At 73.1% G+C, this 115,343-nt stretch carries 93 protein-coding genes and 1 pseudogene (1 of these 94 only partly in view); 51 read left to right on the top strand and 43 right to left on the bottom strand.

Annotated features, from left to right (window positions below; translation table 11 throughout):
- The 4 genes from BMY19_RS14765 to BMY19_RS14750 all read left to right on the top strand — a co-directional run.
- Positions 1-61, top strand: partial view of a PadR family transcriptional regulator gene (locus BMY19_RS14765; RefSeq protein ID WP_100252125.1) — the 3' portion only. 572 nt of this gene lie to the left of the window's left edge; only the last 61 of its 633 coding nucleotides appear in the window; its start codon lies off the left edge, out of view; its stop codon occupies positions 59-61.
- On the top strand, positions 58-1,062 hold the full coding sequence (locus BMY19_RS14760; protein WP_170862969.1) for a glycosyltransferase family protein: 1,005 nt from the start codon (positions 58-60) through the stop codon (positions 1,060-1,062). Before BMY19_RS14765 ends, BMY19_RS14760 begins: the two co-directional genes overlap by 4 nt.
- Positions 1,059-2,015 carry a glycosyltransferase family 2 protein gene (locus tag BMY19_RS14755; protein WP_091978328.1) on the top strand — a complete coding sequence of 319 codons (957 nt, stop codon included), beginning with the start codon at positions 1,059-1,061 and terminating at the stop codon, positions 2,013-2,015. Before BMY19_RS14760 ends, BMY19_RS14755 begins: the two co-directional genes overlap by 4 nt.
- Before the next feature lie 76 nt (positions 2,016-2,091).
- Positions 2,092-3,006, top strand: a complete 915-nt coding sequence (locus BMY19_RS14750; RefSeq protein ID WP_100252124.1) for a DUF2142 domain-containing protein — start codon at positions 2,092-2,094, stop codon at positions 3,004-3,006.
- A gap of 7 nt (positions 3,007-3,013) precedes the next feature.
- Here the strand turns inward: BMY19_RS14750 and rutD are convergent, their stop codons facing one another.
- The 4 genes from rutD to rutA form a co-directional block, all read right to left on the bottom strand.
- Positions 3,014-3,796 carry a pyrimidine utilization protein D gene (gene rutD / locus BMY19_RS14745; protein WP_170862973.1) on the bottom strand — a complete coding sequence of 261 codons (783 nt, stop codon included), beginning with the start codon at positions 3,794-3,796 and terminating at the stop codon, positions 3,014-3,016.
- The gene (rutC, locus tag BMY19_RS14740) at positions 3,793-4,179 is read right to left on the bottom strand and encodes a pyrimidine utilization protein C (protein WP_100252122.1); all 387 of its coding nucleotides are present in this window, start codon (positions 4,177-4,179) and stop codon (positions 3,793-3,795) included. The genes rutD and rutC overlap by 4 nt, the downstream gene beginning before the upstream one ends.
- 114 nt (positions 4,180-4,293) lie before the next feature.
- Positions 4,294-5,079: a pyrimidine utilization protein B gene (rutB, locus tag BMY19_RS14735; protein ID WP_280141630.1), complete on the bottom strand. Its 786-nt coding sequence runs from the start codon at positions 5,077-5,079 to the stop codon at positions 4,294-4,296.
- A gap of 23 nt (positions 5,080-5,102) precedes the next feature.
- A complete protein-coding gene (gene rutA, locus BMY19_RS14730; RefSeq protein ID WP_091677692.1) occupies positions 5,103-6,197 on the bottom strand; it encodes a pyrimidine utilization protein A in 1,095 nt (364 codons plus the stop codon).
- 420 nt (positions 6,198-6,617) lie between these two features.
- Between rutA and BMY19_RS14725 the strand changes: the two genes are divergently transcribed.
- Positions 6,618-7,031 (top strand): DUF4864 domain-containing protein, encoded by a 414-nt coding sequence (locus tag BMY19_RS14725; protein WP_091677343.1) that lies wholly within the window; start codon positions 6,618-6,620, stop codon positions 7,029-7,031.
- A gap of 80 nt (positions 7,032-7,111) precedes the next feature.
- Here BMY19_RS14725 and BMY19_RS14720 read toward each other — a convergent pair whose 3' ends face one another.
- A complete protein-coding gene (locus tag BMY19_RS14720; RefSeq protein ID WP_091677346.1) occupies positions 7,112-7,441 on the bottom strand; it encodes a hypothetical protein in 330 nt (109 codons plus the stop codon).
- 221 nt (positions 7,442-7,662) lie between these two features.
- Between BMY19_RS14720 and thrC the strand changes: the two genes are divergently transcribed.
- From thrC to BMY19_RS31640, 8 genes are all read left to right on the top strand, one after another.
- The gene (gene thrC / locus BMY19_RS14715; protein WP_020093347.1) at positions 7,663-9,075 is read left to right on the top strand and encodes a threonine synthase; all 1,413 of its coding nucleotides are present in this window, start codon (positions 7,663-7,665) and stop codon (positions 9,073-9,075) included.
- An 88-nt stretch (positions 9,076-9,163) separates the two neighbouring features.
- Entirely contained in the window at positions 9,164-10,459 is a 1,296-nt protein-coding gene (locus BMY19_RS14710; protein ID WP_091677349.1) for a M16 family metallopeptidase, read from the top strand.
- Between the two features lie 186 nt (positions 10,460-10,645).
- Positions 10,646-13,576, top strand: a complete 2,931-nt coding sequence (locus BMY19_RS14705; protein WP_091677352.1) for an EAL domain-containing protein — start codon at positions 10,646-10,648, stop codon at positions 13,574-13,576.
- Positions 13,577-13,643: 67 nt separating this feature from the next.
- A complete protein-coding gene (locus tag BMY19_RS14700) occupies positions 13,644-14,057 on the top strand; it encodes a globin family protein (protein ID WP_091677354.1) in 414 nt (137 codons plus the stop codon).
- A 154-nt stretch (positions 14,058-14,211) separates the two neighbouring features.
- A complete protein-coding gene (locus tag BMY19_RS14695) occupies positions 14,212-14,592 on the top strand; it encodes a hypothetical protein (RefSeq protein WP_091677407.1) in 381 nt (126 codons plus the stop codon).
- 29 nt (positions 14,593-14,621) lie between these two features.
- Positions 14,622-15,569 (top strand): ferredoxin reductase domain-containing protein, encoded by a 948-nt coding sequence (locus BMY19_RS14690; RefSeq protein WP_020093343.1) that lies wholly within the window; start codon positions 14,622-14,624, stop codon positions 15,567-15,569.
- Positions 15,570-15,657: 88 nt separating this feature from the next.
- A complete protein-coding gene (locus BMY19_RS14685; protein ID WP_100252121.1) occupies positions 15,658-16,722 on the top strand; it encodes an SGNH/GDSL hydrolase family protein in 1,065 nt (354 codons plus the stop codon).
- 345 nt (positions 16,723-17,067) lie between these two features.
- Entirely contained in the window at positions 17,068-18,630 is a 1,563-nt protein-coding gene (locus BMY19_RS31640; RefSeq protein ID WP_100252120.1) for a methyl-accepting chemotaxis protein, read from the top strand.
- A gap of 45 nt (positions 18,631-18,675) precedes the next feature.
- On the opposite strand, the gene BMY19_RS14675 is transcribed toward BMY19_RS31640, so the two are convergent.
- On the bottom strand, positions 18,676-21,300 hold the full coding sequence (locus BMY19_RS14675) for a glycogen/starch/alpha-glucan phosphorylase (protein WP_100252131.1): 2,625 nt from the start codon (positions 21,298-21,300) through the stop codon (positions 18,676-18,678).
- Positions 21,301-21,617: 317 nt separating this feature from the next.
- Here BMY19_RS14675 and BMY19_RS14670 point away from each other — a divergent pair, with 317 nt between their 5' ends.
- Together BMY19_RS14670 and glgA are read left to right on the top strand one after the other, a co-directional pair.
- Positions 21,618-23,204 carry an alpha-amylase family glycosyl hydrolase gene (locus tag BMY19_RS14670; protein WP_091978318.1) on the top strand — a complete coding sequence of 529 codons (1,587 nt, stop codon included), beginning with the start codon at positions 21,618-21,620 and terminating at the stop codon, positions 23,202-23,204.
- A 350-nt stretch (positions 23,205-23,554) separates the two neighbouring features.
- Positions 23,555-25,093, top strand: coding sequence for a glycogen synthase GlgA (gene glgA, locus BMY19_RS14665; protein ID WP_091677700.1), 1,539 nt, complete (start codon positions 23,555-23,557; stop codon positions 25,091-25,093).
- Between the two features lie 264 nt (positions 25,094-25,357).
- Here glgA and glgB read toward each other — a convergent pair whose 3' ends face one another.
- From glgB to treZ, 5 genes are all read right to left on the bottom strand, one after another.
- Positions 25,358-27,640: a 1,4-alpha-glucan branching protein GlgB gene (gene glgB / locus BMY19_RS14660; RefSeq protein WP_091677421.1), complete on the bottom strand. Its 2,283-nt coding sequence runs from the start codon at positions 27,638-27,640 to the stop codon at positions 25,358-25,360.
- Positions 27,637-30,915, bottom strand: coding sequence for a maltose alpha-D-glucosyltransferase (gene treS / locus BMY19_RS14655; RefSeq protein WP_091677424.1), 3,279 nt, complete (start codon positions 30,913-30,915; stop codon positions 27,637-27,639). Before treS ends, glgB begins: the two co-directional genes overlap by 4 nt.
- 149 nt (positions 30,916-31,064) lie before the next feature.
- Positions 31,065-34,460 (bottom strand): maltotransferase domain-containing protein, encoded by a 3,396-nt coding sequence (locus BMY19_RS14650; RefSeq protein WP_091677427.1) that lies wholly within the window; start codon positions 34,458-34,460, stop codon positions 31,065-31,067.
- A 217-nt stretch (positions 34,461-34,677) separates the two neighbouring features.
- The gene (locus BMY19_RS14645; protein ID WP_100252119.1) at positions 34,678-39,579 is read right to left on the bottom strand and encodes a malto-oligosyltrehalose synthase; all 4,902 of its coding nucleotides are present in this window, start codon (positions 39,577-39,579) and stop codon (positions 34,678-34,680) included.
- Positions 39,576-41,381 (bottom strand): malto-oligosyltrehalose trehalohydrolase, encoded by a 1,806-nt coding sequence (gene treZ, locus BMY19_RS14640; protein WP_091926396.1) that lies wholly within the window; start codon positions 41,379-41,381, stop codon positions 39,576-39,578. Before treZ ends, BMY19_RS14645 begins: the two co-directional genes overlap by 4 nt.
- Before the next feature lie 285 nt (positions 41,382-41,666).
- On the opposite strand from treZ, the gene BMY19_RS14635 reads away from it, so the two are divergent.
- Positions 41,667-42,536 (top strand): hypothetical protein, encoded by an 870-nt coding sequence (locus BMY19_RS14635; RefSeq protein WP_100252118.1) that lies wholly within the window; start codon positions 41,667-41,669, stop codon positions 42,534-42,536.
- Positions 42,537-42,626: 90 nt separating this feature from the next.
- Here BMY19_RS14635 and BMY19_RS14630 read toward each other — a convergent pair whose 3' ends face one another.
- Together BMY19_RS14630 and BMY19_RS14625 are read right to left on the bottom strand one after the other, a co-directional pair.
- Positions 42,627-42,902: a YiaA/YiaB family inner membrane protein gene (locus BMY19_RS14630; RefSeq protein WP_020093331.1), complete on the bottom strand. Its 276-nt coding sequence runs from the start codon at positions 42,900-42,902 to the stop codon at positions 42,627-42,629.
- Positions 42,903-42,950: 48 nt separating this feature from the next.
- Positions 42,951-43,625 (bottom strand): PspA/IM30 family protein, encoded by a 675-nt coding sequence (locus BMY19_RS14625; RefSeq protein ID WP_100252117.1) that lies wholly within the window; start codon positions 43,623-43,625, stop codon positions 42,951-42,953.
- A gap of 105 nt (positions 43,626-43,730) precedes the next feature.
- Between BMY19_RS14625 and BMY19_RS14620 the strand changes: the two genes are divergently transcribed.
- Positions 43,731-44,357 (top strand): TetR/AcrR family transcriptional regulator, encoded by a 627-nt coding sequence (locus tag BMY19_RS14620; protein WP_026604950.1) that lies wholly within the window; start codon positions 43,731-43,733, stop codon positions 44,355-44,357.
- A gap of 58 nt (positions 44,358-44,415) precedes the next feature.
- On the opposite strand, the gene BMY19_RS14615 is transcribed toward BMY19_RS14620, so the two are convergent.
- Positions 44,416-46,092, bottom strand: coding sequence for a cache domain-containing protein (locus tag BMY19_RS14615; RefSeq protein WP_091978313.1), 1,677 nt, complete (start codon positions 46,090-46,092; stop codon positions 44,416-44,418).
- A gap of 176 nt (positions 46,093-46,268) precedes the next feature.
- On the opposite strand from BMY19_RS14615, the gene BMY19_RS14610 reads away from it, so the two are divergent.
- Positions 46,269-47,309: an ABC transporter substrate-binding protein gene (locus BMY19_RS14610; protein ID WP_020093327.1), complete on the top strand. Its 1,041-nt coding sequence runs from the start codon at positions 46,269-46,271 to the stop codon at positions 47,307-47,309.
- 12 nt (positions 47,310-47,321) lie between these two features.
- On the opposite strand, the gene BMY19_RS14605 is transcribed toward BMY19_RS14610, so the two are convergent.
- Both BMY19_RS14605 and BMY19_RS14600 read right to left on the bottom strand, forming a co-directional pair.
- Positions 47,322-48,914 carry a DHA2 family efflux MFS transporter permease subunit gene (locus BMY19_RS14605; RefSeq protein ID WP_042669795.1) on the bottom strand — a complete coding sequence of 531 codons (1,593 nt, stop codon included), beginning with the start codon at positions 48,912-48,914 and terminating at the stop codon, positions 47,322-47,324.
- A gap of 11 nt (positions 48,915-48,925) precedes the next feature.
- Entirely contained in the window at positions 48,926-50,176 is a 1,251-nt protein-coding gene (locus BMY19_RS14600) for an HlyD family secretion protein (protein WP_100252116.1), read from the bottom strand.
- A gap of 57 nt (positions 50,177-50,233) precedes the next feature.
- Between BMY19_RS14600 and BMY19_RS14595 the strand changes: the two genes are divergently transcribed.
- Complete coding sequence (locus BMY19_RS14595; RefSeq protein WP_234080757.1) at positions 50,234-50,929, top strand: TetR/AcrR family transcriptional regulator; 696 nt, start codon at positions 50,234-50,236, stop codon at positions 50,927-50,929.
- Positions 50,930-51,377: 448 nt separating this feature from the next.
- Positions 51,378-52,088, top strand: coding sequence for a DUF1013 domain-containing protein (locus BMY19_RS14590; protein WP_020093323.1), 711 nt, complete (start codon positions 51,378-51,380; stop codon positions 52,086-52,088).
- 45 nt (positions 52,089-52,133) lie between these two features.
- Here the strand turns inward: BMY19_RS14590 and BMY19_RS14585 are convergent, their stop codons facing one another.
- From BMY19_RS14585 to BMY19_RS14575, 3 genes are all read right to left on the bottom strand, one after another.
- Positions 52,134-53,483, bottom strand: a complete 1,350-nt coding sequence (locus tag BMY19_RS14585; RefSeq protein WP_100252115.1) for an MFS transporter — start codon at positions 53,481-53,483, stop codon at positions 52,134-52,136.
- A 191-nt stretch (positions 53,484-53,674) separates the two neighbouring features.
- Positions 53,675-54,700: a histone deacetylase family protein gene (locus BMY19_RS14580; RefSeq protein WP_100252114.1), complete on the bottom strand. Its 1,026-nt coding sequence runs from the start codon at positions 54,698-54,700 to the stop codon at positions 53,675-53,677.
- A gap of 31 nt (positions 54,701-54,731) precedes the next feature.
- The gene (locus BMY19_RS14575; RefSeq protein WP_100252113.1) at positions 54,732-56,183 is read right to left on the bottom strand and encodes an HD domain-containing phosphohydrolase; all 1,452 of its coding nucleotides are present in this window, start codon (positions 56,181-56,183) and stop codon (positions 54,732-54,734) included.
- 443 nt (positions 56,184-56,626) lie between these two features.
- Here BMY19_RS14575 and BMY19_RS14570 point away from each other — a divergent pair, with 443 nt between their 5' ends.
- The gene (locus BMY19_RS14570) at positions 56,627-57,511 is read left to right on the top strand and encodes a LysR family transcriptional regulator (protein WP_091677452.1); all 885 of its coding nucleotides are present in this window, start codon (positions 56,627-56,629) and stop codon (positions 57,509-57,511) included.
- Positions 57,512-57,553: 42 nt separating this feature from the next.
- On the opposite strand, the gene BMY19_RS14565 is transcribed toward BMY19_RS14570, so the two are convergent.
- Positions 57,554-57,841: a hypothetical protein gene (locus BMY19_RS14565; RefSeq protein ID WP_020093318.1), complete on the bottom strand. Its 288-nt coding sequence runs from the start codon at positions 57,839-57,841 to the stop codon at positions 57,554-57,556.
- Positions 57,842-57,963: 122 nt separating this feature from the next.
- Positions 57,964-58,398 carry a DUF1236 domain-containing protein gene (locus BMY19_RS14560; protein ID WP_091677457.1) on the bottom strand — a complete coding sequence of 145 codons (435 nt, stop codon included), beginning with the start codon at positions 58,396-58,398 and terminating at the stop codon, positions 57,964-57,966.
- A 205-nt stretch (positions 58,399-58,603) separates the two neighbouring features.
- On the opposite strand from BMY19_RS14560, the gene BMY19_RS14555 reads away from it, so the two are divergent.
- The gene (locus tag BMY19_RS14555) at positions 58,604-60,292 is read left to right on the top strand and encodes a thiamine pyrophosphate-binding protein (protein WP_100252112.1); all 1,689 of its coding nucleotides are present in this window, start codon (positions 58,604-58,606) and stop codon (positions 60,290-60,292) included.
- A 57-nt stretch (positions 60,293-60,349) separates the two neighbouring features.
- Here the strand turns inward: BMY19_RS14555 and BMY19_RS14550 are convergent, their stop codons facing one another.
- Positions 60,350-61,678 (bottom strand): Nramp family divalent metal transporter, encoded by a 1,329-nt coding sequence (locus BMY19_RS14550; RefSeq protein WP_020093315.1) that lies wholly within the window; start codon positions 61,676-61,678, stop codon positions 60,350-60,352.
- A 186-nt stretch (positions 61,679-61,864) separates the two neighbouring features.
- Here BMY19_RS14550 and mntR point away from each other — a divergent pair, with 186 nt between their 5' ends.
- Positions 61,865-62,326 carry a manganese-binding transcriptional regulator MntR gene (mntR, locus tag BMY19_RS14545; RefSeq protein WP_020093314.1) on the top strand — a complete coding sequence of 154 codons (462 nt, stop codon included), beginning with the start codon at positions 61,865-61,867 and terminating at the stop codon, positions 62,324-62,326.
- A gap of 80 nt (positions 62,327-62,406) precedes the next feature.
- Here mntR and BMY19_RS14540 read toward each other — a convergent pair whose 3' ends face one another.
- On the bottom strand, positions 62,407-63,603 hold the full coding sequence (locus tag BMY19_RS14540; protein WP_100252130.1) for a zinc-binding metallopeptidase family protein: 1,197 nt from the start codon (positions 63,601-63,603) through the stop codon (positions 62,407-62,409).
- 197 nt (positions 63,604-63,800) lie between these two features.
- Between BMY19_RS14540 and BMY19_RS14535 the strand changes: the two genes are divergently transcribed.
- From BMY19_RS14535 to BMY19_RS14525, 3 genes are all read left to right on the top strand, one after another.
- Positions 63,801-67,079, top strand: a complete 3,279-nt coding sequence (locus BMY19_RS14535) for a transglutaminase family protein (RefSeq protein ID WP_100252129.1) — start codon at positions 63,801-63,803, stop codon at positions 67,077-67,079.
- Positions 67,080-67,236: 157 nt separating this feature from the next.
- Positions 67,237-69,774: a circularly permuted type 2 ATP-grasp protein gene (locus BMY19_RS14530; protein WP_100252111.1), complete on the top strand. Its 2,538-nt coding sequence runs from the start codon at positions 67,237-67,239 to the stop codon at positions 69,772-69,774.
- A 115-nt stretch (positions 69,775-69,889) separates the two neighbouring features.
- On the top strand, positions 69,890-70,789 hold the full coding sequence (locus BMY19_RS14525) for a transglutaminase family protein (RefSeq protein ID WP_100252128.1): 900 nt from the start codon (positions 69,890-69,892) through the stop codon (positions 70,787-70,789).
- A 123-nt stretch (positions 70,790-70,912) separates the two neighbouring features.
- Here BMY19_RS14525 and BMY19_RS14520 read toward each other — a convergent pair whose 3' ends face one another.
- The 4 genes and pseudogenes from BMY19_RS14520 to BMY19_RS14505 all read right to left on the bottom strand — a co-directional run bounded on the left by BMY19_RS14520 (position 70,913) and on the right by BMY19_RS14505 (position 74,869).
- Positions 70,913-71,524 (bottom strand): pyridoxamine 5'-phosphate oxidase family protein, encoded by a 612-nt coding sequence (locus BMY19_RS14520; protein WP_020093309.1) that lies wholly within the window; start codon positions 71,522-71,524, stop codon positions 70,913-70,915.
- 7 nt (positions 71,525-71,531) lie between these two features.
- A complete protein-coding gene (locus BMY19_RS14515; protein WP_100252110.1) occupies positions 71,532-73,238 on the bottom strand; it encodes a lysine--tRNA ligase in 1,707 nt (568 codons plus the stop codon).
- Between the two features lie 396 nt (positions 73,239-73,634).
- Positions 73,635-73,848 (bottom strand): annotated as a pseudogene (locus BMY19_RS31335) (hypothetical protein); the annotation flags it as partial.
- 73 nt (positions 73,849-73,921) lie between these two features.
- Positions 73,922-74,869: a transporter substrate-binding domain-containing protein gene (locus BMY19_RS14505; RefSeq protein WP_100252109.1), complete on the bottom strand. Its 948-nt coding sequence runs from the start codon at positions 74,867-74,869 to the stop codon at positions 73,922-73,924.
- A gap of 45 nt (positions 74,870-74,914) precedes the next feature.
- Between BMY19_RS14505 and BMY19_RS14500 the strand changes: the two genes are divergently transcribed.
- The 6 genes from BMY19_RS14500 to BMY19_RS14475 all read left to right on the top strand — a co-directional run bounded on the left by BMY19_RS14500 (position 74,915) and on the right by BMY19_RS14475 (position 79,566).
- Entirely contained in the window at positions 74,915-76,798 is a 1,884-nt protein-coding gene (locus BMY19_RS14500) for a glycosyltransferase family 2 protein (protein ID WP_100252108.1), read from the top strand.
- Between the two features lie 130 nt (positions 76,799-76,928).
- Entirely contained in the window at positions 76,929-77,174 is a 246-nt protein-coding gene (locus BMY19_RS14495) for a hypothetical protein (RefSeq protein WP_042672728.1), read from the top strand.
- Between the two features lie 127 nt (positions 77,175-77,301).
- The gene (locus BMY19_RS14490; protein ID WP_100252107.1) at positions 77,302-77,538 is read left to right on the top strand and encodes a hypothetical protein; all 237 of its coding nucleotides are present in this window, start codon (positions 77,302-77,304) and stop codon (positions 77,536-77,538) included.
- A 111-nt stretch (positions 77,539-77,649) separates the two neighbouring features.
- On the top strand, positions 77,650-78,567 hold the full coding sequence (gene mazG, locus BMY19_RS14485; RefSeq protein WP_091677476.1) for a nucleoside triphosphate pyrophosphohydrolase: 918 nt from the start codon (positions 77,650-77,652) through the stop codon (positions 78,565-78,567).
- 145 nt (positions 78,568-78,712) lie between these two features.
- Positions 78,713-79,090, top strand: a complete 378-nt coding sequence (locus tag BMY19_RS14480) for a hypothetical protein (protein WP_020093302.1) — start codon at positions 78,713-78,715, stop codon at positions 79,088-79,090.
- A 146-nt stretch (positions 79,091-79,236) separates the two neighbouring features.
- Positions 79,237-79,566 (top strand): hypothetical protein, encoded by a 330-nt coding sequence (locus BMY19_RS14475; protein ID WP_020093301.1) that lies wholly within the window; start codon positions 79,237-79,239, stop codon positions 79,564-79,566.
- A gap of 80 nt (positions 79,567-79,646) precedes the next feature.
- On the opposite strand, the gene BMY19_RS14470 is transcribed toward BMY19_RS14475, so the two are convergent.
- The 6 genes from BMY19_RS14470 to pabB all read right to left on the bottom strand — a co-directional run bounded on the left by BMY19_RS14470 (position 79,647) and on the right by pabB (position 83,963).
- A complete protein-coding gene (locus BMY19_RS14470; protein WP_091677482.1) occupies positions 79,647-80,192 on the bottom strand; it encodes a YciE/YciF ferroxidase family protein in 546 nt (181 codons plus the stop codon).
- Between the two features lie 116 nt (positions 80,193-80,308).
- The gene (locus BMY19_RS14465) at positions 80,309-80,491 is read right to left on the bottom strand and encodes a hypothetical protein (RefSeq protein WP_026604943.1); all 183 of its coding nucleotides are present in this window, start codon (positions 80,489-80,491) and stop codon (positions 80,309-80,311) included.
- A 134-nt stretch (positions 80,492-80,625) separates the two neighbouring features.
- Positions 80,626-81,132 (bottom strand): DoxX family protein, encoded by a 507-nt coding sequence (locus BMY19_RS14460; protein WP_100252106.1) that lies wholly within the window; start codon positions 81,130-81,132, stop codon positions 80,626-80,628.
- Positions 81,129-81,992, bottom strand: coding sequence for an aminotransferase class IV (locus BMY19_RS14455; protein WP_100252105.1), 864 nt, complete (start codon positions 81,990-81,992; stop codon positions 81,129-81,131). The genes BMY19_RS14460 and BMY19_RS14455 overlap by 4 nt, the downstream gene beginning before the upstream one ends.
- On the bottom strand, positions 81,979-82,593 hold the full coding sequence (locus BMY19_RS14450; protein ID WP_100252104.1) for an anthranilate synthase component II: 615 nt from the start codon (positions 82,591-82,593) through the stop codon (positions 81,979-81,981). The genes BMY19_RS14455 and BMY19_RS14450 overlap by 14 nt, the downstream gene beginning before the upstream one ends.
- Positions 82,590-83,963, bottom strand: coding sequence for an aminodeoxychorismate synthase component I (gene pabB, locus BMY19_RS14445; RefSeq protein ID WP_100252103.1), 1,374 nt, complete (start codon positions 83,961-83,963; stop codon positions 82,590-82,592). The genes BMY19_RS14450 and pabB overlap by 4 nt, the downstream gene beginning before the upstream one ends.
- Positions 83,964-84,320: 357 nt before the next feature.
- Here pabB and rimO point away from each other — a divergent pair, with 357 nt between their 5' ends.
- The 3 genes from rimO (at position 84,321) to BMY19_RS14430 (ending at position 87,451) form a co-directional block, all read left to right on the top strand.
- Complete coding sequence (gene rimO / locus BMY19_RS14440) at positions 84,321-85,667, top strand: 30S ribosomal protein S12 methylthiotransferase RimO (protein ID WP_100252102.1); 1,347 nt, start codon at positions 84,321-84,323, stop codon at positions 85,665-85,667.
- Between the two features lie 192 nt (positions 85,668-85,859).
- A complete protein-coding gene (gene dinB / locus BMY19_RS14435; protein WP_020093293.1) occupies positions 85,860-86,942 on the top strand; it encodes a DNA polymerase IV in 1,083 nt (360 codons plus the stop codon).
- Positions 86,943-87,226: 284 nt separating this feature from the next.
- Positions 87,227-87,451 (top strand): hypothetical protein, encoded by a 225-nt coding sequence (locus BMY19_RS14430; RefSeq protein ID WP_100252101.1) that lies wholly within the window; start codon positions 87,227-87,229, stop codon positions 87,449-87,451.
- Between the two features lie 48 nt (positions 87,452-87,499).
- On the opposite strand, the gene BMY19_RS14425 is transcribed toward BMY19_RS14430, so the two are convergent.
- The 3 genes from BMY19_RS14425 to BMY19_RS14415 form a co-directional block, all read right to left on the bottom strand.
- A complete protein-coding gene (locus BMY19_RS14425; RefSeq protein ID WP_056523028.1) occupies positions 87,500-87,700 on the bottom strand; it encodes a hypothetical protein in 201 nt (66 codons plus the stop codon).
- A gap of 99 nt (positions 87,701-87,799) precedes the next feature.
- Positions 87,800-88,426, bottom strand: a complete 627-nt coding sequence (pncA, locus tag BMY19_RS14420) for a bifunctional nicotinamidase/pyrazinamidase (protein WP_100252100.1) — start codon at positions 88,424-88,426, stop codon at positions 87,800-87,802.
- 9 nt (positions 88,427-88,435) lie between these two features.
- Positions 88,436-89,413 carry a quinone oxidoreductase family protein gene (locus BMY19_RS14415; RefSeq protein ID WP_020093289.1) on the bottom strand — a complete coding sequence of 326 codons (978 nt, stop codon included), beginning with the start codon at positions 89,411-89,413 and terminating at the stop codon, positions 88,436-88,438.
- 190 nt (positions 89,414-89,603) lie between these two features.
- Between BMY19_RS14415 and BMY19_RS14410 the strand changes: the two genes are divergently transcribed.
- The 7 genes from BMY19_RS14410 to BMY19_RS31330 all read left to right on the top strand — a co-directional run bounded on the left by BMY19_RS14410 (position 89,604) and on the right by BMY19_RS31330 (position 99,041).
- Positions 89,604-89,900, top strand: coding sequence for an FAD assembly factor SdhE (locus tag BMY19_RS14410; RefSeq protein WP_020093288.1), 297 nt, complete (start codon positions 89,604-89,606; stop codon positions 89,898-89,900).
- Positions 89,901-89,925: 25 nt separating this feature from the next.
- Positions 89,926-90,156 carry a hypothetical protein gene (locus BMY19_RS14405; RefSeq protein WP_020093287.1) on the top strand — a complete coding sequence of 77 codons (231 nt, stop codon included), beginning with the start codon at positions 89,926-89,928 and terminating at the stop codon, positions 90,154-90,156.
- 380 nt (positions 90,157-90,536) lie between these two features.
- Positions 90,537-94,133 carry a transcription-repair coupling factor gene (mfd, locus tag BMY19_RS14400; protein ID WP_091677506.1) on the top strand — a complete coding sequence of 1,199 codons (3,597 nt, stop codon included), beginning with the start codon at positions 90,537-90,539 and terminating at the stop codon, positions 94,131-94,133.
- A 65-nt stretch (positions 94,134-94,198) separates the two neighbouring features.
- Complete coding sequence (locus BMY19_RS14395) at positions 94,199-95,551, top strand: AmpG family muropeptide MFS transporter (RefSeq protein ID WP_100252099.1); 1,353 nt, start codon at positions 94,199-94,201, stop codon at positions 95,549-95,551.
- A gap of 187 nt (positions 95,552-95,738) precedes the next feature.
- A complete protein-coding gene (locus BMY19_RS14390; protein ID WP_100252098.1) occupies positions 95,739-97,142 on the top strand; it encodes a DUF2778 domain-containing protein in 1,404 nt (467 codons plus the stop codon).
- A 142-nt stretch (positions 97,143-97,284) separates the two neighbouring features.
- Positions 97,285-98,334: an HpcH/HpaI aldolase/citrate lyase family protein gene (locus tag BMY19_RS14385; protein WP_020093283.1), complete on the top strand. Its 1,050-nt coding sequence runs from the start codon at positions 97,285-97,287 to the stop codon at positions 98,332-98,334.
- 119 nt (positions 98,335-98,453) lie between these two features.
- Positions 98,454-99,041 (top strand): endonuclease domain-containing protein, encoded by a 588-nt coding sequence (locus BMY19_RS31330; protein ID WP_244534921.1) that lies wholly within the window; start codon positions 98,454-98,456, stop codon positions 99,039-99,041.
- Here BMY19_RS31330 and BMY19_RS14370 read toward each other — a convergent pair whose 3' ends face one another.
- Positions 99,042-100,025 carry a GlxA family transcriptional regulator gene (locus BMY19_RS14370; protein WP_100252097.1) on the bottom strand — a complete coding sequence of 328 codons (984 nt, stop codon included), beginning with the start codon at positions 100,023-100,025 and terminating at the stop codon, positions 99,042-99,044.
- Positions 100,026-100,078: 53 nt separating this feature from the next.
- On the opposite strand from BMY19_RS14370, the gene BMY19_RS14365 reads away from it, so the two are divergent.
- The 4 genes from BMY19_RS14365 to BMY19_RS14350 are packed head-to-tail and all read left to right on the top strand — an operon-like array spanning position 100,079 to position 102,658.
- Entirely contained in the window at positions 100,079-100,801 is a 723-nt protein-coding gene (locus BMY19_RS14365; protein ID WP_091926330.1) for a DJ-1/PfpI family protein, read from the top strand.
- A gap of 10 nt (positions 100,802-100,811) precedes the next feature.
- Positions 100,812-101,189: a nuclear transport factor 2 family protein gene (locus tag BMY19_RS14360; protein ID WP_100252096.1), complete on the top strand. Its 378-nt coding sequence runs from the start codon at positions 100,812-100,814 to the stop codon at positions 101,187-101,189.
- 47 nt (positions 101,190-101,236) lie between these two features.
- Entirely contained in the window at positions 101,237-101,575 is a 339-nt protein-coding gene (gene hspQ, locus BMY19_RS14355) for a heat shock protein HspQ (protein ID WP_012318638.1), read from the top strand.
- Between the two features lie 12 nt (positions 101,576-101,587).
- Positions 101,588-102,658 carry a DUF4424 domain-containing protein gene (locus tag BMY19_RS14350; protein ID WP_100252095.1) on the top strand — a complete coding sequence of 357 codons (1,071 nt, stop codon included), beginning with the start codon at positions 101,588-101,590 and terminating at the stop codon, positions 102,656-102,658.
- 89 nt (positions 102,659-102,747) lie between these two features.
- Here the strand turns inward: BMY19_RS14350 and BMY19_RS14345 are convergent, their stop codons facing one another.
- A complete protein-coding gene (locus BMY19_RS14345) occupies positions 102,748-103,527 on the bottom strand; it encodes an invasion associated locus B family protein (RefSeq protein WP_020093277.1) in 780 nt (259 codons plus the stop codon).
- A gap of 477 nt (positions 103,528-104,004) precedes the next feature.
- Here BMY19_RS14345 and BMY19_RS31635 point away from each other — a divergent pair, with 477 nt between their 5' ends.
- Positions 104,005-105,348, top strand: coding sequence for an AMP-binding protein (locus tag BMY19_RS31635; protein ID WP_280141629.1), 1,344 nt, complete (start codon positions 104,005-104,007; stop codon positions 105,346-105,348).
- Between the two features lie 161 nt (positions 105,349-105,509).
- Complete coding sequence (locus BMY19_RS14335; protein WP_020093275.1) at positions 105,510-105,854, top strand: hypothetical protein; 345 nt, start codon at positions 105,510-105,512, stop codon at positions 105,852-105,854.
- Positions 105,855-106,021: 167 nt separating this feature from the next.
- Here the strand turns inward: BMY19_RS14335 and BMY19_RS14330 are convergent, their stop codons facing one another.
- Together BMY19_RS14330 and BMY19_RS14325 are read right to left on the bottom strand one after the other, a co-directional pair.
- Entirely contained in the window at positions 106,022-107,236 is a 1,215-nt protein-coding gene (locus tag BMY19_RS14330) for a UbiH/UbiF family hydroxylase (protein WP_020093274.1), read from the bottom strand.
- Between the two features lie 286 nt (positions 107,237-107,522).
- Positions 107,523-108,407: an alpha/beta fold hydrolase gene (locus tag BMY19_RS14325; RefSeq protein ID WP_091677531.1), complete on the bottom strand. Its 885-nt coding sequence runs from the start codon at positions 108,405-108,407 to the stop codon at positions 107,523-107,525.
- A 98-nt stretch (positions 108,408-108,505) separates the two neighbouring features.
- Between BMY19_RS14325 and recG the strand changes: the two genes are divergently transcribed.
- Complete coding sequence (gene recG, locus BMY19_RS14320) at positions 108,506-110,725, top strand: ATP-dependent DNA helicase RecG (protein WP_244534920.1); 2,220 nt, start codon at positions 108,506-108,508, stop codon at positions 110,723-110,725.
- A gap of 297 nt (positions 110,726-111,022) precedes the next feature.
- Entirely contained in the window at positions 111,023-111,346 is a 324-nt protein-coding gene (locus BMY19_RS14315; protein WP_012318646.1) for a hypothetical protein, read from the top strand.
- Positions 111,347-111,684: 338 nt separating this feature from the next.
- Here the strand turns inward: BMY19_RS14315 and BMY19_RS14310 are convergent, their stop codons facing one another.
- The 3 genes from BMY19_RS14310 to BMY19_RS30480 form a co-directional block, all read right to left on the bottom strand.
- A complete protein-coding gene (locus BMY19_RS14310; protein WP_042672775.1) occupies positions 111,685-112,479 on the bottom strand; it encodes a DUF502 domain-containing protein in 795 nt (264 codons plus the stop codon).
- Positions 112,480-112,588: 109 nt separating this feature from the next.
- A complete protein-coding gene (locus tag BMY19_RS14305; protein ID WP_042672778.1) occupies positions 112,589-113,524 on the bottom strand; it encodes a sugar kinase in 936 nt (311 codons plus the stop codon).
- A gap of 496 nt (positions 113,525-114,020) precedes the next feature.
- A complete protein-coding gene (locus tag BMY19_RS30480; protein ID WP_139215641.1) occupies positions 114,021-114,239 on the bottom strand; it encodes a hypothetical protein in 219 nt (72 codons plus the stop codon).
- Between the two features lie 63 nt (positions 114,240-114,302).
- Between BMY19_RS30480 and BMY19_RS14300 the strand changes: the two genes are divergently transcribed.
- Entirely contained in the window at positions 114,303-115,256 is a 954-nt protein-coding gene (locus BMY19_RS14300) for a PAS domain-containing protein (protein WP_244491817.1), read from the top strand.
- The last annotated feature ends 87 nt before the right edge of the window (positions 115,257-115,343 follow it).

The raw sequence follows: 115,343 nt of genomic DNA, 5'->3' as shown, positions 1-115,343 counted from the left end.
GCAGGCCGCCGCCATCACGGCGGCCCTGGAGGCGGCGACCGCCGCGGTGGAGCGGGCGTGACGGGCCGTCCCGCGCCCGTCACCGGACCCATCACCGGACCCATCACCGGGACGCGGCCGGTGCCCGACCCGCGGCTCGGCAGCCTCGTCCTCGGGATCACCCTGTTCCGGCCGCGGCCGGACCAGGTGGCGCGCGTCCGGGCCCTGGCCTCGGCCGGCGACGCCGCGGTGATCGCCTTCGACAATGGCGGCCTCCCGGCCGGGACGGCCGACCAGCTCGCCCGGGCCGGCGTGACCCTGCTGTCGGCGGGCACGAATCTCGGCATCGCCGAGGCGCTCAACCGGATCGCGGCGGCCGCCCGCGCCGCGGGGGGCGGGACCCTCCTCCTCCTCGACCAGGACGCCGAGCCGCCCGCGGATCTCGCCGCCGCGCTGCTGGCGGCGCGGGACCGGCTGCGGGAGGCCGGGATCCCGGCGGCGGTGGTGGGCCCGGTCCCGGCGCCGGCACCGGGCCACAAGGCGCCGGCCTACCCGCCCCGTCCCGGCGCGCCGGCACGCGACGGCCTCGCTCCCGTGCAGTTCCTGGCGACCTCGGGCTCGCTCGTCGACCTCGACGCCTTCGCGCGGGTCGGGCCGTTCCGCGGCGACTTCTTCATCGACGGGGTCGAGCTCGAATGGTGCTTCCGTGCCTGGAGCCTCGGCTACGGCTGCTACCGAGCCGACGCCGTCGCGATCCCGCACCGCGTCGGCGGCGGGACGATCCGGGCCTTCGGGATCACGATGCCGCGCCAGCCCCTGTTCCGCATGGCGACCTACCTGCGCAACGCGATCTACGCGTGGCGGCTGCCGCACGTGCCGCCGCGCTGGAAACTCGCCCAGGCCGCCTACCTGCCGCTCCAGGCCGGGCTGTACTGGGCGGATTCGGGCTTCCGGCCCGCCGTGCTGCTCAGGCTCCTCGCGGCCGCGCGCGACGGCGCCCTCGGGCGCCTCGGGCCGCCCCGGGACCTGCCCCGGGACCTGCCCCGGGACCTGCCCCGGGACCTGCCCCGGGACCTGCCGTGACCGACCGCCCTGCCCTCGACGTCGTGATCGTCAACTGGAACGGCGGCGGCCTGCTGCGCGCCTGCCTCGCGAGCCTCGCGGCCGCGCGGGACGCCGCGGCCGTGCAGGTCACCGTGGTGGACAACGCCTCGACGGACGGCTCCACCGAGACCCTGCCCGCCCTGCCCCGCCCGCTGCGGCTGATCCAGAACACCGCGAATCTCGGCTTCGGCCGGGCCTGCGACCAGGGCGCCGCCGCCGGCGACGCCCCCGCGATCCTGTTCCTGAACCCGGACACGCAGGTCGCGCCCGACGCGCTCGGCGTGGCCCTGGCCGCCCTGGCGGCCGACCCGCGGACCGGGATCGTGGGCGCGCGGCTCGTCGACCCGGACGGGCGGACCGCGCGCTCCTGCGCCCGGGCGCCCTCGGCGCTGGGGCTCCTCGGCCGCGCCCTGGCGCTGGACCGCCTCGGCCTCGTGCGGCCGCACTTCCTGCTGGAGTGGGACCACGCGGAGGACCGCGCCGTCGACCAGGTGATGGGCGCCTTCCTGATGATCCGCCGCGACCTGTTCCGGAGCCTCGGCGGGTTCGACCCGCGCTTCTTCGTCTACTGGGAGGATGCCGACCTCTGCGAACGGGCCCGGGCGGCGGGCTTCGCGGTGCGGCACGTGGCCGGGGCGGTCGCCCGCCATGTCGGCCAGGGCACGACCCGGCAGGTGCGGGCGCGGCGGCTGTTCTACTTCCTGCGCAGCCAGATCCTCTACGCCGGCAAGCACCACGGCGCCGCGACGGCCCTCGGCCTGGCGGCGGCGAGCTTCGGCGCGCAGGTGCCCCTGCGGCTCGCCCTGGCTCTCGCCCGCCGCTCCCCCCGGGAGGCCGCGGAGGTCCTGCGGGCGGCGGGCCTCCTGGCCGCGGCGCTGCCGGGGCTCGTGCCGGACCTCCTGCGGGCCGCGCGCGTGCGGCCCGCCGCTTGAGCGGGCCGGCGATGCCGCGCCCTGTCCGCGCGCCCGCCGCGCAGGGGCCGGCCGCCCGATCGACCCGGACGCGGCCGTGAGCCTGCCGATCACCGGCGACGGCCGGTTCTGGGCCCTTGCCTTCCTGGGCCTCGGCTTCCCGGCCTGCCTCGCGCTGGCCTGGATCGGTCTCACGGGTGAGACCCCGTCCGCCCTCGCCGTCTGCGGCCGGCTCGCCGGCATCGCGGCGTTCCTGGGCCTGGGGCTCGCCGCCCTGGCCCTGGCGACCCGGGGCCGGGCCGCGCTGTTCGCGCTGCTGTGCTTCCCGGCCTCGCTCGCGGCCGCCTCTGGACCGGACGGGCCCGTCCTGGCGCTGGCGGCGCTCGCGGCCGCGCTGCTCAGCCCCCGGCCGATGACGGGCCGGCACGGATCGGCGCGCCGCGCCGGCGCGGCGCTGGCGATCGCCCTGGTGGTGCTGGCGCGGCCGGCCTGCGCGCCCCTCGTGGGGATGCTGCTGGTGCCGTTCCCGCCCCCGGGGCGACGCGTCCGCGCCTGGCGGGAGCGGCTGCCGCTCGCCGCGCTCGCCCTGCTGCCGGCCCTGCTGCCGGCCGCGAGCCCCGGGCTTCCGCCCCCCGGCGCGGCGGGGGGCGGATTGGTGTCCCTGCCCGTCCCGCTGCCCGGGTTCCTCACCGGGGTCTGGGCCGCCGCGCTGCTGGTGCCGCCCGTCGCGCTGCGGCGCGGCCCCCTGCCCCCGCCCGCGGAGCGGCTGTGGCTCTCGGGCTGCGCGCTGCTCGGCCTCTGGCTGGCGGTGCTGCCGCAGGCCCTCGCCCCGGCGGGCGGCCTCGGGGGGATGCAGGCCCGGGACCTGCTGCCGCTGGCGCCGATGCTGATCCTGGCCTTCGCCCGGGGGCGGATCGGCACCGCGGCGGCCCTGCGCTGGCCGGCCCTGCTCCCGGTGCTGGCCGCCGCCCTCGACGCGGTGGTGCTGCCGATGATCGCGCTGCGGGCGTAGCGGGCGCTCAGTCCCGGTCCAGGAACTCCAGGAGCGCCCGGTTGAAGGCCTCGGGCCGGGTGACGCTGTGGGCGTGGCCGCCCTCCGGGGCGAGGGCGAGCCGGGCCTTGGGCAGCGCCGCCGCCAGCCGCTCGGACCGGGTGTAGGGCACCAGCACGTCGTCCCGGGCGGCCATGACCAGGGTCTCGTGGCCGATCGACCCGAGACGGTCCGCGATGGTGAAGCGCTCCAGGGCGGCGATGCGGGTCAGCACGGTCTCGGCGCCGGGGAAATGCGCCAGGGCCTGCGCCGCGTCGGCTTCGACCCGGTCGGCCTCCGCGGAGAGCCAGGGGGCCGGGTACAGGAAGATCGCCTGGGCCCGCACGTAGGCCTCCGGCCCGCCCCCGGCCAGGATCGCCCGGCGGGCCGCGAAGCAGCGGCGCGTGGCCGGGTCCATCGCGTCCCAGCCGTTGATCACGACGAGGCGCCCGACCCGCCCGGGGGCGTCCAGCGCCATCTGGAGGGCGATCAGGCCGCCGAGCGCGTGGCCGACCACGTCGGCCCGGTCGATCCCGGCCGCGTCCAGCACCCCGAGCGCGTCCCGCGCCATGGCGGGGATGTCGTGGTCCGGCGCGAGCCGGCCGGGCGAGCGCCCGGTGCCGCGGTGGTCGTAGGTGACGACCCGGAACCGCGCGGTCAGAGCCGCCATCTGCGGCGCGAAGTAGCCCGCCGCGCCGCCGAGGCCCGGCGAGAGCAGCACCGGCCGCCCGCCCGCCGGGCCGGCCAACGCGTGGGGGAGCGGGCCCATCAGCGGCCGATATGGGCGATCGCGGCGATCTCCACGCGGGCCTCGGGCTTCACGAGGCCGCACTGGATGCAGTAGCGCGCGGGCTTCTCGCCCGGGAAATACTCGGCGTAGACGGCGTTGATCGCCGCGTAGTCGGCCCAGTCCGCCAGGAAGACGTGGTTGAAGGTGACGTCGTCCATGGTGCCGCCCGCGGCCTCGACCACGCCCCGGATGGTCTCCAGCACGTGGCGGGTCTGGGCCGCCGCGTCGCCGACATGGACCACGTTGGCCTCCGCATCGAGCGGCAGCGTGCCCGAGACGTACAGGATCCCGTCGGCCAGGGTGCCCGGCACGTAGGGGGCCAGCGGCTTGCCGGTCCCCGGCGGTATCACGACCTGCTTGGGCATTCCCCTGCGCCTCCCGCGCGCGACCTGTCGGCCGGGCCGGGCAGGCCGCGCGGGAGGCCGCGTCGCGGCGGTCTTCGCGCACCCTGCCGGTCACCGGCCGGGCGCGCGATGCACTTATCCGGCCAGATCGCCGCCGGATGTACCGCCATATGTATCGATCCCGGCGTGTGAGGACGCCCCGAGGGCGGCCTCGAAGGCGGCGACGTCCGAGACCCAGCCGAAGAAGGTCTCGATGTTGGCGAGCGCCGCGTGCTGCAGGCTCTCCGGCCCCGCCTGGTGCGTGGCGTCGGCCAGCACGATCCCGAAATACTCCCGGTGGAACCCGTCCCGCAGCGTCGACTCGACGCAGACGTTGGTGGCGATGCCGGTGAAGACCAGCGTGGTCACGCCCCGGGCCCGCAGGGTGCTGTCGAGGGGCGTGTTGTAGAAGCCGCTGTAGCGCGGCTTGCCCATCACGATGTCGCCGGGCTCCGGATTCAGGGCGTCCACCAGCGCGTAGTCCCAGGATCCCTTGGCGAGCAGCTGCGCGTTCGCTTCAGGATTCCGCCGCATCGTCTTGAGGGCGTTGGATTTGTGCCAGTTCGGCGAGCCCGGGCCACCGGCCTCGACATAGGCCGGGTCCCAGCCGTTCTGGAACCACAGGACCGGGATGCCGGCGGATCGCGCCGCCGCCACCGCCCGGGCGATCCGGGCGATCACCGGGCCGGTGCCCGAGACGTCGAAGCCGGCCCGGTCGAGGTAGCCGCCCGGGCTCGCGTAGGCGTTCTGGACGTCCACCACGATGAGGACCGTGGTCGCGGGATCGAGGGCGACCGGCTCCGGGCGGGCCGGCAGGACGACGCCGCCGTGCCGGCCCTGGGCGTCGCGGTAACCGGCGGGGCGATCCATCTGGCGATCCATCGGTCGGTCCATCGGGCGGTCCATCAGGCGACCTCGGGCAGTGCCGCCGCCGTCACGTGCCGGCGCGACCGCATCAGGGGCTGGATCCGGGTCCCGAAATCGTCGAGGCCCTTGAGGAAATCGTCGAAGACGAGCAGCACGCCCTCGACGCCGTCGATGGTCATGACGGCGTCGAGCATCGCGGCCACGCTGGCGTAGCTGCCCACCAGGGTGCCCATGTTGAGGTTCACCGCCGAGGTCGGGTCGGCGAGCTGGCGCACGTTGGTGTCGCTGCCGGACTTGGTGTCGGCCGCGCCCTGGACGCCGAGCCACGCGATCGCCTCGGCATCCGCGCCCGCCTTGTAGTGCGCCCAGGTCGCCATGGCGGCGTCGTCGGTCTCGTCGGCGATGATCATGAACAGCGCGAAGGCGGTCACCCGCCGCCCGGTCCGCGCGCCGGCCTCGGCGAGCGTCTCCACCACGGGCGCGAAGGCGGTCGGCGTGTTGAGCCCCTTGCCCAGACAGAAATTGTAGTCGGCGTACTGCGCCGTGAAGGCCAGTCCGGCGCCGCTCTGGCCGGCGCAGATGATCTTCACCGGCGCCTGCGGCCGGGGGCTCAGCCGGCAATCGTTCATCTGGAAATACGTGCCCTTGCGGTCGCTGGCGCCCGTCTCCCACAGGTCGCGCAGGATCTGGGCGTACTCGGCCAGGTAGTCGTAGCGTTTGGCAAAGTAGTCGTCGCCCGGCCACAGGCCCATCTGGTCGTATTCCGGCTTCTGCCAGCCGGTGACGAGGTTCAGGCCGAAGCGCCCGTCGGAGATCGAATCGATGGTCGCGGCCATGCGCGCCACGATGGCGGGCGGCAGGCACAGGGTCGCCGCGGTGGCGAACAGCCGGATCCGGGTGGTGACGGCGGCGAGCCCCGCCATCAGGGTGAAGGATTCGAGGTTGTGGTCCCAGAACTCGGTCTTGCCGCCGAAGCCGCGGAGCTTGATCATCGACAGGGCGAAGTCGAGCCCGTAGCCCTCCGCCTTCAGGGTGATCGCCTTGTTGAGCGCGAAGCTCGGGCGGTACTGCGGGGCGTTCTCCGACAGCAGCCAGCCGTTGTTGCCGATGGGGATGAACACCCCGACACTCATGGCCTGTGCCGGACGGGCATCGGCGCTGTCGTCCGCGTGGCTCTGCATCGTCGTCCCGCGCTCCGCCCGGTCGGTCCCCCGCCGGAACCGAGTCGGCAAGCGGAGGCTCGCAAAACCGCCGCGGAGGGTCAAACCCGCGGCGCCCGTCGGGCGCGAAAATGCCTATCTTTCCAGCGACTTGCACAACCAGGGCGCGATGCCTGCCCAACCCATGCGCGCTTCCCGTCCGGCCGCGCCTTCCCGCCGGCCCGCGCTTCCGCGCGGCGCGATGATCGGTCACGATGCGGTGACGGTGCGGCGATCACTGTCGGCAGGGTCACAAACATTGTCGTGGGCGTGGCGAAGACCATCTTCCCGTGACGATGACGGATCTCGGTCCGACCCTGCCGGACCTTGCCTGACCTTGCCGGAGTGACAGCGATGCGCGCGTGGCCCGCCCTGCTCCTCGTCCTCGGTCTCGCGGGGCCGGTGGCGGCCGACGAGGCGGGGCGCGCGGCGGCCCGGGCGGTCATCGCCAAGCAGGAGCAGGCGCTCGGCCGCGACGACGCGCAGACCGCCTACGAGCAGGCCGCGCCCGGGATCCGGGAGCTGTTCCCGAATGCCGACCTGTTCATCGGCATGGTCCGGAACCAGTACCGTCCGGTCTACCGCCACCGCAGCTTCGTGTTCGGCGAGGCGCGGGACACGGACCCGGCGGGCGTGGTCCAGTCTGTGGCGATCCAGGACGAGTACGGCGTCGACTGGACGGCCGAGTACAGCCTCGCCCGCGACGCGGACGGGCAGTGGCGCATCACCGGCTGCCGCCTCATCAAGGCGCCCGGCACGCGCGCCTGAGGACGCGCGCAGGAGAGCGCGCAGGAGAGCGCGCCCCCGAGGGGCGCCCGCCGCCGGCACGGCGGGCGCGGAGGCCGAGCTCAGGGCCGGAACGTCCCGAGCTTCTCGAGCATCTGCAGGGTGACGTCGGCGCAGGCCTTGGTCGTGTCGTCGTCGGCGCACTTCACGTCGACCCGCACGTCGCCGCGCTCCAGCACGATGTGGGCAGCCCGCGACGGCGGAGGCGGAGGCGGAGGCGGCGGGGGGCCGTCCGGGCCGGGACCGCGGCGCGGGTCGCCGGGGGGCGGGGGTGGCGCGCCGGCCTCGGGGCCGGGCCTCGGGCCGCCGGGCGGCGGCGGCGGGGCCTGCGCGAAGGCGACGGTGCCGGACAGCAGTGCCGCGACGCCCGCGAGGGCGATGATTCGGGTCATGTCGGCTCTCTCCGAGACGGGATCCGCCCCGGCGGCTCAGGGGCCGCGGGGCGGTCCGGCTCTAGGACGCGGCCGGGCAACCGGCCCTGAACCGGCCCGTTCAGCCCCGGTTAAACCGCCGGCCCCGCCCCGTGCGCGCCCGGCAGCCAGGGCGGCGGCGCTCGGCTTTCGACAGGTCCGCCGGCATCGTGTAGAGGGGGCGCCTTCCCTCGGAGGACCCCGTGCTCCACGTCTCGACTCGCGGCGCGGCCGCGCCGCTCTCGTTCTCGGACGCGCTCCTGGCGGGCCTCGCCCGCGACGGCGGGCTCTACGTGCCGCAGACCTGGCCGCAGATCGGCCGTTCGGAGATCGCCGCCCTGGCGGGCCGGCCCTACGCGGAGGCCGCCAAAAGGGTGCTGCGCCCGCTGATCGACGGCGACGTCGCCGGGCCGGACCTCGACCGGATGATCGACGCGGCCTACGCGACGTTCCGCCACCCGGCGGTCTGCCCACTGACCCAGCTCGACGACAACCTGTTCCTGCTGGAACTCTTCCACGGGCCGACGCTCGCCTTCAAGGACGTGGCGATGCAGCTGCTCGGGCGGCTGATGGACCACGTCCTGGCCGAGCGTGGCGCCCGCGCCACCATCGTGGGCGCGACCTCGGGCGACACGGGCTCCGCCGCCGTGGAGGCCTTCGGCGGCCTCGACCGGGTCGACGTGTTCATCCTCTACCCGCACGGGCGGGTCTCGGAGGTGCAGCGGCGGCAGATGACCTCGGTGCCGGCGCAGAACGTCCACGCGCTGGCCGTCGACGGCACGTTCGACGATTGCCAGAACCTCGTCAAAGCCCTGTTCCAGCACGCCGATTTCGCCGACGCGGTGCGGCTGTCCGGCGTCAACTCGATCAACTGGGCCCGGGTCGCGGCGCAGGCGGTCTACTACTTCACCAGCGCTGTGGCGCTGGGCTCCCCCCACCGCCCGGTCTCCTTCGCGGTGCCGACCGGCAATTTCGGCGACGTGCTCGCCGGCTGGGTCGCCAAGCAGATGGGCCTGCCGGTCGAGCGGCTGATGATCGGCACCAACGCCAACGACATCCTGGTGCGGACCCTGGAGCACGGCGCCTACGAGCTGCGCGGCGTGGTCCCCACCACCTCGCCCTCCATGGACATCCAGATCTCGTCGAACTTCGAGCGGCTGCTGTTTGAGGCGCTGGGGCGCGACGCCGCGTCCCTGTCGCGGCTGATGGCCGGTCTGAAGCAGTCCGGCGGGTTCTCGCTGAACCCCGAGGTGCTGGCGACGGTGCGGGCGGAGTTCGACGCCGTGGCGGTGCCGGAGCCCGACGTCATGGCGGAGATCGCCCTGACCCAGGCCGCCACCGGCGTGGTGCTCGATCCCCACAGCGCCATCGGCGTCCGGGCCGGGCGGCGGCTCCTGGAGCGGGACCCGGCGACCCCGGTCGTCGCCCTCGCCACCGCGCATCCGGCAAAGTTCCCGGACGCGGTCGCCCGGGCGACCGGCGGCCTGCGCCCCGCCCTGCCCCCGCACCTCGCCGATCTGATGGACCGGCCCGAGCGCCTGACCCGGGTCGCCAACGACCAGGCCGCCCTGGAGGCGCTCATCCGCGAGCGCGCCCGCATCACGAGGGGTGCGTGAGCCCGGCGCGCGTCACGCGACGCGCCCCCTCTCCCGTGCGGGAGCGGGGACCCGCGCCGCATCCGGCCCCCTCCGCGACGAGGCGTCGATGAACCAGCATTTCTCCACCCACGCCGCCTCGCCGTCCCTGCGCACCACGCGGCTCGACAACGGCGTGACGGTGGTGACCGAGCCGATGCCCGGGGTCGCCACCGCGAGCCTTGGCGTCTGGGTCGGCGCCGGCTCGCGCAACGAGCGCGCCGACGAGGCGGGCCTGTCCCACCTCATCGAGCACATGGCCTTCAAGGGCACCCGCACCCGGTCGGCGCAGAAGATCGCGGAAGAGATCGAGAATGTCGGCGGCGAGATCAACGCCGCCACCTCCACGGAGGGCACCAGCTACACCGCCCGGGTGCTCGGCGAGGATGCCGGCCTCGCCCTCGACGTGATCGGCGACATCCTCACCGACTCGGTGTTCGACGCGGGCGAGCTCGCCCGGGAGAAAGGCGTCATCCTGCAGGAATACGCCGCCGTCGAGGACACGCCGGACGACGTGGTCTACGACGCCTTCACGGAGGCGGCCTTCCCGGACCAGCCGGTCGGCCGGCCGATCCTCGGGCGGCCCGAGACGATCCGGAGCTTCGACGAGGCCGGGATCCGCGCCTATCTCGACCGGGAATACACGCCCGACCGCATCGTCGTGGCGGGCGCCGGGGCCGTGACCCACGAGGCGATCGTGGCGGCGGCCGAGCGCCATTTCGGCGCCCTCCCCGCCAAGTCCGCCCCCACGGCGGTGCCGGGCGTTTACGGCGGCGGCGAGCGGCGGATGCCGCGCAAGCTCGAGCAGGCCAACGTGGTGATCGGCCTGCCGGGCCTCTCCTTCCGGGACGACCGCTACTACGCACTCCACATGTTCGCGCAGGTGCTGGGCGGCGGCCTGACCTCGCGGCTCTGGCAGGAGGTGCGCGAGACCCGCGGCCTCGCCTACGAGATCCAGGCCTTCCACTGGCCCTTCTCCGATTGCGGCCTGTTCGGAATCGGCGCCGGCACCGCCGGGGCGGACCTGCCCGAGCTCGTCGACGTGACCCTGGCGGCCACCGCCCGGGCGGCCCGCGACCTCGACGCCACCGAGATCGCCCGCGCCAAGGCGCAGCTGAAGGTCTCGCTGCTCTCGGCCCTGGAGACGCCGGGCGGGCGCATCGAGCGCAACGCCCGCCAGATCCTGGCCTGGGGCCGGGTGATTCCCGCCGGGGAGGTGATCGACAAGGTCGACGCCGTCACGGTCGAGGACGTCCGCGCCGCGGCGGCCGCGATGCTGCAGGGCACGCCGACGCTGGCGGCGATCGGCCCGATCCGCAAGCTGCCCGCCCTCGACAGGATCGCGGGCGCGCTCCGGGGGGCGTAGGGTAGTTTCGGTCGGTCGCCGCGCCACCGTCTTTGCGAGCGGAGCCCCCCCGCAACGGCCGGCCCCCGCCCCGCCCAACTTGATTTGGCCGCAAAGGGGCGCGATCCGCGGGCGGTGGACCGGCCCCGGGGCGACCTTGCCCCAGGTCAGGTCCGCGCCTATCGATCGAGGCCGCCCGGGCGGCCGATGCCGAAGCTCGCACGGCCGGAAGTCAAGACACCCTTGCGCATCCTCGCCCTCCTCCTGACCCTGGTCGGCGGTCTCGTCGGTGCCCTCGCGCTCACGCTCGCCGCGAGCGCGCCCGCCCAGGCCGTGGAGGCGGTCCGCGTCACCCTCGACGCGCCGGTGATCGACCTGACCACCGCGATCGAGCGCTACCGCTCCGACGGCGACCTGATCCAGATCTCCACGGCGCCCGGCAAGGACGGCATCGTTCGGCGCATCGTCGTGAAGGCGCGCGACGCCGGCGCCCGGCCCGACTGGATCGTGTTCGCGCTCACCAACGACACCGACGAGCAGATCGACCGCATCCTGGTCGCCCCGCATTTCCGGCTGGTCGATTCCGGGGTGATCTGGCCCGATCTCGGCGGCTCGCGCATCGCCGCCATCACGGCGAGCCAGGGCATCCGGCCCGAGCGGGACGAGAACCCGGAGGCCGACCAGTTCACCATCACGCTCGATCCCGGCGCCACCGTCACCTACGTGGCCGAGCTGCGCGGCTCCAACGTCCCCCAGCTGCGCCTCTGGGACCAGGACGCCTACCGCCGCAAGACCGCCGGCCTGACCCTCTACAAGGGCATCATCATCGGGATCAGTGGCCTGCTGGCCCTGTTCCTGACCATCGTGTTCGTGGTCAAGGGCGCGATCATCTTCCCGGCCGCCGCCGCGCTCGCGTGGTCGGTGCTGGCCTATGCCTGCATCGATTTCGGCTTCCTGCAGCGGGTGTTCCCGGTCACCGAGCTCGCCGAGCGGGTCTATCGGGCCTCCGCGGAGGCGGTGCTCGGGGCGACGCTGCTGGTCTTCCTGTTCGCCTATCTCAACCTCGCCCGCTGGCACGTGCGCTACAGCCACGTGGCGTTCTTCTGGCTCGCCTTCCTGGCAGGCCTCGTCGGGCTCGCGGTGTTCGACCCGCCGGTGGCGGCGGGCGTGGCGCGGATCTCGATCGCCGCGGTGGCCGGGATCGGCCTGCTGCTGATCGTCTACCTCGCCGCCCATAACGGCTACGACCGGGCGATCCTGCTGGTGCCGACCTGGCTCCTGCTCGTCGTCTGGGTGACGGCGGCGGGCTTCGCGGTTACCGGCCAGATCGGCAGCGACCTCGTGCAGCCGGCCCTGATCGGCGGCCTCGTGCTGATCGTGATGCTGATCGGCTTCACGGTGCTCCAGCACGCCTTCGCGGGCGGCGGCCTCAGCCACAGCTTGGTCTCCGACACGGAGCGGCGGGCGCTGGCGCTGACCGGCGCCGGCGACGTGGTGTTCGACTGGGACGTGCCCGCCGACCGGGTCTTCGTCGGCCCGGAGATCGAGGGCCAGCTCGGCCTCGCCCGCGGCACCCTGGAGGGGCCGGCCACCAACTGGCTGGGCGCGCTCCACCCCTTCGACGTGGAGCGCTACTCGGCGGCCCTCGACACGGTGATCGAGGAGCGGCGCGGCCGCATCGTCCACGATTTCCGACTGCGCTCGGAGGCCGGCACGTTCTTCTGGTACCGGCTGAAGGCGCGGCCGGTGATCGGCGCCGACGGCGAGGTGATCCGGGTGGTCGGCACCATCGCGGACGTCACCGAGATCAAGACCGCCGAGGAGCGCCTGCTCCACGACGCCGTGCACGACAGCCTGACCGGCCTGCCGAACCGCGAATTGTTCGGCGACCGCCTCGACGCGGCGCTGGCCTTCGCCGGCCAGGACCAGCGCCTCAAGCCCACCGTGATCGTCCTCGACGTCGACCGGTTCAAGGGCATCAACGACGCGATCGGCCTGTCGGCGGGCGACTCGATCCTGCTGACCCTGTCGCGCCGCCTCGGCCGCCTGCTGCGCCCGCAGGACACGCTGGCCCGGGTCGCCGGCGACGAGTTCGCGGTGATCCTCCTCTCCGAGCGCGACCCGGACCGGATCCTGGCCTTCGCCGAGATGATCCGCCGGGCGATCGCCACGCCGATCACCTACGCGGACCGCGAGATCTTCCTGACCGTCTCGATCGGCCTCGCCCTCTACGAGGCCGGCGCCAACCTGAAGCGCGACGAGGTGTTCAAGAGCGCCGAGATCGCCATGATCCAGGCCAAGCGCAACGGCGGCGACCGGATCGAGGTGTTCCGCGCCCACATGCGCACCGACCGCTCGGACCGGCTGATGCTGGAGAGCGACCTGCGCAAGGCGATCGAGCGCAACGAGCTGCGGGTGCTGTTCCTGCCGGTGGTGCGGCTCGAGGACCGCACCGTGGCGGGGTTCGAGACCGTGCTGCGCTGGGACCACCCGAAGCTCGGGCGCATCCCCGCCTCGACCTTCCTGCCGCTCGCCGAGGAGAGCGGCTACGTGGTCAATCTCGGCATCTTCGCCCTGGAGCGCACGGCTCTCGAACTCGCGGCGTGGCAGCGCTCCCTGGAGGTCGAGCCGCCGATCTTCGCGGCCTGCAACCTGTCCTCGCGCCAGCTCCTGCGCCACGACCTCCTGCACGACGTGAAGACCGTTCTGGCCCGCTCCGGGGCCCTGCCCGGCTCGCTCAAGCTGGAATTCAGCGAGAGCCTCGTGATGGAGAACCCGGAATACGCCGCCCAGATGCTGGCGCGGATCCACGACCTCGGCGCCGGCCTGTGCCTGTCGGATTTCGGCACCGGCTACTCGGCCCTCTCCTATCTCCAGCGCTTCCCGTTCGACACGATCAAGGTCGACGCGACCTTCGTGCGCCAGATCGGCACCGGGCAGACCGCGATCCTGCGCTCCATCGTGCGCATGGCGAGCGAGCTGAACCTCGCCATTGTGGCGGAGGGCTGCGAGTCCGAGGCCGACGCCCAGGCGCTCGCCGGTCTCGGCTGCGAGTACGCCCTCGGCCCGGCCTTCGGCGAGCCGATGACCATGCTGCAGGCCCGCCAGATCGTCGGGGCCGCCCCGGAAGCGGCCTGAGATTCGGTCCCGACGGGCCAGTCCGGTATCCTGCCGACCAACGATCCACGCGGCGGCAGGTGACGCAATGACTCCGGACCAGATCAGGCTCGTGCAGGACAGCTTCGCGAAGGTGCGGCCGATCGCCGGGACGGCGGCCGACCTGTTCTACGGCCGCCTGTTCGCGGTCGCCCCGCAGGTGCGCCCCCTCTTCCCCGCGGACATGACGGAGCAGAAGCAGAAGCTGATGGCCATGCTCGGGCTGGCGGTGGCCAACCTGAACCATCCGGAGACCGTGGTGCCCGCGCTCCAGGATCTCGGGCGCAAGCACGTGGCCTACGGCACGCAGGACGCCCACTACGCGCCTGTGGGGGCGGCCCTGCTGTGGACCCTGGAGCAGGGCCTCGGCGCGGACTTCACCCCGGAGGTCCGGGAGGCCTGGACCCAGACCTACGCGCTGGTTGCCCAAGTGATGAAGGCGGCGGCCGCGGACGCCGCGTGAGCGGCGCGCGAGCGCGCGTGCGGATGGCCTGAGGGCCGCCGCAGGGCTCCGATCCGGCGAAAGTCGCGGATCGGTTTAAGTTCGCCTTAACCATGTCGGATCAAGCTCCTGTTGATAGACGGGCCCTTCAGCGCCCGCGCAGGGGATGGGTCGGATGGCCGAGGCGGCACGGCGTTACCAGCAGGCAGGCGGCTCTGACCTCGTGCGCCGCCTGATGGCCCGGCCGGTCCGGCTGGAGCAGCAGGTCCGGACTAGGATGCCCCTCCGCGACCCGCGCCGCGTCGACGCGTTCGCCGACGCCTACGCCGACGAGGCCGCGGACGACGCGGAGGCGCGGGACGAGGCCGACGAGATCGCCCGCCTCGAGACCGAGCTGCAGGTGATGAAGGCGGTACTCCGGGCCCAGCGGCAGGAGGTCGAGTCGCTGCGGGCGCAGCGCCAGCTCCTCACCGAATCGGCCCCGACCGACGATGTCCGCGCGACCCGCGAGCGCTGGGCGGCCCTGGTCGACTCGCTCCTGATCCGCGCCCGCTGATCCGTCACCAGGGCATGCGGGGGAGAGCCATGGGCGCGCGCTGCTCGCTCGTCGTCAACGGTCGGTCGGTCCGCGTCTCGACCGGCGACACGCCGCTGGAGGCGGCGCTGGCCGAGGGCATGATCGCGCCGCTGCAGGCGCAGTCCGGCAACCTGCTCGCCGGCCAGGGGATCGCTCAGGGGATCGCTCAGGGCAGCGCGGCGCCGTCCGGCCGCCGGCACCCGGCCCGGCGGGCCCGGGCCGAGGCCCTGCGCCCGGCCCTGCCCGGCGCCCCGATCCAGGGTCAGGAGGAGGCGCCGCCGCCGCCGGTCGCCGTCCGCAAGGGCACGGTCACGGAGATCCGCCGGCTCAGTCCCGGCATCCTCGAGATCGTCGCGACCCTGACCCGGCGCCCGACCGGCGAGCCCGGCCACCAGGCGCTGGTGACCTTCGCGGGTCTGCCGACGCGGACGCTGTCCCCGACCCTGCGGCTCGACGGCACGACCGAGATCAACGACGTGGTGTTTCACGTCGCCCGCGACCCCGAGGGCGATCCCCTCGACGGGCTCCGCCTCGACCAGCCGGTGCGTCTCAAGGGCCCCGTCGGCCGGGGGCAGTACCGCCCCGGGGGCGGCCGGCTCGTGCTGGTGGCGGCCGGCGCCGGCTTCGGCGCGATCTGGGCGATCGCCCGGGCGGCCCGCTACGTCGAGCCCGCCCGCGAGATGGCCCTGGCCGTCGGCGCCCGCGACGCCCTGGACCTCTACATGCGCGAGAGCCTGGACTGGCTGCGCCGCACCGGCGTCGGCCGGATCGTGCTCTGCGCCGATCGCGGCCGCCAGCGGCCGCCGGACGTGCGCTCCGGCCCGCTCAGCGCCCACCTGCCGAGCCTGCGCGCCACCGACGTGGTCCACGTGGCGGGCGACCACTCGACGGTCGGCGCCGTGCAGGTGCTCGCCGCCGCGGTGGGCGCCCGCTGCTACCCGATCGTGATCGACTGACCGGCGTCGCCTCGACGCGGCGGCGCCCGGCTGCTACCGGCGCCGGGCCGGCCGCACGGGGCCGATCCTGAGCCCGATCCGAGCCCCGATGGTCCGCGTCCTCTGCCTCGGCTACAGCGTCACGGAGCTGCCGGGCTACGTCGAGCGGGCCAACGCCCTGGCCGAGGCCGAGGGGCGCCCGGTCACGTTCCTCCGCAGCGGCTGGGGCGGCCATTCCCTGCCCTCCATCGCCGCGCTGATCGACGAGATCCTGGACGCGATCCCCTGCGACCGCGTCCTCCTCGAGCTGTTCACCGGCAACGTCCGCTACTTCGACGGCGCGACGATGCGGGCCTATCTCGACGACATCCTCGCGGCGACCGCCCGGCGGGACCTGCCCGTCGCTTTCCTCAACCTCCACCAGGGCGGCGTCGACTACGCGGCCGAGCCCGTCGCCGGCCTGCTGGCGGAGTACCGCGCCCTCTACGGGATCCCCTATCTCGACATCGCCGCTCCGGTGGCGGCCGCGGGCGCGGGCGACATCACCTACCTGCTGAAGGACGCGACCCACGTCACGCCGGCGGGCGCCGACCTCTACGGCACCCTGGTCTACAGCTTCCTGCGCGCACCGCCGCCGGGGCGGGCCTATATCGAGCGGTTCCGGACCCTGCCGGGCCGGTTCGAGGCCCTGCCGCTGCGCGCCCTGCCCGGCCTGACCTGCGGGTTCGCCCTGCGCCGCAACGGCATCCCGCTGGACTTCCTGGAGATCCCGGAGGGCACGCGCGTCGCCGTTCCCCTGGGGCGCCCCCGCGACGTGATCGGGCTCCTCGTGACCTACGGGCCGCGGGCGGGCACGCTGACGGTCGAGGACCCGGCGACCGGGCGGGCGCGGACCCTCGTCGCCTACGACGCGTTCTCCTACTACACGCGCGCGATGTTCCGCAGCGTGACTCTCCCGGCGGCGCGCGCGCTGACGATCGCGCAGTCGGCGGAGCGCCCGGACATCGTCCTGCGCAAGGGCGCGCCGGATCCGGGCCCGCGGATCGGGCGCGTGTCGCACGTCGTCTGCCGGCGCAGACTCGGCCTCGCGCCGCGCGCCGCGCGCCAGCTTCACCGGCTGCGGCGCGGCCTGCGCCGCGTCGGATTGCGGCTCGGGCTCGTCCGAGGCGCCTGACCCCGGCCCCGTTCGGGCATAGTCATGCAGGCACGAGCGTTTGAATAACGCACCTTTATGGCATTCAATTTCTCGATTTCTATACTTATCAATTCAGTTTCTGTATCGGTTCGTGTCCTCGTGCGGGCGAAGAGTGATGTGATCGATCGTGGATTCCTCTTCGCGGCGTGTGATAAGCTGTGCCGGTGACGCCGGCGGAGATCGAACGGAATGCGGATCCTGCGCGATGCGAACCTGCATGTAAAAATGTCCGCGCCGCTCTTGTTCATGGTGATCGTGTGCGCCGCCTCTGCCGCGTACTCGCTCAGAGAACTCAGAGCGATCGAGGAGAGAGATAGATTTTTGGTGGATTACTATTTCGCGAGGCTCGAGATCTTCTCACGTGTCCGCGAAAAATTCGTCGATGCGGCGCTCATGAACCGCAATCTCATCATCGGCGAGCCGAAAGGCGACATCCCCCTCTTCCGCAAGCGCTACGACGCCTCCGTCAAGGCCGTGGCCGACGGCATCGAGACGCTGGAACAGGGCTCGCGGCGCGCTGAGATCGCGGCGCTGCAGCGCCAGATCGGCACCGTCGCCCGGGACTATTTCGACCTGCTCGACCGCTCCAATTACCTCGCGCTCCGGAATGACCGGCCGGCGGCGATCCAGGTCGGCGTGGTCGCCAGCCGGGAGGTCCGGGCGCAGTTCGATCGCGCGGCCCAGGCGTACGAGGCGGCGGCGGCGGCCCGCCTCGGCGAGGCGAAGATCGCCACGCAGCAGGGGGCCGAGCAGGCCCGGACGGTCCTGATCGGCGCCACGGTGGCGGGCCTGCTCGTCGCCCTGGGACTCTCCGCGGCCATCGTCGTGGTCGGTGTCACGCGGCCGCTCCACCGCCTCGTCGCCGCGCTGCGGCGCGTGGCGCAGGGCGACGGCGCCGCCACGATCGCGGAGGCGCGGCGCGGCGACGAGATCGGAGCGGTCGGCCGGGCGGTCGAGGCGATCCGGAGCTTGATCATCCGCAACGCCGAGGCGGAAGCCGAGGGCCGGCGGCGCGCGGACGCCGCCGCGGCCGCGGCCCGCAAGGACGCCACGATGGGCCTCGCCCGGACCTTCGAGGCGGCTGTGGCCAGGATCGTGGACCGGGTCTCGACCGCCGCGGGCGAACTCGAGGGCACCGCCCACCAGATGACCGCGACCGCCCAGGAGACGGCCAGCCAGTCCGGCGCGGTGGCGCTGGCGGCCGAGGCGGCGGCGGTCAACATCGGCGCGGTGGCGGCCGCGACCGAGCGGCTCGGCAGCGCCATCCAGGCGATCGGCCGTCAGGCGGGCGGCTCGTCCGCGCTCGCCCAGCAGGCGGTCGGCGAGGCCGACCAGACCGCCGGGCTCGTGGCCGAGCTGCGGCAGGCGGCCTCCGAGATCGGCGAGGTGGTGCGGCTGATCGCGTCCATCGCCGAGCAGACCAACCTGCTGGCCCTCAACGCCACCATCGAGGCGGCGCGGGCCGGCGAAGCCGGCCGCGGCTTCGCGGTCGTGGCGGGCGAGGTGAAGGCCCTGGCCGAGAAGACCGCGCGGGCGACCGACGGGATCGCCGCGCAGATCGGCCGGATTCAGGGCGTGACCGGATCCGCGGTCGGCGCCATCGGCGCGATCATCGACCGGATCCGCGAGATCAACGGGGTGGCGATCGCGATCGCCGCGGCCGTGGAGGAGCAGGGCGCCGCGACCCGGGAGATCGTGCGCACCGTCGCCGAGGCGACGCGGGGCGCCGCGGAGGTCACCGGCACCATCGCCGGGGTGGCCGAGGCCTCCGATCGGACGGGGGTCGCGGCCGACCACGTGCTCACGGCCGCCACCGCCCTGTCCCGTCAGTCCGAGGGGCTCGCGGCGGAGGTGGAGCGGTTCCTGGACGGCGTGCGCGCGGCCTGAGGGCGGCGCAGGCCCGCTCCCGCGCGGGAGCGGGCCGGTGGCGCCTCAGCCCAGGCGGACCCGCCAGATCTCCTCGGCGTACTCGCGCATGGCGCGATCGGAGGAGAACCACGCCATGCGGGCGGTGTTGCGGATCGCCTTCGCCCACCAGCCGCGGGGATCGCGCCACGCGGCGTCGATCGACCGCTGCACCCGCCAGTAATCGTCGAAATCGGCAGTGAGCAGGTACTGGTCGCGCCGGCGCAGGTCGTCGGTGAGCGGCCGGAACCGGCCCGGCTCCTCCGGCGAGAACCGTCCCGAGGCGATCATGTCGAGGGCGGCGGCCAGCCGCGGCGAGGCCTGGATCGCCCGGGCCGCGTAGTCCGGCTCGGCCTGCCGGGCGCGGACGCCGTCGGCCTCCAGGCCGAAGATGAAGATGTTGTCCGCCCCGACATGGTCGCGGATCTCGATGTTGGCGCCGTCGAGGGTCCCCACCGTGAGCGCGCCGTTGAGGGCGAACTTCATATTGCCGGTGCCCGAGGCCTCCATGCCGGCGGTGGAGATCTGCTCGGACAGGTCGGCGGCCGGGATGATCGATTCGGCGAGGCTCACCGAGTAGTTCGGCAGGAACACCACCTTCAGCCGGTCCGCGACCTCGGGATCGTCGTTCACCGCCTTGGCGACGTCGCAGGCGAGCTTGATGATCAGCTTGGCCTGGACGTAGCTCGGCGCCGCCTTGCCGGCGAAGATCTTCACCCGGGGCGTCCAGTCCCGGTGCGGCTCGGCCTTGATCGCCTGGTAGAGCGCCACGGTCTCGACCACGTTGAGGAGCTGGCGCTTGTACTCGTGGATGCGCTTGACCTGGATGTCGAACAAAGCGGCCGGATCGACGTCGATGCCGGTGCGCTCGGCGATGATCGCCGCCAGGGCCTCCTTGCGCTCCCGGCGCACGGCCGCGTAGCGCGCCACGAAGGCCGGGTCCTCGGCGTGGGCCTCCAGGCCCCGGAGCAGCTCGGGATTGTCGAGCACGCCCGCGCCCACCGTCTCCACGGCGAGCCGGGTGAGGCCGGGATTGGCGTTGTGGAACCAGCGGCGGAAGGTGATACCGTTGGTCTTGTTGACGATCTTGTCCGGATCCAGCGCGTGCAGGTCGGAGAAGACCGTCGAGCGCATCAGGTCCGTGTGCAGGGCCGAGACGCCGTTGACCCGGCGCGCGCCGTGGAAGGCGAGGTGCCCCATCCGCACCCGCCGCCCGTGCGACTCGTCGATCAGCGAGATCGACGCGAGGTAGGCGGCGGCATCCGCCGATCCCTGGCGGCCGTGCTTGGCCTGCTCCTCCAGGTGCATCCAGTTGATCAGGTAGATGATCTGCATGTGGCGCGGCAGCAGCCGCTCCATCAGCTCCACCGGCCAGGTCTCCAGGGCCTCGGGCAGGAGGGTGTGGTTCGTGTAGTGCAGCGTGTGCGTGGTGACGTGCCACGCGTCCTCCCAGGAGAGGCCGTAGACGTCGAGGAGGACGCGCATCAGCTCCGGCACCGCGATGGCCGGGTGCGTGTCGTTGAGCTGGATCGCCGCGTGGTCCGGCAGGGACCGGACGTCGCCGCGCTCGGCCACGTGGCGGGCCACGAGATCCTGGATCGAGGCCGCGGTGAAGAAGTATTCCTGGCGGAGGCGCAGCTCTTGGCCCTCGGCCGAGGAATCGCTCGGGTAGAGCACCCGCGAGATCGCCTCGGCGCGCATCCGCGCCGCGACCGCGCCGACGTGGTCGCCGCCGTTGAAGCGGGCGAGGTCGACGGGCTCGCCGGCCTCGGCCTTCCAGAGGCGCAGGCCGTTGACGTGGCGGCCGCGCCAGCCGACCACCGGCACGTCGTGGGCCACCGCCCGCACGGTCTCGGCCGGCTGCCAGTGGCGCCGGATCACGCCCTCCTCCGGCGAGGACAGCGTGACGGTGCCGCCGAACCCGATCGCGTAGGTCGCCTCGGGCCGGGCGAACTCCCAGGGGTTGCCCTCGGCCAGCCAGGTCTCCGGCGCCTCGCGCTGCCAGCCGTCCTCGAAGGACTGGCGGAACAGGCCGTGGTCGTAGCGGATGCCGTAGCCCATGGCCGGGATGCCGATGCTGGCCATGCTCTCCATGAAGCAGGCGGCGAGCCGCCCGAGGCCGCCATTGCCCAGCGCCGCGTCGGGCTCAGCGTCCTGCACGGCGTCGAGATCGATCCCGAGCTCCCGGAGCGCGCCGCGGGTCGTCTCGGTGAGGCCGAGATTGTTCAGCGCGTCCGACATCAGCCGGCCGATCAGGAATTCCAGCGACAGGTAGTAGACGCGCTTGTTCGGCACGCTCCGCTCGGAGGCCAGCGCGGCGGCCACGATCCGCTCGCGCAGGGCCAGCGCCGTCGCGGCGAACCAGTCGCGCGGGCGGGCGGTCTCGGGCGTGCGGCCGAGCGTGAAGGTGAGCTTGGCGCGGATCGCCTCGCGCAGGTCCACCACCGCGTCGCCGCTCCCGGACAGCACCGGGGCGGTCCAGGCGGCCGGGGCGGGCGCCTCGGTTGCGCGCTCGTCGCGCGAGACATCTTGTGGCACAGGCCGGGTCAGAACATCGTTCAACACGTGCGGGTCCCCCAAAGTCGTCGCCCCGGATTCTAGCGCCGGGGGTATCGTGGGCGGATTATCTCTTTTGATGGATTGCCGCCGCATGAACGGACGGGCGATCCGTGCCCCGAAGCGTCCGACGATGCGGTCGGCTTCCGGCGAAGTCGTGGCAGCGCCGCTCCGGCGGAGCGCACGGGCACGCCGGAGGAGATATGGCAGGGCGGCGTGACATTCCAGGCACAGCCGCGCGGCGTCGCCCTGCGTGAAGGGCATGCGCACAGGTTTTGGGGGCCGCAGCCATTCCCTGGGCGACGCCGCGTCGGGGCGTTTCGCGCGCAACGCGCGCTCTCGGCGCATCCATCGCCGGTCGCCAGGGCGCGGGTCAGCGGTTAAGCGTGGGCCGCCGATGCGAGGGGCGCAGCATGACCGACACCGTCTGGTGGAAGCGCGGGACCGTCTACCAAGTCTATCCGCGCTCCTTTCAGGACACGAACGGCGACGGTGTCGGCGACCTGCCGGGCATCACGGCGCGGCTGGACTACCTCGCATGGCTAGGGGTCGACGCCGTGTGGATCTCGCCGGTCTACCCCTCGCCCATGGCCGATTTCGGCTACGACGTGGCGGATTACTGCGGGATCGACCCGCTGTTCGGCACGCTGGCCGATTTCGACGCCCTCGTGGCGGAGGCCCATCGGCGTCGGCTGAAGGTGATCCTCGACTTCGTGCCGAACCACTCCTCGATCGCGCATCCCTGGTTCTCCGAGAGCCGGTCGTCGCGCGCGAGCCCGAAGCGGGACTGGTACATCTGGCGCGACCCGGCGCCCGGCGGCGGCCCGCCCAACAACTGGCTGTCGAATTTCGGCGGCCCGGCCTGGACGCTGGATGAGACCACCGGCCAGTACTACTACCACGCCTTCCTGGCGGAGCAGCCGGACCTGAACTGGCGCAACCCCGCGGTGCGGGCGGCCATGCACGACGTGCTCCGCTTCTGGCTGGAGCGCGGAGTCGACGGGTTCCGGGTCGACGTGATCTGGCACCTGATGAAGGATGCGGGATTCCGCGACAACCCGGCCAATCCCGACTACGCGCCGGGCTCGCCCGAGATCAACCGCTTCACCCAGGTCTACTCCGCCGACCGGCCCGAGATCTTCGACGTGATCGCCGGGATGCGGGCGGTGCTGCGCCAGTACGGCGAGCGCGTGCTGATCGGCGAGATCTACCTGCCGGTGGAGCGGCTGGTCGCCTATTACGGCCCGGACCTGACCGGGGCCGACCTGCCGTTCAATTTCCAGCTGATCCAGACCCCGTGGCGGGCCGACGCGGTGGCCGACCTCGTGGCGCAGTACGAGGCGGCCCTGCCCGAGGGCGGCTGGCCGAACTGGGTGCTGGGCAACCACGACCAGCCGCGCATCGCCGCCCGGGTCGGGCCGGCCCAGGCCCGCATCGCCGCGATGCTGCTGCTGACCCTGCGGGGCACGCCGACCCTCTACTACGGCGACGAGATCGGGCTCGGCCACGTGCCGATCCCGCCCGACCGCGCCCGGGATCCCTGGGAGCACAACGAGCCCGGGCACGGCCGCGACCCGGAGCGCACGCCGATGCAGTGGGACGACAGTCCCCAGGCCGGCTTCTCCACCGCCGAGCCCTGGCTGCCGCTGGCGGCGGATTGGGCAGCCTGCAACGTCGAGAGCCAGCGCTCGGATCCGGGCTCGATGCTCACCCTGCACCGGCGGCTGCTCGCCCTGCGCCGCGACCACGCGGCGCTCGCCGTGGGCGGCTACCGCGAGGTGCCGCTCGGGATCGCCGAGGTGTTCGCCTACGAGCGCTTCGCCGACGGGGCCGTCCTGCGCGTGCTGCTGAATTTCGGCGCGGCGTCGCAGGACCTGCCGCTGCCCGAGGGGGCCTGGACCGTGCTGCTCTCGACCCGTCCGGGGCGCGCGGGCGAGCCGGCCGGCCTCACCCTCGCGCTGGAGCCCGCCGAGGGGGTGATTCTGCGCCGCGCCGGGTGACGCGAGGCCGCCCCGGCTCCGGCACCCGTCAGGCCGGGGACCGAATCAGGGGCTCGGCGGGCACCGCCGATCGGTCGAAGACGGACGAGCGGGACCCGTCCGGTTACGCCGGGCGCCGTCGTTCCGGGCCGAAGATCTGTATCCAGCGGCCGAAATCCGCCGTGGCGGCGCGATTTCTCGCTGCGATGCCACATAGGTAAGTGACGCTTAATCACCACGGTGGCCTATTTTGTGCGTCGCAACGGAACCGTCGCGGCGAAGGAGCATTGGCCGTGGTTGAGATCGTGACAGCCGTGCCTGCCCGGTCGACTGCCAGACCGGGGCATTCCGCCCGGCCAGGATCAATGCTGATGCTCGATGCGCGCCGTGGTGGTCCCTTCGCCGAGTGGTCGTCCGGCGAGGGGAACGGCGTCGGTCCCGTACCGGTTCCGGCCCGGCCGGCCTCGCTGCGCCGCCGCATCCTCTACGCGACGCCCGAGATGGCGGATTTCGTGAAGACCGGTGGCCTCGGCGAGGTCTCGGCCGCCCTGCCCCGGGCCCTGGTCCCGCACTACGACATCCGCGTCCTGATCCCGGGCTACCGGCAGGTCCGGGCCGCCTTCCCGGAGATCCCGGTCGTCGCCCGCCTCGAGGGCTTCGCGGGCATTCCCGCCTGCGACCTCGGCCTGGTCGAGGCGGCCGACGGCCTGCGGATCTACGTCCTGCTCAGCCCCGACCTCTACGAGCGCGACGGCACGCCCTACGGCGACCAGCACGGCGATTTCGGCGACAACGACCTGCGCTTCGCCCGCCTCAGCCTCGCGGCGGCGGACCTCGCCACCGGCGCCGATCCCGACTGGGCGGCCGACATCCTGCACCTCAACGACTGGCAGGCGGCCCTGGCGCCGGCCTATCTCGCGTGGCGCGGCCGGCGGGTCCCGAGCGTGCTGACCATCCACAACCTCGCCTACCAGGGCCTGTTTCCCCGGGACGCCCTGCCCCGGCTCGGCGTGCCGGACTCGGCCTTCCAGGTCGACGGCGCCGAGTTCTACGGACAGCTCTCCTTCCTGAAGGCCGGCATCTTCTACGCCTCGCAGGTCACCACGGTGAGCGAGACCTACGCCCGGGAGATCCAGACGCCCGAGCTGGGCTGCGGCCTCGACGGGCTGCTGCGCACCCGTGCCGGCCAGGGCCGGCTCGCCGGCATCCTGAACGGCATCGACGAGACCTGGGATCCGACCACCGACCCGCACCTCGCCACGCGCTTCGAGATCGACGACTGGAAGGGCAAGCGCGCCAACACCGAGGCGGTGCGCCAGCAATTCGGCCTCGCGGTCTCCCGCGGGCCGCTCTTCGCCATCGTGTCGCGCCTCGTGCACCAGAAGGGCATCGACCTGAGCCTGCAGGCGGCCGAGACCATCGTGGCCGGGGGCGGCCAGCTCGTGGTGATCGGCCAGGGCGAGGGCCGGTTCGAGCAGGCGCTCCGCGGCCTCGCCCAGCGCCATCCCGACGCGGTCGGCGTGCATGTCGGCTTCGAGGAGGCGCAGGCCCGGCGGATGTTCGCCGGCAGCGACTTCCTGCTGATGCCCTCGCGCTTCGAGCCTTGCGGCCTCGCCCAGATGTACGCGCAGCGCTTCGGCTCCCTGCCGATCGTGCGCCGGACCGGCGGCCTCGCCGACACGGTCGAGGACGGCGTGACGGGCTTCACCTTCGGGGAGGCCTCGGCCGCCTCCTTCGGGGCGGCGGTGCGGCGGGCGCTGGAGGCCTTCGGCCAGAAGAAGCGCCTCAACGCCATGCGGCGGCGGGCCATGGCGGCCCATTTCGGCTGGGACCGGGCCGCCGAGGACTATGCCGGGCTCTACGGCCGGGCCATCGGCAACAGCGTCGGGCTGCGCTGGCGGGCGGCGTAGGGATTTCTCGCGGGCCCCCCTGCGGGGCGGGGAGGTCCGGTCGGGTCAGATCATCTCTGCCAACGGCGCGGGCGCTTCCCCTCGCGCCGCTTCACCGCGCCCGTCGTCCCGGGGCGTCGCAGCCGGACCCGGACGGATATGCCGGAGGGGGGCAACCCGGACCGCCGTCGGTGCGGACCTTGACCGCCGGCGGGCCTGGATCCCGGGCTCCGCTGCGCGGCCCCGGGACGACGCGGTGACGCCTGGGCGAAGGCGAAAGTCTCCTCACCCCTCCAGCAGGAAGATCATCGTGGCGAGCGGCGGCAGGGTCAGCGACAGGCTCTGACCCTGGCCGTGGCTCGCCTGATCGTCGGTGTGGCGGCCGCCCTGGTTGCCCAGGTTGGACCCACCGTAGACCCCGGCATCCGAGTTGAACGCCTCGCGATAGAAACCCGCCTGCGGCACGCCGATCCGGTAGCCCTCGCGCGGCACCGGCGTGAAGTTCGACACCACGATCGCCACCTCGCCGGGCTTGGCACCCTTGCGGGCCCAGGCGATGACGCTGTTGTCCTGGTCGTCCGCCACCAGCCACTGGAAGCCGGTATGCTCGACGTCGCGGCCGTAGAGGGCCGGGGTCGAGACGTAGAGCCGGTTCAGGTCGCGGATCACGCTCTGGACGCCCTTGTGCAGGGGATCGTCCAGGAGGTGCCAGTCCAGGCTGTTGTCGTGGTTCCACTCCCGCTCCTGGCCGAACTCGCCGCCCATGAACAGCAGCTTCTTGCCGGGATGCCCCCACATGAAGCCGTAATAGGCCCGGAGATTCGCGAATTTCTGCCAGCGGTCGCCCGGCATCTTGCCGAGCAGCGAGCCCTTCCCGTGCACGACCTCGTCGTGGGAGAGCGGCAGGATGAAATTCTCCGAGAAGGCGTAGAGCAGCCCGAAGGTCAGGTTGTGGTGGTGGTAGCGGCGATGGATCGGATCCTCCTGCATGAAATGCAGGGTGTCGTGCATCCAGCCCATGTTCCACTTGAAGCCGAAGCCGAGGCCGCCCGTGTAGGTCGGGTGCGAGACGCCCGGCCAGGAGGTCGATTCCTCCGCCACCGTGATCGTCCCCGGGGCGTGGCTGTAGGTCGCCTCGTTGGTCTTGCGCAGGAAGTCGATGGCGTCGAGGTTCTCGTTGCCGCCGTAGCGGTTCGGGATCCACTCGCCCTGGCGGCGCGAGTAGTCGAGGTAGAGCATCGACGCCACGGCGTCCACGCGCAGGCCGTCGAGGTGGTAGTGCTCCAGCCAGAACCGGGCGTTGGCGGCGAGGAACGTCGCGACCTCGGTCCGCCCGAAATTGTAAATGTAGGTGCCCCAGTCCTGGTGGAAGCCCTGGCGCGGGTCGGCGTGCTCGTAGAGGTGGGTGCCGTCGAACAGGCCGAGCCCGTGGGCGTCGAGCGGGAAGTGGCCCGGCACCCAGTCGAGCAGCACGCCGATGCCGGCCTCGTGGGCCGCGTCCACGAAGGCCGCGAAGTCCTCAGGGCTTCCGAAGCGGCTCGTCGGCGCGAAGAGCGAGACCGGCTGGTAGCCCCAGGACCCGTCGAACGGGAACTCGGTGATCGGCAGCATCTCGATATGGGTGAAGCCCAGATCCTTGACGTAGGGGATCAGCCGGTCGCCGAGTTCCTTGTAGGTGAGGTAGCGGTTGCCCTCCTCGGGCACCCGCGCCCAGGAGCCGAGATGGACCTCGTAGATCGAGATCGCCGCGTGGCGCGGGTCCTTGGCGCCGCGGGTGCTCATCCAGCCGGAATCGCGCCAGTCGAAGTCGCCCGTCCCGTGGGTGACCGAGGCGGTCTCCGGCGGGTGCTGGGCCGCGAAGGCGACCGGGTCGGCCTTGAGCGGGACCAGGGATCCGTCGGGGCCGCGGATCTCGAACTTGTAGCGCACGCCGGACTTGAGGCCCGGCACGAACAGCTCCCAGATGCCGCCGTCCTGCCAGAGGCGCATCGGGTGGCGCCGCCCGTCCCAGTCGTTGAAGTCGCCGACGACGCTGACCTTGCGGGCGTTGGGCGCCCAGACGGCGAAGCGGAAGCCGTCGATGCCGTCGAGCTGCCCCGACTGCGCGCCGAGCATCCGGTAGACGAGGTTGGTGCCGACCTCGCGGAGCGCCGCCACGTCGTACTGCTCGATCGAGGAGCCGAAGCCGTAGGGGTCGTAGCGGCGGCGCTTCGTCCCGTCCCAGGACTCGACCTCGATCTCGTAGAGGGGCCGGTGCTCGCCCTCGGCCTTCGCGACCCAGAACCCGTCCGGATGGCGCTTCTCGAAGGGCGCGGTGCGGCCGTCCATCACCAGGGTGGCGGCCCGCGCCTCGGGCAGCACGGCGCGCACCTCCCAGGCCTTCGGCCCGACCCGGTGGGGCCCGAGCACCGCGAAGGGGTCGCCGTGGTTGGCGGCCATCAGCGCGGCGATCGCGTCCGGGTGGACGCTCGGCGGCTGCGCGGCGCCGGAGCCCGGGACATCCGCGGTCCGCGCCGTCCCCGCGCCCGGGTCGGCCCGTCGTGCGAAGGTCTCGTCGATCGCCGTCATTCAGATGCTCCGGGCTCGTGTCCGTCCGTGTCCAGAATGGTGAGAACCCCACGGGCGGGGATTTCGATCCAGTCCGGCCGGTTGTTGGCCTCGTAGTCGACCTCGTAGAGCGCCTTGGTCAGCAGGCAGAGGCGCAGCAGACGGGTCCGGCTCTCCGGATCGGTCACCGCCGCCCGGGAGCCCTCGACCGCGGTCTCGTAGCCGGCGAGGAACGCCGCCTCGATCATGCCGCGCCACGCGGTCGCCGCGTCCCGCGCCCGCTCCTCCGAATCGGCGAACCGTGCGGTGATCTCCCGGATCACCGTCTCGGCGCCGTACGCGAAGGAGCGCATCAGCCCGGCGACGTCCCGCAGGGGCATCGACTTGGCCCGGCGCTCGTCGGCCGGGCGCGAGGGCTCGCCCTCGAAGTCGACGATGATCAGGTCGTTCTCGGCGACCAGCACCTGGCCCAGGTGGTAGTCGCCGTGGATGCGGGTCTTGTGGGCGCCCCGGACCGGCGCTTCGGTGAGCGCGGCGATCAGCGCCTCGACCTCGCCCCGGCGCTGGCCGAGCTCCGCGCAGGCCGGCTTGCCGGCGTCGAGGCCGCGGTCGGCGAGGCCCTTGAGCGCCCGGAAGGCGCGCTCGGCCTGGTGGCGGGCGTCGCGCGCCAGCACGGCGAGGTCGTCCCCGGTGAACGGCTCGGCCGCGAAGGCCGGGTCGTCGGTCTCGATGGCGAGCGCCGCGTGCAGCTCGGCGGTGCGCCGGCCGAGCAGGTCGGCCCAGGGCCGGTGGGCCTGGAACGCCTCCTCGGGGGTCGCGGCCTCGCTCTCGGGCGTGAGCACCACGGTCTCGAAGTCCCGGCGCAGGCCCTCCAGCATCAGGGTCCAGGCGTCGCCCTGGTTCATCACGAACTTCTGCAGGACCGCCAGGGCGGTCCGGGTGCCGTCCTCGGCGACGTGCTCCAGGGTGCCGAGCAGGGCGGGGGTGTTCGAGAACCCCGCCTGCTCGGTGAGGAAGCGGCCGACCTCGATCTCGGGATGCAGGCCCGGCTGCAGGCGGCGCAGCAGCTTGAGCATCATCTTCGAGCCGATGGCGATCGAGGTGTTGCTCTGCTCGCCCGAGAGCCGGCGGATGTCGGCCACGTCGACCGTGACGTCCGGGTCGAAGGCCGAGGTGACGGCGAAGACGAGCCGCCCGGTCTCCGTGGGGATCTCGCGGGCCTGCCGCATGTCGTCGATCAGGCAGGCGGCGAAGTCGTTGGAGCCGGCCGCCCCGTAGAGCAGGCCGGTGCGCGGCCCCCGGCGCACCCGCGCCACCGCGAAGGGCATGAGGGTCTCGTCCTCGCGGCCCTCCTCGACGCCCACGGGCACGAAGTATTCCTGGGTCTCGCCGCTGGCGAGCTGCACCTGCAGCCGCGGCAGCAGGAAGCGCGCGCTGCCGTCGACGTCCTTCAGGGCGGCGCAGTCGACGACCTTCGTGGCCTTGATCCGCGAGCCCTTGGCGCCGAACCAGCGCCGGCTCGTCAGGAACGGCGGCACCACGGTGCGCTCGAAGGCGACGCGCTCGCGCCCGCTCATCAGGGTCTCGATCCCGCCGGTGAGCACGAGGGTGAACAGCTCGGGCGGCTCCTGCTGCGGGCCGATCACCCCCGACCGGGCGGCGCTCAAGGAGAACCAGTAGAAGCCGTAGGACGGCAGGGTCAGCAGGTAGGGCAGGTCGCCGATCGGCGGGAACTCGGTGCCACCGGTCAGCTCGATCGGCACCGCGGTGCGCAGCTCCGACAGGTCGAGCTGCACCGCCTGCGGCGCGCGCGACAGGTTCGCCACGCACAGGATCCGCTCGTCCTCGTGCTCGCGGATCCAGGCGAGCACCTTCCGGTTCGACGGGTACAGGAACTGGATGGTGCCGCGCCCCAGCGCGACGCTGTTGTTGCGGATCGCGATCATGCGCCGCGTCCAGTTCAGCAGGCTCGTCTGGGCCTGGGTCTGCGCCTCGACGTTGATCGCGTCGAACCCGTAGATCGGGTCCTGGATCGCCGGCAGGAACAGCTTCTGGGGATTCGCCCGCGAGAAGCCGCCGTTGCGGTCGGGCGACCACTGCATCGGCGTGCGCACGCCGTCGCGGTCGCCGAGGTAGATGTTGTCGCCCATGCCGACCTCGTCGCCGTAGTAGAGCACCGGCGTGCCGGGCATCGACAGGACGAGGGACTTCATCAGCTCGATCTTGCGCCGGTCGTTCTCGAGGAGCGGCGCGAGGCGTCGGCGGATGCCGAGGTTGATCCGGGCGCGCCGCTCGGCGGCGTAGAACGACCAGAGGTAGTCACGCTCCTCGGCCGTGACCATCTCGAGCGTCAGCTCGTCGTGGTTGCGCAGGAAGATCGCCCACTGGCAGCCCTCCGGGATCTCCGGGGTCTGGCGCATGATGTCGGTGATCGGGTGCCGGTCCTCCCGGGCGATCGCCATGTACATCCGCGGCATCAGCGGGAAATGGAACGCCATGTGGCACTCGTCGCCGTCGCCGAAATACTGCGCGGTCTCCTCGGGCCACTGGTTGGCCTCGGCGAGCAGCATCCGGTCGGGGTAGCTCGCGTCCAGCGCGGCGCGGATCGCCTTGATGACGTCGTGGGTCTCGGCGAGGTTCTCGCAGTTCGTGCCGTCGCGCTCGATCAGGTAGGGGATCGCGTCGAGCCGCAGGCCGTCGACGCCCATGTCGAGCCAGTAGCGCATCACGTCGATGACCGCTTCCAGCACCTTCGGGTTGTCGAAGTTGAGATCCGGCTGGTGACTGTAGAACCGGTGCCAGAAATACTGCTTGGCGACCGGGTCCCAGGTCCAGTTCGACGCCTCGGTGTCGAGGAAGATGATCCGCGTGTCCTTGTACGGCTCGTCGGTGTCCGACCAGACGTAGAAGTCGCGCTCGGGCGAGCCGGGAGGGGCCTCGCGGGCGGCCTGGAACCAGGGGTGCTGGTCCGAGGTGTGGTTGATGACGAGCTCGGTGATGACCCGCAGACCGCGCTCGTGCGCCGCCTCCACGAAGGCCTTGAAGTCCTCCATGGTCCCGTAGGACGGGTTGATGTCCCGGTAATCGGCGATGTCGTAGCCGTCGTCGCGCAGCGGCGAGGGATAGAACGGCATCAGCCAGATCGCCGTCACGCCGAGATCGCGCACGTAGTCGAGGCGCTGGGTCAGGCCCTCGAAATCCCCGATCCCGTCGTTGTTCGAGTCGAAGAACGACTTGACGTGGATCTGGTAGATGATGGCGTCACGGTACCATTGCGGGTCGCTGCGATCGATCATCGCGTCGCTGCCTCATCGGTCGAGTCTGACGGGACCGGCGGGGGACCCGGCCGGGGCGCGGGCGGCGGGCCGCCGCGCGGGTGCGAGGGTCGGCGGCGGGAATTCCCGCCGCCGCATTCAAGGGCCATGGCCGAGTGCCACGCGCGGCCTCAGCCCGCAACCCGCCGCGGCGCCCGGAGGCGCCAGATCACGCAGGATCGCTCGGCCGGATCGAGGGCGATGCGGTGGGTCTTGCCGCGCAACTCGAACGTGTAGCCCTGGAGCAGGTCCTCGACCTCGACGGCGCCGTCGTCGGGCAGGCCGAACAGCCAGAGCGGCACCTCGTAGGTGCATTCCTGGCGGTTCTTCGGGTCGAGGTTGACCATGGTGAAGACGCAGTTGTCGCGCTCCGGCGTCGCCTTGGCGTAGGCGATGATGTTGTCGTTCCAGGCGCCCGTGAAGGTCACGTTGCGGAAATCCCAGAGAGCGGGATTCTCGCGCCGGATCCTGTTGAGCTTGACGATGTGCTCGCGGATGTTGCCCGGCCGGTCGTAGTCCCAGGCCTTCAGCTCGTATTTCTCGGAGTTGAGATACTCCTCCTTGCCCGGGTACGGCGCGGCCTCGCACAGCTCGAAGCCGTTGTAGATGCCGTAGACCGACGACAGGGTCGCGGCGAGCGTGCCGCGGATGACGAACCCCGCCCGCCCGCTGGTCTGGAGGAAGTACGGGTTGATGTCGGGCGTGTTGGCGAAGAAGTTCGGGCGGTAGTACTCGCCCATCTCGCCGGCCAGCTCCAGGGCGTAGTCGGTGAGCTCCTGCTTGGTGTTGCGCCACGTGAAGTAGGTGTAGCTCTGCTGGTAGCCGGCCTTGGCGAGCTTCTTCATCATCTTCGGCCGGGTGAAGGCCTCGGCGAGGAAGATCGCGTCCGGGTAGCGGCCGTTGACCTCGCCGATCACCCATTCCCAGAACGGGATCGGCTTGGTGTGCGGGTTGTCGACCCGGAAGATGCGCACACCGCGCGCGCACCAGCCGAGCAGGATGTCGCGCAGCTCGATCCAGAGCGAGGGCAGGGCGCCCCCGTAGAAGTGGACGTTCGAGATGTCCTCGTACTTCTTCGGCGGGTTCTCGGCGAATTTCAGGGTGCCGTCGGGGCGCCACTCGAACCATTCCGGGTGGTTCTTGATCCAGGGATGGTCCGGCGAGCACTGGATCGCGAAGTCGAGGGCGATCTCCATGCCGTAGGCGTGGCTCGCCGCGACCAGCCGCTCGAAATCCGCGAGCGTGCCGAGGTCGGGATGCACGGCCTCGTGGCCGCCCTCCTCGGCGCCCACCGCGTAGACCGAGCCGACATCGCCGGGCTCGGCCTTGAGGGTGTTGTTCTTCCCCTTGCGGTTGGTCCGACCCACGGGGTGGATCGGCGTGAAGTAGAGAACGTCGAAGCCGAGCTCGCGGATCTCGGGCAGGCGCCGGATGACGTCGTCGAAGGTGCCGTGGCGGTTCACGTCCATCGACTGGGAGCGCGGGAAGATCTCGTACCAGGCGGAGAACCGGGCCGCGAGGCGGTCGGCGATCACCGGCAGGGTCACCGGATAGCGGGTCAGGTTCACCCGCTCGGCGTTCCGGCGCACGAGGCTCGACGCGTCGGGGGCGAGGATCCGGTCGAGCTGGGCGGCCGAGCCGGTCTCCTCGGCGGCGAGCGCGGCCACGAGCGCGGCGAGGCGCTCGGCGTCGCGGCCGCCGCGGGTCCGGGCGAGCGAGGCCGCGGTCCCGACGAGCGCCACGCCCTCGATCGTTTCCAAGCGGACGTCGACGCCGGCGGCGCGCTTCTTCAGGGTGTCGCGCACCCAGGACGAGAACGCGTCGCGCCACGCGATCAGGGTGAACTCGTAGCGGGCGTTCCGCTCCAGGGGGAAGTGCCCGGCCCAGCGGTCGTTGTCGACGAAGACCATCGGGTCCTCGCGCCAAGTCTCGCCTCCAGACGCCTCGGTGCCGGCGACCCGCGACAGGATCGCGGCGTCGATGATCTCGTGGCCGTCGGAGAAGATGTCGGCCTCGACCCGCAGGGACTCGCCGACGATCCGCTTCACCGCCGAGCGACCGCCGTCGATCTCGGGGCTGACCGCCTCGATCACCACCCTTCCCTCCCCGTCCGGGGTGCCGCGCGCCGGCTGGCGGGCGAGCTCCTGGGCGCTGGCCGCGAGGATGCGCAACTCGCCCGGCATCAGGTCGATGGCGCTGCCGGGATGGAACGCGATCGGCTCGGCCTCCGGGGTCCGGTCGACGAAGGCGCCGAGCATCCCGCCGGTGCGGGCGACGAGCGCGCCGGCCTCGACCGGCACCGGCCGGTCGGTCGGGTTGTAGAGCACGATCAACCCGTGCCGCGCCGAGGCCGGGTGGCCGGTGTCGAAGCGGGCGAGCGCCACCAGATCGCTGTCGGGGGCCGAGATCCGGATCTGCGCGCCCTCGACATTGGCGGCCGGCAGCTCCGCCCGCAGGGCGTTGATCGCCCGAATGGAGCCGGAGATGTCGATGCCGGTCTCGTTCTCGCGGTCGCGCGGGGTGGTCTCGACCACGTGCAGCGCCCGCCGGTAGCCCCACTCGTAGCCGATCGGCATGAGGACGCCGGCCGAGAAGAAGGCCGCGAGCGCGTAGCGGGTGCGCAGATGCGCCGCCACCGCCTCCGGGCCGCCGCCGATCTCGGCGGCGAGCCGCGTCATGTCGTGGTTCTCGGGGAAGGCGATCGAGGGCGCCAGCACCCGCAGGCGCTCGTACTGCTCGAGCGCCCAGGGCTTCCTCAGGTCCCACCACGCGAAGGAGTTGAACAGGTAGTCGAAGCCGGCGCCGGCCGTGGCCCGGGCCTCCTCGAAGGTGCAGCCCAGGGTCTCGGCGGCGAACAGGCATGCGGGGTCTTGGCTCTTGGCCTGCCCGATCAGCACCCGCCAGGTCTCCGGTGGCACCTTGTAGGCGGCGTCGCACCGGAAGCCCTTCACGCCGAGGCCCTGGAGATGCGCCACGTAGGCGCCCCAGATCCGGGTGAGTTCGTCCCGGACGGAGGGGGTGTGGTAGTCGAGCTCGGCCAGGTCGCCCCAGACGGTGCGGATCGACGGGTCGTCCGGGTCGACGGCGGCCGGGTGCATGATCGAGCCGTCGGGCTCCTTCATGAACAGGTCGGGCCGCTCGGTGGCGAGCCGGGCGTTGTCGGCGGTGTGGTTGATCACGAGGTCGGTCATCACCGACAGGCCCAGCGCCGCGGCGGCGGTGCAGAAGCGGCGGATCTGCTCGTCGTCGGGCGTGCCGTCGGGGTCGCGGAACCGCTCGTCGAGGCGCTCGGGATCGGCGACCGCGTAGAGGCTCCGCGAGCCGCCGGTCTGGTGGAACGGGTTGAGGTAGACCCAGTCGAAGCCGAGGGCGGCGATCCGCGGCAACTCGGCCGTCCAGTCCGAGACGCGCCCGACCAGGAGCGGGAACAGGTTGTAGATCCGCGGCCCCTCGGCCCGGGGGGCCAGCGCGGCCGGCAGGACGGCCGCGGCCCCGGACGTCGCAGCGGCTTTGGTCGGTGCGTTCATGCTGCCTCTCGGCTCCCGTTCCCAGTGTCGTAACGCCCGAACCGCCGGGCTGTGCCGCGCGATCCGGTCCGACGTGTCTCAGCAGAGTCGCGTGACAGGGCTGCGGAGGAGCCACCGGAAGACGCGCCCGGACCGCCGCCGTCTCTGCGAGCGGCGCCACGCTGATCCAGGTCGCGCTGCCCTGGGTCGCCTCGCTCCGCTCGCGATGACGGCGCGGTCACGGTTCCCGCCGCAGCACCGCGTAGGGGAGGTCGCGCAGGAGAGCGCCGAGATCGGCCCCCTCCCCCTGGACCACCCGCCCCGATGCGAGGTCCCGCCAGCGGGTGCCGGCCCCGAGGTCGACCCGGGTGCCCGCGAAGGCCTCGCCCGACCAGACGGCGTCCCCGACGAAGCCCGCCACCAGCCGCGGCACCGCCACGAACAGGTCGCCGCCCTCTTGGACGGGGTCGGTCCGCCGGTAGGCGATGACGTGGTCGGCCCGGGCGCCGGTGGCCGCGACGGGCTCGTAGGCGGCGCTGGCGTAGAAGTCCGGGCGCTCGGCCCGCTCGGCGAGGAGCCGCGTCAGCGTCGCCTGCTTGACCCGCCCGTCCGGCCAGTGGCCCAGCAGCTCCGCGGGCGCCCCGCCCTCCTCCAGCATCCGTTCCAGCGCCGGGTAGTCCACCGGGCGGCGGTTGTCGGGGTCGACGAAGGAGAAGTCCCAGATCTCGGTGCCCTGGTAGGTGTCGGGCAGGCCCGGCAGGGTGCATTTCAGAACCGTCCGGCCGAGGCTCGCCAGCATGCCGAGATGGGCGAGACGCCGGGCGAAGGGCCTGAGCGCGCTCAGGAAATCCGAGCCCGGGGCGATCAGCGCCGTGAACAGCCGCTTGACCGCGCCCTCGTAGACCTCGTCGACGTTGACCCAGCTCGACCGGCGCTTGCCCTCCCGCATGGCCTTCTCGCCGTAGGCGATCAGCCGGTCCCGGAAATCCGCGATCGCCCCGGCCTCGTCCCGCTCCAGAAGCTCCAGCGGCCAGGCGCCCAGGATCGCCTGGAAGAACATCCACTGGTCGTTGGCGTCCGGGGCCGGCTCGCCGTCGATCCGGGCGAGGTGCGGGCCGGCGACCCGCTGCCACAGGTCCCAGGCCCTGGCCCATTCCTCGGGGATCTCCGAGAGGGCGAGCAGCCGCGTGCGGGCATCCTCGCCCCGCTTGGTGTCGTGGGTCGCGGTGGTGATCATGGCGCTCGGCCAGTCCCGGGCGCGGGCGATCTGCAGATCGTGGAAGTGCTCCGCGTCGATCCCGTACTCGCCCGGATCGCCGCCGACCTCGTTGAGGCCGAGGAGACAGGCGTAGCGGTAGAACAGCGTGTCCTCCAGGCTCTTGGCCATGACCGGGCCGGTGAGCTGCTGGAACCGGCGGCGGAAGCGCAGCACCACCCGCGGGTCCGGCCGGCCGGGGCCCGCCGTCTCGACCCGACCGAGCAGGACGTCGGCGGCGAAGTCGTGGACCGAGCGGTCCGGCAGGCTCGACCAGCGCTTGGCCTTGGCGACGGCGCCCTCGATCAGGCGGACATCCTCGGGCTCGACCTCGCCCTCCTCCAGATCCGACGGCAGGTAGCTCCGGTAGGTCGGGAAGCGCGCGATGATCTCGATCAGCGCCCGGCGGAGCGCGTTGACGGTGAAGTCGCGGGTGCGCCGGTCGGCGTCGGCGACCTCCTTGAGGTCGGTGGTCAGCACCTCCAGCTCGCTCGCGAAGCTGATCTCGAGGATCTCGGCCTTGGCGGCGCGGAGCTGGAAGCCGTAGGGCTCGTCGAACCCCGTGGCCCAGGTGTAGAGCCGCTCGATTTTCCCGCGCCGGCTCTTGTCGACCAGGATCCCGTCGAGCTGGTTGAGCACGTCGTAGCCCGTGGTCCCGGCCACCGGCCAGGGCCGCAGCCGCTCGCCCGGCTCCAGGATCTTCTCGACGACGACGTAGAAGCCCGGTCCGACAGCCGCCTGGAGCGCCCTTGCGTAGCCCAGCGGGTCGGCGAGGCCGTCGATATGGTCGATGCGCAGGCCGTCGATCCGGCCCTCGCGGACGTGCCGGAACACGGTCTCGTGCGAGCGGTGGAAGATGTCGGACAGCTCGACCCGCAGGCCGGCGAGCGAGTTCACGTCGAAGAAGCGGCGGTAGTTGATGTCGCTCGACGCCACCCGCCAGTGGGCCAGCCGGTAGGCCTGCGCCTCCAGCAGCCGGTGCAACGGCCCGAAACTGTCCGGGCGGCCTTTGAAGCCGTTGAGCAGCGCCAGCGTGCTGGCGGTGGCCTCCTGGATCAGCGGCGACACGCCGTAGATCTCGGCGAGCCGGCGCTTCAGCCCCTCGGCCTCCTCGGGGAAGCCTTTGCGGCGGGTCTCGTCGGTATCGATCGACATCGCCCGCAGCCGCTCGGAGATGGCGAGCAGTTCCGCGGTGGTGTCGTCGTCCACCGCCCCGATCGCGGCGATCACCCGGTTGAGGATGGTCGGGTAGCTCAAGGGGCGGATCGGCAGCTGGTGCTCGTAGTGCCAGACGCTGAAGGCGCCGGTCTCGGGGTCGAACTTCAGCTCCAGCGTGCCCTTCTCCAGGGCCTCACCGTAGCGGTCGCCGAGGAATGGGATCACGAGGTTGCGCCCGGCCCCGAGCCGCTGCCAGTCGATGTCGAAGGCGTCGGCGAAGGGCGACAGGGAACCCCATTCGAGCACCGAGAGCCACCACGGATTGTCGGAGCCGCCGACGCCCATGTGGTTCGGGACGATGTCGAGCAGGAGCTTGATCCCGTGGGCGTGGAGCGTCTCGGAGAGCGCGATGAAGCCCTCCTCGCCGCCGAGCTCCGGGTTGATCGCGCCGTGATCGACGATGTCGTAGCCGTGGGTCGAGCCGGGCCGCGCCTTCTGGAGCGGCGAGGCGTAGACGTGGCTGATCCCGAGCCGGTGCAGGTAGGGGACGATCCGGCCCGCATCCGCGAAGGTGAAGTCCTTGTGGAACTGCAGCCGGTAGGTCGCGCGCGGCGGCGGCGCGGCGAGCCGCGCGGCGCCCGAGCGCGGGCCCCGCGCCTCGGCCGAGAGGGACGCCGCGAGCTTCGCCAGCGGCCCGCCGGGGGCGGCGATGTCCACGAGATCCCGGTCGAGCTTGCGCCGCCAGTTCGGGTAGCCCTCGGTCGAGCCGGGCACGTTGGCCTGGGCGAGTTCCGAGACCACGTCCTCGTACTGGACGGCGGTGAGCATCGCGGGCGCGCGGGCGAGGTAGCGGGCGGCGGCCTCGAAGGGCGCGGAATCCGGCGGCTCGGCGGAGGGCAGCAGCTGCTCGGCCGCCAGCGCCTCGGCGAGGCGGCGGCGCTCGACGACGCGCTCGCCCCGCTCGACCTCGGCCCGCTCCTGATCGTAGAGGCCGAGCGACTGGCGGGTGTCGGTGTCGACCCCGCGCCACCAGCCGACGAAGGTCGGCAGGTCGTGGGTGGTGATGGCGGTGAGCGCGTCCCGCGGGTAGGCCGAGGGCGGCTTGAAGCGTCCGTCGGCCTCGCGCTCGAAGGCGAGGATCCGGTAGCTCAGCACCCCGGCCCGCATCAGCGCGTCGGAGAAGCCTTCCGGCGCCGTGCCGAGATCCTCCGCGATGACGAGGCACTTGTTGCGGTGGCTCTCCAGCCGCAGCACCGCCAGCATCGGCTCGAACGGCATGGCCACGTAGGCGCCGGCCTGGGCCCCCGCCCCCAGCGGGATCAGGAACAGGCGGGCGAGCTGGAAGGCGTGGTCGATCCGGATCGCGCCGGCGTGGCGCATGTTGGCCTGGACCAGGGCCCGGAAGGCCGCGAGCCCGTCGCGCTCCATCGCCAGCGGATCGAAGGCCGGCAGGCCCCAGTTCTGGCCCTTCGGTGCGAGCAGGTCCGGCGGCGCGCCGATCGACACCTTGTCGGCGAAGCGCTCGGGATGCGACCAGATCTCGGAGCCGCCCCGGTCGGCGCCGACCGCGAGGTCGCGGTAGAGCCCGACCCGCATGCCGGCCCCGAGCGCCGCCGCTGAGGCCTCGGCGAGCTGCCGGTCGGCGAGGTACTGCAGCCATGCGTGGTAGCCGACGAGGTCCGCGTTCTCCGCCGCGAAGGCTCGGACCGCCTCCGTGCCGGCGCGGCGATACGCCTCCGGCCAGTCGCCCAGCCAGTGCGCCCCCTGCCCCCGGAAATGCTCGGACAGCGCCTCGAACAGGGCGTGCGCTTCGAGATCCTCCCCGCCCTCCTGGCGGAACTGCTCGAAGCCCGCGTCGGTGCCGGCCCGGGCCGGTGACTCGGCCCAGAGCGCCCGGAGCACCGGGTCGAGCACGTCGTGGACGCCCTGGTGGTCGACGAGGGCGGCCTCGCGCAAAGCCGTGATCGCGTCCGCGCGCTCGGCGAGCAGCGCCTCGGCCCGGGAGCCCGCGAGCCCCGCCAGGCTGCGCGGGGCGATGAACAGCGTCTCCAGGAACAGCCGCGAGGAGGGCGAGTAGGGCGAGATCTTGGTCCGGTCGGAGCCGAACAGGGCGTGGACCGGGCTGAGCCCCAAGAACGCCGCCCCACGCAGGGCGGCCTCGCGGGCGGCCTCGCCGGCATCCGCGTAGGTGCCGATGCCGATATTGGTGGCCGAGCGCAGGCCGTAGAGCTGGGCGGCCATGCCCCAGTCGGAGGCGCCCTCCTCCGTGTAGGGCCGCGGGCGCCAGCAGCGCTGCGGCGCGGCGATCACCCAGGCCTCGGCGCGGGTCTGCCCGGCCTGGACGGTGAGGCGGTGATAGCCCGGGGTCAGCGGCGGCAGCTCGAAGCCGGGCTCCGACCCCTGCGGGTTGGCCCGGCCCTCACGAGCGGCGCCGCGCTCGTCGACGAGGCGCCAGACCAGGGTGTGGGGCGCGCCGTCCTGCGGGCGCACCGGCACCCGGGCGGCCCGGCGGGCCTCCACCGGCAGGAGCGGCGGGATCAGGCCGCGGCGCAGGCGCTCGACCTCCGCGAGGCTCGCGGCGATCGCCGCCTCGTCCTCCACCGCGAAGCCGAGGGCCGCCAGCAGGCCGCGGCGCACCTCCAGCGACGTCTCGACGGGCTGGCCGAAGGCGTCGGTGTAGCCGGGGGCGACGCCGACGAGGTCGGCGAGTGTCTCGAGGCGGCTCACGCGCGGGACTCCGTCAGGAACACGCCCGTCCAGGACGGGAGATCGCGTCCGGCCCCGTCCGGGGCGTTGGTCCAGACCGGCCGGGCACCGCCCGGATCCAGCGCGAAGGGTTCGGTCCCGACATTGGCGACGAAGCGCAGGGTGCCGGCGCCGAAGCGCCACGTGCAGTCGACCACGTCCGGGCGCGGCATCGCGGCGGCGGCGCCGTCGTAGCCGGACTTCGCCAGGGGCACGACCACGTCGCGGCGCAGCCCCAGGAGCCGCGTCGTCTCGGCCAGCACCTCGCGGTGGGGCGAGCGCTCCCGCTCGGACCAGTCGAGCTTCGAGGCCGCGAAGGTCTCGGCCTCGGTCGGGTCCGGGATCTTGGAGGTGTCGTCCGCGAAGGCCGCGAAGCTCTTGAACTCCCGGCGGCGCCCGTCGCGCACCGCCTTGTTCAGCTCCGCGTCGGGCGCGAAGTCGACGAAGAACAGGAACGGCGCGGAGGCCGACCATTCCTCGCCCATCCAGAGCATCGGGATCTGCGGCGCCAGGAGGAGCCCGGCCCGGGCGAGGTCGAGTTTCTTGGGATCCGCGAGGTGGTTGAGCCGCTCGCCGAGCGCCCGGTTGCCGACCTGATCGTGGTTCTGCAGGAAGGTCACGAAGGCGGAGGGCGGCAGGTGCCCGGAGGGTTCGCCGCGCGGGTGGTTGTCGAGCGTCGGGAAGGGCTCGCCCTGGTAGGCGAAGCCCTCGGCGAGGCAGCGGGCCAGGTGGGCGACCGGTTTGTCGGCAAAGCTTTTATAGTAGCCGGCGTCCTCGCCGGTGAGCAGGACGTGCCAGCAATGGTGCAGGTCGTCGGCCCACTGGGCGTCGTGCATCTTCGGGCGCCCGGCGGCGTCGCGCTCCAGCCAGCGGGCCTGGTTGGCCTCGTTCTCCAGCATCAGGTGGATCTGCCGGTTCGGGAAGATCCTCCGGACCGTCTCGCCGAGCTCGGCCAGGAAGTGGCGGGGCGAATCGTCGAGGATGGCGTGGACGGCGTCGAAGCGCAGGCCGTCGAAATGGTACTCCTCCAGCCAGTACAGGGCGTTCTGGATGAAGAACTGCCGCACCGTGGCGCCGCTCTCCTTGCCGTCGAAGTTGATGCCCGCGCCCCAGGGGGTCTGGTGGCGCTCGGTGAAGAACGTCCCGGCATAGGCGTGGAGGTAGTTCCCGGCCGGCCCGAAGTGGTTGTAGACCGCGTCGAGATAGACCATCAGGCCGAGCCCGTGTGCGGCGTCGATCAGGCGCTTGAGGTCGTCCGGTCGACCGTAGGCGCCGTCCGGCGCGTAGGGCTGGACGCCGTCGTAGCCCCAGTTGCGCGAGCCCTTGAAGTCGGCGAGCGGCAGCAGCTCGAGGGCGGTGACGCCGAGCGCCTTGAGGTCGGCCAGCCGGGCCTGCAGGCCGGCATAGGTGCCCTCCGGCGTCGCGGTGCCGACATGGCACTCGTAGATCACCGCCTCCTCGAAGGGCCGCCCGGTCCAGCCCGCGTCGGACCACTCGAAGCTCCGCGGGTCGATCACCTCGCTGAGGCCCGAGACGTCGTCCGGCTGGAAGCGGGAGGCGGGATCGGGCACGACGAGGTCGCCGTCGACGCGGAAGCCGTAGCGGGCGCCGGGCTTCACCCCCGGCAGGGCCGTGCGGCGCCAGCCGCCGCCGGATTCGGGCAGCGGGTGGTCGACGCCGTCGACGACGAGGTCGACGCTCCGGGCGGTGGGCGCCCAGAGGGCGAAGCGGACGCCGCCCCCGACCATCTCGGCCCCGAAATCCATGCTGTGGGCGCGCCGCATCGGGCCACCGTCCTCGTCATTGGCCGCGCGACCGGGACGCAAGCGCGGCAGGATCATCTGTCGTGGGAGAAGGCCCCGGGCCCGATCCGGTTCCCGCAGCGCAGCTATGGCGGAGCGGCCGCGTGGCAATGGGGTATCGGCGGGCGTGACGGCGAGGTGACGGCCAGGTGACGGCGGAGGGCAGCGGCGTGACGGCGGGCCGCGCGGAAACTAAGCCGCAGTTCCGTCCGCGCGGGGCGGCCCTATCTTGCCCGGCCGGCACTCTCGTCGGTCTGGGAGCGGACACTGGGTCGGACGCACATCATCGGCATCCACGGGCTCGCCAACAAGCCGCCCCGGGACGAGAAGGCCGCCTGGTGGCGCGCCGCGATCCGCGAGGGGCTCGACCGCAATCTCGGGCTCCGGGTCGCGGAGCCCGATCTGCCCTTCACCTTCGTCTACTGGGCCGACCTGCGCTACCCGCAGCCGCTCGCGGGCGACCGCAACCGCGAGCCCTACCGCCCCGATCACGGCCTCGGGCCGTTCCCCTCCCCGGCGGGGGAGCCGGAGCGCGCCGAGCCGACCCTCACCGACCGGATCTACCGCGGCCTGTCGCACCTGCAGGAGGCCGCCGGGCTGACGCCGGTGGACGACCTGATCCTGGAATACCGCCTCGACGACCTCTGGGGCTACTACGAGGACGCGGACTTCCGGGCGGCGGCGCGGGCGCGCCTGCGCGATGCCCTGGCGGCGGCCGCATCCGACACCGTGCTGATCGCCGCGCACTCGATGGGCGGCCTGATCGCCTACGACGTGCTGCGCGCCGCCGAGGCGGACGGGACGCCGATGCCCCGCTGCGACCTCGTCACCCTTGGCGCGCCCCTCGGGCTCGCCGAATTGAAGCTGAAGCTCGCCGACGAGCACGGCGATCTCCGGGTGCCTGCGGCGCTCGCCGCATGGACCAACCTGATGGATCGCCAGGACATCGCCACGGTGGGCGACGACCTCGCGGCCCTCTACGCGCCGAACGCCGCCGGGGTGCGGGTGCGGGACGTACCGGTGATCAACGCCTACCGGAGGCCGGACGGCGCCGAGAACCGGCACAAATCCTACGGCTACCTGCGGACTCCGGAATTCGCCCGGGTCGTGGCCCGGTTCCTGGACGCCGCGGCGTGAGCGATCCGGGGAGGTGCCGCGCTCCGCCGCGCGCCGCCTCCCCGACCCGGGACGCGCGCCGCCCGGGTCGGGGCGCGGGCCTGCCGGGCCTCAGAGCCGGCCCGGCACCACCTCGCGCAGGACGCGCTCCGTGGCGGCGTCCTCGATCTTGTTGATCAGCCGCTTCGCCTCGTGCTCGTCGCGCAGGGTCTTGGCCAGGGTGAAGGTCGTGCCCGTGAGGAACAGCGACGCCATGGCGAGGTAGCCCTTGATCCAGATGTCGGCGGGCAGGAAGAAGATGCCGAACGTCAGCATGGCGGCGGCGACGGCGAAGCTGACCAGCGTGAAGGTCTTCCAGGCGCCGGTATGGGGCATCTGCGGTGTCATGGTGCGGTCTCCTGAGGAAGGATCGAAGGGGAAGCGGTGCGGCGCCGGTCAGGCGCCGGCCCTGAGGCGGTCGAGCACGGCCCGCGGGTCGGTGCGGGGGCGGCCGTAGCCCGCCGCCTCGAGATCGGCCTCGATCCCGCCCGCGGCCTCGGCCTCGAGCTCGGTCAGCGCGGCGGCGACGTCCGCCTCGGCCGCCTGCCGCTCGCGCAGGCGCGCCAGCGTCCGCTCGGCCTCCCCGAGCGCCCCCGCCGACAGGGTCGTCACCCGGCGGCCCTCCAGTCCGGCCCGCCGCAGCGCCTCGGTAGTGCGGGCGGTCTGGAGCCCGCGGTCGAGGTCCCGCAGGCGTTCGCCGCCCTGCGCGACCAGGCCCTTCAGCCGCTCGACCTCCGCGGCGAAGCGCTCGGCGGCGGCCCGGCGGTCGGCCCGCTCGTCCTCCAGGGCGGCGATGTGGATCGCCGCCTCGGTCCCGAGATCCTCGCGCCCGTCGCTGAGCGCCCGCCGCGCCCCGTCAGACAGGGTGTCGATGCGGGTGCCGATGGCGTCGAGGGCGCGCGCCTCGGCGGCGTGGTAGGCCATGGCGACGGCGAGTTCCCGCCGGGCGGTCGCCAGGGCGCCGGCGGCGTCCCGGATCTGCTGGCGCAGGATCGTCACGGCATGGGCGTCGTGGATCGCCTGGGCGTTGTCGGCGATCACGCCGCGCATCAGGAAGGAGAGGGTCCTCATCACGGTTCACCTCGCGGGAACGACGGGCCGGACCGCGTCCGGATTTGATTGAACGTCGTTCATGAAACAAGTAAACACGGGACGTGCCGGGCCGCAAGGGATAAAATGAACGAGGTTCATAAAAAAGTGAGGGGGCGGCCGCGGAAGGAGCCCGGCGATCGGGCGGCCGATCGCCAGGCCCTGATCGCGGCCGCGGTGGCGATCCTGAACGCCGGCGGCGCGGCGGCGCTGACCGCCCGCGGCGTCGCGGAGCGGGCCGGCACGGCGGTCGGCTCGGTCTACACGCAGTTCGACAGCCTGGAAGTGCTGCGCCTGGAGGCGAACGCCGTCACCATGCGCCGGCTCCGGGACACCCTCGCGGGGGCGCTGGCGGCCTGTCCGTCGCGGGAGACAGAGGCGCGGCTCCTGTGCCTGGCCGACGCGTATCTCGCCTTCGCGGCCGAGCACCACGCCGCCTGGGCGGCGATCTTCGAGCGGCGCACGGTGGCGGCGCCGGACTCGGTGCAGGCCGACATCGCGGCCCTGTTCGGGATCCTAGAGGGGGTGCTGCGCGACGGCGGCCGCCTCGGCGAGGCGGCAATCCCCGTGATGGCGCGGGCGCTGTGGTCCAGCGTCCACGGCATGACCTATCTCGCCGATCTCGGCAGCCTGGGTCCCCTCGGGGTCAGCGACGTGCGGCCGATGATCGACGCGCTGGTGCGGGCCGCGGTCCGGGGCTTCTCCGCGGGCTGAGCGCCGCCCTGCCCGCCCGCGGGGGCCCCGCCCCTCAGGCCACCCTCAGGCCGCGCCCTCAGGCAGCCTGGATCTCCGCCAGGAAGGCCTTCACGGCGTGGTCGAGCTCGTCCGAGCCGCGGGTGAGGTCGCGTGCGGCCGCCAGCACCTGCTCGGAGGCGCTGCCGGTCTCGTCGGCGCCGCGGCGCAGGTCGACGACGTTCTCGGACACGCCCTGCGCCCCGGTGGCGGCGCTCGCCACGCCGCGGACGATCTCCTGGATGGCGGCGTTCTGCTCCTCCATGGCGGCCGCGACCCCGACCGCGATGCCGCGCATCTCCTCGATGGTCCGGCCGACCGCGCCGATCGCCGCGACCGCGTCCCGGGTCTCGCCCTGGATCCGGCCGATCTGGCCGGAGATCTCCTCGGTCGCCTTGGCGGTCTGCTCGGCCAGCGCCTTCACTTCGGAGGCGACGACCGCGAAGCCGCGCCCGGCCGCGCCCGCGCGGGCCGCCTCGATCGTGGCGTTGAGCGCCAGCAGGTTGGTCTGGCCGGCGATCGAGGCGATCAGGCCGACCACGTCGCCGATCTTCTCGGTGCCGGCGGCGAGCGCCCGCACGGTCGCCTCGCCCTGGCGGGTGCTGATCGCGGCCTGCCCGGCGATCTCCGAGGCGCGGTTCACCTGCCCGGCGATCTCCTGGACCGAGGCCGACATCTCCTCGGTGGCCGCCGCGGCGGTCTGGACGTCGGCGGAGGTGCCGGCCGCCTGCGCGGCCACCGCGCCGGTGCGCTCGGTGGTGTGGGCGGCCGTGACGGTCAGCGTCCGCGCCGTCGCCTCGAGGTCGGCGGCCGCCGTCGCGAGGCCGCGGCTCAGGGTCCCGGCCCGGGTCTCGAAGGACCGGGTCAGCCGGTCGAGGGCGGCGGCCCGCCGGGCATCCCCGTCGGCGCTGGCGGCGGCGCGGGCGTCGGTCTCGGCCTTGGCGATCAGCGCGTCCTTGAACACCTGCACGGCGCCCGCCATGGCGCCGATCTCGTCCCGGCGCTCCCGTGCCGGCACCGGCACGGCGGTCTCGCCGGCCGCGAGGCGGTGCATGGCGCCGTTCAGCGCGCGCAGCGGCCGCGTCAGCCGCCGGCCGATCAGCGCCGCGAGCAGGCCGATCAGCGCCACCACCACGAGCATGCCGGCCGCCGCCTTCCAGGCCGCGTCCCGCAGGATCGCCGCGGTGTCGTCGGCGTAGATGCCGGTGCCGATCACCCAGCCCCAGGGGGCGAAGCCGCGCACGTAGGAGAGCTTCGGCACGGGGGCGTCGGCGCCGGGCTTCGGCCAGTAATAGTCGACGAAGCCCTGCCCCTGCCGCTTCACCGTCTCGACGAAGTCGACGAACAGGCGCTTGCCGGTGGGATCCTGCACGGCGGCGAGATCCTTGCCCTCCAGCTCGGGCTTGATCGGGTGGGCGACCATGCGGGGCTGCATGTCGTTGACCCAGAAGTACTCCTTGTCGTCGTAGCGCAGGGCCTTGAGGGCCCGGATCGCGGCGCCTTGCGCGTCCGCCCGGGACAGGCGCCCGGCCCGCTCCTCGCCCTCGAAATAGGCCGCGACCCCGTAGGCGACGTCCGTGAGGTTCCGCGTCTTGGCCATCCGGTCCTGCTCGACCTGGGATTTCAGGCTGACGAGCCCGATGCCCGAGACCGCGACGATGCCGACCAGCGCGGTGGCCGTGATGGTGTGGAGCTTCGCTCCGAGCCCGATCTTCACCCGCGCCCCCGCGATGATGATTGCAAGAAGATGATTTCAACCTGCGATATTTTGCAGCTTCTGCGTTAGCGGAGCGTGAAGACGGCCTTGCGCGCGCCGGCCCGAGCCTGTCCACTCCCCGTCCAACGAAAGCCCGGCGCCGCTCAGGATCGCGCCGGGCCACAGGGAGAAGCGTCATGGTGCGTACGTCTCGGACGGGCTCGCTGCTGCCGGGCCGCCGCCGGCTCCTGCGGGCGGGATCGGTCCTCCTGCTGGCCGGGCTGGCGCTCGCCACCCCCGCCCGGGCCGACGATGCCAAGGTCCGGATCAGCCGGCAGCCGGGCTTCGTCTACCTGCCCGCGGTGCTGGCCGAGCAGCACAAGCTGATCGAGAAGCACGCCAAGGCCGCGGGCCTCGGGGACGTCACGGTGGAGTGGGTCAACCTGACGAGCGGCGCCGCCGGCAACGACGCGCTGCTCTCGGGCAACATCGACATCGTCGACAGCGGCTCGACCAACATGCTGCTGCTCAACGACCGCACCAAGGGCGACGTGAAGGGCCTGTGCGGGGTCGGCACCACGCCGATGATGCTGCTCACCCGCAATCCGGACGTGAAGGAACTCAAGGACTTCTCGTCCAAGGACAAGATCGCCCTGCCCTCCGTGAAGGTCTCGTCCCAGGCTGTGCTGCTGCAGATCGCCGCCAAGAAGGCGTTCGGGCCCGAGAACGCCACCAAGCTCGACCCGCTCACCGTCCAGCTCGGCCATCCCGACGCCGTGGCGGCGCTGGCGAGCCCGCACAACGAGGTCAACAGCCACTTCTCGCTGCCGCCGTTCCAGCAGCGCGAGCTGCAGGACCCGGCGATCCACAAGGTGCTCAATTCCTACGAGATGGTCGGCGAGCCGGTGAGCAACGCGATCTTCTACGCCCGGACCGGCTGGTACAACCGCAACCCGAAGCTCGCCGCCGCCATCGTGGCCGCCATCGACGAGGCCAATGCCGAGATCGCCCGGGATCCGCTGAAGGCCGCCAAGGACTACGTCGCGGCCACCAACGAGAAGACGCCCCCCGAGACCCTGGTCGAGATCATGAAGGAGCCCGGGACGAACTTCTCCACCACGCCCTACGGCATCATGCTCCAGGCCCGGCACTTCTACGCGATGAAGACCATCAAGACCGAGCCCAAGGACTGGAAGGACACGTTCTTCCCGATCGTCCACAACCTGCCGGGGCGGTAGGACCCCGGCCGCTCAGTGCGCCTCCACGGGCCCGGCGGCGCGCTGCGGCTTCTTGAGGATGGCCACCACGGCGAGGCTCGCCACGAGGCTCACGCCCACCAGCCAGAACCCGTCCGCGTAGGCCATCACGTAGGCCTCGCGGCGGACCTGGGCGGCGAGCTGGCCCAGCGCGACGCCCTTGGCGGCCAGCGGGTCGGCGATGCGGGCGTGCATCCCGGCGGCGAGCGCCGCGAGCCGGTCCTGGGTGCGGGTGGCGTTGACGGTGATCGCTTCGGCCAGCATCGAGAAGTGGAAGTGCTCCCGCCGGTCGATCATCGTCGACAGCATGGCGATGCCGATCGAGCCGCCGAGGTTGCGCATCATGTTCGACAGGGCGGAGGCGTCCGCGGTGTCGCGCGGGGCGAGGCCGACGGTGGAGAGCTGCGACAGCGGGATGGTGAAGAGCGGCTGGCCGACGGCCCGCATCAGCTGCGGCAGGATCAGCTGGTCGGCGCCGACATCGTGGGTCAGGCCGACGTTGATCCAGCAGCTCGCGATGAAGAACAGCGTGCCGGTGACCACCAGCACCCGGGCGTCGAAGGTCCGCATCAGCAGCGGCATCATCGGGAAGAGGACGAGCTGCGGCAGGCCCGACCACATCACCACGTAGCCGATCTGCTGGGCGTTGTAGCCCTGGATCTGCGCGCAGTAGACCGGGATGATGTAGATCGACCCGAACGAGACCGCGCCCAGCACGGTCATCAGCACGCAGGCGCCGCCGACCGAGCGGTTGGCCAGGACCCGCAGGTTGATGAACGGGCGCTCGGTCGTGAGCTCGCGGACGATGAAGCCGGCGATGCCGGCCACCGCCAGCAGCGACATGTTCACGATGACCTGCGAGCCGAACCAGTCCTTGCGCTGGCCCTCCTCCAGCACGTAGGTCAGGGCCGGCAGGCCGATCGCCATCAGGCCGATGCCGATCCAGTCGCCCTTGAGCAGCTCGCCCCAGCGCGCCGGCACGCTGTCGAAGGCGCCGAGCTGGATCGCCGCCGCCACGGGTCCGAAGATCAGGTTCAGGTAGAAGATGTAGTGCCACGACAGGTTGTCGGTGAGCCAGCCGCCGACCGTCGGGCCGATCGCGGGCGCGAAGGTCGCGGTCAGCCCGAACAGCGCGATGCCGATGGGCTGCTGCGCCTTCGAGAGCCGGGTGCGCACGATCACGATGGCGGTGGGGATCAGCACGCCGCCGGTAAAACCCTGGCCGGCCCGGAACAGGATCATCTGGCCCAAGGTCGTCGACAGCGCGCAGGCCAGCGAGAAGGCGGTGAACAGCATGGTGTTCACCGCGAGGTAGCGGCGCAGGCCGATCACCGAGGACAGCCAGCCGGTGAGCGGGATCACGATGATCTCGGCCATCAGGTAGGCGGTGGAGATCCAGCTGCCCTCCTCGGTGGAGGCGCCGAGCGCCCCCTGGATGTCGGCGAGCGACGCGTTGGTGATCTGGATGTCGAGGATCGCCGTGAAGGCGCCGAGGATCGCGCCGAACACGGCGAGCCAGTCCCGGGCGCTCGCCTTCGCCTCGGGCACGGCCACGGCCGGCACGGGGCTCGTCGGGGCCGGACTCATCGGGGCCGGACTCATCGGGGCAGGGCCTCGCTGACGAGGGCCGGAGCGGGCCTCGGCCGGGCGGGCCGCACCGGCTCGACCGGATCCTGGGTGTGGACCGTGGCCTCCACCGACAGGCCCGGGCGCAGGCGGGCGATGAGCGGATCCGACGGGTCGAGGGCGACGCGCACCGGCACGCGCTGCACCACCTTGGTGAAGTTGCCGGTGGCGTTCTCCGGCGGCAGCAGCGCGAATTGCGAGCCGGTGCCCGGGGAGAAGCTCTCGATCCGGCCCCGGAACGCGTGGTCGCCGAAGGCGTCGACCGTGAAGGTGACGCGCTGGCCCTCGACCATGCGGCCGGTCTGGGTCTCCTTGAAGTTCGCCACGAGGTAGATGTCGCGGCCCATCGGCACGAGGGTCAGGAGCCCGGTGCCGGCCGAGACGACCTGCCCGATCCGCAGCGCCCGGTCACCGGCCACGCCGTCGATCGGCGCCACGATGGTGGTGTAGCTCAGGTCGAGCCTCACCCCCTCGACCTTGGCCTGCGCGCCCTCCAGGCTCGCGCGGGTGCTGGCCTCGAGCGCCTGCAGGCTGTCGATCTGCTTCTGCGCGGCGTCGAGCGAGGCGGCGGCCTTGTCGCGGGCGGCGTGGCGCTGGCGCAGGTCGGACTCCGCCTGCTGCTGGCGCTGCACCGTGCCGGACCCGGTCTGCAGCAGGTTCTGGTAGCGGGTGTATTCCTGCTGCGCGAAGGTGAGGGCGGCCTCGGCGTTGGCGAGGTCGGCCCGCGACGAGGCGACCTGCGCCCGCTGCTGGACGATCGCCGAGGCGACGCCCAGAATCTGCGCCCGGTCCTTCTCGACCTCGGCCTCGGCCTGCCTGAGCTGGACCCGGTAGGACCGGTCGTCCAGGCGGGCGATGACGTCCCCGGCCTTCACCGGCTGGTTGTCGCCGACCAGCACCGCCGCGACGGTGCCGGCGATGCGCGGCGCCACCGTGACCTTGTCGGACTGGAGATAGGCGTCGTCGGTCACCTCGAGGAAGCGCCCGACACTCCACCAGTGCCAGCCGTAGGTCCCGGCCCCGCCCAGCGCGAGCAGGCCGAAGAGGGGCAGCACGATCCGCGCGCGGCGGCGGCGCGGCGCCGGTGCCGAGACGGTGGCCGGGACCGGCGCGGAGACCGGGGGCGTGACAGCCGCGGTGGCCGGCGCGGTGACCGGGGTCGTGAGCGGCGCACCCGCGACCGGGTCGGCGCTCTTGAAGCTGTCGCTGCGACGTGCGTCCATCGGATCTGGCCAGAATCAAAACGGTACGGTATCGTTTTAATAGGACGAACGGCGGTGGTGAGCAAGGAGGATCGCGGGGTGACGGTCACGGAGATCGAGCGGGTGGAGGCGGGCCCGCGGCGCGGCGGCCGGCCGACCCGCGCGGAGGCGGCTCGGCGCGAGGCGCACCTGATCGCCGTCGCCACGACCCTGTTCCTGGAGCGCGGCTTCGACGCCACCTCCATCGACGCGGTGGCCGAGGCCGCCGGGATGAGCAAGCCGACGGTCTACGCGCGCTACCGCGACAAGCGGGCCCTGTTCGAGGCGGTCCTGCGCGAGCGGATCGCCGCGTGGCTGGCGCCGCTCTCCGCCGCGGCCGAGGCCCAGGCCGCGCAGGGCGGGAGCGACGACGTCGAGACCGCCCTGGAGGATCTCAGCCGCACCCTGCTGGCCCACGGGCAGTCGCCGGGCGCGGCGATGCTCAAGCGCAACCTCGTGGCCCAGGCGCTGCAGTTCCCCGAGCTCGCCCGCCTCGCCCACGAGGAGGGCTGGCTGCGCGGCGTGCGCGCGGTGGCGCAGCTGCTCGACGCCTTCGCGCGGCGCGGGCGGATCGCCGTGGCGGATCCGGAGATCGCGGCCGACCTGTTCCTCAGCCTCGTCCTCGGCCGGTCGTCCCAGGCGACCCTCTACGGCATCGCCACCGACCCGGAGGCGCAGGAGCGGCGGCGGCAGGCGGCGGTGCGGCTGTTCCTCGACGGGGTGCGCCCCCGCTGAGGGGCGGACCGGAACGTTGTTGCGCCGCAAGGGCTGCGTTATCTTCGGGAGTGGGACCGACGGCGGCTACCGCCGGTCCCTGGCATTCACCGTTTCAGGTGTTGCCGAGGCCAGAGAGGAATGGCGAGGCGGAGCGTCAATCTCCACTCGCCATTCGCTTTTCTGGACCATGCCAGAGAGATGACCATCCTCTGCACTCCCGGCCGCGACCGGCCGTGCGCGGCCTTCGCGGGTGAGTCGGTCAGGCTCACGGCACGAGCTTAGCCATTATTCCCGGGACCCGGAGAATCCGAGTCGGCGCCTCGAGCCCGCGATTGCGCCCCTCCCCGCCCGGGCCTATAGTGCGTCATCCCCATTCGACAGCGTGAGACGGGACATCCGGATCGGTCATCCGGAGCCCGCGGCCCGATGCCCGGCCCCCGTCCCGCCAGGCCGGAGCACGAGAAGCATGTCCCAGGGTCCGCTGATGCCGAAGGCGACCGCCGTCTGGCTGGTCGAGAACACCTCGCTCGCCTTCGAGCAGATCGCCGATTTCTGCAAGCTGCACCCGCTGGAGGTGAAGGGCATCGCCGACGGCGAGGTCGCGGCCGGCATCAAGGGGCTCGACCCGGTCTCCACCGGCCAGCTCACCCGCGACGAGATCGAGAAGGCCCAGAAGGCGCCGCACTACAAGCTCAAGCCCGCCGTCTCGAAGGTGAAGCTGCCGGAGGTGAAGCGCACCACCAAGGGCCCGCGCTACACCCCCCTCTCCCGTCGCCAGGACCGGCCGAACGCCATCCTGTGGCTGCTGCGCAACCACCCCGAGCTGAAGGATTCGCAGATCATCCGGCTCGTGGGCACCACCAAGTCGACGATCCAGCAGATCCGCGAGCGCACCCACTGGAACTCGGGCTCGCTCCAGCCGATGGACCCGGTCACCCTCGGCCTGACCACCCAGATCAACCTCGACTTCGAGGTCCAGCGCGCGGCGGCCGACCGCCCGGCCGCGGTGGCGGCCGAGTCCGGCGCTTCGCTGCTGCCGACCGAGGTCTCCACGGCCCGCGACGCCGACGAGCGGGACCACGAGGACGATCACGGCGGCCGCGAGGAGCGGCTCGACGCCGATTCGGTCTTCGCCAAGCTCAAGGGCCGGCACCAGGACGAGGACGACGAGGACTAGGACCAGGACTGGCCTCCGCTCCGACCGAGCGGGGGCCGGACCGACCTATTCCGGCAGCGGTCGGCCCCGCGTCTCCGGCATGAACCACGGCACCACGAGGCCGATCACGTAGACGCTCGACAGGGTCAGCGCCGCCGCGGCGACGCCCCCGAAGGCGGTCACGATCTGCCCGGCCAGGATCGGGAAGATCCAGGCGATCAGCCGCGCGCCGTTGAAGACCGCGCTCGACGCCGTCGCCCGGACCGCCGGGGTGAACAGCTCCGCGAGGTAGATCGCCATCCACGAGAAGGCGAAGCCCAGGGTGAAGAACCCGTTCAGGAAGGCGAGCGCCATGAACGGCACGAGCCCGCCGGTCCAGAGGTAGCAGGCGAGCGACGTGGCGATGCAGCCGGCATAGGTCACGAGCAGGAAGGCGCGGCGCCCGATCGCGTCGGCCACGAAGCCCGAGATCACGTAGGCGGTGATCGCCCCAATATTGTAGACGATGCCCATGCGCGGGCCCCAGACATTGGCCGGCGCGCCCGCGGCCTTGGCGAGCCCCTCCGTGTAGGCCGGCAGCCAGGACGAGACCGCCCACCAGCCCACCGTGGTGGCGAAGGACAGGAGCGTGGCGAGGAGGACCCGCCGCCGGCTCTCGGGCTCGCGGAAGATCTCCGTCAGGGAGAACGGGCGCCGCGCGCGCCGCGGGGCCCGGTCCGCGTCCTCCGCGGTGGCCGCCCAGCGCTGCGCCTTGAGCGCCCGCATCCACTGCTCGGATTCCTCCAGCGCCCGGCGCAGGTACAGGCACACGAAGGCCGGCAGCGCGCCCAGCGCGAACAGGATCCGCCAGGATTCCGCGCCCAGGGGCTCGGTGGCGGCGAGCACGGCCCACACGATGGCGGCGAGCACCGCGCCGCCGCCGAAGCCCGATTGCAGGAAGCCGCAGCCCTTCGGGCGGGCCCGGTTCGGCCAGGTCTCGGCCACGAGGGCGATGCCGGTGGACCATTCCGAGCCGATGGCGAGCCCGGTGATGAAGCGCAGGACGGCGAGCTGCGTGAAGCTCTCCGCGAAGGCGGTGAGCCCCGTGAACAGCGCGTAGCCCAGGATCGACACCATCATCATGCGCTTGCGGCCGATGTAGTCGGCCGCGATCCCGCCGATCAGGCCGCCGATCCCCCAGCCGAGCAGCGTGATGCCGATGGCGAGGCCCACGTAGAAGGCCGGCGCCTGGGCCTGCTCGGGGGTGAGGATCGAGGCCAGCGCCGGGCGCAGGGCGTAGACCAGGGCTACCGCCTCGTAGCCGTCGAAGATCCAGCCGAGATAGCTGCCCCACAGGATCCGCCAGTGGCGCCGGGTGAGACCCGCGTGCCACGGTGCGCCGGCCGCCTCGCGCATGCCCACGTCGCCCGCGTCCATCGCCCGCTCCTCCCGCCCGGGACGCGTCTGCGGCGCCCGCCCCGCCCTGATAGGTCGGTTGTGGCATCGGGTCGACCATATCCGGGCGGCCGATCCGGCGCCCCGGCGATCACGATCGCATCACGCCTTCACTGCGCAGCTTCACTGCGCACCTTGCACTGGGCACCTTCTGCGCGCCCGCGGCGTTCGGCCTAGCGCGCGGCGTCGAAGGCGGCGAGGAAGGCCGCGAGGTTGTCCGGCAGGGCCGCGCAGAGGTAGCCGCCCTCCTGGACCAGCGCCGTGGGCAGCCCGGCCCGGGCGATCCGCTCCGCCGCCCCGACGAAGCCCCCCCGGGAGACCGCGAGGGCGCCGATCGGGTCGTCCGCGGCGGCGTCGAGGCCGAGCGCCACCACGAGCGCCCGGGGCCGGTGCGCGGCGATCAGTGCGAGGCCCGCCGCCACGGCCTCGAGCCAGGGCGCGTCCCCCGAGCCAGGCGGCAGCGGCAGGTTGCGGTTGAACCCCGCCCCCGCCCCGGCGCCGGTCTCGTCGGCGTAGCCCGCGAAGAACGGGAAGTAGTCGGACGGGTCGGCGTGGACCGAGACGGTCAGCACGTCGGCGCGGGCGTAGAAGATCCCCTGCGTGCCGTTGCCGTGATGGACGTCGATGTCGAGGATCGCCACCGGGCCGCCGGTCGCGGCGCGCATCCGCTCGGCCGCGATGGCGCTGTTGTTGAGGAAGCAGAAGCCGCCGGCGGAGTCCGCGTAGGCGTGGTGGCCGGGCGGGCGGCACAGGGCGTAGGCGTGCCCCGCCGCCAGCGCAGCGTCGGCGGCCGCGACCGCGCACTGCGCCGATCCGTAGACCGCCGCCCAGGTGCCGGCGCGGATCGGCGTCGAGGTGTCGGCGGTGTAGAGGCCCAGGCGCCCGAGGAGGCCGGCGGGCTTTCGGTGCATCTGCGGCCGGGCGAAGGTCCCGGTCAGGATCTCGTCGCCGATGCCGGGGATCGCGTCCCGGCGCGCCCAGGCCTCGGCCAGGAACGCCACGTAGTCGGGATCGTGCACCGCCCGGATCGGGTCGAGGCCGTGATCGGCCGGCTCGGCGAGGTCGTGGCCGCCCCGGACGGCCGCGTCCCGCAGGATCGCGTAGCGGGCCGCCTGCTCGGGATGCGGGATCGGCGCGCCGCGGCGCATGTAGCGCTCGGGATCGTGCCGGCTCGAATCGGGCGTGTGGACGATGCGCATGCCGGCAGGTTAGGGCCCGCCGGGCCGCGCGTCATCCGCCCGGGACGGCCTCGCGGGGCGCGCCCGCATGGAATGCACCCGCATGGGACGCGCCCGGATGGGACGGGCTCAGATGAGGTAGACGGTGCCGTCCGCGCGGAAGACCTTCGGGCAGTTCGCCCCGTCCACGAGGCGCTGGGCATCCTCCAGGGAGATCCCGTGCACCAGGGCGATCTCCGGCAGCGTCTTCCAGGTCGGGGTCATGGTCCGGCTCCGTCCGTGATCCGTGCGGGTCGGGGGTCAACGGCGCAAACGCCTCCGGGTTCGCCGACAGGGCCGATGACGGCTCCAGGATCCTGTCGAGGGTGTCGGCGCGCCACCCCGTCGGGTCGGGCGCGGCGGGGGCGACCTCGCGCAGGAGGGTCGGGACCCGGGCCCAGGGTTCCGTGACCGGCCCGGCGCTCGGCCGCATGCCCGCCCGGGTCCGCCCGCCGGCGACGCGGATGTCCGGGAAGCGCGCGCAGAACGCCGCCACGCAGTCGGGGTCGAAATGGCGACCGCTCTCGGCGCGGACGCAGTCCAGGGCCGCCTCGAAGGGCATCGCGTCCTTGTAGGGCCGCGCCGTGGTCAGGGCGTCGAACACGTCCGCCACCGCGACGATCCGGGCCGAGAGGGGGATGGCGGCGCCGGCGAGCGCGTGCGGGTAGCCGCCGCCGTCCCACCGCTCGTGGTGGAACTCGGCGATCTCCGCGGCCAGCCGGATCAGCTCGGAGGCGCTCCCGCCCAGGATGCGCCGGCCGATCGCCGGGTGCGTCTTGACGAGGTCGAACTCGTCCCGGTCGAGCCGGCCGGGCTTCAGCAGGACGGCGTCCGGGATGCCGACCTTGCCGACATCGTGAAGTGGCGCCGCGAGGTAGAGGTTGCGGCAGGTCTCCGGCGCCAGCCCGAGCCCCTCGGCCACGATCTGGCTGTAGCGGGCCACCCGCCACGTGTGATCGCCGGTGTCGTTGTCGCGGTACTCGACCGCCAGCGCGAGGCGGAAGATGATCTCCTCCTCGCGCTCGCGCATGTGGCGCAGGGCGGCCTCCACCTCGCCGTCGAGCCAAGCGGCCTGCTCGGCCAGCCGCCGCACCGCCCGGGCGAGCCGGATCATGTTGCGCAGGCGGACGGTGAGTTCGACGCCCTGCATGGACTTGTCGAGGAAATCGGTCGCCCCGGCCTCCAGGGCGGCGAGCCGCACCGCGTCCGAGATGTCGCTGGTGACCATCACGATGGGCACCTGTGCGTAGTGCGGGATGGTCCGCATCTGCCGGATGAAAGCGATCCCGTCGATGTCGGGCATGTGGCAGTCGACCAGGACAAGGTCGAAGGCCCGCGTCCGCGCCTCGACCATGGCGGCGACCGGGTCGCCGTGATCGGTGACGGACACGTCGGGCTTGGCCTCCAGCAGCAGGCGCAGCCGCATCCGCATGGTGGCGCTGTCGTCGACGAGGAGCGCGTCCATCAGCGGCTCCCGGGCCGGCGCAGGCGATCCCGGGGCGGCCGCCGGACCGGGTATGTCGACACAGGAACCATCGCCGCGACGCCTCGCAAGACTGTCGAGCAGCATTGAAGGATGCGGCATTAACGGGCGGTAAATCGTCGTTCTCGGCTATATTGAGGAGATTTACTTTACTCGGAGCCTTGGCGGGTGCGAATTCGGGTCTTCGTTTGTCGGAGACCGGTGGGGCTGCGGCGATCGACCCGCGGAGAGTTGGCTTCGCCCGCTCCGGGGCGCCTGAGGGATCGGCGTGTCTGTAACCGGGATCGCCGCGGCGGCCCCGGCGCGGCCCCGGGATGGCGGGGTTGACGCGGTCGCCAAGCCCCCCGACGGAGACGCGGATCAGGACGGGTCCCGGGCGGCCCGGGACGCGCCGGCCGGACGGCGCGGCGGGAGGCGCCTTCGCGATGATGCGGTTCGATCTCGTCGATCTCGGCCTGTTCCGGCACGTGGTCGAGGCCGGCTCGATCACCCACGGGGCCGCGCGGGCGAACCTCGCCCTGGCGGCCGCCTCGACGCGGATCCGGCTGATGGAGGAATCCCTGGGCGCCGCCCTGCTGACCCGGGGCCGGCAGGGCGTCAGCCCGACCCCGGCCGGGCGCGCGCTCCTCGTCCATGCCCGGGAGGTCCTGGCCGGGGTGGAGCGCCTGCGCGAGGAGATGGCGGCCTTCTCGGGGAGCGCCTTCGGGCAGATCCGGGTGCTGGCCAACACCAACGCGCTCACCGAATTCCTGCCGGAGGCGCTCTCGGCCTTCCTGGCCGATCACCCCGGGATCGGCGTCGAGATCGACGAGCGCACCTCCGAGGAGATCGTCGGGCTGGTGGCCGAGGGGGCGGCCGATCTCGGCATCCTGTCCGGCACGGTGGATACCGGCTCGCTGCAGACCTTCCCGTTCCGGGAGGACCGGTTCGTGCTGGTGGCGGCCCGGGACCATCCCCTGGCCGCGCGCGGGACCATCCCGTTCGCCGAGGTGCTCGGCCACGACCTCGTCGGCCTCGACCGGCGCAGCGCCATCAGCCGCTTCCTCGTCGCCCAGGCGGTGCGCGAGGGGCGACCGATGCGCCTGCGCGTCCAACTCCGGGACTTCGACGCCGTCTGCCGTCTCGTCGAGGCGCGGGTCGGGCTGGCGATCCTGCCCGAGAGCGCCGCCGCCCGCGCCGCGCAGGGCCTCGCCCTCGCGGTGGTGCCCCTCGCCGACGCCTGGGCGCGGCGCGACCTGACTCTGTGCCTGCGCGACCTCGACGGGTTGCCGCCGTTCATCCGGGCCTTCGTGGCGGAGCTGCGCGCCTGAGCGGAACCCGCCCCGCCGCGGACGGGCCCGCGCGCGGCGGCGTCAGCGCCACCGCTCGTCCGTGCAGGCCAGCAGGTAGACGACGTGCATGCAGCGCGCCTGGGCGGCCTGCGAGGGCGCGTCGCCCATGCAGGCGCGCATCCCGACGGAGAGCAGGTCGCGATCGACGTCCTGATTGCGCGCGCAGGTGAAGATCGGCTGGAAACCCTCGAACCGGCTCACCTGCCAGAAGATGACCATGACCGCGAGCAGGCAGAAGGTGCAGACCAGGATCCGGCTGTCGTAGAACCAGTGCCGCCGTCCGGCATCCGCGGCGTCGCGCGCGCTCATCCCGTCACCAGGCCCGTCACCGGGAGCGCCGACGGGAGCACCGCCCGGATCCCCACCCTTCTCGGCATCGGCTCCCCCTCTCCCTCGCGCCGGATCCCCGGCCGCCCGGGCCGCCCGGGCCGTCAGTCGATCACCTCCACGATCCGGCGCGACCGCGGGTCGACGAGGACCGGGTGGTCGTTGACGATCGTGTAGCTGTAATCCGGCAGGGCGAACTCCCGCGGGACATCGTAGTACACGATGCCGTCCTCCGGGAGCACCGTGCCGACCCGCACGGGTCCCGCGAGCGCGATGGAGGGGCGGCGCTCGCCGCGGGCGTATATGCGGAACCGCTCCCGCCGGTCGACGCCGAGGATGCCGTTGGCCGTGCCCACGGCCGCACCGATCGCGCCGCCGACGATCGCCCCGAGGGGGCCCGCCATCTCCTCGCCGCGCGAGGCGCCCTCCTGGGCCCCGCGCTCGAGCCCCTGCGCCCGCGCGTCCGCGGCGAGGCCCAGGAGGGCTATCGGGGGAGCCACCAGGGTGGCGAGGAGCGCGAGGGGCGCCGCGATCCGCATGATGTGTCGTCCTGGTCGGTGGCGTGGATCGGCGGGCCTGCGCCCGGGGGCGCGGGCGCGTCCCGGCCGGAGGCTACGCCGAAAAGGCTGCCGATCGGTTGCCGATCGGTCGCCGCCCGGCGCGGGGCGGCGCGGGGCGGTGCCGGCATTGCCCCGGTCCGCCCATGGGGTAGCCTCCGGCTGATTCCGTCGGAGAGGACAGGGCATGCCGATCGAGACCGTGGAGACCGCCGGCCGCCGCCGGGGCGCCGACCTCCTGGTGGAGGTGCTGCGCTCGGAGGGCGTGCGCTACATCTTCGGCAATCCCGGCACCACCGAGTTGCCGCTCATCGACGCGCTCACCGAGGCGCCGGACATCGCCTACATCCTCGCCTTGCAGGAGGCGACCGCCGTGGCGATGGCGGACGGCTACGCGCAGGGCGCCCGCCGGCCCGCCTTCCTCAACCTGCACACGGCGGGCGGCCTCGGCCACGCCATGGGCGGGCTGGTGAATTCCCAGGTCTCCGGCACGCCGCTGGTGGTCACCGCCGGGCAGCAGGATCTCCGCCACGCCCTGACCGACCCGCTGCTGATGGGCGACCTCGTCGCCATCGCCGACCCGGTGATGAAGTGGGCCCGCGAGGTGACGAGCCCGGACCAGATCCCGATCCTGCTGCGCCGGGCCTTCCACGACGCGGGGGCCGCCCCCTCCGGGCCGGTCTTCCTGTCCCTGCCCATGGACGTGATGGAGGCGCTGTCGGCGGTGCCGGCCGGCGAGACCTCGACCATCGACCAGCGGGCCGTGGCGGGCTCCCTCGACCGCCTCGCGGAGAAGCTCGCCGCCATCGCGCCGGGCCGCCTCGCGCTGATCGCGGGCGACGAGATCGATGCCTCGGACGCCTCGGCGCAGATGGTGGCGCTCGCCGACCTGCTGGCGGCGCCGGTCTACGGCTCGTCCTGGCCGGCCCACATCCCCTTCCCCACCGCGCACCCGCTCTGGGCCGGGAACCTGCCGACCCGGGCCGACGCCATCGCCGAGATCCTCGGGCGCTACGACGCGGTGTTCGCGCTCGGCGGCAAGTCGCTGATCACCGTGCTCTACTCGGAGGTCTCGGCGGTGCCGCCGGGGGTGCAGGTGTTCCAGCTCTCGGCGGACGTGCGCGACCTCGGGCGCACCTACGCCACCTGCCTGTCGACGGTGGGCGACATCCGCGCCTCCCTCGACGCCCTGCTGCCGCTCCTCGCGCCCCGCCTCGCCGACCGGGCCGACGCCTTCGCGGGCCTGCGCGCCGGGGCGGTGACCGCCCGGGCCGAGCGCCGGGCGAAGCTCGCCGCCGCCGCCGACGCGGCCTTCGAGGATCCGGTGATCGCGCCGCTGGTCGCCGCCCGGGAGGTCGCCCGCGCGGTCGGGGCCGAGACCACCATCGTGGACGAGGCGCCCGCGACGCTCACCCACCTGCGCACCTTCCTCGACAGCCCCTCCGCGCACCAGTACGCGGCGATGCGCGGCGGCGTGCTCGGCTGGGGCATGCCGGCCGCGGTCGGCTTCTCCCTCGGGCTCGACCGGGCGCCCGTGGTCTGCGTGGTCGGCGACGGGGCCGCGCTGTACTCGCCGCAGGCCCTCTGGACGGCGGCGCACGAGAAGCTGCCGGTCACCTTCGTGGTGATCAACAACGCCGAGTACAACATCCTCAAGACCTTCATGAAGGGCCAAGCGCACTACGCCTCGGTGCGCGCCAACCGCTTCATCGCCATGGACCTCACCGACCCGCGGATCGACTTCCCGGCGCTGGCCGCCTCGATGGGCGTGCCCGCCCGGCGGGTGACCCGGGCGGCCGACATCGCCCCGGCGATCGAGGCCGGGATCCGCTCGGGGGGCGCCAACCTCGTGGAGGTGGTGGTGCGGGCGACCTGAGCGGGGCCGTCGGCGGGGCTGTCGGCAGGGCTGCCGGTGGATCTGCCGGCGAAGCTCTCACTCCAGCCCCGGCACCGGCACCCCGAAGGCGACCGCCAGCAGCACCATGTTGAGGGCGAGCACCAGGGCGGCCCCCGCCACGGCCGCGGCCTGGGTGAGCGGCCCGTTGGCGAAGGGGCCCATCACGCTGCGGCGCCGGGTGAACACCACCAGGGCCACCATCGGCACCGGCAGGGCGAGTGACAGCACCACCTGCGACAGGACCAGCGCCTGCGTCGGGTCGACGCCGATCGCCACCACCGCGAAGGCCGGCAGCATGGTCACGAGCCGGCGGACGAGGAGCGGGATGCGCCAGCCGGTGAAGCCCTGCATCACCAATTGCCCGGCGAGCGTGCCCACCACCGAGGAGGAGATCCCGGATGCGAGCAGCGACACCAGGAAGGCCGCCCCCGCGGCGGGCCCGAGGAGCGGCGTCAGGGTGCGGTAGGCCTCGCCGATCTCCGCCACCTCGCTGTGGCCGACGTGGAAGGCGGCCGCCGCCATGATCACCATCGCCATGTTGACGAGGCCCGCCAGCAGCAGCGCCACCACCACCTCGCGGTTCGAGTAGCGGACCAGCAGGCGCCGGTCGGCCTCGGTGCGGGGATTGCCCCGGCCCTGGGTCAGGCCCGAATGCAGGAACAGCGCGTGCGGCATCACGGTGGCGCCGATGATCCCGACCGCGATGGTGAGCGCCTGCGCGTCCGGGATCCGCGGGGTGACGAGGCCCTTGGCGGCCTCGCCCCAGGCCACGGGCGCGATCAGGAGCTCGACCGCGTAGCAGAGGCCGATCGTGCCGACCATCGCGCCGATGGCGATCTCCAGCGGCCGGAAGCCCTCGTGCTCCAGGAGCAGGATCGCGTAGGTGACCACCGCGGTGATCGCCATGCCGGCCATGAGCGGCATGCCGGTGAGCAGCGACAGGCCGATCGCGCCGCCGAGGAACTCCGCGAGGTCGGTCGCCATGGCGGCGACCTCGCTGATGCCCCACAGGGCGAGGCGCACCGGCCGCGTCGTCGCGTCCCGGCAGTGCTCGGCGAGGTTCTTGCCCGTGACGATGCCGAGCTTGGCCGACAGGGCCTGGAACAGCATCGCCGTCAGGTTCGCGAGCAGCACCACCCAGAGCAGGCCGTAGCCGTAGCGGGCGCCGGCCTGGATGTTGGTCGCGAAATTGCCCGGGTCCATGTAGGCGATCGACGCCGTCACGGCGGGGCCGGCGAACAGCAGGAACCGGGCCCGGCCGCCGGGACGGCCGTCGAGGACGTCGCGGATGGCGCCCTCGGTCCGCCGGCTCATCGCCCCGGGCGCGGCGCGCCCGGGGGCCGTCGCGGCGTTCGGCGCCACCATGCTCAACCCTCTCCTCAAAGATATAGCGGAGGCTATATTCAGGGTTCGCGGCCAGGATTCAAGGGGTTGGATTCAAGGGGCCGGCAGCGGCCGCCGGTATCGGCCCCGCGGGACTCCCCTCGAGGTGGCGGTGTTTGCTAGACAGGGGTCGGGGCGGCCCGCGCGAGCCGCGGTGGGGGAGAGCCGATGCAGGAACCGTCCGAGCCGGGCTCGCCCGAGACCGCGCTGGTCGATCCCGAGCGCCACGTGGAGAGCTTCCGCCAGGCCCGCGAGGCCCGGCGCTCGGAACTCGTGGAGGATTACGTCGAGCTGATCGACGACCTGATCGGCGACGGCGGCGAGGCGCGGCAGGTGGACATCGCGGCCCGGCTCGGCGTGGCGCAGCCGACCGTCGCCAAGATGCTGAAACGCCTGTGCGAGGACGGGTTCGTCCAGCAGCGGCCCTATCGCGGCGTGTTCCTGACCGAGGCCGGCCGCCGGCTCGCCGCCCAGGCCCGGGAGCGCCACCGCATCGTCGAGCGCTTCCTGTGCGCGCTGGGGGTGAGCCCCGAGACCGCGCGGCGGGACGCGGAGGGGATCGAGCACCACGTCAGCGCCGAGACGCTCGCGGCGTTCCGCGCCTTCGCGGAGCGGCACGGGGGGGCGTGAGGCGCCCCTCCGACCGTCGTCGCCTCGCGCCGCTCGCGGAGACGCTCGCAGAGACGTTGTGTCTGCCGCGACCGCCACCCTCACGCCGTCGGCGCCGCCACCTTCTGGCGCAGGCCCAGGATCACCGCGCGGAGCATCTCGGCGCCCGCCGCGCCGGCATCCGGCAGGGTGCCGGTGCGGGAGGCGTAGACCCGCTCGTGCACGAAGGCGAGCTTGGCGATCACCGCGGGTGTCAGCTTGAACGGGTAGAGCGCCGGCTGGCCCATGCTGTGGGACAGCGAGTTGATCGCGTAGGTGAGCGGCAGCCACGCGGCGATCAGCCGGTCGAGGTCGGCCGTGTTGTACGGGTCGAAGTCGATCACGGTCGGCGCCTGCGGCCCGGAAGGCCCCCGCTGGCGCAGGCGCGGGCGCACGTGCAGCTCGAAGGTCGAGGCGGTCTCCACCGTGTCGACGATGTGCAGGTAATGCGCGAAGGTCTCGGCGAAATCCTCCCACGGATGGGCCGTGGCGTAGGCCGAGACGTAGGCCTCGTCCCAGTCGGCGGGGGCGCCCCTCGCGTAGTGGTCCTGCAGGGCCTGGACGTAGTCGCGGCGCTCGTCGCCGAACAGCGCCCGGAAGGCGTCCCAGTCGGGGCTGTTCAGCACCAGCAGGTACCAGAAGTAATGCCCGATCTCATGCCGGAAATGGCCGAGCAGCGTGCGGTAATGCTCGCCGAACAGGATCCGGCGGCGCTCCCGCTCGACGTCGTCGGCCTCGGCGATGTTCATGGTGATCAGGCCGTTGATGTGGCCCGTCAGCACCGGCGGCCCGCCGGAGACGCTCTCGGACGGGTCGACCAGGAAGTCGAAGGCCAGCCCGTCCGTGTACTGGGCGCGGGTGGCGAGCGGCAGTTCCAGGCGCAGCAGCGAGTAGAACAGCCGGTGCTTGGCCGCCTCGATCTGGCGCCAGCGGGCGAGGTTCCAGGGCTGCGACAGGTCCGGCACCACGCGGTTGTGGCGGCAGGCGGTGCAGTAGATGTCGGGGCTGTCCTCCGGCACCAGCCAGTTGCAGGCCTGCGCGAGGGCGTTGTTGCACAGCCGGTAGCGCCGGCCGGGATCGGCGTAGGCGTGGAAGACCTGCGCGCCGCCCATCAGCGGGTGGGCCGAGAGCCCCTGCGGCTCCAGCGCCGAGACCTCGTGGACCGCGCAGGCGTAGCCCAGCGGCCGCGCGCAGCTCTCGCAGGCGGTCGCCTCGAAGGTGACCGGCTGGTCGCAGGCCTGGCACTGGAAGATCTTCATCGCGCGGTCCCGGGCCGGCGGCCGGCCCACCTGCCAGTCAAGCGGGGCCGGGCGGCAAAGTTCCTGCCAGCGGCCCGGACGGCCGGGCGACGCACGGAAATTGCTTGTTGCGCGATCCGTGTCGCATAACCGTGCGGTGGGCGCCGGCGCCAGGGACCGGCAGCGCGACCGCGTTCGATCCTTTCGACGGAGCCATCGTGTCGATCAGAGCCGCCCTGCACCACGTCACGCATTACCGCTACGACCGGCCGATCAGCCTGGGGCCCCAGGTGATCCGCCTGCGCCCGGCCCCCCACGCCCGTACCAAGGTCCCGGCCTACGCGCTCACGGTGACGCCCGCCAACCACTTCCTGAACTGGCAGCAGGATCCGAGCGGCAACTGGCTCGCCCGCCTGGTCTTCCCCGAGAAGACCGACGAGCTGAGGATCGAGGTCGACCTCACGGCCGACATGGCGGTGATCAACCCGTTCGACTTCTTCGTGGAGGACTACGCCCAGGTCCGGCCCTTCGCGTACGACCCCGCCCTCGCCGGGGAGCTGGCCCCGTATCTCACGCCCGTCGACGCGGATTGTCCCGAGATGGAGGCGCTGCTGGCCCGTCTCCCGGAGGAGACCAGCACGGTCCAGTTCCTGGTGGCGCTGAACGGTCTGATCGCCCGGGAGACCGCCTACGGCGTCCGGATGGAGCCCGGCGTCCAGACCCCCGCCGAGACCCTGCGGCTGAAGAGCGGCTCCTGCCGCGACTCGGCGTGGCTGCTCGTGCAGGTGCTGCGCCTGATCGGCCTCGCCGCCCGGTTCGTCTCCGGCTACCTGATCCAGCTCGTGCCCGACACGACCGCGGTCGACGGGCCGACCGGCGCGTCGGCGGACTTCACCGACCTGCACGCCTGGGCCGAGGTCTACCTGCCGGGCGCCGGCTGGGTCGGCATGGACGCCACGTCGGGCCTGCTCACCGGCGAGGGCCACATCCCGCTCGCCGCGACGCCGCACTACCAATCCGCCGCGCCGATCTCGGGGGCGATGGAGCCGGCCGAGACCACCTTCGACTTCGCGATGACGATCACCCGCGTCGCCGAGACGCCGCGGATCACCAAGCCGTTCTCGGAGGACGTCTGGGCCGCCATGGACGCGCTGGGCGAGCGGGTCGACGCCGACCTCGCCGCGCAGGACGTGCGGCTGACCATGGGCGGCGAGCCGACCTTCGTGTCGGTGGACGATTTCGAATCGCCCGAGTGGAACATCGCGGCCGTCGGCCCGACCAAGCGCGGGCTCGCCGACCAGCTGGTCCGGCGCCTGCGCGACCGGTTCGGCCCGGGGGGGCTGCTCCATTACGGTCAGGGCAAGTGGTATCCCGGCGAGAGCCTGCCCCGCTGGGCCTTCGCGCTCTACTGGCGCAAGGACGGCAAGCCGATCTGGCGCGACCCGGACCTGATCGCGCCGGAGGTGGCCGCCGGGGAGGCGGGGCACGCCACCATCGCGCAGGCCGAGGCGCTCGCCGGCGCGCTGGCCCGCCGCCTCGGCCTCGCCGACTACGTCTTCCCGGCCTTCGAGGACGGGGAGCTCTGGGAGCGGAAGACCGCGGAGCTGCCGGTCAACGTCACGCCGGCCGACGCCAAGTCGGGCTCGGTGGAGTTCGACGCCCGGATCAGGCGGGTCTACGCGCGGGGCCTCGGGGAGGCGGCCGGCTACGTCCTGCCGCTGGCGAGCCTGCCCACCGGCAAGGGCGGCGAGCCCGACCGCGTCTGGATCTCGGAGAAGTGGGACTTCCGGCGCGGCGCCGCCTTCCTGGTGCCGGGGGACTCGCCCGTGGGCTTCCGCCTGCCGCTGTCGTCCCTGCCCTACGTGCCGCCGGAGCACTACCCCTACTACCAGCCGCAGGACCCGCTGGAGCCCCGCGCCGCCCTCCCCAACGGTCATCAAGGCGCCACGGTGGTCAACGGCGCCGGCGTCACCGGCGTGGCGGTGCGCACGGCCCTGTCGTTCGAGCCCCGGGACGGGGTGGTGCGGGTGTTCATGCCGCCGGTGCAGCGCGCCGACGAGTATCTGGAGCTCGCCGGCCACCTGGAGGCGGCCGCCGCCGCGCTGAAGCTGCCGATCCACCTCGAGGGCTACGAGCCGCCCTACGACCCGCGGATCGGCGTCATCAAGGTGACGCCCGATCCCGGCGTGATCGAGGTGAACGTCCACCCGGCCGCCTCGTGGCGGGAGGCGGTCGCCATCACCACCGACCTCTACGCCGAGGCCCGCCAGACCCGGCTCGGCGCGGAGAAATTCATGACCGACGGGCGCCACACCGGCACCGGCGGCGGCAACCACGTGGTCATGGGCGGCGTCACGCCGGACGATTCCCCGTTCCTGCGCCGGCCGGACCTGCTCAAGAGCCTCGTGCTCTACTGGCAGCGCCACCCCGCGCTCTCATACCTGTTCTCGGGCCTCTATATCGGGCCCACGAGCCAGGCGCCGCGCATGGACGAGGCCCGCCACGACGGGCTCTACGAACTGGAGATCGCGCTCGCCCAGGTGCCGGCCCCGGACGCGCCCAACATCCCGCGCTGGCTCGTCGACCGGATCTTCCGGAACATCCTCGTCGACGTCACCGGCAACACCCACCGGGCCGAGATCTGCATCGACAAGCTCTACTCGCCGGACGGGCCGACCGGGCGCCTCGGCCTCCTGGAGTTCCGCGCCTTCGAGATGCCGCCGGACGCGCGGATGAGCCTCGCGCAGCAGCTCCTGCTCCGCGCCCTCGTGGCGTGGCTGTGGCGCGAGCCGCAGACCGGCGGCTGTGTCCGCTGGGGCACGAACCTCCACGATCGGTTCATGCTGCCGCATTTCCTCTGGTCCGACTTCCTCGCGGTGCTGGAGGATCTCCGGGCGGCGGGGTACGCTTTCGATCCGGTCGCCTTCGAGGCGCAGGCCCAGTTCCGCTTCCCCGTGTTCGGCACGGTCGAGCAGGGCGGGGTCCGGATGGAGCTGCGCCAGGCGCTGGAGCCCTGGCACGTGATGGGCGAGGAAGGGACCGGCGGGGGCACCGTGCGTTTCGTCGACAGCTCGGTCGAGCGGCTGCAGGTCAGGGTCGAGGGCTTCGTGCCCGAGCGGCACGTCATCGCCTGCAACGGCCGCCGCCTGCCCATGACCGGCACCGGCCGCGGCGGCGAGGCCGTGGCGGGCCTGCGCTTCAAGGCGTGGCAGCCGGCCTCCTCGCTGCACCCGACCATTCCGGCCCACTCGCCGCTGACCTTCGACATCCTCGACGCCTGGAGCGGCCGCTCCCTCGGCGGCTGCCGCTACCACGTCGCCCATCCGGGCGGGCGCAACTACGAGACCCACCCGGTCAACGCCTACGAGGCGGAGGGGCGGCGCCTCGCCCGGTTCCAGCCGAACGGCCACACGCCCGGCCGGCTGGAGATGCCCCGCCCGGAATCGAGCGCCGAGTTCCCGCTGACCCTCGACCTGCGGACACCGGCCCCGCAATGACCCGCGATGTTCGGACATCCGGGGCGGACACCGGCGCGGTCGACAGAGCGCGACGCGCCCCCGCTCCCGTGCGGGAGGGGGTCCCGCGCTCCGCTCTGCGGCCGCGTCGTCGTCCACGCTGCGTGGATCCGCGAGCCGCGATGACCCGGGATCCGTGATGGAGGCGGCGCTCGCGGGCAGCCGCGGCCGGGCCGAGCGGCCGGAGGGCGCGCGCGAGCGCGTCGCCCGCTGGAGCGCGGGCTACCGCCCCGCCCCCGGCCGGCCGGACGAGTTCCTGGGCCCCGACGGCGCGCCCCGCGGGGCGTGGCCGCGCCTGCTCGACCGGCTCGGCGGCCTCACCGAGCCGGAGATCATGGCCCGGTTCGTCGCGGCGGAGCGGCACATCCGGGACGCGGGCATCTCGTTCCGCATCGCCGGCGACCAGCGCGAGCACCCCTGGCCGCTGGGCTGCCTGCCCCTGGTGATCGAGGGGCCGGAATGGGCGGCGCTCAGCGCCGGCATCGTCCAGCGCGCGGAGCTGATGGAGGCGATCCTCGCCGACGCCTACGGCGAGGGCCGGCTGGTCGTCGAGGGGCTCCTCCCCGCCGCGATCGTGGCCGGCACGCCCGAGTTCCTGCACCCGCTCCACGGGGTCGCGCCCCCCGGCGGCCACTACCTCAAGCTCTACGCGGCCGATCTCGGCCGGGGACCGGACGGGCGCTGGCAGGTGCTCGCCGACCGGACCCAGGCGCCCTCGGGCCTCGGCTGGGCGCTGGAGAACCGCATGGTCCTGGCCCGGACCTTCCCGGACTTCTTCCAAGACCTCCACGTCGAGCGCCTGCCGGCCTTCTTCCAGGCGTTCCGCGACGGGCTGGCGCTGGGGGCGGAGCGCGCCGACCCGCGGATCTGCCTGCTGACCTCCGGCCCCTACAGCAGCACCTACGTCGAGCAGGCGGCGCTCGCCCGCTACCTCGGCCTGATGCTGGTGGAGGGCGACGACCTCGTCATGCGCGACGGGCGCCTGCACGTGCGCACCGTCTCGGGCCTGAAGCGGGCCGACGCCCTGTGGCGGCGGATCGACGCCGACTTCCTCGACCCCCTGGAGCTGAACCCGGCCTCGCGCCTCGGCGTGCCCGGCATCCTCGACGCCCTGCGCAACGGCTCCCTGGTGATGGCCAACATGCCGGGCGCGGGGCTCGTCGAGTCGGCCGCCCTCGCCCCCTACCTCGACGGCATCGCCCGGCGCGTCCTCGGCGAGCCGCTGCGGCTCGGCCACCCGCGCACGTGGTGGTGCGGCGACCTCGAGGGCCTGGCGCACGCGCGGGCCAACCTCGACAGCCTGACCCTGCGCCCGGCCGCCACGCCCCAGCGCGGGGCGGGGCGCGACGCGATCCTGGCCGGCCCGGTCCTGGCGGCGGAGCGCGAGCGGGTCGTGGCGGCCCTGCGCGACCGGCCCTTCGACTACGTCGCCCAGGAGGCGGCGCCGCTCTCGACGATGCCGGGCTGGGAGCGCGGCCCGGACGGCCTGTTCCTGACGCCCCGCCCCTTCGTGGTCCGCGTCTTCGCCGCGCGGACGCCCCTCGGCTGGCAGGTCATGCCCGGCGGCTTCTGCCGGGTCTCGGAGCGCGAGGACGTCGACCCGATCGAGCTGCGGCTCGGCATCCGCTCCGCTGACGTCTGGGTCCTGTCCGAGGAGCCGGTCGCCGCGCCCCTGATCGGCACGCAGGCGGCGCCGCGGGTGCGGCGGGTCGGCGGGCACCTCCCCGCCCGGGCCGCCGACGGCCTGTTCTGGCTCGGCCGCTACCTGGAGCGCGGCGAGGCGGTAATCCGGCTGGTGCTGGCCCACCTGCGCAGCGTCGGCGACGCCGTCGGGACCGACATCTCGGGCGCCCTCGACACGCCGGCGGCCCTGGCGCTCCGGGCGCTGCTGCACGAGTGGGGCGCCATCGCGGCCGCCGACCTGCCGACCGCCCGCCTCGCCCAGGAGGCGCTGGCCGGGCGCGACCGGCCGGGCTCGGCCCGGTCCCACGTCATCGCGGCCCGTCGCAACGCCGCCGCGCTCCGCGCCCGCCTGTCGGGCGAGGCGTGGCGGGTGCTCGCCGACCTGAACGAGTTCCTGTCCCTCAACACCGAGCGGGCCTTCACCGAGTCGCAGCTCGCGGGCCGGGCCGAGCGGGCCCTGAGCCAGCTCGCGGCGCTCGCCGGCCTCACCCACGAGAACATGAGCCGCGCCGAGGGCTGGCACTTCATCGAGCTCGGGCGGCGGATCGAGCGGGCGATCAACACCGGCGCCTTCGCGCTGGCCTTCGCCAACGACGAGGCGACCCCCGGCTGCCTCGGGGTGATGCTGTCCCTATGCGATTCGCAGATCAGCTACGGGCGGCGCTACCTGCAGGGGGCGGCCCTCGACCCCGTGCGCGACATGGTGCTGCTCGACCCCTACAACCCGCGCTCGATCGCCTTCCAGGCGGAGGCGATCACCCGGCACCTCGCCGACCTGCCGGCGCTCGCCGCGGACGGGATCCCCGAGCCCCATTGCCGCCTCGCGACCCGGATCCTGGCGGAGTTGCGCAGCGGCGAGGCCGCGGATTTCGACGCCGTGCGCCTGACCGCGCTCGCGACCGACCTCGAGCGCCTCGCCGACGGCATCGCGGCCCGCTATTTCCCCACCGGGCCGAACGCGCTGCGCCCCGAGAAGCTGACGGGGCTGGCTTGATGCTGTGTGTCCTTGACGCTGCCGCCTCAAGGACGATCCGCAGCACGGGCTGCGGCGCGCCTTCGCGCTTGCCGGCGACCGCAGGCGACGGACGTCGCGATGGGCGGTGGCCGGGATGATCTACACGCTGCGCCACCGCACCGCCTACCGCTACGGCCGGCCGGTGCACTTCGCCCGCTGCACCCTGCGGCTCAAGCCGCAGGATTTCGAGGGCCAGAGCGTGCTGGCGAGCGCGGTCACGATCGACCCGAGCCCCGCCCGCGCGGTGATGCGGCGCGACTATCTCGGGATCGACGCGGTGGCGATCACCCTGGAGACGCCCCACACCACCTTCAGCGTCGAGGCGCTCTCCACCGTGCGGGTCGAGCGCCCGGCCCCGCCGCCGCCCGAATCCGGGATGCCCTGGGAGCGGGTCCGCGACGCCGTTCTCGCCGGGCGCGACCTCGGCGGCCGGGCGCCGGTGCACTTCCTGTTCCCGAGCGGCCGGGTGCCGCTGCTGCCCGCGATCACCGACTACGCGCGGCCGAGCTTCGCCGCGGGCCGCAGCGCCTACGGGGCGGCCCACGACCTGATGCTGCGGATCGGCCGGGATTTCCGCTTCGATTCCAAGGCCACCACCGTCTCGACGCCGCTCGCCGACTCCTTCGCGCTCCGGGCCGGGGTCTGCCAGGACTTCGCCCACGTGATGATCGCGGCCCTGCGCGGCATGGGCCTGCCCGCGGCCTATGTCAGCGGCTACCTGCGCACGGTGCCGCCGCCCGGCCGGCCGCGCCTGCGCGGGGCGGATGCGAGCCACGCCTGGGTGGCGGTCTGGTGCGGCACCGGCTGGCTCGGCCTCGACCCGACCAACGGCGTCGCGGTGCGGGACGACCACATCGTGGTGGCCCGCGGCCGCGATTACGGCGACGTGGCGCCGGTCGACGGCATCGTCAGCGGCTCGGGCAAGCAGCGCCTCAAGGTCGAGGTCGACGTCATCCCCGACACCGAGACGCGGGATCTCGCGCTGGTGGGATGAGGTGACGCTCCGTCATCGCGAGCGCAGCGAAGCGACCCAGGGCGGCGCGACATCCCCGAAGGTGGCGCGACACCGGATCGCTCCGCTCCGCCCGCAAGGACGGGGATGTCGCGGACGCCACCCTCACCACATCGACTTGGCCGCCCGCTCCGGCCATTCCGCGTCGTAGCGCTGGCCGCCGACCTCGCCCGCGGTCAGCGCCGCCAGGATCGCCCCCGGCGTCGGCAGGCTTCCCGGGTCGACGCGGGCTTCCGGATCCCACAGCCCGGCCCGGATGATCGCCCGGGCGCACTGGAAGTACACCTCCGCGACGGTGATCACGAGGGCGGTGCGCGGCGCGTGGCCGTCGACCCGGAACGAGGCGAGCAAGTCCGGGTCGGCCGAGATCACCGCCCGGCCGTTCACCCGCAGCGTCGTGCCCGAGCCCGGGATCAGGAAGAGCAGCGCCACCCGCGGGTCGCGCACGACGTTGCGCAGCGAGTCGATCCGGTTGTTGCCCCGCCGGTCGGGCAGGATCAGCGTGCGCGGGTCGGCGACCCGCACGAAGCCCGGCCGGTCCCCGCGCGGGCTGCAATCGAGCCCCTCGGGGCCGGCGGTCGCCAGCACCGCGAAGGGCGAGGCCGCGATCAGCGCCGCGTAGTCCGGCGTGATCGCGGCTGCCACCTTCACCGTCGAGGCGGGCGCCAGGGGTGCGCTGTAGAGCGCCTCCAGCGCGGCGAGATCGTCGACGATCATCGCGCCCTCACGCGACCGGGGCGGCCTTGCCGGCCGCGAAGGCTTCGTGCTCGGCGACCAGCGCTCCCGACAGCGCCGAGGCGATCAGGCCCCGGGTCTCGTCGACGCCGTAGAGGGCCACGAAGGAGCCGAACCGGGGTCCGCGCGCCTCACCGAACAGCACGTTGTAGAGGCTCGTGAACCACGCCTGCGACACGCCGGGCCGCCCGTCCGGGCTCTTGGCCTTGCCGGACGTGTCGGGGAAGTGGCGCCGGCCGACCTCGTAGACCGCCGCCTGCAGGGCCTCGGGATCGGTGGAGCCGGCATGCTCGGCCAGCGTCTCCGACAGGTCCTCCAGGGCCGCCCGCTCCTCGGGCGTCGGCGCCCGGTAGGTCTTGGCCGGCCGCACGAAGTCCGAGAAGTACTTCAGGGCGTGCTTCACCAGCCGGTCGAGGCCCGGATGGGTCTCCGGCCCGGTCCGCGGCGCGTAGCGGCGGATGAAGCCCCACAGCACCGCCGGATCCTCGGTGTTGGCGACCGCCGCGAGGTTGAGCAGCATCGCGAAGGTCAGGCTCGCGCCCTCGACCCGCTCGGGCTCCGGCGGGGTGCCGGCGTGGAGGTGCCAGACCGGGTTGCCCAGCCGCAGCTTCGCGTCCTGGCCGGCGTAGCGGTCGAGGAAGCCGATATACTCGTCGACGTGCCGGGGGATCACGTCGAAGAACAGGCGCTTGGCCTCGCGCGGCTTGTTGTACATGAACAGGGCGAGCGAGTCCGGCGTGCCGTAGGTGAGCCACGCGTCGATCGTCAGGCCGTTGCCCTTCGACTTGGAGATTTTCTGGCCCTTCTCGTCGAGGAACAGCTCGTAGTTGAAGCCCTCCGGCGGCTCGCCGCCGAGCGCCCGGGCGATCTTGGCCGAGAGCTTGACCGAGTCGATCAGGTCCTTGCCGGCCATCTCGTAATCGACGCCGAGCGCCACCCAGCGCATCGCCCAGTCGGGCTTCCACTGCAGCTTGGCGTGGCCGCCGGTCACCGGAGTCTCGTAGCGCTCGCCCGTGGCGGGATCGCGCCACACGATCGTGCCGCTCTCCGCCCTCACCTCGTCGATCGGCACCTGCATCACGTGGCCGGTGACCGGGTGGAGCGGCAGGAATGGCGAGTAGCTCGCCGAGCGCTCGGCCCGCAGCGACGGCAGCATGATCTCCATCACGGAATCGTAGCGCTCCAGCACGCGCAGCAGCGTCGCGTCGAACACGCCCGCGCGGTAGCACTCGGTCGCCGAGCGGAACTCGTAACTGAAGCCGAACGCGTCGAGGAAGCGGCGCAGCTCGGCGTTGTTGTGCGCCCCGAAGCTGTCATGGGTGCCGAACGGGTCCGGCACGCGGGTGAGCGGCTGGTTGAGGTGCGCGGCCAGCATCTCCCGGTTCGGGACGTTGTCGGGGACCTTGCGCAGCCCGTCCATGTCGTCCGAGAAGGCGATCAGCCGGGTCGGCACCGCGTCGCGGGTGAGCACCCGGAAGGCGTGGCGCACCATGGAGGTGCGGGCGACCTCGCCGAACGTGCCGATATGCGGCAGGCCCGACGGGCCGTAGCCGGTCTCGAACAGCACCTCTTTCTTGCCGGATTTCTCCAGCCGCGCCACGAGCTTGCGCGCCTCCTCGAAGGGCCAGGCGGCGGCGTTGGCGGCGGCCTCGATCACGTCGGCGTCGAGGGTCAGGGCTGGGGGAGCGGCGGGCATGTCGTTGGAGACGATCTTCAGGGCTGAACGCGTTGGGGAGCGCGCACCCTAGAGCGGTTCGCATCGGAGCGGAACGCCCGGAGGTGCAATGCGGGGTTCCATCGCGGGCTCGCGCGTGAGGCCAGTGCGTGCGGCCTATGACAGCGTGGGCCGGTTTCGGCTTGGCAGACGCACGCCCGATCCGCTCGGCTTCCTGCGCGTGCCAGGCCGAATCGCGAATCCCGGATCTCCGAATCTCGCCCTCATCCTGAGGTGCCGCAGCGCAGCGGAGGCCTCGAAGGAGCCCTCCAGTGACCGCTGCGCTGGCTGGAGCTCTCCTTCGAGGCCGCTGCGCGGCACCTCAGGATGAGGGCGAGGAGGGGAAGTCCCGAGTCGAACAGGCTCTCGGCGCCGAACCTTGGCCCAGATGGCGCGGATCTCCGCATCGGTGGCGCGATCGCCGCGCGCCTCGGCGGCCCCGGATTCGTCGAGCTCCGCCTCTTCCTCCGGGGTGAACCGGTAAACCGGGGCCTCGTCCCCCGCGAAGGCCAGCATGAGCCGGGCGCTCTCGTCCTGGAGGTCCGGGGACGGGTCGCGCCTTCGCCACCGCCTGCTCGAGCAGATCCGCCACGGTGCCGTCCGCGTGCCGTCCGACAACCGAAGCCCGGCAGCAGGATCCCCATTCCTGCTGGCGACGAAAGCCCTCAGAACGGGCTGACGGGGAAGAACCGCAGGTACAGCTCGGTGTACTTGCCGTCGTCCCAGACCCGCTGGAGCGCGTCGTCCAGCGCCCGGGAGAGGGCGGCGTCCTCCTGGCGGGTGATCAGGCCGATCCCCTCCCCGAAATAGCGGTTCTCGAGGTAGTCGCCGCCGGTGAGCGCGCAGCAACTCTCCGCGTCCTGGCCGCCGACGAACAGGGCGAGGTTGAGGCCGTCGGCGAACAGGTAGTCGATCTCGCCGCGCTTGAGCGCGCTCTCGGCCGCCGTGAGATCGGTGAAGTCCTTCGGCACGGCCTTCGGGAAGAACGCCTTGAGGTAGGCCGCGTGGGCGCTGCCGGCGATGACCCCGACGCTGCGGCCGGCGAGCGCCGCCGCGGAGGGGACCGGCAGGCCCTTGTCGGTCCGGGCCGCGAAGCGCGCCGGCCAGCGGAAATACGGCCGCGTCGCCAGGAATCGCGACCGCAGGGACGCGGTCAGCGGGATGGCGGCCGCGACCACGTCGCCCTGCTTGCCGTCGAGGGCGTCCAGCAGGGTGTCGAAGCGGCGCGCCTGCACCGTGCAGGTGATCGTCAGCTTCTCGCAGACGGCCCGGGCGAGCTCGACCACGAAGCCCGTCGGGTTGCCGTCGGGGCCGGCGAAGTGCAGCGGCGGGAACTCGTCGTCCGTGAGGAAGCGGACCGCCCGGCCGGTCTGCGGCGCCTCCACGCGCTCGCCCCGGCTGCGCGGGTTCCAGAAATCCGGGATCGTGACGGCGGGGGTGGCGGTGACGCCCGTGGCCGGCGCGGCCGGGGGCGCCGCGGCGGCGGCCGGCCCCGCGAGGAGCGCCGCGACCGCGGCCGCCGCGATCCGGGATGGGATGGCTGTCCTATCGCCTCTTGACGACGGGGACGGGGCGGTGCTCCTCTCGGAGCGCGGGGGCGGGGACTGGCTCACCCCCCTCCTCTACCACGTCCTCGGGCCGCCGGGGGAGCGCGCGGCGTGTCGTTCCAGCGCCCGCCCGCGGGGCCGGAGGGCCTGCCGCCGGAGATCGCCTTCCTGCTGGACGAGGGCGTCGACGCGCGGCTGCTGGTCCGGGCCGCCGCCGCGGCGACCGCGGCCGGGACCGACGCGGCGACCGCGCTGATGAATGCCGGCCTGATCGCGGAATCGGCCTACTACGCGGCCCTGGCCCGGGCGCTCGGCGCCCCCTACCTCGACGGCCCGATCCCGTTCGGCCTGGGCCTGCGCTTCCCCGACAGCCTCGTGGCCGGCCTCGCGCCGCTGGCGCCCGGCGCGGTGGCGCCCTGGGTCCTGGCGCCCCGCGGGCGGGCGATCGCGGACCTCCTCGACGCCGCCGGCCGCGCCGCTGGCCACGCCGCCGTGCCGGCGATCACCAGCCCTACCCGCCTGCGCGAGGCCGTGTTCGCGTCCGTGCCCGGGCAGGTGGCGGATCACGCGGCGCACGACCTGCGGCGGCACGGCCCCGAGTGGGCGACCGCCCCCGAGCCGGCCTTCCGCTGGCTGCTGGTCCTCGCCCTCGGCGGGACCGCCGCGCTCTGCCTGTGCGCGGCGCTGCCGGCCCCGCTGGCGCGCGCGGTGATGACGGCCGGGCAGGTCCTGTTCCTGGCCATGGCGACCCTGCGGATCGCGGCCCTCGCCATCGCGGCACCGGTCGCCGCGGAGGCGGTGGTGCCCCTCGCCGAGGCCGACCTGCCGGTCTACACGATCCTCGTCCCCCTCCACCGCGAGGCGGCGGTGGTGCCGGACCTGCTCAGGGCGCTCTCCGCCCTCGACTATCCGGCCGCCAAGCTCGACATCAAGCTGCTGCTCGAGGCGGACGACGCGGAGACCGCCGCGGCCCTCCCCCGCGACACCCTCCCGGCCCGGTTCGAGGTGATCACGGTGCCGCCGGGCGGCCCGCGCACCAAGCCGCGGGCGCTCAACGCCGCGCTGCCGCTGGCCCGCGGCACCCTGATCACGGTCTACGACGCCGAGGACGTGCCCGATCCCGGGCAACTGCGGCTGGCGGCCGCCCTGTTCGCGCGCCTACCCGCGCGGACCGCCTGCCTCCAGGGGCGGCTCGTGATCGACAATGCCGGCGATTCGCGCCTCGCCCGTGCCTTCGCCCTCGAATATGCCGGGCTGTTCGACGTGCTGAACCCGGCCTTCGCCCGCTGCGGCTTGCCGGTCCCGCTGGGCGGCACCTCGATGCACCTGCGCACCGTCGTGGTGCGGGCTCTGCACGGCTGGGACGCCCACAACGTCACCGAAGACGCGGATCTCGGCCTGCGCCTCGCGCTGGCGGGCTACACCGTCGGCGACCTTCCCAGCCCTACCTTCGAGGAGGCGCCGGCCCGCCTCGGGCCCTGGCTCGGCCAGCGCACCCGCTGGCTGAAGGGCCTGGTCCAGACGAGCCTCACCCACGGGCGGCACCCGCTGGCCAACGCCCGCAGGCTCGGCGGCCTGGAGACGCTCTGCGCCGCCGCCCTTGTCCCCGGGACGGTGGTCTCGGCGCTCGCCTACCCGGCCTGCCTCGCCGCGGCGGCGTGGTCCTTCCTGGTCCGGGACATCCCGGCCGCCCCCGTCTTCCTGGACAACCTCTCCACGGGGCTCGCCATCACGCTGTTCGGGACGGGACTCGCCGCCCTGGTCCTGCCCGCCCTCGTCGGCTGCGCCCGGCGCGGCTGGGGGGACCTCGCCCGGTCGGTCCCGTGGATGCCGGTCTACTTCCTGCTGGTCAGCCTCGCCGCGTGGCTGGCGCTGATCGAGCTGGTCCGGGCGCCGCTGCGCTGGAACAAGACCCGGCACGGCCTCGCGCGGACCTCCCGCAGCGGCCGCCGGCGGCGGGCGTACCCTGCGACAGCCTGCGACACCGGGACGTGACCGGACGGCGGCGGATGCGCGTCGGCTTGATCTGGATCAGTCGCGGGCCCGCTCCGGGCCGCTAGCTTGGCCAGCCGGCTCCCGCCCGCGCCGCGGGCGGCCGGTGATTCGCCTCGCGTGGGTCCAAGCGATGCCGGCCTATCACCTCCGACGCACCCTCGAGCACGCGGACGGCCGCTGCGGCCTCGCCTTCGCCAGCGACCGCCTGGAGGCGGACGACGCGGAGGCGGCGATCCGCCGCGCCCGCGACCTGTGCCGGACCGCCGCCAACATGCTCCTGACCGGGGCGGTGCTGACCGATTCCCTCGGCCGGATCCTGTGGTCGTTCACCCTGGCGCTGGCCCGGGAGCCGCTCTGCGTCCGACCGACGAGCTGAGGGCCTTGACGGAACCCGCGCGGATCGGCGCGCCGTGCAACGCCCGCGGCCCGCGCGCCGTTGTCCCGCACGGGCGCGGCCCGGAGAGGCCGAGAGTGCGGCCGAGCGAGCTGCCGGGAGAGCTGCCATGAGCACGATCGCGATCCTGATCGGCACGCAGGCGGGGGCGCGCCTCCTGGCCGCCGCCTCCGCGCGGGAGGCGGCCCTCTCGGCCGAGGCCTTCCTGCTGCGCCTGCCCGTCCGCGCCCTCCCGGCGCCGCTCTGGGTGCAGTGCGCCGACCCGGCGGTCAGCGGCCGCCTCACCGGCTACCTGAACGGCCTGCAGGCCGAGCAGGTGCGCGAGCGCGACCCGAGCCGGGTCTGAGGCCCGGCGCTGAGGCCCGGCGCTGAGGCCCGGCGCTGAGGACCGACGCTGAGGACCGGCGATCCGTGAGACGCATTTCCCTGCGCCGCGCCATGCTCTAACCCCGTCCGCATGAGCGAGACACGCGACGCGGGCCGGTCCGGGGCGAGCGGGGGGCGGGACGCCGATCCCGCCGCGGAGGCGCCCCTGGGCCGGCTCCTGCGCCTGATGGCGACCCTGCGCGATCCCGTCGCCGGCTGCCCCTGGGACGTGGCGCAGAGCTTCGCCACCATCGTGCCCTACACCATCGAGGAGGCCTACGAGGTCGCCGACGCGGTGGCGCGGGGGGACCTCGGCGACCTGCGCGACGAGCTCGGCGACCTGCTGCTCCAGGTGGTGTTCCACGCCCGCATGGCCGAGGAGCGGGGCGCCTTCGCGTTCGACGACGTGGCCCGCGCCATCGGCGACAAGCTGGTCCGGCGCCACCCCCACGTCTTCACCCCGGACGGCGCGCCCCTGCCCGCCGGCTCGCCCCTGCGCGACCCCGCGGCGGTCGAGGCCCAGTGGGCGGCGATCAAGGCGCAGGAGCGGGCGGCCCGGCAGGCGGAGCGGCGGGACGCGGGGCTCGCGCCGGACCCGGCGCCCGACCCCCTCGGCGGCGTCGCGCGGGCGCTGCCGGCCCTCGCCCGGGCGGAGAAGATCTCCCGGCGGGCGGCCGCCTACGGCTTCGACTGGGACGACGCCGCCCAGGTCGTCGACAAGGTCCGCGAGGAGACCGACGAGGTCGCCGAGGCCCTGGCGGCGGGCGACCCGGAGGCCCTGTCCGAGGAGATCGGCGACCTCCTGTTCTCGGTGGCGAACCTCGCGCGGCACGCCGGGATCGACCCGGAGACCGCCCTGCGCGACGGCACCGCCAAGTTCGAGCGGCGCTTCGCCGCCATGGCGCGGCATCTCGCGGCGTCCGGGGGCGCCCTCGGCCGCTCCGACCTCGCCGCCATGGAGGCGGCGTGGCAGGCGGCCAAGCGCGACGAGGCGGCGGGACAGGCGTAGCGGCGCCGTCAGGCCGCCCCGCCCCGCCCCGCCCTGCCCGCTCACTCGCGGCCCGAGATGCCGGCTTGTCGCGGCGGATCCGTCGGGCTCCGAAACGGTGATCCGACGCGTTGGCGTTCCGGCGGGCGGGCGTTAAACCCGTGCCATGTTCGACGACGCGGCCGCTCGGCGCTACCTCGCGGGACTGGCCCCCGTGGCGGCGGGGTCGGTGCGCTGGCTCATCTACGATCACGACCGGCAATGGGTCTCGGTCGTGGACGGCGATCTCGTGTCCCTGCGGCAGGATTGCCTGCACGTCCTCGACGTCTCCGCGGAGGCGGACGCCACCGCGTCCCTCGTCGACGCGATCCGCGAGTTCCTCGCCGAAGGGACGGAGTGCACCCCGCAGATCGTCGCCCTCTCGTGCGCCGTGCTGATGCAGAGCGTCGGGGATCTCGACGCGGTCTTCGATCGGATCCGGTCCGGTGTCATGGCAACCCTCGTCTACGCCGAGGACGTCGTGGTCAGGCCCGTCGCCGGGTAGCGCGGATCGGCCCTCGCCCGGACGCGCCGCCCGACCGGGCCGGCTGCCTTCGCGGCTGCCTTCGCGGCGATCCCCGCGGCGATCCTCCGCGGCGCCCCCGCACGGCGAGGGCTCGACACGTCGCGACGCGCGGATATGTTCCGCGCATGCGCTTCGCCCTGCCCGCCCTCGCCGTCCTCGCCGTCACCGCCGCCCTGTCCCGGCCGGCCGCGGCCGAGACCATCCTCCAGGAGCGGTTCGGCTGCCACACCCAGGAGGTCACGGACCGCCTGTTCAAGCTGGTCATGGCGGGCGACGAGTCCGGGTTCGGCCAGCTGCTGCAGGGCAGCCTCGCCAGCGGCGAGTGCCGGTCGTTCAAGCCCGGCGAGGAGGTCCGGCTCGAGTCCCGGACGATGAGCTACGGCTGCCTCGCCCTGAAGGACACGCAGGATCGCTGCTACTGGACGCCGCTGAGCGCCATCGAGAAGACGAACTGACGGCGAACTGACGTCGCCCCCGGGGCCGCGGCGAACCGGCGCCCCAGGGGCGCCGGCTCGCCCGCGCGGCCGGTGCGCGGTCAGGCGGCCTTCTTCCCCCGGCCCTTCGACGGCTCCGCGTCCGGCTCCGCCCCGCCGGGCTCGCCCGCGGCGTTGATCGACTCGGCGATCTTCGAGAGCAGCGCGTCGGTCCGCTTCTCCTCCTGCAGGGTCTCGTCCAGGAGCTCGGCGGCGTCCGCGTAGCCGAGCTGGGCCGCCCAGGTCTTCAGGGTGCCGTAGCGGGCGATCTCGTAGTGCTCCACCGCCTGGGCGCAGGCGGCCAGCACCGCGTCGGCGGCCGGGCTGTCGGCGAAGTCGTCGAGATCCTCCTCCATCTCCGAGACGATGCCCTGCATCGCCTCGCAGGTCTTGGCCCGGGCCGGCTTGCCGATGATCTCGAAGACCTGCGTCAGGCGCTCCACCTGCTGGGCGCTCTCCTCGGCGTGGGTCTCGAAGGCCTGGCGCAGCTCGTCGTGCTCCGCCGCCTTGGCGGATTTCTTGAGGGCTTTCACCGACTGCTTCTCGGCGTAGTAGACGTCCTTCAGGGTCTCGTAGAAGGCGTCCTGCAGCGTCTTCTGCTTGGCCATTCGGTCTGTCTCCGCTGGTGTCCACGCGCCGTGTTCGGCGGCGTCCTCCGGGGAACTCCGGTCCGGCCGGCCGTATCCGGGCGATATCTTCGCCCTGTGGAGGAACCTTTCGGGGCTCAGCCGCCCGCCCCGTCCGGGCGCGGCTTCCGGCTGCCCCGCGGCGCGCCGCCCGGCTTCGGGCGCAGGCGGTCGAGGACCGTTTCCAGGGCGCGCTCCACCGCGTCGCGGTCCGGCACGGTCTCCGGCACCGCGTCCGGCGGAGGCGGGGGCGATCGGCCCGGGTCGCGGCGCTTCGGCATGTCGTCCGCCCGTATCGCCGCCGGGCCGACCGGTCTTCCGGCCCGCGCGGCGACTTCCGGCCGGTCGATCGGCCAGGATCCTGGGATCAAAGCCTGCCGGGATCCGGGGATCCGGGGATCCCGGGATCCTGTGATCAAGGTTCGCGGATGGTTGCCGGCGCGTCGGGATCCGGACCTTTCGGCGGCCGTGCCGGATCACCGGAGATCTCGGTCGCGCCCTGTCCGGACCCGCGGCGGCCGCCGAACGGCCAGTCGATCAGGCCGCCGGCCCAGAGCGCCGCCCAGACGAAGACCGGCTGAAACGCGAGCCGCGGCCCGTGGTACCACCAGGAATCCGGGATGCCCTCGACGTGGACGTGCTCGAACGCGTGCTTGAGGTTCGCCGGGTAGACGCAGACCGCGTAGAGGGCGAGGCCGAGCGCGGCCGCCCGGCGGAACCGCCCGGTGAGGAGGCCGACCGCGCCCGCGATCTCGCACAGGCCGGTCGCCAGGATGACGAGCCGCGGCTGCGGCACCCAGTCGGGCATGAGCGGCAGCATCGCGTCGGTCGCCACGAGGTGGACCACGCCGATGAACCCGTAGATCGCCGCGAGCGCGTAGCGCAGCCGGCGCCGCCAAGTCTCGATTGACGCCTCGGTCACGCGACCGCGTCCTCCGTGACGCCGCAGGCCTGCGCCAGGCGGGCGCGCAGGGCCGCCACGAGGCGGGTCACCGCCGGATGGCCGGCGCCCGGGCCGGCGCTCGGGAAGGCCGTGTCGCCGATGGCCGTCACGGGGGCCAGGAGCCGCAGGGAGTTGGTCAGGAACACGGCCTCCGCGCCGAGGAGATCGGGCAGGCCGAGCGACCGTTCCTCGGCCCGCAGCCCGCATCCGGCGGCGAGACCCAGCACCTCCGCCCGCACGATGCCGGCGAGCACGCCGTCCCCGAGCGGGGGCGTCACCAGATTGGCGCCGAACAGGGCGAAAAGATTGCCGGTGCCCGCGCAGGCGACGCGGCCCCGGGTGTTGCGGAACAGCGCCTCGTCGAACCCCGCGGCGGCGGCCTCGCGGGCGGCCAGCACCGCGTCGAGATAGCCCAGCGTCTTCAGGCGGGCGGCGGGGGAGGTGTCGTTGCGGGCGATGGCCGTCGGCCACAGGCGCAGGGGCGCGAAGGACGCGGCCCTGGCGCTCGCGGCCGCGGTGGCGAACAGGGTCGGGTTCGGCGCGTCCGGTGGCCTCAGGCCGCGCGGGCCGGAGCCGCGCGTCAGCGTGGTCCGGATCGCGAGCCGCTCCCCCTGACCCGCGAGGTCCCGCATGGCCGCACGGATCCGCTCGGGTTTGGCGGGGATCCCCAGCGTCTCCGCGGAGGCCACGAGCCGGGCGATATGGGCGTCCTCGAAGGCGACGCGGCCGCCGAGCGCCAGTGCGGTGTCGAACAGGCCGTCGCCGAGCGTCAGGCCGCGGTCGGTGTGGTCGAGCGGAGCCGTGGTTCCGGGCAGAAGCGCCCCGTCACGCCACAGCATCGCGGCGCCCCTCCGGCCTCTCCCGCCACGCGCGGGCGAGATCCAGGAAATTGGCGAACAGGGCGTGGCCGCCCTCGGTCAGGACCGATTCCGGGTGGAACTGGATGCCGTAGGTCGGGTGGGTGCGGTGCGACAGCGCCATCACCTCCCCCTCCTGCGAGACCGCGTCGACCGAGAGGTGCCTGTCCATCGCGGGCCCGGGCGTCACCACCAGCGAGTGGTAGCGCCCCACCGGCATCGGCGCCGGCAGCCCGGAGAACAGCCGCGCGCCCGTATGGGCGATCGGCGTCATCTGCCCGTGCAGGGGCCGCTGCGCCCGCGCGACCGTGCCGCCGAAGGCCGCGCCGATCGCCTGGTGGCCGAGGCAGACGCCGAGGATCGGCACCTCCCCCGACAGGTCCCGGATCGCCGGCAGGGAGATCCCGGCCTCCGCGGGGGTGCAGGGCCCGGGCGAGACCACCAGCGCCTCGGGGGCGAGCGCCCGGATGCCGGCCACGTCCAGCGCGTCGTTGCGCACGACCCGGACCGTCTCGCCGAGCTCCTCCAGGTAGCGGACGACGTTGAAGACGAACGAGTCGTAATTGTCGAGGACGAGGATCATGCGAAGGCCTCGAACACGCGGGCGGCCTTGGCCAGGGTCTCGTCGTATTCCGGGCCCGGCTCCGACAGCAGCGTCACCCCGCCGCCCGCCTGCAGCACCGCCTGCCGCGCGTCCATGAACACGGTGCGGATCGCGATCGACGTGTCGAGCGCCCCGTCGAAGCCGATCCGGCCGATGGCGCCGCAGTAGAGTTCCCGCGCGTCGCCCTCGATCTCCGTGATGATGTCCATGGCGCGGATCTTCGGCGCGCCCGTGATCGAGCCGCCCGGGAAGGTCCCTTCCAGGAGGTCGAGGGCGTCGAGCCCGTCGCGGAGGTCGCCGGTCACCACCGACACCAGATGGTGGACGTTGGCGTAGGTCTCCAGGCCGCACAGGGTCGGCACGGCGACGGTGCCCGGCCGGCAGACCCGCGACAGGTCGTTGCGCAGTAGGTCGACGATCATGACGTTCTCGGCCCGCTCCTTGACGCTGGCCTGGAGCGCCTCGGCCGCCGCCCGGTCGGCCGCCGGGTCGTCGAGGCGGCGGGCGGTGCCCTTGATCGGGCGCGTCTCCACGTGCCGTCCGTCGAGGCGGATGAACCGCTCCGGCGAGGACGAGGCGACGGTCAGGCCCTCCTGTTCCAGGTAGGCCCCGAAGGTCGCCGGGTTGGTCTCGCGCAGCCGCCGGTAGAGGGCGAACGGGTCGAAGCCGGCCGGCAGGTCGGCGACGAAGCGCTGGGCGATGTTGGCCTGGTAGATGTCGCCGGCCCGGATGTAGGTGCGGACCTTTTCGACTGCTTCTTCATAGCTTTGGCGGTCGAAGTTCGAGCGCCACGCGAGCGGCTGGGCCGTCCGGGCAGGGGCCGGGACCGGCGGCTCCGCGCCGCCGAGCAGGTCGGCGAAGCGGGCGAGCCGCGCCTCCGCGCGGGCCCGCCGCGCGTCCGGCGCGGTCTCGGGGAAACCCGTGGCGACGAGCCGGCCCGTGCCGGCGGCGTGGTCGACGACCAGCGCGGTGTCGTAGAGGTTCAGCGCGATGTCGTCGGTGAGCCCCGCCCGCCGGGCGGGCGGCGCCACCCGCTCCAGCGCCGCGCCGAGGTCGTAGGCGAGGTACCCGATCGCCCCGCCGGGGAACGGCTCCGGGCCTGCCTCGAGCCGGTAGGGTTCGAGGCAGGCCCGGAGCGCGGCCATCGGGCCGCCCGCCACCGGCCTCCCGTCGAGGGTCGCGCGCCCGTCGCGGTAGCGGAACCGCGCGAACGGGTCGGCGGCCACGATCGAGTGCCGCCCCAGCGGGTCGTGCCGCATGGCGCTGTCGAGGAAGGCGAGCCCGGGCAGGGCGCGCAGCCGGGCCGCCGCCGCGACGGGATCGATGAAGGGGATCTCTCGGGTCCACATGACCGGGTTCGGGGCCGTTATCCTCGGGCTGTGCGTCATCCGCTGCCGTCGCACAGGCGATGCCGCGGGGGAAGCGGCAGTTCCACGCAGGCCCCGCCGCCGCGCGCGGGCGGGCCGTGTCCGGGGCGCAGGGCCGCGCCGCCCAATCCTGATGTGGGGTCTGAGGAGCCGGCCGCAAAGCTCTGCCGTAGCGATAGGATCCGCGCCCGGGCTCAGGCTCGCGCGCAGGGCCGGGCACCCCTGCGGCGGCCGGCCTCGCGCGGAGGCGCGGGAGCCTGTATAGGAGCGCGACCCCGAATTCCTGGTCCCGCGCGCCGGGCGGCCGATCGCCCCGCCGGACTGTCCGACCCGAATGCCATGACCGCCACGCCCGCTCCCCGCGGCCCCGCTCCCGGCGCCGCCCCGAAAATCTCGTTCGTCTCGCTGGGCTGCCCGAAGGCGCTGGTCGATTCCGAGCGGATCCTCACCCATCTGCGCGCCGAGGGCTACGAGCTGGCCCGGCGGCACGACGGCGCCGACGTGGTGATCGTCAACACCTGCGGCTTCCTCGATTCCGCCAAGGCGGAGTCGCTCTCGGCCATCGGCGAGGCCATGGCGGAGAACGGCCGCGTCATCGTCACCGGCTGCATGGGCGCGCAGCCGGAGGAGATCCGCGAGAAGTACCCCGACCTCCTGGCGGTGACCGGGCCCCAGGCCTACGAGTCGGTGGTGGCGGCCGTCCACGAGGCGGTGCCGCCGGCCCACGACCCGTTCCTCGACCTCGTGCCGCCGCAGGGGATCAAGCTCACCCCGCGCCACTACGCCTACCTGAAGATCTCGGAGGGGTGCAGCAACCGCTGCAGCTTCTGCATCATCCCGAGCTTGCGCGGGAACCTCGTCAGCCGCCCCGCCGCCGACGTGCTGCGCGAGGCCGAGAAACTGGTGAAGGCCGGCGTGAAGGAGCTGCTGGTCGTCAGCCAGGACACCAGCGCCTACGGCGTCGACATCCGCTACAGCGAGAGCCCGTGGCGCGACCGCCAGGTCCGCGCCAAGTTCTACGACCTCACCAAGGAACTCGGCGAGCTCGGCGCCTGGGTGCGGCTGCACTACGTCTACCCCTACCCGCACGTGGACGAGGTCATCCCGCTGATGGCCGAGGGCAAGGTGCTGCCCTATCTCGACATGCCGCTCCAGCACGCGAGCCCCTCCGTGCTCAAGCGCATGCGCCGCCCCGGCAACCAGGAGCGCCAGCTCGACCGGATCCGCAGCTGGCGGCAGACCTGCCCGGACCTCGCGATCCGCTCGACCTTCATCGTCGGCTTCCCCGGCGAGACCGAGGCCGAGTTCGAGGAGCTGCTCGCTTGGCTGCAGGAGGCCAAGCTCGATCGGGTCGGCTGCTTCGAGTACGAGCCGGTGGCCGGCGCCACCGCCAACGCGCTGGGCGACCTCGTGCCGCCGGCGGTGAAGGCCGAGCGCAAGCGCCGGTTCATGGAGACCCAGAACGGCATCGCGCTCCGGCTGCAGCGGGCCAAGGTCGGCAAGCGGCTGCCCGTCATCGTCGATTCGGTCGAGGGCGGGGTGGCGCGGGGCCGGTCCAAGGCCGACGCGCCGGAGATCGACGGCAATGTCCACGCCGCGTTCCGGCGCCCGGTGCGGGTCGGCGACATCGTCACGGTGAAGATCGACCGGGCCGAGGCCTACGACCTCTACGGCAGCGTCGCCTGACGGCAGACCCCGTCTTTGCGAGCGCAGCGAAGCAATCCAGGGATGCGCTGCGCTCGGGGACGTCGCGCTGCGCTCGCGATGACGGGCGCGGACCGGACTCCTGTTGACGCCGCGTCCGACGCGGCTTGACCCCGCCCGCCCCGCGCGGTCTTTCGGAACAGATCAGGAACTTGGTCGGGACCCGAGGCGGCGATGGATCCGGAGGTCGCGCTCCGAAAGATCATCCACATCGACATGGACGCGTTCTACGCCTCCGTGGAGCAGCGCGACGACCCGTCGCTGCGCGGCCGGCCGCTGGCGGTCGGCGGCTCCCGGGAGCGCGGGGTGGTGGCCGCTGCGAGCTACGAGGCCCGAAAATTCGGTGTCCGCTCCGCCATGCCGTCGGCCACCGCGCGGCGGCTGTGCCCGGACCTGCTGTTCGTGAAGCCGCGCTTCGAGGTCTACCGGGCGGTCTCCGAGGAGATCCGGGCGGTCTTCGCCCGGCACACGGCCATCATCGAGCCGGTGGCCCTCGACGAGGCCTATCTCGACGTCACCGAGAACCTCCTGGGCCTCCCGACGGCGACGGCCGTGGCGAAGGCGATCCGGGCCGAGATCCTGGAGCGCACCGGGCTCATCGCCTCGGCCGGGGTCTCGTACAACAAGTTCCTCGCCAAGGTGGCGTCCGACCACCGCAAGCCCGACGCCCTGTTCGTCATCACCCCCGCCATGGGGCCGGACTTCGTGGCGGCGCTGCCGATCGGCCGGTTCCACGGCGTCGGCCCGGTCACCGAGGCGAAGATGAAGCGGCTCGGGATCGAGACCGGGGCGGATCTGCGCGCCTGGACGCCGGAGCGCCTGCGCGAGACCTTCGGCTCCGCGGGCGCCTACTACCACGCGGTCGCCCGGGGCATCGACGCGCGGCCGGTGCGCGCCCACCGGGTGCGCAAGTCGATCGGCGCCGAGACCACCTTCTCGGACGACACGGCCGCTTTCGAGGTCCTGGCCGCCCGGCTGGCGCCGCTGTTCGACAAGGTCTGGGCGGGCGCCGACGCCAAGGGCATGCGCGCCCGGACCGTGACCCTGAAGCTCAAGTTCTCGGATTTCGCGCAGGTCACCCGGGCGAAGTCCCTCGCCGTGCCGGTGGCCGACCGGGCCGCCCTGGAGCGGATCGGCCTCGACCTGCTCGCCGGCCTGTTCCCCCTGCGCCGCAGCGCGCGGCTGATCGGGGTGTCGCTGTCGGGCTTCGCGCAGGACGCGCCGGAGGCGCCGCTCCAGCTCGGGCTGGCGCTCTGACACGGCCTCCGGGGCAGGCCCACGCTCCGTCATCACGGGCGCAGCGAAGTGACCCCGGGCAGCAGGACATCGGTCAGCGTGGCTCTGGCCCTGGATCGCCTCGCTCCACTCGCAACGACGACGGTGGGGAAGCATCAACCGGAAAGCGATGGAGCCGCCGCCGTCATGCACGACACGGCGCCTGTGCGGTTCCGCACGTCGGGAAGGCCGGGTCGATCGCAGAGCGGAGCGATCCGGTCCGGATCAGGGTTTCTCGAGCCCGCGCGAACACAAGGACCCTGTCGATGCCGAAGCCCGCCCGCCTGGCCCTGGCCGCCGCGCTTCTATCGGCCCTCGCGGCGGGCGCCGCCCGCGCGGACGGCACATCCGCTTTCGGGGCCGCCAACGCGGCCCAGCTCCGGGGCTACACCGCGAGCCCGGCCCAGGTCTACGTTCCGGCAGGCGGCCCGAGCGCCAAGCCCGCGGCCCCCGCACCGCAGCGGCCGAAGGCGCCGGCGCGCAGTCGCTGAGATCGACCCGGGCCGCACCGGCCCGGGCATCCGGTCACGCGTTCTCGGTCACGCGTTCTTGCGCGGCCGGTGGTCGGGGTCGACGCCGCCGTCGAGCTTCGTCTCGTTGTCGACGTCGCCCTCGAAGGTCGAATCCGCCTGCAGATCCGCCGGGTCGGCGCCGCTCATCCCCTTCGAGGTGCCGATCCCGGGATTGCCCTTGAGGTCGGCGTCCGTGGGCGTGTCGGTCTTCGGGTGCTTGGATGACATGCAGGCTCCTGTCGGATGCTGATGTCGGGCCAACGCGTCGGCGCGGGGCCGGTCTCCCGCGCGGCGTGCGGCGGTTCGCCTCCCGGTCCCCGCACGCCCTCAGCCGATCTCCGCCGCGGCGATCCGGCGGACGCCCGCCGCCTCCATCCGCGCCCAGGCCCGCGCGAGCGACCCGTCCACGTCGATCCCGCGCACCGCGTCCGCCACCACGAGGACGTCGAACCCCGCGTCGCGCGCGTCGAGCGCGCTCCAGGCGACGCAGAAATCGGTGGCGAGGCCGCACACGGCGACGCGGGTGATGCCGCGCTCCCGGAGCGCCCCGGCGAGGCCGGTGCGCGTGGCCCGGTCGGCTTCCAGGAAGGCCGAGTAGCTGTCGACCCGCGGATCCAGCCCCTTGCGCACCACCAGGCTCGCCCGGTTGGTGGCGAGGTCCGGCGCGAAGGCGGCCCCGGGGCTGCCCTGGACGCAGTGGCGCGGCCACAGCACCTGCGGCCCGTAGGGCAGCGTCACGGTCTCGAACGGGGCCCGCCCCGGATGGGTCTCGGCGAAGGAGACGTGATCGGCCGGATGCCAGTCCTGCATCAGCACCACGTGCCGGAAGCGGTGCTGGAGGTCGTTGATCGGGCCGATCACCGCGTCGCCCCCCGGGACGGGGAGCGCCCCGCCCGGCAGGAAGTCGACCTGCACGTCGACGACGAGGAGCAGGTCGGCGTTGCCGGGCGTCACGGTCGGTCCCTACGGCAGCATCACGATCGAGCCGGTGGTCTCCCGGCCGGCGAGGTCGCGGTGCACCTGCTGCGCCTCGGCCAGCGGGTAGGTGGCGTTGACCGCGATCTTCACCGCGCCGTCGCGGACCACCTTGAACAGGCGGGCGGCCGCCTCCTCCAGGGTGGCGCGGTTCGACGAGAAGGTCGCGAGCGTCGGGCGCGTCACGTAGAGCGAGCCGCGCGGGGCCAGCAGGCCGAGGTCGAGCCCGGTGATCGCCCCGGAGGCAGAGCCGAAGCTCGCCAGCAGGCCGAGCGGCGCGAGGCTGTCCAGGGAGCCCATCAGGGTCGCCTGCCCGACGCCGTCGTAGACCACCGGCACGCCCTTGCCGCCGGTGATCTCGCGCACGCGCTTGGCCACGTCCTCCTCGCGGTAGAGGATGACGTGGTCGCAGCCGTTCTGCTTGGCGAGCTCCGCCTTCTCGGGGCTGCCGGCGGTGCCGATCACGGTGGCGCCGAGGTGCTTGGCCCACTGGCACGCGATCAGGCCGACGCCGCCGGCGGCGGCCTGCCACAGGATCGTGTCGCCGGGCTTCACCGCGTAGGTCCGGTGCAGCAGGTACTCGACGGTCAGGCCCTTGAGCATCATGGCGGCGGCGGTCTTCTCGTCGACCCCGTCGGGGATCGGCACGGCCGCCGAGGCCGGGATCACCGGCTCCTCGGCGTAGCAGCCGTCCGCCACCGAGCCGTAGGCGACCCGGTCGCCGGCCTTGAACTGGGTCACGCCCTCGCCCACCGCCGTGACGGTGCCGGCGCCCTCCTTGCCGGGGGTGTAGGGCATGTGCGGGGACTTGTAGGCGCCGGTGCGGAAGTAGATGTCGATGAAGTTGACGCCGATGGCGGCCTGCCTGACCCGGATCTGCCCGGGACCCGGCTCGGCCAGGGGCACGTCCTCGAAGCGCATCACCTCGGGACCGCCGTACTCGTAGACCCGGATCGCCTTCGGCATCGTTGGACTCCCGCTCGCCGCCCCGTCCGGGGCGTTGCAGCCCGAGATAACGGACCGCCCGCCGGAGGCAATTCGTTTTTGGCCTCTCGCGCCCCGGTTGTAACCCGCCCGGCCGCGGCCCCGTTCTGGATCCGCCGGACCCGGACGCCTATCTAGGCCCTGCGATTCCCTGAGCCGAGGTCCGACATCCATGTCCGGCACCACCCGCACGAGCGCCGACCTCGATCCGCGCCGCCGCCGCCTCCTCTACCGCGCTTGGCACCGGGGCATCCGCGAGATGGACCTGATCATGGGCCGCTTCGCCGATGCCGAGATCGGCGACCTCTCGGAAGCGGAGCTCGACCAGTTCGAGGCGCTGATCGAGGTGCCGGACCGCGACCTGTTCAAGTGGCTGACCGGCGAGGTCGAGACGCCCACGAACTACGACACGTCGGTCTGGCGGCGGGTGCGGGCGTTCCACCGGCACGACGCGCCGATCCACTCCTGAGAGCGACCGGTCGAGAGAGCCCGCGATGGACGAACCGAAGCCCAACTACGACCACCCGGCCCGGTCGATCGCCACCGAGCTGGTGGTGCGCATCATGCTGGAGATGATGGAGCGCTCCGATCCGGCACTCCGCGCCGAGATCCTGCGGCAGGCGACGGCGCGCGCCGCCGCGATGACCGAGCACATGCCCAACGCGGACTTCTTCCGCGGCCGGGTCGAGGCGGCGCTGGCGGAGATCGTCGGGCCGGACGCCTGAGGGGCGTAAGCCGCGGGCTTCCGTCTCATCCGATCGAAAAGCTCGGCCGATGCGGCCCGCTCCGTCATCACGAGCGCAGCGATGTGACCCAGGGCAGCGCGACGTCCGAAGGTGCGGCGCCGCTGGATCGCTTCGCTGCGCTCGCAAAGACGATGGGGCCGTCTCTTCCCCCTGGGAGAGGCGATCCGCAAGGTGCTCTGGGCCGGGCCGCGCGTGTTCCCGAAGCGCGGCCGAACAGCCGTTCCATGCCGCGGCAGAACCGCCATATAGGATGCGTTCAGCCGTGACCCCGGGGACGCTTTATCGCGGCGGCCCGATCGGCTAACGCCACCCGACCTCCTCCCCTGACGCGCCCGGCGGGATTTCCCGCGAAAGACCCGATGGCCAAGCCTCAGCCGAAGCCCCCCGCCCCCGCCGCCAAGCCGCAGGTCGCGCGCTTCGCGCTGCCGAAATCCTCCGCGCTCGCCCGGGCGATCGACGCCCTCAAGCGCGGCGACAGCCCGGTCCTGGCGAACGCCCCGGAGGGCTTCGACGCGCTGGCGCTCGCCGACCTCGCCCGCGCCCTGGCGCCCACCGTCGACGCGCCGGCGGTGCTGGTCCACGTGGCGCGCGATTCCGGGCGCTCGGCGGCCTTCCAGGCGGCCCTCGGCTTCGTCGCGCCCGAGATGGACGTGATGAGCCTGCCGGCCTGGGACTGCCAGCCCTACGACCGGGTCTCGCCGACGACGGCGGTCGCCGCCGCCCGGATGACGGCGCTCGCCCGCCTCGCCCGCACCCGCTCGGCCGAGGACCGCCCGCGCATCCTCTGCACCACGGTCAACGCCCTGGTGCAGCGGGTCCCGCCCCGCGCCCACATCGCCAAGGAGGCGTTCTCGGCGGCGATCGGCAACGTCGTGTCGATGGACGACGTGGTGGCCTGGGTCGAGGCCAACGGCTTCCTGCGCACCGGGACGGTGCGCGACACCGGCGAGTACGCGGTCCGCGGCGGCATCCTCGACCTGTCGCCCCCCGGCCTGCCGGCCCCGATCCGCCTCGACTTCTTCGGCGACACGCTGGAATCGATCCGCGCCTTCGACCCGGAGACGCAGCGCACCACCGGGCAGCTCCGCTCGCTCGACCTGATGCCGATGAGCGAGGTCCAGCTCACCACGGAGACCATCCGCCGCTTCCGCCAGAACTACATCCAGAGCTTCGGGGCGGCGACCCGGGACGACCGGCTCTACGAGACGGTGAGCGAGGGGCGGCGCTACGCCGGCCTCGAGCACTGGATGCCGCTGTTCTACGACCACCTCGACACGCTGTTCGACTACCTCGGCGGCGTGCCGCTGGTCTTCGACCCGCAGGTGGAGGACGCTGCCGCCGAGCGGATCGCGCTCGTCCAGGACTATTACCAGGCCCGCGAGGGCGCGATGAAGACGCCGCAGCCCGGCGTCGCCCCCTACAAGCCCCTGCCGCCCCGCGCCCTCTACCTGACGCCGAACGAGCTGAAGGAGCGGATCGGCACCGCCACCGTGGCGCGGCTGACCCCGTTCGCGCAGCCCGAATCGTCCGAGCGCGCGGTGATCGATTGCGGCGCCAAGGCCGGACGGAGCTTCGCCCCCGAGCGGGCCGACGAGAATGCCAGCGTGTTCGACGCCGCGGTGGCGCATATCCGCGATCTCCAGGGATCCGGTCATCACGTGATCCTGGGAGCTTGGTCCGACGGGTCGCGCGACCGGCTCTGCGGTGTGCTCACCGACCACGGCCTGAGGAAGCCCGTGGCGATCACCCGGCTCACCGACGTCTACGCGCTCAAGCGCGGCACCGACGCGGCCGTGGCCGTCTGGGGCCTGGAGGCGGGCTTCACCGCGGGCGAACTCGCCGTCGTCTCCGAGGGCGATATCCTGGGCGACAGGCTGGTCCGCCAGAAGCGCAAGGCCAAGCGGCCCCAGGACGTGATCCTGGAGGTGCAGGCGCTCCAGCCCGGCGACCTCGTGGTCCACGCCGACCACGGCATCGGCCGGTTCGTGGGCCTCAAGACGATCCACGCCGCCGGCGCCCCGCACGATTGCCTGGAGCTGCAATACACCGGCGGCCTGCTGCTCCTGCCGGTGGAGAATATCGAGCTCCTGACCCGCTACGGCTCGGAGGATTCCGAGGTCGCCCTCGACCGGCTCGGCGGCGGCGCGTGGCAGGCCCGCAAGGCCAAGATGAAGCGCCGCATCCTCGAGATGGCGGGCGAGCTGATCAAGGTCGCGGCCCAGCGCTTCGTCCGGAAGGCCCCGTCCCTGCAGGCGCCCGAGGGGCTCTACGGCGAGTTCGCCGCCCGCTTCCCGTTCGAGGAGACCGAGGATCAGGCCAACGCCATCGACGCGGTGCTGGACGACCTCAATGCCGGCCGCCCGATGGACCGGCTGGTCTGCGGCGATGTCGGCTTCGGCAAGACCGAGGTGGCGCTCCGCGCCGCCTTCGCGGCGGCGATCTCCGGCAAGCAGGTGGCGGTGATCGTCCCGACCACGCTGCTGGCCCGCCAGCACTACCGGACCTTCGCCGAGCGCTTCAAAGGGCTGCCGGTCCAGGTGGCGCAGCTCTCCCGCTTCGTCTCGGCGGGGGAGATGAAGCAGACCCGCGCCGGGCTCATCGCCGGCACGGTCGACATCGTGGTCGGCACCCACGCCCTCTTGGCGAAGAACATCGCCTTCAAGGATCTCGGCCTGATCATCGTGGACGAGGAGCAGCATTTCGGCGTCGCCCACAAGGAGCGGCTGAAGGCGCTCCAGGCGGACGTCCACGTGCTGACGCTCTCGGCGACGCCGATCCCGCGCACGCTCCAGCTCGCCATGACGGGGGTTCGCGAGCTCTCGATCATCGCCACCCCGCCGGTCGACCGGCTGGTGGTGCGCACCTTCGTGACGCCGTTCGACCCGCTGACCATCCGCGAGGCCCTGCTGCGCGAGCGCTACCGCGGCGGCCAGTCCTTCTACGTCGTGCCGCGGATCGAGGATCTGGCCGAGGTCAAGAAATTCCTCGACGCCGAGATGCCCGAGATCAAGGTCGCGGTCGCCCACGGCCAGATGGCGGCCGGCCAGCTCGAGGACGTGATGACGGCCTTCTACGAGGGCAAGTTCGACGTCCTGCTCTCGACCACGATCGTGGAATCCGGCCTCGACATCCCCACCGCCAACACGCTGATCGTGCACCGGGCCGACATGTTCGGGCTGGCCCAGCTCTACCAGCTGCGCGGCCGCGTCGGGCGCTCGAAGGCCCGCGCCTACGCGCTGTTCACGACCCCGGCGAACCGCCAGCTCACCGCCCAGGCCGAGCAGCGCCTCAAGGTGCTCCAGAGCCTCGACACGTTGGGCGCGGGCTTCCAGCTCGCCTCCCACGACCTCGACATCCGCGGCGCCGGCAACCTGCTCGGCGACGCGCAGTCGGGCCACATCAAGGAGGTCGGCTACGAGCTCTACCAGCAGATGCTGGAGGACGCGGTGACGGCGCTCAAGGCCGGCATCGAGGACGTGCCCGAGGAGGCGTGGTCGCCGACCATCGCGCTCGGCGCGCCGGTCACGATCCCGGAGGATTACGTCGAGGATCTGGGCGTCCGGCTGGCGCTCTACCGCCGGCTCGCCACCATCCAGGACGATGCCGAGATGGAGAGCTTCGGCGCCGAGCTGATCGACCGGTTCGGGCCGCTGCCGCCGGAGGTGGAGCAGCTCCTCAAGATCGGCACGATCAAGATCCTCTGCCTCAAGGCGAACGTCGAGAAGGTCGAGGCCGGGCCGAAGGGTGTGGTGGTCCATTTCCGCGACCGCTCCTACGCCAACCCGCAGGGGCTCGTGGCCTTCGTCGCCGAGCAGGCGTCGTTCGCGAAGGTGCGGCCCGACATGAGCGTGGTGTTCGTGCGCGAGCTGAACACGGTCCCGGCCCGGCTCAAGACCGCCACCGAGGTGCTGCGCAGTCTCGTGAAGATCGCCGAGCGGGGGAAGAAGGCGGCGTGAGGGGCGGGGGCGTCGCGCCCCGGCGAGACCCCTCATCCTGCGGGGCGGCTTGAGGAGACGCGTGGATGGCAGACCCGGCGCCGATCACCGGCGCGCCCGAGCCGGTGAAGGCCGCGCCGGGCGCCTTCCTCACGCCCCTGTTCACCGACCGGCGCGTCGCCGCGGTGCTGGGGCTCGGCTTCGCGCAGGGTATCCCGTTCCTGCTCGTCTACGCGACGCAGTCGGCGTGGCTCGTCCAGGCGAAGGTGCCGCTCGCCACGATCGGGCTGATGAGCGAGCTCACCATCGCCTACAAGCTCAAGTTCCTCTGGGCCCCCTTCCTCGACCGCCACGACGCGCCGCTCATCGGCCGCTGGCTCGGGCGGCGCCGCGGCTGGATCGTCGCCACGCAGATCCTCGTCGCCCTGGCGCTGGCGGGCGTCGCCTTCGGCGACCCGGCCCACTGGCTCGCCTGGACGGTGGCGTTCTCCCTGGCGCTCGGCGTCGCGGGCGCCACCCAGGACGTGGTGATCGACGGCTGGCGCATCACCGCCGCGCCGCCCGAGCAGCAGGCGCTGATGTCGTCCTGGGCCGAGATCGGCTTCCGGATCGGCAACCTCGCGGCCGGCGCCGGCGCGCTCTACCTGTCCGACGCGTATGGCTGGCGCGTGGCCTACCTGTGCATGGCCGCGCTCATGGCGCCCGGCACGGTCGCGGCCCTGCTGGCGCCCGAACCCCCCGTCCCCGAGACCCCCGCCACCGGCGGCTTCGTCGAGACCGTCTGGGCGCCGATCCGCGACCTCCTCGCCCGGCTCGGGCCGCTCGCCCTGCCGGTGCTGGCGCTGGTCGCGGGCTTCCGGATGCCCGGCTACGTCTCGAATGCCATGGCGATCCCGCTGTTCAAGACGCTCGGCTACACCAACACCGACATCGCGACGGTGACGAAGCTGTTCGGCTTCTGGATCGCGCTCGGGGGCACCTTCCTGGCGAGCGCCATCATCCCGCGGATCGGCATGATGGCGAGCCTGCTCATCGGCACCGTGACGGCCTCGGCCTCCCACCTCGCGCTGGCCTACCTCGCCTGGCACGGCGGCCACGGCGGCGCGGCGTTCTGGACCTTCGCGCTGACCGTCGGGATCGACGGCTTCGCCTACGCCTTCGCGTCGATCGTGCTGATCACCTACATGTCGCGGCTCTCGGCCACCGCCCACGCGGCGAGCCAGTACGCCCTGCTGACCTCGCTCTGCGCCCTGCCCGGCAGCCTGCTCGCGGGGTTCTCGGGCTTCGTGATCGAGTGGACCGGGTTCGCGTGGTTCTTCGTCGGCACGTCCCTCATCGGCGTGCCGGTGGCCCTGCTCTGCCTGCTGGTCGCGCGCCGGCACGGGCCGATGGAGCCGGCGGCCGACGCGGCCGGGAACGCGCCGAATCGGGCCACCTGAGGCTGTGTCCCAACACGGGAACGCCCGCGGAAACTGTCTCTTTAGCGGGGATTAACCACAGCACGGCTTAATGGGGTGGACGGTTGATGTCCTCCCCAGACGGGTGACCCGGGCCACGTGCGCGAGAACGGCTCTCGCGGACGAACGGCGGCGGCTGCCCAGGGGAAGCGCGTACGCGAGTTCCCGAATGGCCCAGGCTGCGTTGTCCCTCGCCGCGTTCCAGACCGCGTATCCGAGCGCGGAACCCCGGCGACCGGCGCCCCCGCGCCCCAGCTACGTCGAGACCGCCTACGACCCGGTCGTCCGCACCCGGGCGCCCTACCCGAGCGCCATGCGGCGCGCCCGTCGCCGCGCCCGGCTGACGACGCTCATCGCTCTCACCGGCGTGAGCCTCGCCGGCTGGGCCGTGTTCAGCCACCCGCAGGGGCCGGCCCGCCCCGAGGCGGAGTCCGTCGCGGCGGCCGGGCCGGCCGCCGTCCCGGTCCCGCAGGCCGCGGCGGCGCCGCGGCCGAGCCTCGCCTGGATGCTCGACCGGAGCCCGGCGCTGGGCGCCGGCACCGCCACGGCCTTCGGGGGCGAAACCCCGCCGGTCGCCGGCTTCCAGGTCGCCGCCGCCGCCCCGTCCCCGGCGGTCCGGGAGATCGCCCGGCAGGTCGCGCAGGCGGAGCGGGCGCGGGCCGCCCAGGTCCGGATGGCCCAGGCCAAAGCTGCAGAGAAAGTCGCCGAGAGAGTCGCGGACAGGACCGGCGAGAGGACCGGCGAGAAGGGGACGGGGGCGCCGGTCCGGATGGCCGCGGCCGAGCCCACGCCCGCCGCCCTCGCACCCGCCCCTGTTCCCGCCCTCGTGCCGCTGCCGGTGGCCCGCCCGCCCGAGCTGCGGCGCGCACCGGCGCCGCCCGCGCGGGTGGCGAGCCGCGCCCTGCCCCGGACCCGCGACGTGTTCCGCGCCGCGATGGCCGAGGAGCCGTCCTTCTTCGAGAAGCTGTTCGGCGTCGGCGCCGCGGCGCCGTCTCAGGACAGCCGCCAGGACAGCCGCCAGGACAGCCGCCAGGACAGCCGCCAGGAGCCCCGTCAGGCACTGGCCTATGCCAGCCCGGACGCCCTGCCGCAGGAGGCGCCGCGCACCCGGATCAGCCCGGAGCCCGATTCGGTGGCCGGAACGGCCGTCTACGACATCACCGCCCGCACGGTGACGCTGCCCTCCGGCGAGGTGCTGGAGGCCCATTCCGGCCTCGGCGAGCACATGGACAACCCGCGCTACGTCCACCTGCGCATGCGCGGTTCGACCCCGCCCGGCACCTACACGCTGACCGAGCGCGAGCGCCTGTTCCACGGGGTCCGGGCGATCCGGCTCAACCCGGTGGGCGGCAGCGCCGCGATCCACGGCCGCGACGGCCTGCTGGCCCACACCTACATGCTGCGGCAGCCCGGCGCCTCGAACGGCTGCGTCTCGTTCCGCGACTACAACCGCTTCCTGCAGGCCTTCCTGCGGGGCGAGGTCCGGCGCCTCGTGGTGGTGGCCGGCAGCGGCGACGGCGGCGGCATCCTCAACCGGATCGGCCTCGCCGGGCGCCGGGGCGGCCGGGGCTGAGGCTCCGCGGGCCCTGCGGCGCGCCGGGCCGGAAGCCCGAGCGTCACGAAAGTCCGAGATCACTTCCGCGCGGCGCGGCTTTACGTGCCCGCCCAAGCTGCCTTAACGGGGCTCAGACGCCAGCCCTGACAAGAGGCACCCGATGAAACTGCCCCGCCGCTTCTTCCAGCCCCTCGCCACCGGCGCGCCGGCCCCGTTCCGCGAACTGCCGGTGCGGCTGGAGCGGATGATCCACTTCGTGCCGCCCCACAACGACAAGGTCCGGGCCCGCGTGCCGGAGCTCGCCGGGACCGTCGACGTGGTGCTGGGCAACCTCGAGGACGCGGTCCCGGCCGACCAGAAGGAGGCGGCCCGCAAGGGCTTCGTCGCCATGGCCCAGGCCACCGATTTCGCCGCCACCGGCACCGGCCTCTGGACCCGGATCAACGCCCTCAACTCGCCCTGGATCTTGGACGACCTGTTCACGATTGTGGCCGAGGTCGGCGACAAGCTCGACGTCGTGATGGTGCCCAAGGTCGAGGGACCGTGGGACATCCACTACATCGACCAGCTGCTCGCCCAGCTCGAGGCGCGCCACGGGGTGACGAAGCCGATCCTGGTCCACGCGATCCTGGAGACCGCCGAGGGCGTCGCCAACGTCGACGCGATCGCGTCGGCCTCGCCGCGGATGCACGGCATGAGCCTCGGGCCGGCGGACCTCGCGGCGTCGCGCGGCATGAAGACCACCCGGGTCGGTGGCGGCCACCCGGATTACCGGGTGCTCAGCGATCCCTCCGGCGATGCCCCCCGCGCCACCGCCCAGCAGGATCTCTGGCACTACACCATCGCCAGGATGGTCGACGCCTGCATGGCCAACGGCATCAAGGCCTTCTACGGCCCGTTCGGCGACTTCTCTGACGGCGACGCCTGCGAGGCGCAGTTCCGCAATGCCTTCCTGATGGGCTGCGCCGGCGCCTGGACACTGCACCCGAGCCAGGTGGCGATCGCCAAGCGGGTCTTCGCGCCGGACCCGGCCGAGGTCGCCTTCGCGGCCCGGATCGTCGAGGCCATGCCGGACGGCACCGGCGCCGTGATGCTCGACGGCAAGATGCAGGACGACGCCACCTGGAAGCAGGCCAAGGTCATCGTGGACTTGGCGAAGCTCGTGGCCGCCAAGGACCCGGATCTGGCGGCGGTCTACAAGCTGGGGTGAGGGTTACCGAGCCCGCGATACGCCTTTCCCGTGCGGACTACTCGATTGGCGCATCGTGTGCGGCACAGCAGCGGCAGGATGAAGCGCGGGTCCCCTCTCCCGTGCGGGAGAGGGACAGGGTGAGGGATCAAGTCTGTCCGAAGAAGGCGTGTGCCTACACGCGCGTCGACGGCGTGCCCTATCCTGGACTTTCTCGACCCTCACCCCAACCCTCTCCCGCACGGGAGAGGGGGCGCGTCGCGCTTTGCCGCCAGCGTCGACGTCCGATCCGAGAGGTTCGTCGAGACAGGCCCACGCAAGCGGAACGGCCAAATCATTCGCTGAATGAGCGGCCGAACTGCCGGAGCCGGGCGGTGAATAAGTCAATCCCGCAGGCCCGCAACCTGCGCCGCACTCAAACCTCGGCCGAAGCCAAGCTCTGGCGCGTCCTGCGAAACCGCGCCCTGAACGGCTGGAAGTTTCGCCGACAGCACCCGATCGACCGATTCATCATCGACTTCGCCTGCATCGAGGCCGGACTCATCGTCGAGGTGGACGGGGCGACGCATTCGACGGACGCCGAGATCGCTCGGGATGCCGCGCGGACCGAAATCCTTGAGTCGCTCGGCTTCGCCCTCCTCCGCATCCCGAATGCGGACATCCACAAACATCTTGAAGGCGTGCGCGAGACCATCCTGGCGGCTCTTGAACGCCGCGAGACCGTGTGATCACCCGCCGAACCGCGCCCGGTACTCCTGCGGTGTCGCCGCGACGTGCCGCAGGAAGCTGCGCCGCATCGTCTCCTCGGAGCCGAAGCCGCAGGTCCGGGCGACGCGCTTGACCGGCTGCGCCGTCTCGGCCAGCGCGCGCCGCGCCGCCTCCACCCGCAGGCGCTCCACGGCCCTGGCCGGGGTCAGACCGGTCGCCGCATGATAGTGCCGGCTCAGGCTGCGCGCGCTCATCCCGGCCGCCGCGGCGAGCGCCGGCAGCGACAGGTCGCCGGACAGGTTGTCGGCGATGTAGGCGTGGAGCCGCCCGAACCGCTCCTCGCCCGCCTGCAGCGCCAGCGCCGCGCTGAACTGCGCCTGCCCGCCGGGGCGCTTGAGGAACATCACGAGGTGGCGCGCCACCGTCAGCGCGGTCGCGCGGCCGAGATCCTCCTCGACCAGCGCCAGGGCCAGGTCGATGCCCGCCGTCACCCCCGCCGAGGACCAGACCGGGCCGTCGCGCACGAAGATCGGGTCGGGCTCGATCCGGGCGCGCCGGTAGCGGGCGGCGAGCGCCCCGCAATGCTTCCAGTGGGTCACGGCCCGCCGCCCGTCGAGGAGCCCCGCCGCCCCGAGCAGGAACGCGCCGGTGCAGACCGAAGCGACCCGGCGGGCCCGGCCCGCCCGGGCCCGCACCCAAGCCACCAGGGCGGCGTCATCGCAGGCCGCGACGACGCCGGGGCCGCCCGCGATCACCAGCGTGTCCACCGGCGCTTCGGGATCCGGCAACGGGTCGGCCACCAGCCGCAGGCCCGCCGAGGCGGTGAGCCCCGGGTCGCCGGCCGCGATCACCCGCGGCGCGTAGGGCATCCCGGCGCCGCCGTGCTCGTTGGCGGTGGCGAAGACCTGGAGCGGCCCCGCCACGTCGAGGAGCTGCACCGACGGGAAGGCCAGCACCTCGACCGGGCGCGGCGGATCTGGCGAGAAACGAGGGCTCTTTGGCATTTCGGCCAGATCCTGACGCGATAGGATCACCCTGTCCACTACGGAGGCCCGGCATGATCCCGCCCGACACCCACCTGCAGATCGGCTCGCTCCTGTTCGAGGGGCTGGACCAGATCGACCTCACCGGCCCGTTCGAGGTCCTGTCCCGGGTGCCCAACAGCACCTACCGGGTTTACGCGCCGGGCCCGGAGCCCGTCCGCGACGTCCGCGGCCTCCGGATGCTGCCGGATGCCACGCTCGCGGAGGCCCCGCGGCTCGACGTGCTGCACGTCCCGGGCGGCACAGGCCAGGAGGCCCTGATGCGGGACCCGGCCGTGCTCGGCTGGATCCGCGACCAGGCGGCCGGGGCCGGCCACGTCCTCTCGGTCTGCACCGGCGCCCTGATCCTCGGCGCGGCCGGCCTGCTGATCGGGCGGCGGGCCACGACCTACTGGAACGCCGTGCACCTGCTGCCGTTCTTCGGCGCCGAGCCGGTGGACGCGCGCGTGGTGATCGACCGCGACGCGGACGGGCGCACCTGGGTGTTCGCGGCCGGCGTCACCGCGGGCATCGACGGGGCGCTGCAGCTCGCCGCCGCGCTGCGCGGCGAGGAGGCCGCCCGGACCATCCAGCTCGGCATCCAGTACGCCCCCGAGCCCCCCTTCGACAGCGGCACGCCCCACACGGCCTCCCCGGACACCGTGGCGCGGGTGCGGGCGGCGGCGGCCGACATCACGGCCCGGCGCGAGGCCACCGCCCGGGCGATCGCGACCGAGCTCGGCATCCGGATCCCGTAGGAGACCTCCGATGGACCTGACCCGCGTTCGCGCCTTCGCGGCCGTCCTGGCGGCGAAGGACCGGGACGCCGTGCTGGCGCAGATGGCCGAGGGGGGCGTGCTCAACACCCCGCTCGCCGCCGAGCCCGTGCGCGGGACGGCGGCGATCCGGCCGGTGGTCGACGCCTTCGAGAGCCGCGCGATCCTGGAAGGCCCCGTGCACGCCGCCGCCTTCCTCGGCGCGGCGGCCGGCCCGCACCGGCTCGACGGGATGGATGAGTGGCGCCTCGACGCGGCCGGGCGCATCGCCGAGATGACCGTCCCGTGGCGGCCGCTGCCGGAGGCGATCGCCGTCCGGGACCGCTTGGCCCGCGCCGCGGAAACGCCGACTTCCGCGGCGACCGGGTGACACGATCCGTCATCGGACCTATCTGTCCGATCTGGACGGGTTGAACCATGTCGGACGTAACACTGAGAACCGCGAAATTCGCGATCGGCGCCGTGGTGCGCCACCGGATCTACCCGTTCCGGGGCGTCGTGTTCGACGTCGACCCGGTGTTCGACAACACCGAGGAGTGGTGGCTGTCGATCCCCGAGGAGGTCCGGCCGCGCAAGGACCAGCCGTTCTACCACCTGCTCGCCGAGAACGCCGAGACCGAGTACGTGGCCTACGTGTCGGAACAGAACCTCCTGCCCGACACGTCGGGCGAGGCCCTGCGCCACGCCGGCATCGCCGAGATGTTCGAGCGCGACGCCGCCGGCGCGTACCGGATGCGCGACCGCGCCACGAACTGAGGCGCCCGGTCCGTGAAGGTCCTGGCAAGCGGCGGGCGCTCGTCTGCCGCGACGGCCCGTGCCGTCGGACGAGCCCGCCCGACAGTCGCCAAACCCCGCTTCGCCGCCGCGTTCCTGCGCGCTGGCCTGCTCACGGGCACGGCGCGCGCCAACGACAGCGCGGCCGAACTCGATGCCGGCGGCCTCGTCCTGCGGCGCGAGCCCGGGATCGCGCTGGTGAGCGAGGACCTGTCGATCGCCCGCGACCGGATCGACGTGTCCTACCTGTTCCGCAATCAGGTTCAGGAGGCGCGCACGGTCCGGATCGCCTTCCCGCTGCCGCCGATCGACGGGCGGGAACTCAGCTTCTCGGCCCTGGCGTTGCCCCGGCCCGACAGCCCGAACTTCGTCGGCTTCACCGTCACGGTGGACGGCAAGCCCCTCGAGCCCGAGCTGGAGGAGCGCGCCTTCGTGGGCGAGCGCGAGGTGACGGACCTGCTGCGCCGTCACGGCCTGCCGCTGAACCCGCTGCGCTTCGAGGCGATCAGCGCGGCGGCCAAGCGGATCGGCGCGCCCGAATGGGCCGCGCTGGTCAAGGCCGGGCTCTTCCCCGACGTCCCCGACACGCCGGACCGGATGACCGAGGGGCTGTGGCGCGGCGAGGCCAAGTTCCACTGGCTCCAGACCTTCCCGCCCGGGCAGGAGGTCCGCATCGCGCACAGCTACGCGCCGGTGACCGGTTTCCACCTGCTCGAGCCGAAGGCGGCGTCCCGCGCGGCCTACCGGGCGACCTACTGCCTGGACGAGGCGGGGCTCGCGGCGATCCGGCGCCTGCACGCGAAGGCGCCGGATCCCGGCGGCACCCTGCGGGCGACCGTGGTGCCCTACATCGTCACCACGGCGCGCAACTGGGCCGCGCCGATCGGGCGCTTCACCCTGACGGTCGACAAGGGCAGCCCGGAGGCGGTCGTCAGCTTCTGCCGCACGGACATCCGGAAGACCGGGCCGACCACGTTCCGCTGGGAGGCCCGGGACTACGTGCCCGACCAGGACCTGCGCGTGCTGATCGTCCAGCCGGCTTCGGCGGCCCCGGGGACGCGTTAGGTCCCGTCGCCGGGCGGCTCGAACGCGAAGGGCCGGACCTCGCGGCCCGGCCCCCGGTACGGACCCGCCGCGCGGCGGGTCGATGGCGCTTACTTGGCGGCCGGGGCCGGCGCCGGGGCCGCGCCGGCGGCCGGGGCGGCGCCCTGCTGCTGCTCGAGCTTCTTGCGCATATCCTCGGAGCGCTTCTCCAGCTCCGCCTGGAGCTTCTTCTGCTGTTCCTCGAGGACCTTCGGGTCGATGGCCGGGCCGTCGAAGGCCTTGCCGAAGCCGGCCAGCGGCACCGCGAAGGTGACCTCGCGCTGGGTCTGGTTCTGGACCGAGACGTTCAGGGTCGTGCCCTTCTTCATCGCGGCGATCACGCCGGCATCGACGCCGCCGGCCTCGGCGAAGCAGCCGTTCGGGAAGCAGACCGCGAAGCGGCCGGCGGTCGCCGCCTGGCCGTCGACGCTGAAGCGGATGCCCGGCTGCAGCAGCAGGCCGAGCGGCAGCAGGTAGCGCACCACGCGCACCTCCTGCTTCTGGGCGGCGTTCTTCATCTCGTAGACCGCCACGGCCAGCACCGGCTGGCCCTGGTCGGACACGAAGTCGCGGGTCGTGTAGCAGATGTCGGTGCCCGAACCCTGGTCCTTGCCGCAGACCTTGGTCCAGTCGGCCTGGCTCGGCTCGGACTTCACCGCGACGATCTGCGGGCCCGTCTGGGCGGCCGGGGTGTTGGCCGCGGGGGTGCCCGGGGCGGTCGGCGCCGGGGCGGCCGGCGCGGGCGCGGCGGGCTTCTTCGGCTGCGCCAGGGCCGGCGCGGCCGCGAGACCGAGGCCCGCGAGGCCGAGGAGGGCGGCGCGGGCGAGCGTCGCGGTGCGGGTGAAGGACATCGGCTCTGACCCCTTGGAAGAGACGTGGTGTGGCTGGCAGGATGCGGAGCCGGCCTGGCGGCAGGTCCGCCGGAGCGTCCGGCTGCCCGCCGCGTTGGCGCGCCGCCCGGAACTCCGGATGAATCGGTCCGGCCATCGGGCGGGACGGGCGCCGTCTGCGCGCATCCCTCTCCCCGGCGACCGGGCGGCCTGCCTTTCCCCTCGAATGAGGCGAAGGCATGACACCGCGGCCGGGGAAGCTGTCGGAACCGTCCCGACCGCGCCCAGCCCCCGATAGGCTCCCATCCGCCCGGCCGCAAGCGCGACGTTGCGCGGCCGCGAGGCACGAGCGCGTGATCGGGCCGCGCCGCCGGACGCCGCCGAAGGCCTTCCGGACGCCCTCCGGCAGCGATCGGCGGCGCGGCCGCTCTTAGCGGTCGGTTAACCCTGTCGGGCCGAGATGATAGGCGTTCTGCAGGATCGGCGGGGGCGGCGGGTTTGAGCGCGTTGGCGGTGGCGGAGTGGGCGGAAGACGCCGCACCGGACGCGTCCGCGCGATCCGAGGACGCGCCCGACGGCCTGTCCGGAGTCCTGTCCGGACGCCTGTCCGACGGTCTCGCGACCCGCCTGTTCGCCGCCGCCCTGGCTGGCCCGCAGCGCACCCTCCTGCGTGATTCGGGGGACCGGGTCGCGTGGTGCGGGCGCCCGTCCATCACCTGGACCTACGCGGCCGCCGCCGAGATCGTCGGTCGGCTCGCCCGCGGGATCGCCGCGTGGCGGCTCCCGGCCGGCAGCCGGATCGGGCTGTGGTATTCGGGCGGTGCCGAATCGGCCCTCGCCCACCTCGCCGTCGAGGCGGCCGGCCACCTGCCCTGCGCGATGCCCGCCCTCTGGGACGAGGCGGAGCTCTCCGCCGGGATCGAGACCGCGGGCCTCGTCGCTGTGCTGACGGAGGGCCGCCGCGGCGCGCGCCGGCCCGCCGAGGACCTCACCCGCGCGGCCATGCGCCATTTCGCCCTGCGCTACCTCGCGGCTTTCGGCCCGAGCGTGCCGGACGGCGTGATCAGCCTCGACGCGATGGCCCTGGAGCGGGGCGTGGTCGAGCCGGCGCCGGGCCGCGGCCTCGTCACCTTCGCGGGCGGCGATCCCGGCCGGCCGGTCTACCGCACCGCCGCGGCGCTGGCGGCGGCGGTCGCCGCCCATCTCGACGCGCTGCCCCTGACCGCGGACGAGCGGGTCCTGACGCTCCTGCCCGGCCACGACCTGCGCGGCCTCGTGACCGGCCTGGGCACCGCCCTGGCGGCCGGCGCCGGCCTGGAGACCGTTCTGCCCTTCGACGAGACCGGGTTCCGCGCCGCCCTGCTGCGGCCGGTTCCGACCCGGCTGGTGGTCCCGGCGCGGGTCGAATCGGCCCTCGCCGCCCTGCCGCTGCCCTGGACCGTCCGGGTCCTCGACGTGGTCCACCGCGCGCCCGCCCGGCTGACCCCGCGGGGCGCCGGGCCCGCGGGCCCGCAGCGCCTCGATTCGCTGGTCCTGGGTGAGGCGCTCGTGCTGACCCGCCCCGGCCCGGACGACCTCGCCGCGACCCTGGCCGAGCCCGGGCAGGCCTTCCTGCCCCGCGATCTCCTGGACCTCGCCGCCGGCGCCGACGGCGACCTCGCCTGCCGGGGGGCGGCCTGCGCGGCCTCCCCGCTCACCCGCGGCGCGATCCCGGCGACGGACCCCCTGGCGTGGCGGAGCACGGGCTTCCGCCCGCTCCGCGCGGACGGGCGCGTGGACGGGCGCGCGAACGGGGCGGTCGCGGCGATCGCCGCCACCGTCGCGACCGTCCCCTCCGCCTGAACGGCGGACGATCGCCGGTTCATCCGGCACTCAGGCGGCGCGGTTAATCTCGCATCTGCACACGAACCGACGGATCCGATCCGCCTCTTCGCGGGTTCTGCATCGGATTGTCGTGACGGCTATCTTTCCAAGCCGTCCGGGATGGAGTACCGCTCAAGCTTATGGGTGCGCTGCAACAAGTGCTCGTGGTCGACGACGGCGTCCGCGCCGTGGACCGGTCCCTCTCGGGCGAGCTGGCCAGCCTCGGATACGCGAGCGTGACCGCCTCGATGGAGGCGGCCGACGACGTCCTGACCGTGATCGCCCGTCCGGCGGCCGTGCTGCTCCAGGCGCCCACCCGCCGGAATCCCGCCTACGCCCGCCGCGCGGCCCGCCTCCGCGGCCAGCTGCGCGAGCGCGGCATCCCGGTGATCCTCATCGGTGATTCGGGCGAGGCCCGGGGCGGCGGCCCGGTCGATCTCGCGACCCGGCTCGGCGCCTACGTCGCCGCCCAGCCGGATCTCTGAGGCGCGCGCCGAGGTCGCGGCGTCCGGGCGCTCGCGCCGGGACTGAGGCCGCCTCCGGGAAACGCCGTCCGACCGCTCCCTGTCACTGCCGGTGCCGCACGAGGCGCGGGTCCCCTCTCCCGCGCGGGAAAGGGGGCGCCGCTGGCGCGAGACGATCGGGAACGGTCCTAGCGCGCCGCGCGCATCAGCTCCGGCGCGCCGATCCGGGGCAGCACGCCCTCCCGCATCACCAGGCGCCGCAGCGGTCCGAGCTGCGTCATCGCCAGCAGGCCGAGACCGCGCAGCGCGTCGACCGGCAGCAGGTCGGTGAGCAGGCTGCGGTTGAGGAGATCGACCGCGGCGGTGCGCGCGGCCGTGTCGACGCGGCGCGCCCGCGCGTAGCCGTCGAGCACGGCGCGGGAGCCGGGATCGCGGCGGTCGCGGACGGCGGCCAGCACCGCGTCGCGCAGGGTCGCGGCGTCGCGCAGGCCGAGATTGAGCCCCTGCGCGCCGATCGGCGGGAAGACGTGGGCCGCCTCCCCGATCAGCGCCAGCCGCGGGGCCACGGGGGTCGCCACCGCGAGGCCGCGCATCGGCACGAGGCCGCGGGGGCCGTCGACCCGCATGGCGCCGAGCATCGCCCGGGCCTGCCGCTCCACCGCCTGCCCCAGCGCCGCGTCGTCGAGGGCGGCGAGCCGCCGGGCCGCCCCCTCCCCGGTCACCCAGACGAGGCTGGACCGGTGGCCGCCGGGCAGCGGCACCAGGGTGAAGGGCCCCGACCGGGTGTGGAACTCGGTGGAGACGTCGCGGTGCGGGCGCGCGTGGGCCAGGATCGTGGTGATGGCGCTCTGCGGGTAGGTCCAGTCGCGCACGCGGACGCCGCTGGCGGCCCGCAGCGGCGAGCGGGCCCCGTCGGCTCCCACCACGAGCCGGGCCTCGACGGCACGCCCGTCCGCCAGCGCGACGCGGGCCGCCGCCTCGCCGGGCACGGCGCCGGCGGCGTCCGCCTCGACCAGGGTGAGGTTATCCTGCGCCCGGGCGCGGGCGCGCAGGCTCTCGACCAAGCGGGCGCTCTCGACGTTCCACCCGAAGGCGTCGAGGCCGATCTCGGCGGCGCGGAACCGCGCCGGCGGCGGCCGGAACAGGCTGCCGGTGTCGTCGACGATCTGCAGCGTGCAGAGCGGGCTCGCGTGCGGCGCCACCGCCTCCCAGGCGCCGAGCGCGTCCAGGAAGCGCACCGACCCGTCGAGGAGCGCGACGGTCCGTCCGTCCGCCACCGGGGCGTGGCGCCCGACCAGCGCCGTGGGGATCCCTTCGCGGGCGACCGCCAGCGCGGCGGCGAGCCCCGCGGCCCCGGCCCCGACCACGGCGACCTCGAAGACGGTGTTGGTGTCCTCCGGCATGGTGTCCTGCACGATCGACGCGTCCCACTCGGGACAGTGTGGCGTCGGGCTTCCCAAGGTTCCGGTTGATGCGCGGCCCCGTCATCGGGAGCGGAGCGAAGCGACCCGGGGCAGCGGGACGTCAGGAAGCGTGGTGCCACCCTGGGTCGCTTCGCTCCGCTCGCGATGACGGCGGTGTCGAAGTCATCAACCGGGGACGCTGTTCGCGAGCCCGGCACGTCTCGTATCTGCGCTTTTCAGCGGATCTGCCAAGACCGGCGACGCGGGGCCACGGCGCCGCAGCCCGTCAACCCAGGAACGCCGCGAGCTCCGAGAGAACCGCGTCCGGCCGCTCCTCCTGGAGGGTGTGGCCGCAATCCAGCGCCCGGCCCGAGACGTCGGTCGCCTTCTCGCGCCACGTCTCCAGCACGTCGTAGGTCCGGCCGACCACGCCCTTCGCGCCCCAGAGCGCCAGCAGCGGCGCGGTGATCCGGGCCTCGGCATCGGCCGCGTCGTGCTCCAGGTCGATCCCGGCGGCCGCCCGGTAATCCTCGCAGATCGCGTGGCGGCAGGCCGGGTCGGAATAGCAGCGCAGGTACTCGGCGAAGAGCTCCGGCGGGGTCGAGCCGGGGGTCTTCGACTGGCCCTCGACGTGGTGGCGCAGGAAGTATTCCGGGTCGGCCCCGATCAGCGTCTCCGGGAGGGGATAGGGCTGGATGAAGAAGAACCACCAGAAATAGCGTGTGGCGAAATCCTTGTCGGTGCGCGCGTACATGGTCGCGGTCGGCGCGATGTCGAACACGGCGATCCGCTCCACGGCCTGCGCATGATCCAGGGCGAGGCGGTGGGCGACGCGCCCGCCCCGATCGTGGCCGACCACCGCGAACCTTTCGTGGCCGAGCGCGCGCATCACCGCCACCGCGTCGGCCGCCATGGCGCGCTTGGAATAGGCGACGTGGCGCTCGCCGCCCGGAGGCTTGGCCGAATCGCCGTAGCCGCGCAGGTCCATCGCCACCACGGCGTGCCGCTCGGCGAGGCGCGGCGCGACGTGGAGCCACGTCGACAGGGTCTGCGGGTGGCCGTGCAGGAGCAGCACCGGCGGCCCGGACCCGGCCGAGCGGGCGTTGATCGTCACGCCGGGCGCGGTCTCGATCCGGTGCCGGTCGAAACCCGGCAGGAAGTCGCGGGCCATGGATTCGGTCTCCGGGGTCGGTCTGCATCCTGCTGCACTGGCGCGCCGGGATGCACCGGATGATAAGGCGCCTCCGGCACCATGTCCGCCGAACCGCCATGACAGATGCACGCGCGACTCAGGACCCGGCCTTGAAGGATTCCGACGCGGCCGAGGCGCCGGCGGCGGAGGCCGCCCCCGCGCCTGCCGTCGCCCCGCCCCTGCGGCCGAGCATCCTCGACCCGCTCTTCGCGCCGGCCCGCGCCCTGCCGGGGATCGGGCCGAAGATGGCACCGCTCATCGAGAAGCTGCTCGGCACCCCCGAGCGCGAGGCCCGGGTCGTGGACCTGCTGTTCCACCTGCCCCAGGGCGGCGTGGCGCGGAAGCTCATGGGCTCGATCAGCGAGGCCCCCACCGGCGAGCCGGTGACGATCGGCGTCACCGTGGTGGCGCACCGCCCGGCCCAGGCCGGGCCCGGCCGGCGCCCGCACCGGGTGCTGGTGGAGGATGCCTCCGGCGACATCTCCCTGGTCTTCTTCGGCATGCCCCGCGCCCGGGTGGAGAAGATGCTGCCGCTCGGGTCGCACCGCTACATCACCGGCCGGATCGACCTCTGGGACGGCACCCGCCAGATGGTCCACCCGTCGCGGATCGTGGACGAGGCGGGCCTCGCGGAACTCCCCGCCGTCGAGCCGGTCTACGGCGCCACCGAGGGGCTGACCTCCCGGGCGATCAACAAGCTCGCGGTCGCGGCCCTCGACCGGCTGCCGGTCCTGCCGGAATGGCAGGACCCGGCCTGGCTGGAGCGGAACCGCCTGCCCGCCTTCGCGGACGCGCTCCGCCTCGAGCACCGCCCCGAGGAGGCGCCCCCGAAGGCCGAGGACCCGCTCCAGCCGCCGCCCGCGACGCCGTCCCGGAAGCGGCTCGCCTACGACGAGCTCCTCGCCTCGCAGCTGGCGCTCGCCCTCTTGCGCGCCCGCCAGCGGCGCAAGGCCGGCCGGGTCAATGCCGGCGACGGCGCCCTGAGCGGGCGCCTCGAGGCCGCCCTCCCCTTCGCGCTGACCGGCGCGCAAAGCCGGGCGGTGGCGGAGATCCGCGCCGACCTCGCGGCGCCCCGGCGGATGCTGCGCCTGCTCCAGGGCGATGTCGGCTCGGGCAAGACCGCGGTGGCCCTGCTCGCCATGGCCTCGGCGGTCGAGGCCGGGCGTCAGGCCGCCCTGATGGCGCCCACCGAGATCCTGGCGCGGCAGCATTTCGAGCGGCTGAGACCGCTGGCCGGTCCCCTGCGCCTGCGCCTGATGACCGGCCGCGACCGGGCCGCGGAGCGGAAAAGCACGCTCGCCGACCTCGCCGCGGGCGAGATCGATATCCTCGTCGGCACCCACGCCCTGTTCCAGGAGGCGGTGACGTTCCGCGACCTCGGCCTCGCGGTGGTGGACGAGCAGCACCGGTTCGGCGTCCACCAGCGCCTCGCGCTCGGCGCCAAGGGCGAGGCGGTGGACTTCCTGGTCATGACCGCGACGCCGATCCCCCGCACCCTGGCGCTGACCTTCTTCGGCGACATGGACGTCTCGATCCTCGACGAGAAGCCCGCCGGCCGCCAGCCGATCCGGACGATCACCCTGCCGACCGAGCGGATCGACGAGGTCGTGGCCGGGCTGGCGCGCGCGATCGCCGGGGGCGAGCGGGTCTACTGGATCTGCCCCCTGGTGGAGGAATCGGAGTTCGTCGACCTCGCCGCCGCGGCCGAGCGCTTCGACGATCTGCGGAAGCACTTCGGCGACGCGGTCGGGCTGATCCACGGCAAGATGCCCGGCCCCGAGAAGGACGCCGCCATGGCGCGGTTCGCCGCCGGGGAGACCAAGCTCCTGGTCTCGACCACGGTGGTGGAGGTCGGGGTCGACGTGCCCGAGGCCACCATCATGGTGATCGAGCACGCGGAGCGCTTCGGGCTGGCGCAGCTGCACCAGCTCCGCGGCCGGGTCGGGCGCGGCTCGAAGGCCTCCTCGTGCCTGCTGCTCTACCGGGGGCCCCTCGGGCAGGTGTCCCGGGCCCGGCTGGAGATGATGCGCGCGAGCGAGGACGGCTTCCGCATCGCCGAGGCCGATCTGAAGCTGCGCGGCGAGGGCGAGGTGCTCGGAACCCGGCAATCCGGCATGGCCGCGTTCCGGCTGGCGCGGCTGGAGAGCGACGCCGCCCTGCTGGAGGCCGCCCGCGACGACGCGCGGATGATCGTGGAGCGCGATCCCGGCCTCAAGAGTCCGCGGGGACAGGCGCTGCGGGTGCTGCTCTACCTGTTCGAGCGGGAGGCCGCGATCCGGCTGATCGGGGCCGGATGAACGGTTTCCTGAACGGATTCGTTCAGGAAAGTCCGGCCTTCCTGAACGGCCGGATCCGGAATCGCCGCCGCGCGACCGGATCGGTACTCCGATGCGCCGATGTCACAGGCTCTCTGAAAAAGTGTTTCTTTTCAGAGCTTTGACGGGATCGCGCGGAAGCTTGGCGGCGCCGTACGGGCGGTCCGGGAGGCTCCGGACAGGCCTCGTGACCTTGCATCAGCCATATTCTTCCCTTAACTGGAGATGAACGAATGGCCCGGTAAGCCGGGACATCACGGACGAATCTGGAGGACGGACATGTCGAACGGACTGTTCCAAGGCCTGCCGGGCTCCCACGAGATGGCCGGTGCCCACGCCCTGCCGACCGAGCCCTGGCTCCTGCCGATCTCGGATCGCGCCGCCGAGGCGGCGGGCAAGACCGCGGACGAGCTGCAGGCCGCCGTGCGTCGGGCGTCCCGGCCCTTCTGGCTGGCCGCCAACGGGCTCTGCATCGCGCTGGGCCTCGCCCTCACCCTGCAATGCGCCTCCGGCTGGGGCCCGACGGCGCCCCGCAGCGCCGTGACGGTCGCGCAGGCGACGCCGCCGACCATCGCGCCGCAGACCGCCTCGCTGCAGCGCTGAGCCGATAGCAGTCTGATCATTTCAGGGCCGTCCCGCGCGCGCGGGGCGGCCTTTCTCGTGGACGATGGCCGCCAATCCCACGGTCTCCCGCAAGCCGAGGAGCGGTGAGCTCGGCGCGCAGGAGGCCTGGATCGCGCGCCGGCGCCTCGGGGACGGCCCCTTGAGCGGACCCGGAGGTCGTCCCCGCTTCGACGGTTCCGGTCGACGCTGCCGTCATCGCGAGCGCAGCGCAGCGACCCAGGGCAGCGGGACGTCCTGCACCGTGGCGCGAGACGGGGTGGCTCAGGCCGCCGAGACGGCGACGAAGCCGGCGACGAAGCCGGCGACCGGGCGCCGCATCACGCGTCCTGCGGCTCCCGGCGGGGCAGCGGTCCGCCGGCCTGCTGGGCCGTCCGCAAGGTGGCCGCCATGGCGTTGAGGCGGCCCTGCGGGTCCTCCGGCTGGATCACCCCGGCCGACATCACCAGCTTGGCGGCGTCGTCGACGCTGATGGCGAGCTCCACCACCTCCGCGCGCGGCAGGTAGAAGAAGAAGCCCGTGGTCGGGTTCGGCGCGCAGGGCAGGAAGACGCCGACGAGGTCGTCCGCCGGCGCCCCCCGGGCCCGCAGCGCCCCCTCGACCTCGTGGGCCGCCGGGGCGGACAGGAACACCACCGACCACGTGCCCTTCACGGGGAACTCCACGAGCCCCACCGTGCGGAACGAGGTGCCGTTGGCCGAGAACAGCGTCTCGAAGATCTGCCGCAGGCCCTTGTAGAGGCCGGAGATCACGGGGGTCCGCGCCAGCAGGACCTCGCCGAACTCGATCACCGAGCGTCCGACGAGGTTCGCCGTGAGGAAGCCCAGCAGGGTCACCGCCAGGAACGCGATCACGAGGCCGAGGCCCGGGATCGAGAACGGCAGGTAGTGGTCCGGCAGGTAGCTCGCCGGGACCAGCGGCTTCACGAACGAATCGATCAGCGCGATGAACCACCACGTGATGTAGGCCGTGATGGCGAGCGGGCCGGCGACGATGATGCCGGTGAGGAAATAGGTGCGCAGCCGGCCGCGCGCGCTGACCCGCGTCTTCGGGGTGCCGCCGCCCGCCGCGGCGTCGGGCTCGGGAACCTGGATCGGCGGGGGAATCGGCGCCACGGGTGCCCTCTCGGCCGCACCACGCGCGGCGATGACGCTGCGGGGCCGTCCCCCGCTGGCAGAGAGGTAGCTGTTGCGCTTGTCCGCCTCAAGGGCGGCCCCGACTCCCTCAGGCGTCCGCACCCGGCGGTCGGGCGGCGGGGACCGGCATCGCGTCCCGGGGAATCACGGCGCCGCGATGCCCGATCACCGCCCCGGCCAGGCGGTGCGCCTCGGCGGCGGCGGCTTCCGGTGCCAGCCCGGCGATGCGCGCCGCGAGGTAGCCCGCCGCGAAACTGTCGCCCGCCGCCGTCGTGTCGACGACCCGCGCGGCCCGCCCGGCCGGCACCGCGGTGTCGGCCCGGCCGTGCAGCACCCGGGCGACGGGGCCGGATCCGTCCGAGGTCTTGAGCACGATCTCGGCCCGGCCGCGGTGGCGCAGCACCTCGTCCTCGCCCGCAGCGCCGAACAGCCAGTCCAGATCCTCGGCCGAGGCGAAGATCACGTCGGCCAGGTCCAGGGCCGCGCGGAAGGCCGCCCAGGCCTCGTCCCGGTCGGGCCAGCCGCGGGGACGGTAATTGGTGTCGAAGGCGACCTGCCCGCCCCGCTCCCGCAGGCGCGACAGCGTCTCGAACAGGGCGGCGCGCCCGGTCTCGCCGTAGAGCGAGAGGCTGATGCCGGACAGGTAGACGAGGTCGTAGCGCTCCAGCTCCGCCTCCGTCTCGGCGGCGCCCGGCTCGGTGAAGAGGTCCCGGGCCGCGGCCCGGTCGCGCCAGTAGTGGAAGCTGCGCTCGCCGTCGGCATCCGTGCGGATGATGTAGAGGCCCGGCATCCGGCCCTGCAGGCGCCGGACCCGGTCGAGGCCGATGCCCTCGCGGCCCCAGGCCGCCGCCATCTCGTCGCTCCAGATGTCGTCGCCCAGCGCGGTCACGTAGTCCACCGCGACGCCGAGGCGCGCGAGGTAGAGCGCGGTGTTCAGCGTGTCGCCGCCGAAGCCCCGGACCAGATTCCCGTCCGGGCGTTCGGACAGTTCGACCATGCACTCGCCGATGCAGGCGACCCTCATGCGGTTCCTCCCGGTGCGCGACCCCGTGTCCCCGCATTGTACGGCCCGGCCTGTCAATCGCCACCGGTCCCGGTCCCGACCTCGCCGCGCCGGCCGCGCTCGCGTGGCCCCGTCGCGCGCCCGTCTGAGGAGCCTCGACGATCCAAGGATCAGCGCGCCAGTCGCTCGATTTCGTGAGATTTGCATATCGATAATTTGGCAAACGTATTGTAATATTCGCACCATGACCGATTATGAATCATATACAATCAATATAATTCACAATAAAATCTGTAACATGCGTGCATGACTCGTCATATAACCTCGACGTCGCGCTTTTCTGAAGTTCGATTCAATGCCGGAGCGGAAAATCACCATTCTTAAACACCGAAGGTCAGATAAGCTCCTTCGCGACATGGGTCATTGTCGAGCGAGATCCGGTCGCGTTGCTGTCGTGACGGTGTGTGCCGAACGCACGGAGGGGCGGGATGCGGTCGAGGATCCCGGAAACCTCCGTTCACAGCGCGGCAGGAACGAATCCGTTCGATCGGGAACAAACCGCCTCGGGCTGGAATGTCGATGCAAGATGTTTGTCGATCGCGGGCGCCATCTCAATGGAGATACGTGCCGGATCTGAAGAAATTCCGGATGAATGGTGAAGTGTTGTGCCGGAAAAATTCTCGTGGCCGAACGGCGGGAACGGTGATACGGTTCGAACGGTGCTGAGATGTTCCATACTGCTTTAAGCGCTCTGACTTTCTCGTCGGGAGAGTTCCTGACTCTCACGGAAAGTCGGGGCGTGAGTGGGGCCTGGAGCTGGATCTTCGCGGGCGAGGAGCAGGTCTGGTCGCCCGGGTTCTACCGGCTGCTCGGGCTCGTTCCGAACGCCGCGAAGGCGCGCTACGACCTGTTGCTGAGCCTGATCCATCCCGAGGACCGGCCTCTCATGCCGGCGCTGGCGGACATCCGGCAGGGGCACGTGCCCCGCGAGGTCATCGTCCGGGTGATCCGGACGAACGGCACGGTGCGCACGCTCTCGCTGACGATGGAGGTGCGCGTCTCGGCGGAGGGGCGGCCCGTCGCCCTCAGCGGCACGGCGCTCGACGTGAGCGACCGCGAGCAGCTGGCGCGCCTGCGGCAGGAAGAGCGCCGCCGGCAGAGCGCGCTCTACCTCACGGAGCACATCACGACCTTCTCGATGGGGCTCGACCGCGTCCGGGACATCCCGTTCGCCGTCGCCCAGGTCCACGGGCTCCCGCTAGAGGAGATCTGCGCCGAGCCGTATATCCTGATCGTTCCCGAGGAGCGCGCGGGCTTCCGGGCAGCGGCCCTGGAGCAGATCGAGCGGCGGGCGTTCTTCCAGGGGGGCGCCCACGAGCGCCTCGCCAACGGCGAGCTCTGGCACTTCCGGATCCTCACGATGCCCGTCTGGGATCCGGACGGGACCTATCTGGGGCGCTGCGGGCTCAAATACCCGGTCCGCAACCACGCCCCGCCCCCCGGCGGCCTGCACGAGGGGCTGGAGCATTCCGTGAGCGGCCACCACCTGCGGGCCGCGCGGGCGCTCCTCGACTGGTCGATGATGGAGCTCGCTCAGGCGAGCGGCCTGTCGCATTCCACCGTGCGGCGTCTGGAAGAGGACAGCGAGCATCGGGGAAGCCGGTCCCGCCTGCACGCGGTCGAGGCGCTGCGCCGGGCGGGCGTCCGGTTCGTCCCCATCGATGACGGGACCCTGGCGGTCGCCCGGGTCTGAGCGGCCCGCGCGGCCGACGGGCGCTCGCGGGATCCGCCCTGCCCCGCCCCACCGGGTCATCGGGGTCGGTCTCCGCGCTGGCCCCCC

Source organism: Methylobacterium sp. UNC300MFChir4.1, assembly GCF_900110155.1.
In the GTDB taxonomy this organism is placed as follows: Bacteria; Pseudomonadota; Alphaproteobacteria; order Rhizobiales; family Beijerinckiaceae; genus Methylobacterium.
This window is presented reverse-complemented; position numbering and strand designations above follow the sequence as displayed.

Coding starts and splice junctions, on each gene's coding strand:
- rutC (WP_100252122.1), bottom strand. CDS start 4,179: ATGCCCAAGCAGGTCGTGATACCGCCGGGGACCGGCAAGCCGCTGGCC.
- rutB (WP_280141630.1), bottom strand. CDS start 5,079: ATGGATCGCCAGATGGATCGCCCCGCCGGTTACCGCGACGCCCAGGGC.
- rutA (WP_091677692.1), bottom strand. CDS start 6,197: ATGAGTGTCGGGGTGTTCATCCCCATCGGCAACAACGGCTGGCTGCTG.
- BMY19_RS14725 (WP_091677343.1), top strand. CDS start 6,618: ATGCGCGCGTGGCCCGCCCTGCTCCTCGTCCTCGGTCTCGCGGGGCCG.
- BMY19_RS14720 (WP_091677346.1), bottom strand. CDS start 7,441: ATGACCCGAATCATCGCCCTCGCGGGCGTCGCGGCACTGCTGTCCGGC.
- BMY19_RS14710 (WP_091677349.1), top strand. CDS start 9,164: ATGAACCAGCATTTCTCCACCCACGCCGCCTCGCCGTCCCTGCGCACC.
- BMY19_RS14705 (WP_091677352.1), top strand. CDS start 10,646: ATGCCGAAGCTCGCACGGCCGGAAGTCAAGACACCCTTGCGCATCCTC.
- BMY19_RS14700 (WP_091677354.1), top strand. CDS start 13,644: ATGACTCCGGACCAGATCAGGCTCGTGCAGGACAGCTTCGCGAAGGTG.
- BMY19_RS14695 (WP_091677407.1), top strand. CDS start 14,212: ATGGCCGAGGCGGCACGGCGTTACCAGCAGGCAGGCGGCTCTGACCTC.
- BMY19_RS14690 (WP_020093343.1), top strand. CDS start 14,622: ATGGGCGCGCGCTGCTCGCTCGTCGTCAACGGTCGGTCGGTCCGCGTC.
- BMY19_RS14685 (WP_100252121.1), top strand. CDS start 15,658: ATGGTCCGCGTCCTCTGCCTCGGCTACAGCGTCACGGAGCTGCCGGGC.
- BMY19_RS14675 (WP_100252131.1), bottom strand. CDS start 21,300: ATGCGGCGGCAATCCATCAAAAGAGATAATCCGCCCACGATACCCCCG.
- BMY19_RS14670 (WP_091978318.1), top strand. CDS start 21,618: ATGACCGACACCGTCTGGTGGAAGCGCGGGACCGTCTACCAAGTCTAT.
- glgA (WP_091677700.1), top strand. CDS start 23,555: ATGCTCGATGCGCGCCGTGGTGGTCCCTTCGCCGAGTGGTCGTCCGGC.
- glgB (WP_091677421.1), bottom strand. CDS start 27,640: ATGACGGCGATCGACGAGACCTTCGCACGACGGGCCGACCCGGGCGCG.
- treS (WP_091677424.1), bottom strand. CDS start 30,915: ATGATCGATCGCAGCGACCCGCAATGGTACCGTGACGCCATCATCTAC.
- BMY19_RS14650 (WP_091677427.1), bottom strand. CDS start 34,460: ATGAACGCACCGACCAAAGCCGCTGCGACGTCCGGGGCCGCGGCCGTC.
- treZ (WP_091926396.1), bottom strand. CDS start 41,381: ATGCGGCGCGCCCACAGCATGGATTTCGGGGCCGAGATGGTCGGGGGC.
- BMY19_RS14630 (WP_020093331.1), bottom strand. CDS start 42,902: ATGACACCGCAGATGCCCCATACCGGCGCCTGGAAGACCTTCACGCTG.
- BMY19_RS14625 (WP_100252117.1), bottom strand. CDS start 43,625: ATGAGGACCCTCTCCTTCCTGATGCGCGGCGTGATCGCCGACAACGCC.
- BMY19_RS14620 (WP_026604950.1), top strand. CDS start 43,731: ATGAACGAGGTTCATAAAAAAGTGAGGGGGCGGCCGCGGAAGGAGCCC.
- BMY19_RS14610 (WP_020093327.1), top strand. CDS start 46,269: ATGGTGCGTACGTCTCGGACGGGCTCGCTGCTGCCGGGCCGCCGCCGG.
- BMY19_RS14605 (WP_042669795.1), bottom strand. CDS start 48,914: ATGAGTCCGGCCCCGACGAGCCCCGTGCCGGCCGTGGCCGTGCCCGAG.
- BMY19_RS14600 (WP_100252116.1), bottom strand. CDS start 50,176: ATGGACGCACGTCGCAGCGACAGCTTCAAGAGCGCCGACCCGGTCGCG.
- BMY19_RS14590 (WP_020093323.1), top strand. CDS start 51,378: ATGTCCCAGGGTCCGCTGATGCCGAAGGCGACCGCCGTCTGGCTGGTC.
- BMY19_RS14585 (WP_100252115.1), bottom strand. CDS start 53,483: ATGGACGCGGGCGACGTGGGCATGCGCGAGGCGGCCGGCGCACCGTGG.
- BMY19_RS14580 (WP_100252114.1), bottom strand. CDS start 54,700: ATGCGCATCGTCCACACGCCCGATTCGAGCCGGCACGATCCCGAGCGC.
- BMY19_RS14575 (WP_100252113.1), bottom strand. CDS start 56,183: ATGGACGCGCTCCTCGTCGACGACAGCGCCACCATGCGGATGCGGCTG.
- BMY19_RS14570 (WP_091677452.1), top strand. CDS start 56,627: ATGATGCGGTTCGATCTCGTCGATCTCGGCCTGTTCCGGCACGTGGTC.
- BMY19_RS14565 (WP_020093318.1), bottom strand. CDS start 57,841: ATGAGCGCGCGCGACGCCGCGGATGCCGGACGGCGGCACTGGTTCTAC.
- BMY19_RS14560 (WP_091677457.1), bottom strand. CDS start 58,398: ATGCGGATCGCGGCGCCCCTCGCGCTCCTCGCCACCCTGGTGGCTCCC.
- BMY19_RS14555 (WP_100252112.1), top strand. CDS start 58,604: ATGCCGATCGAGACCGTGGAGACCGCCGGCCGCCGCCGGGGCGCCGAC.
- BMY19_RS14550 (WP_020093315.1), bottom strand. CDS start 61,678: ATGGTGGCGCCGAACGCCGCGACGGCCCCCGGGCGCGCCGCGCCCGGG.
- mntR (WP_020093314.1), top strand. CDS start 61,865: ATGCAGGAACCGTCCGAGCCGGGCTCGCCCGAGACCGCGCTGGTCGAT.
- BMY19_RS14540 (WP_100252130.1), bottom strand. CDS start 63,603: ATGAAGATCTTCCAGTGCCAGGCCTGCGACCAGCCGGTCACCTTCGAG.
- BMY19_RS14530 (WP_100252111.1), top strand. CDS start 67,237: ATGGAGGCGGCGCTCGCGGGCAGCCGCGGCCGGGCCGAGCGGCCGGAG.
- BMY19_RS14525 (WP_100252128.1), top strand. CDS start 69,890: ATGATCTACACGCTGCGCCACCGCACCGCCTACCGCTACGGCCGGCCG.
- BMY19_RS14520 (WP_020093309.1), bottom strand. CDS start 71,524: ATGATCGTCGACGATCTCGCCGCGCTGGAGGCGCTCTACAGCGCACCC.
- BMY19_RS14515 (WP_100252110.1), bottom strand. CDS start 73,238: ATGCCCGCCGCTCCCCCAGCCCTGACCCTCGACGCCGACGTGATCGAG.
- BMY19_RS14495 (WP_042672728.1), top strand. CDS start 76,929: ATGCCGGCCTATCACCTCCGACGCACCCTCGAGCACGCGGACGGCCGC.
- BMY19_RS14490 (WP_100252107.1), top strand. CDS start 77,302: ATGAGCACGATCGCGATCCTGATCGGCACGCAGGCGGGGGCGCGCCTC.
- mazG (WP_091677476.1), top strand. CDS start 77,650: ATGAGCGAGACACGCGACGCGGGCCGGTCCGGGGCGAGCGGGGGGCGG.
- BMY19_RS14480 (WP_020093302.1), top strand. CDS start 78,713: ATGTTCGACGACGCGGCCGCTCGGCGCTACCTCGCGGGACTGGCCCCC.
- BMY19_RS14475 (WP_020093301.1), top strand. CDS start 79,237: ATGCGCTTCGCCCTGCCCGCCCTCGCCGTCCTCGCCGTCACCGCCGCC.
- BMY19_RS14470 (WP_091677482.1), bottom strand. CDS start 80,192: ATGGCCAAGCAGAAGACGCTGCAGGACGCCTTCTACGAGACCCTGAAG.
- BMY19_RS14465 (WP_026604943.1), bottom strand. CDS start 80,491: ATGCCGAAGCGCCGCGACCCGGGCCGATCGCCCCCGCCTCCGCCGGAC.
- BMY19_RS14455 (WP_100252105.1), bottom strand. CDS start 81,992: ATGCTGTGGCGTGACGGGGCGCTTCTGCCCGGAACCACGGCTCCGCTC.
- BMY19_RS14450 (WP_100252104.1), bottom strand. CDS start 82,593: ATGATCCTCGTCCTCGACAATTACGACTCGTTCGTCTTCAACGTCGTC.
- pabB (WP_100252103.1), bottom strand. CDS start 83,963: ATGTGGACCCGAGAGATCCCCTTCATCGATCCCGTCGCGGCGGCGGCC.
- rimO (WP_100252102.1), top strand. CDS start 84,321: ATGACCGCCACGCCCGCTCCCCGCGGCCCCGCTCCCGGCGCCGCCCCG.
- dinB (WP_020093293.1), top strand. CDS start 85,860: ATGGATCCGGAGGTCGCGCTCCGAAAGATCATCCACATCGACATGGAC.
- BMY19_RS14430 (WP_100252101.1), top strand. CDS start 87,227: ATGCCGAAGCCCGCCCGCCTGGCCCTGGCCGCCGCGCTTCTATCGGCC.
- BMY19_RS14425 (WP_056523028.1), bottom strand. CDS start 87,700: ATGTCATCCAAGCACCCGAAGACCGACACGCCCACGGACGCCGACCTC.
- BMY19_RS14415 (WP_020093289.1), bottom strand. CDS start 89,413: ATGCCGAAGGCGATCCGGGTCTACGAGTACGGCGGTCCCGAGGTGATG.
- BMY19_RS14410 (WP_020093288.1), top strand. CDS start 89,604: ATGTCCGGCACCACCCGCACGAGCGCCGACCTCGATCCGCGCCGCCGC.
- BMY19_RS14405 (WP_020093287.1), top strand. CDS start 89,926: ATGGACGAACCGAAGCCCAACTACGACCACCCGGCCCGGTCGATCGCC.
- mfd (WP_091677506.1), top strand. CDS start 90,537: ATGGCCAAGCCTCAGCCGAAGCCCCCCGCCCCCGCCGCCAAGCCGCAG.
- BMY19_RS14395 (WP_100252099.1), top strand. CDS start 94,199: ATGGCAGACCCGGCGCCGATCACCGGCGCGCCCGAGCCGGTGAAGGCC.
- BMY19_RS14390 (WP_100252098.1), top strand. CDS start 95,739: ATGGCCCAGGCTGCGTTGTCCCTCGCCGCGTTCCAGACCGCGTATCCG.
- BMY19_RS14385 (WP_020093283.1), top strand. CDS start 97,285: ATGAAACTGCCCCGCCGCTTCTTCCAGCCCCTCGCCACCGGCGCGCCG.
- BMY19_RS14370 (WP_100252097.1), bottom strand. CDS start 100,025: ATGCCAAAGAGCCCTCGTTTCTCGCCAGATCCGCCGCGCCCGGTCGAG.
- BMY19_RS14365 (WP_091926330.1), top strand. CDS start 100,079: ATGATCCCGCCCGACACCCACCTGCAGATCGGCTCGCTCCTGTTCGAG.
- BMY19_RS14360 (WP_100252096.1), top strand. CDS start 100,812: ATGGACCTGACCCGCGTTCGCGCCTTCGCGGCCGTCCTGGCGGCGAAG.
- hspQ (WP_012318638.1), top strand. CDS start 101,237: ATGTCGGACGTAACACTGAGAACCGCGAAATTCGCGATCGGCGCCGTG.
- BMY19_RS14345 (WP_020093277.1), bottom strand. CDS start 103,527: ATGTCCTTCACCCGCACCGCGACGCTCGCCCGCGCCGCCCTCCTCGGC.
- BMY19_RS14335 (WP_020093275.1), top strand. CDS start 105,510: ATGGGTGCGCTGCAACAAGTGCTCGTGGTCGACGACGGCGTCCGCGCC.
- BMY19_RS14330 (WP_020093274.1), bottom strand. CDS start 107,236: ATGCCGGAGGACACCAACACCGTCTTCGAGGTCGCCGTGGTCGGGGCC.
- BMY19_RS14325 (WP_091677531.1), bottom strand. CDS start 108,407: ATGGCCCGCGACTTCCTGCCGGGTTTCGACCGGCACCGGATCGAGACC.
- recG (WP_244534920.1), top strand. CDS start 108,506: ATGACAGATGCACGCGCGACTCAGGACCCGGCCTTGAAGGATTCCGAC.
- BMY19_RS14315 (WP_012318646.1), top strand. CDS start 111,023: ATGTCGAACGGACTGTTCCAAGGCCTGCCGGGCTCCCACGAGATGGCC.
- BMY19_RS14305 (WP_042672778.1), bottom strand. CDS start 113,524: ATGAGGGTCGCCTGCATCGGCGAGTGCATGGTCGAACTGTCCGAACGC.
- BMY19_RS30480 (WP_139215641.1), bottom strand. CDS start 114,239: ATGGAACATCTCAGCACCGTTCGAACCGTATCACCGTTCCCGCCGTTC.